At 49.3% G+C, this 109,326-nt stretch carries 84 protein-coding genes and 1 pseudogene; 57 read left to right on the top strand and 28 right to left on the bottom strand.

Translation table 11 applies throughout. The features are described from left to right. The 3 genes from V5T57_RS13135 to V5T57_RS13125 form a co-directional block, all read right to left on the bottom strand. Nucleotides 1-4,317 (bottom strand): beta strand repeat-containing protein (locus V5T57_RS13135; protein ID WP_442918212.1); only part of this gene is annotated, 4,317 nt, incomplete at its 3' end. A gap of 339 nt (nucleotides 4,318-4,656) precedes the next feature. Then, nucleotides 4,657-5,958: a TolC family protein gene (locus V5T57_RS13130; protein ID WP_332891684.1), complete on the bottom strand. Its 1,302-nt coding sequence runs from the start codon at nucleotides 5,956-5,958 to the stop codon at nucleotides 4,657-4,659. Nucleotides 5,959-6,458: 500 nt separating this feature from the next. Continuing rightward, nucleotides 6,459-7,289, bottom strand: a complete 831-nt coding sequence (locus V5T57_RS13125) for a hypothetical protein (protein ID WP_332891683.1) — start codon at nucleotides 7,287-7,289, stop codon at nucleotides 6,459-6,461. Nucleotides 7,290-7,659: 370 nt separating this feature from the next. Here V5T57_RS13125 and ndk point away from each other — a divergent pair, with 370 nt between their 5' ends. The 14 genes from ndk to V5T57_RS13055 all read left to right on the top strand — a co-directional run bounded on the left by ndk (nucleotide 7,660) and on the right by V5T57_RS13055 (nucleotide 26,231). After that, nucleotides 7,660-8,085: a nucleoside-diphosphate kinase gene (ndk, locus tag V5T57_RS13120; RefSeq protein WP_332891682.1), complete on the top strand. Its 426-nt coding sequence runs from the start codon at nucleotides 7,660-7,662 to the stop codon at nucleotides 8,083-8,085. Nucleotides 8,086-8,241: 156 nt separating this feature from the next. After that, entirely contained in the window at nucleotides 8,242-9,312 is a 1,071-nt protein-coding gene (rlmN, locus tag V5T57_RS13115; protein WP_332891681.1) for a dual-specificity RNA methyltransferase RlmN, read from the top strand. A 473-nt stretch (nucleotides 9,313-9,785) separates the two neighbouring features. Beyond that, nucleotides 9,786-10,364 carry a DUF302 domain-containing protein gene (locus V5T57_RS13110; protein ID WP_332891680.1) on the top strand — a complete coding sequence of 193 codons (579 nt, stop codon included), beginning with the start codon at nucleotides 9,786-9,788 and terminating at the stop codon, nucleotides 10,362-10,364. 140 nt (nucleotides 10,365-10,504) lie between these two features. After that, nucleotides 10,505-11,146: a c-type cytochrome gene (locus V5T57_RS13105; RefSeq protein WP_332891679.1), complete on the top strand. Its 642-nt coding sequence runs from the start codon at nucleotides 10,505-10,507 to the stop codon at nucleotides 11,144-11,146. Nucleotides 11,147-11,168: 22 nt separating this feature from the next. Next, nucleotides 11,169-12,449 carry an FCSD flavin-binding domain-containing protein gene (locus V5T57_RS13100; protein ID WP_332891678.1) on the top strand — a complete coding sequence of 427 codons (1,281 nt, stop codon included), beginning with the start codon at nucleotides 11,169-11,171 and terminating at the stop codon, nucleotides 12,447-12,449. A gap of 347 nt (nucleotides 12,450-12,796) precedes the next feature. Continuing rightward, nucleotides 12,797-13,273 (top strand): thiosulfate oxidation carrier protein SoxY, encoded by a 477-nt coding sequence (locus tag V5T57_RS13095; RefSeq protein ID WP_332891677.1) that lies wholly within the window; start codon nucleotides 12,797-12,799, stop codon nucleotides 13,271-13,273. Between the two features lie 55 nt (nucleotides 13,274-13,328). Then, the gene (gene soxZ / locus V5T57_RS13090) at nucleotides 13,329-13,664 is read left to right on the top strand and encodes a thiosulfate oxidation carrier complex protein SoxZ (RefSeq protein ID WP_332891676.1); all 336 of its coding nucleotides are present in this window, start codon (nucleotides 13,329-13,331) and stop codon (nucleotides 13,662-13,664) included. Between the two features lie 257 nt (nucleotides 13,665-13,921). Then, complete coding sequence (locus tag V5T57_RS13085) at nucleotides 13,922-14,767, top strand: phosphate ABC transporter substrate-binding protein (RefSeq protein ID WP_332891675.1); 846 nt, start codon at nucleotides 13,922-13,924, stop codon at nucleotides 14,765-14,767. Next, complete coding sequence (locus V5T57_RS13080) at nucleotides 14,764-17,325, top strand: ATP-binding protein (RefSeq protein WP_332891674.1); 2,562 nt, start codon at nucleotides 14,764-14,766, stop codon at nucleotides 17,323-17,325. The genes V5T57_RS13085 and V5T57_RS13080 overlap by 4 nt, the downstream gene beginning before the upstream one ends. A gap of 134 nt (nucleotides 17,326-17,459) precedes the next feature. Continuing rightward, nucleotides 17,460-17,900 (top strand): MarR family winged helix-turn-helix transcriptional regulator, encoded by a 441-nt coding sequence (locus V5T57_RS13075; RefSeq protein WP_332891673.1) that lies wholly within the window; start codon nucleotides 17,460-17,462, stop codon nucleotides 17,898-17,900. A 109-nt stretch (nucleotides 17,901-18,009) separates the two neighbouring features. After that, the gene (locus V5T57_RS13070; protein ID WP_332891672.1) at nucleotides 18,010-19,128 is read left to right on the top strand and encodes an efflux RND transporter periplasmic adaptor subunit; all 1,119 of its coding nucleotides are present in this window, start codon (nucleotides 18,010-18,012) and stop codon (nucleotides 19,126-19,128) included. An 18-nt stretch (nucleotides 19,129-19,146) separates the two neighbouring features. Then, nucleotides 19,147-22,200, top strand: coding sequence for an efflux RND transporter permease subunit (locus tag V5T57_RS13065; protein ID WP_332891671.1), 3,054 nt, complete (start codon nucleotides 19,147-19,149; stop codon nucleotides 22,198-22,200). 87 nt (nucleotides 22,201-22,287) lie between these two features. Beyond that, nucleotides 22,288-23,337 carry an ABC transporter substrate-binding protein gene (locus V5T57_RS13060; protein ID WP_332891670.1) on the top strand — a complete coding sequence of 350 codons (1,050 nt, stop codon included), beginning with the start codon at nucleotides 22,288-22,290 and terminating at the stop codon, nucleotides 23,335-23,337. Between the two features lie 11 nt (nucleotides 23,338-23,348). After that, a complete protein-coding gene (locus V5T57_RS13055) occupies nucleotides 23,349-26,231 on the top strand; it encodes an ATP-binding protein (protein ID WP_332891669.1) in 2,883 nt (960 codons plus the stop codon). A gap of 62 nt (nucleotides 26,232-26,293) precedes the next feature. Here V5T57_RS13055 and V5T57_RS13050 read toward each other — a convergent pair whose 3' ends face one another. Beyond that, nucleotides 26,294-26,965: a Tgt2/MlaC family protein gene (locus V5T57_RS13050; RefSeq protein ID WP_332891668.1), complete on the bottom strand. Its 672-nt coding sequence runs from the start codon at nucleotides 26,963-26,965 to the stop codon at nucleotides 26,294-26,296. Between the two features lie 414 nt (nucleotides 26,966-27,379). Between V5T57_RS13050 and V5T57_RS13045 the strand changes: the two genes are divergently transcribed. From V5T57_RS13045 to V5T57_RS13020, 6 genes are all read left to right on the top strand, one after another. Further along, the gene (locus V5T57_RS13045) at nucleotides 27,380-28,141 is read left to right on the top strand and encodes an MlaA family lipoprotein (protein WP_332891667.1); all 762 of its coding nucleotides are present in this window, start codon (nucleotides 27,380-27,382) and stop codon (nucleotides 28,139-28,141) included. 15 nt (nucleotides 28,142-28,156) lie between these two features. Continuing rightward, nucleotides 28,157-28,930, top strand: coding sequence for a hypothetical protein (locus V5T57_RS13040; protein WP_332891666.1), 774 nt, complete (start codon nucleotides 28,157-28,159; stop codon nucleotides 28,928-28,930). 256 nt (nucleotides 28,931-29,186) lie between these two features. After that, a complete protein-coding gene (locus V5T57_RS13035) occupies nucleotides 29,187-31,127 on the top strand; it encodes a L,D-transpeptidase Cds6 family protein (RefSeq protein ID WP_332891665.1) in 1,941 nt (646 codons plus the stop codon). Then, nucleotides 31,120-32,367 carry a L,D-transpeptidase family protein gene (locus tag V5T57_RS13030; protein WP_332891664.1) on the top strand — a complete coding sequence of 416 codons (1,248 nt, stop codon included), beginning with the start codon at nucleotides 31,120-31,122 and terminating at the stop codon, nucleotides 32,365-32,367. Before V5T57_RS13035 ends, V5T57_RS13030 begins: the two co-directional genes overlap by 8 nt. A 127-nt stretch (nucleotides 32,368-32,494) precedes the next feature. After that, the gene (locus tag V5T57_RS13025) at nucleotides 32,495-32,920 is read left to right on the top strand and encodes an NUDIX hydrolase (RefSeq protein WP_332891663.1); all 426 of its coding nucleotides are present in this window, start codon (nucleotides 32,495-32,497) and stop codon (nucleotides 32,918-32,920) included. Further along, nucleotides 32,914-33,357 carry a hypothetical protein gene (locus V5T57_RS13020; RefSeq protein WP_332891662.1) on the top strand — a complete coding sequence of 148 codons (444 nt, stop codon included), beginning with the start codon at nucleotides 32,914-32,916 and terminating at the stop codon, nucleotides 33,355-33,357. Before V5T57_RS13025 ends, V5T57_RS13020 begins: the two co-directional genes overlap by 7 nt. On the opposite strand, the gene V5T57_RS13015 is transcribed toward V5T57_RS13020, so the two are convergent. Continuing rightward, complete coding sequence (locus V5T57_RS13015) at nucleotides 33,354-33,803, bottom strand: NUDIX domain-containing protein (protein ID WP_332891660.1); 450 nt, start codon at nucleotides 33,801-33,803, stop codon at nucleotides 33,354-33,356. The two genes, V5T57_RS13020 and V5T57_RS13015, sit on opposite strands and share 4 nt — an antisense overlap. Continuing rightward, a complete protein-coding gene (locus V5T57_RS13010; protein WP_332891659.1) occupies nucleotides 33,800-34,408 on the bottom strand; it encodes an XTP/dITP diphosphatase in 609 nt (202 codons plus the stop codon). The genes V5T57_RS13015 and V5T57_RS13010 overlap by 4 nt, the downstream gene beginning before the upstream one ends. 346 nt (nucleotides 34,409-34,754) lie before the next feature. Here V5T57_RS13010 and V5T57_RS13005 point away from each other — a divergent pair, with 346 nt between their 5' ends. The 5 genes from V5T57_RS13005 (at nucleotide 34,755) to V5T57_RS12985 (ending at nucleotide 42,208) form a co-directional block, all read left to right on the top strand. Then, nucleotides 34,755-35,066, top strand: coding sequence for a hypothetical protein (locus V5T57_RS13005; protein ID WP_332891658.1), 312 nt, complete (start codon nucleotides 34,755-34,757; stop codon nucleotides 35,064-35,066). Between the two features lie 266 nt (nucleotides 35,067-35,332). Next, the gene (locus tag V5T57_RS13000; RefSeq protein ID WP_332891657.1) at nucleotides 35,333-37,234 is read left to right on the top strand and encodes a sensor histidine kinase; all 1,902 of its coding nucleotides are present in this window, start codon (nucleotides 35,333-35,335) and stop codon (nucleotides 37,232-37,234) included. A gap of 3 nt (nucleotides 37,235-37,237) precedes the next feature. Then, nucleotides 37,238-38,593 carry a sigma-54-dependent transcriptional regulator gene (locus tag V5T57_RS12995; protein WP_332891656.1) on the top strand — a complete coding sequence of 452 codons (1,356 nt, stop codon included), beginning with the start codon at nucleotides 37,238-37,240 and terminating at the stop codon, nucleotides 38,591-38,593. A 795-nt stretch (nucleotides 38,594-39,388) separates the two neighbouring features. Further along, nucleotides 39,389-40,681 carry a GGDEF domain-containing protein gene (locus V5T57_RS12990; protein ID WP_332891655.1) on the top strand — a complete coding sequence of 431 codons (1,293 nt, stop codon included), beginning with the start codon at nucleotides 39,389-39,391 and terminating at the stop codon, nucleotides 40,679-40,681. A 1,209-nt stretch (nucleotides 40,682-41,890) separates the two neighbouring features. Then, nucleotides 41,891-42,208: an STAS domain-containing protein gene (locus tag V5T57_RS12985; RefSeq protein ID WP_332891654.1), complete on the top strand. Its 318-nt coding sequence runs from the start codon at nucleotides 41,891-41,893 to the stop codon at nucleotides 42,206-42,208. Between the two features lie 530 nt (nucleotides 42,209-42,738). On the opposite strand, the gene V5T57_RS12980 is transcribed toward V5T57_RS12985, so the two are convergent. From V5T57_RS12980 to carA, 7 genes are all read right to left on the bottom strand, one after another. After that, nucleotides 42,739-43,239: an acyltransferase gene (locus tag V5T57_RS12980; protein ID WP_332891653.1), complete on the bottom strand. Its 501-nt coding sequence runs from the start codon at nucleotides 43,237-43,239 to the stop codon at nucleotides 42,739-42,741. Between the two features lie 161 nt (nucleotides 43,240-43,400). Then, nucleotides 43,401-44,969 (bottom strand): glutamine-hydrolyzing GMP synthase, encoded by a 1,569-nt coding sequence (gene guaA, locus V5T57_RS12975; RefSeq protein WP_332891652.1) that lies wholly within the window; start codon nucleotides 44,967-44,969, stop codon nucleotides 43,401-43,403. A 104-nt stretch (nucleotides 44,970-45,073) separates the two neighbouring features. Beyond that, the gene (guaB, locus tag V5T57_RS12970) at nucleotides 45,074-46,537 is read right to left on the bottom strand and encodes an IMP dehydrogenase (RefSeq protein WP_442918214.1); all 1,464 of its coding nucleotides are present in this window, start codon (nucleotides 46,535-46,537) and stop codon (nucleotides 45,074-45,076) included. A gap of 35 nt (nucleotides 46,538-46,572) precedes the next feature. Beyond that, nucleotides 46,573-47,217: an RlmE family RNA methyltransferase gene (locus V5T57_RS12965; protein WP_332891650.1), complete on the bottom strand. Its 645-nt coding sequence runs from the start codon at nucleotides 47,215-47,217 to the stop codon at nucleotides 46,573-46,575. A gap of 202 nt (nucleotides 47,218-47,419) precedes the next feature. Further along, entirely contained in the window at nucleotides 47,420-47,893 is a 474-nt protein-coding gene (gene greA / locus V5T57_RS12960; RefSeq protein WP_332891649.1) for a transcription elongation factor GreA, read from the bottom strand. A gap of 191 nt (nucleotides 47,894-48,084) precedes the next feature. Then, nucleotides 48,085-51,312, bottom strand: a complete 3,228-nt coding sequence (carB, locus tag V5T57_RS12955) for a carbamoyl-phosphate synthase large subunit (protein ID WP_332891648.1) — start codon at nucleotides 51,310-51,312, stop codon at nucleotides 48,085-48,087. A gap of 20 nt (nucleotides 51,313-51,332) precedes the next feature. Next, entirely contained in the window at nucleotides 51,333-52,466 is a 1,134-nt protein-coding gene (carA, locus tag V5T57_RS12950) for a glutamine-hydrolyzing carbamoyl-phosphate synthase small subunit (protein ID WP_332891685.1), read from the bottom strand. A 319-nt stretch (nucleotides 52,467-52,785) separates the two neighbouring features. Between carA and V5T57_RS12945 the strand changes: the two genes are divergently transcribed. The 5 genes from V5T57_RS12945 (at nucleotide 52,786) to V5T57_RS12925 (ending at nucleotide 58,960) form a co-directional block, all read left to right on the top strand. After that, nucleotides 52,786-53,736 carry a PDZ domain-containing protein gene (locus tag V5T57_RS12945; RefSeq protein WP_332891647.1) on the top strand — a complete coding sequence of 317 codons (951 nt, stop codon included), beginning with the start codon at nucleotides 52,786-52,788 and terminating at the stop codon, nucleotides 53,734-53,736. 14 nt (nucleotides 53,737-53,750) lie between these two features. Then, nucleotides 53,751-54,449 carry a DNA/RNA nuclease SfsA gene (gene sfsA, locus V5T57_RS12940; protein WP_332891646.1) on the top strand — a complete coding sequence of 233 codons (699 nt, stop codon included), beginning with the start codon at nucleotides 53,751-53,753 and terminating at the stop codon, nucleotides 54,447-54,449. Between the two features lie 52 nt (nucleotides 54,450-54,501). Next, nucleotides 54,502-55,269 (top strand): type I methionyl aminopeptidase, encoded by a 768-nt coding sequence (map, locus tag V5T57_RS12935; RefSeq protein WP_332891645.1) that lies wholly within the window; start codon nucleotides 54,502-54,504, stop codon nucleotides 55,267-55,269. Between the two features lie 1,299 nt (nucleotides 55,270-56,568). Continuing rightward, the gene (locus V5T57_RS12930; protein ID WP_332891644.1) at nucleotides 56,569-58,050 is read left to right on the top strand and encodes a multiheme c-type cytochrome; all 1,482 of its coding nucleotides are present in this window, start codon (nucleotides 56,569-56,571) and stop codon (nucleotides 58,048-58,050) included. A gap of 175 nt (nucleotides 58,051-58,225) precedes the next feature. Further along, complete coding sequence (locus V5T57_RS12925; protein ID WP_332891643.1) at nucleotides 58,226-58,960, top strand: class I SAM-dependent methyltransferase; 735 nt, start codon at nucleotides 58,226-58,228, stop codon at nucleotides 58,958-58,960. Between the two features lie 44 nt (nucleotides 58,961-59,004). On the opposite strand, the gene V5T57_RS12920 is transcribed toward V5T57_RS12925, so the two are convergent. The 7 genes from V5T57_RS12920 to flhA all read right to left on the bottom strand — a co-directional run bounded on the left by V5T57_RS12920 (nucleotide 59,005) and on the right by flhA (nucleotide 66,712). Continuing rightward, nucleotides 59,005-59,307 (bottom strand): EscU/YscU/HrcU family type III secretion system export apparatus switch protein, encoded by a 303-nt coding sequence (locus V5T57_RS12920; protein WP_332891642.1) that lies wholly within the window; start codon nucleotides 59,305-59,307, stop codon nucleotides 59,005-59,007. Between the two features lie 5 nt (nucleotides 59,308-59,312). Further along, entirely contained in the window at nucleotides 59,313-60,404 is a 1,092-nt protein-coding gene (locus V5T57_RS12915) for a flagellar hook-length control protein FliK (protein ID WP_332891641.1), read from the bottom strand. A 234-nt stretch (nucleotides 60,405-60,638) separates the two neighbouring features. Next, nucleotides 60,639-61,190 (bottom strand): hypothetical protein, encoded by a 552-nt coding sequence (locus tag V5T57_RS12910; protein WP_332891640.1) that lies wholly within the window; start codon nucleotides 61,188-61,190, stop codon nucleotides 60,639-60,641. A 146-nt stretch (nucleotides 61,191-61,336) separates the two neighbouring features. After that, on the bottom strand, nucleotides 61,337-62,113 hold the full coding sequence (locus V5T57_RS12905; protein WP_332891639.1) for a FliA/WhiG family RNA polymerase sigma factor: 777 nt from the start codon (nucleotides 62,111-62,113) through the stop codon (nucleotides 61,337-61,339). 12 nt (nucleotides 62,114-62,125) lie between these two features. Next, nucleotides 62,126-63,109, bottom strand: coding sequence for a MinD/ParA family protein (locus tag V5T57_RS12900; RefSeq protein WP_332891638.1), 984 nt, complete (start codon nucleotides 63,107-63,109; stop codon nucleotides 62,126-62,128). 133 nt (nucleotides 63,110-63,242) lie between these two features. After that, nucleotides 63,243-64,598, bottom strand: coding sequence for a flagellar biosynthesis GTPase FlhF (flhF, locus tag V5T57_RS12895; protein ID WP_332891637.1), 1,356 nt, complete (start codon nucleotides 64,596-64,598; stop codon nucleotides 63,243-63,245). 83 nt (nucleotides 64,599-64,681) lie between these two features. Further along, nucleotides 64,682-66,712, bottom strand: a complete 2,031-nt coding sequence (gene flhA / locus V5T57_RS12890) for a flagellar biosynthesis protein FlhA (RefSeq protein ID WP_442918213.1) — start codon at nucleotides 66,710-66,712, stop codon at nucleotides 64,682-64,684. A 321-nt stretch (nucleotides 66,713-67,033) separates the two neighbouring features. Between flhA and V5T57_RS12885 the strand changes: the two genes are divergently transcribed. From V5T57_RS12885 to V5T57_RS12870, 4 genes are all read left to right on the top strand, one after another. Beyond that, nucleotides 67,034-67,585, top strand: a complete 552-nt coding sequence (locus V5T57_RS12885; protein ID WP_332891635.1) for a DUF2059 domain-containing protein — start codon at nucleotides 67,034-67,036, stop codon at nucleotides 67,583-67,585. Nucleotides 67,586-67,707: 122 nt separating this feature from the next. Then, the gene (locus V5T57_RS12880; RefSeq protein WP_332891634.1) at nucleotides 67,708-69,288 is read left to right on the top strand and encodes an MBOAT family O-acyltransferase; all 1,581 of its coding nucleotides are present in this window, start codon (nucleotides 67,708-67,710) and stop codon (nucleotides 69,286-69,288) included. Between the two features lie 90 nt (nucleotides 69,289-69,378). After that, on the top strand, nucleotides 69,379-70,032 hold the full coding sequence (locus V5T57_RS12875; RefSeq protein ID WP_332891633.1) for a class I SAM-dependent methyltransferase: 654 nt from the start codon (nucleotides 69,379-69,381) through the stop codon (nucleotides 70,030-70,032). A gap of 68 nt (nucleotides 70,033-70,100) precedes the next feature. Continuing rightward, entirely contained in the window at nucleotides 70,101-71,687 is a 1,587-nt protein-coding gene (locus tag V5T57_RS12870; protein WP_332891632.1) for a tetratricopeptide repeat protein, read from the top strand. A 98-nt stretch (nucleotides 71,688-71,785) separates the two neighbouring features. Here V5T57_RS12870 and V5T57_RS12865 read toward each other — a convergent pair whose 3' ends face one another. Beyond that, nucleotides 71,786-72,652 carry a TIGR02285 family protein gene (locus V5T57_RS12865; protein WP_332891631.1) on the bottom strand — a complete coding sequence of 289 codons (867 nt, stop codon included), beginning with the start codon at nucleotides 72,650-72,652 and terminating at the stop codon, nucleotides 71,786-71,788. 169 nt (nucleotides 72,653-72,821) lie between these two features. On the opposite strand from V5T57_RS12865, the gene V5T57_RS12860 reads away from it, so the two are divergent. The 8 genes from V5T57_RS12860 (at nucleotide 72,822) to V5T57_RS12825 (ending at nucleotide 83,787) form a co-directional block, all read left to right on the top strand. Then, a complete protein-coding gene (locus tag V5T57_RS12860) occupies nucleotides 72,822-73,601 on the top strand; it encodes a substrate-binding periplasmic protein (RefSeq protein WP_332891630.1) in 780 nt (259 codons plus the stop codon). A 90-nt stretch (nucleotides 73,602-73,691) separates the two neighbouring features. Beyond that, entirely contained in the window at nucleotides 73,692-75,617 is a 1,926-nt protein-coding gene (locus V5T57_RS12855) for an ATP-binding protein (protein ID WP_332891629.1), read from the top strand. Nucleotides 75,618-75,759: 142 nt separating this feature from the next. Next, a complete protein-coding gene (locus tag V5T57_RS12850) occupies nucleotides 75,760-76,950 on the top strand; it encodes a YbfB/YjiJ family MFS transporter (protein WP_332891628.1) in 1,191 nt (396 codons plus the stop codon). 162 nt (nucleotides 76,951-77,112) lie between these two features. Beyond that, nucleotides 77,113-77,961: a LysR family transcriptional regulator gene (locus tag V5T57_RS12845; protein WP_332891627.1), complete on the top strand. Its 849-nt coding sequence runs from the start codon at nucleotides 77,113-77,115 to the stop codon at nucleotides 77,959-77,961. Nucleotides 77,962-77,971: 10 nt separating this feature from the next. Further along, the gene (locus V5T57_RS12840) at nucleotides 77,972-78,316 is read left to right on the top strand and encodes an antibiotic biosynthesis monooxygenase family protein (RefSeq protein ID WP_332891626.1); all 345 of its coding nucleotides are present in this window, start codon (nucleotides 77,972-77,974) and stop codon (nucleotides 78,314-78,316) included. 178 nt (nucleotides 78,317-78,494) lie between these two features. After that, nucleotides 78,495-79,874 carry an MFS transporter gene (locus V5T57_RS12835; protein WP_332891625.1) on the top strand — a complete coding sequence of 460 codons (1,380 nt, stop codon included), beginning with the start codon at nucleotides 78,495-78,497 and terminating at the stop codon, nucleotides 79,872-79,874. A 323-nt stretch (nucleotides 79,875-80,197) separates the two neighbouring features. Further along, nucleotides 80,198-81,199, top strand: a complete 1,002-nt coding sequence (locus tag V5T57_RS12830) for a substrate-binding domain-containing protein (RefSeq protein ID WP_332891624.1) — start codon at nucleotides 80,198-80,200, stop codon at nucleotides 81,197-81,199. Further along, a complete protein-coding gene (locus V5T57_RS12825; protein ID WP_332891623.1) occupies nucleotides 81,196-83,787 on the top strand; it encodes a GAF domain-containing sensor histidine kinase in 2,592 nt (863 codons plus the stop codon). The genes V5T57_RS12830 and V5T57_RS12825 overlap by 4 nt, the downstream gene beginning before the upstream one ends. Nucleotides 83,788-83,825: 38 nt before the next feature. Here the strand turns inward: V5T57_RS12825 and V5T57_RS12820 are convergent, their stop codons facing one another. The 3 genes from V5T57_RS12820 to V5T57_RS12810 form a co-directional block, all read right to left on the bottom strand. Beyond that, nucleotides 83,826-84,428, bottom strand: coding sequence for a c-type cytochrome (locus V5T57_RS12820; protein ID WP_332891622.1), 603 nt, complete (start codon nucleotides 84,426-84,428; stop codon nucleotides 83,826-83,828). A 35-nt stretch (nucleotides 84,429-84,463) separates the two neighbouring features. Further along, complete coding sequence (locus tag V5T57_RS12815; protein WP_332891621.1) at nucleotides 84,464-85,603, bottom strand: class I SAM-dependent methyltransferase; 1,140 nt, start codon at nucleotides 85,601-85,603, stop codon at nucleotides 84,464-84,466. 114 nt (nucleotides 85,604-85,717) lie between these two features. Beyond that, nucleotides 85,718-86,800 carry an agmatine deiminase family protein gene (locus V5T57_RS12810; protein ID WP_332891619.1) on the bottom strand — a complete coding sequence of 361 codons (1,083 nt, stop codon included), beginning with the start codon at nucleotides 86,798-86,800 and terminating at the stop codon, nucleotides 85,718-85,720. Between the two features lie 318 nt (nucleotides 86,801-87,118). Between V5T57_RS12810 and V5T57_RS12805 the strand changes: the two genes are divergently transcribed. Next, the gene (locus V5T57_RS12805; RefSeq protein WP_332891618.1) at nucleotides 87,119-88,774 is read left to right on the top strand and encodes a glycosyltransferase family 39 protein; all 1,656 of its coding nucleotides are present in this window, start codon (nucleotides 87,119-87,121) and stop codon (nucleotides 88,772-88,774) included. 146 nt (nucleotides 88,775-88,920) lie between these two features. Further along, the gene (locus V5T57_RS12800; RefSeq protein WP_332891617.1) at nucleotides 88,921-89,802 is read left to right on the top strand and encodes a hypothetical protein; all 882 of its coding nucleotides are present in this window, start codon (nucleotides 88,921-88,923) and stop codon (nucleotides 89,800-89,802) included. Here V5T57_RS12800 and V5T57_RS12795 read toward each other — a convergent pair. Together V5T57_RS12795 and V5T57_RS12790 are read right to left on the bottom strand one after the other, a co-directional pair. Beyond that, nucleotides 89,783-90,424: a class I SAM-dependent methyltransferase gene (locus V5T57_RS12795; RefSeq protein ID WP_332891616.1), complete on the bottom strand. Its 642-nt coding sequence runs from the start codon at nucleotides 90,422-90,424 to the stop codon at nucleotides 89,783-89,785. The two genes, V5T57_RS12800 and V5T57_RS12795, sit on opposite strands and share 20 nt — an antisense overlap. Before the next feature lie 11 nt (nucleotides 90,425-90,435). Continuing rightward, nucleotides 90,436-91,359: a polysaccharide deacetylase family protein gene (locus V5T57_RS12790; protein ID WP_332891615.1), complete on the bottom strand. Its 924-nt coding sequence runs from the start codon at nucleotides 91,357-91,359 to the stop codon at nucleotides 90,436-90,438. 35 nt (nucleotides 91,360-91,394) lie between these two features. Between V5T57_RS12790 and V5T57_RS12785 the strand changes: the two genes are divergently transcribed. From V5T57_RS12785 to V5T57_RS12765, 5 genes are all read left to right on the top strand, one after another. Continuing rightward, nucleotides 91,395-92,453, top strand: coding sequence for a GNAT family N-acetyltransferase (locus V5T57_RS12785; protein ID WP_332891614.1), 1,059 nt, complete (start codon nucleotides 91,395-91,397; stop codon nucleotides 92,451-92,453). A gap of 343 nt (nucleotides 92,454-92,796) precedes the next feature. Next, nucleotides 92,797-94,221: an MBOAT family O-acyltransferase gene (locus tag V5T57_RS12780; RefSeq protein ID WP_332891613.1), complete on the top strand. Its 1,425-nt coding sequence runs from the start codon at nucleotides 92,797-92,799 to the stop codon at nucleotides 94,219-94,221. 14 nt (nucleotides 94,222-94,235) lie between these two features. After that, on the top strand, nucleotides 94,236-95,174 hold the full coding sequence (locus V5T57_RS12775; protein ID WP_332891612.1) for a hypothetical protein: 939 nt from the start codon (nucleotides 94,236-94,238) through the stop codon (nucleotides 95,172-95,174). Between the two features lie 207 nt (nucleotides 95,175-95,381). Then, the gene (msrA, locus tag V5T57_RS12770) at nucleotides 95,382-95,960 is read left to right on the top strand and encodes a peptide-methionine (S)-S-oxide reductase MsrA (RefSeq protein ID WP_332891611.1); all 579 of its coding nucleotides are present in this window, start codon (nucleotides 95,382-95,384) and stop codon (nucleotides 95,958-95,960) included. Between the two features lie 449 nt (nucleotides 95,961-96,409). Then, nucleotides 96,410-96,736 (top strand): hypothetical protein, encoded by a 327-nt coding sequence (locus V5T57_RS12765; RefSeq protein ID WP_332891610.1) that lies wholly within the window; start codon nucleotides 96,410-96,412, stop codon nucleotides 96,734-96,736. Between the two features lie 252 nt (nucleotides 96,737-96,988). Here the strand turns inward: V5T57_RS12765 and nhaR are convergent, their stop codons facing one another. Then, the gene (nhaR, locus tag V5T57_RS12760; protein ID WP_332891609.1) at nucleotides 96,989-97,906 is read right to left on the bottom strand and encodes a transcriptional activator NhaR; all 918 of its coding nucleotides are present in this window, start codon (nucleotides 97,904-97,906) and stop codon (nucleotides 96,989-96,991) included. 150 nt (nucleotides 97,907-98,056) lie between these two features. Between nhaR and htpX the strand changes: the two genes are divergently transcribed. The 3 genes and pseudogenes from htpX to V5T57_RS12745 all read left to right on the top strand — a co-directional run. Continuing rightward, nucleotides 98,057-98,947: a protease HtpX gene (gene htpX / locus V5T57_RS12755; RefSeq protein ID WP_332891608.1), complete on the top strand. Its 891-nt coding sequence runs from the start codon at nucleotides 98,057-98,059 to the stop codon at nucleotides 98,945-98,947. A 31-nt stretch (nucleotides 98,948-98,978) separates the two neighbouring features. Then, entirely contained in the window at nucleotides 98,979-100,187 is a 1,209-nt protein-coding gene (nhaA, locus tag V5T57_RS12750) for a Na+/H+ antiporter NhaA (protein ID WP_332891607.1), read from the top strand. 197 nt (nucleotides 100,188-100,384) lie between these two features. Beyond that, a pseudogene (locus V5T57_RS12745) lies at nucleotides 100,385-100,696 on the top strand (integrase core domain-containing protein); the annotation flags it as partial. A gap of 540 nt (nucleotides 100,697-101,236) precedes the next feature. Here the strand turns inward: V5T57_RS12745 and V5T57_RS12740 are convergent. Continuing rightward, nucleotides 101,237-102,826, bottom strand: a complete 1,590-nt coding sequence (locus tag V5T57_RS12740; RefSeq protein ID WP_332891606.1) for a B12-binding domain-containing radical SAM protein — start codon at nucleotides 102,824-102,826, stop codon at nucleotides 101,237-101,239. Nucleotides 102,827-104,806: 1,980 nt separating this feature from the next. Between V5T57_RS12740 and V5T57_RS12735 the strand changes: the two genes are divergently transcribed. The 5 genes from V5T57_RS12735 (at nucleotide 104,807) to V5T57_RS12715 (ending at nucleotide 109,314) form a co-directional block, all read left to right on the top strand. Further along, nucleotides 104,807-105,517: a polymorphic toxin type 44 domain-containing protein gene (locus tag V5T57_RS12735; protein ID WP_332891605.1), complete on the top strand. Its 711-nt coding sequence runs from the start codon at nucleotides 104,807-104,809 to the stop codon at nucleotides 105,515-105,517. 799 nt (nucleotides 105,518-106,316) lie between these two features. Beyond that, nucleotides 106,317-106,559: a hypothetical protein gene (locus tag V5T57_RS12730; RefSeq protein WP_332891604.1), complete on the top strand. Its 243-nt coding sequence runs from the start codon at nucleotides 106,317-106,319 to the stop codon at nucleotides 106,557-106,559. 771 nt (nucleotides 106,560-107,330) lie between these two features. Next, complete coding sequence (locus tag V5T57_RS12725) at nucleotides 107,331-107,897, top strand: alpha/beta fold hydrolase (RefSeq protein WP_332891603.1); 567 nt, start codon at nucleotides 107,331-107,333, stop codon at nucleotides 107,895-107,897. Then, a complete protein-coding gene (locus tag V5T57_RS12720) occupies nucleotides 107,894-108,958 on the top strand; it encodes a hypothetical protein (protein WP_332891602.1) in 1,065 nt (354 codons plus the stop codon). Before V5T57_RS12725 ends, V5T57_RS12720 begins: the two co-directional genes overlap by 4 nt. Beyond that, nucleotides 108,955-109,314, top strand: a complete 360-nt coding sequence (locus V5T57_RS12715; RefSeq protein WP_332891601.1) for a hypothetical protein — start codon at nucleotides 108,955-108,957, stop codon at nucleotides 109,312-109,314. Before V5T57_RS12720 ends, V5T57_RS12715 begins: the two co-directional genes overlap by 4 nt. The last annotated feature ends 12 nt before the right edge of the window (nucleotides 109,315-109,326 follow it).

The raw sequence follows: 109,326 nt of genomic DNA, 5'->3' as shown, positions 1-109,326 counted from the left end.
ATTGGTATTCGCAGCCAGGGCTGAGGCTTGATCTTTCAGGCCCATGCCGTAGGTCACAGTGCCTGTGGTATCTACGTCAATGGCGGAAAGTTCTGCAACCGTACCCGCATCCGTGACCGATACATCATAAGAGCCGGTTACGTAGCTGTTGGTGTTCGCGGCCAGAGCTGAGGCCTGATCTTTCAGACCCAGGCCGTAAGTGACCGTACCGCTCGTCGCGGTCTCAATGGCAGAGAGTTCTGCAACCGTACCGGCATCGGTAACCGAGATGTCGTAAGCACCGGTCACATAGCTGTTGGTGTTAGCCGCCAGAGCTGAGGCCTGGTCTTTAACACCCAGACCGTAAGTCACCGTCCCGCTGGTGGCCGTCTCAATAGCGGAGAGCTCTGCAACCGTACCCGCATCTGTCACAGAGATATCGTAAGAGCCCGTTACATAGCTGTTGGTGTTCGCAGCCAGTGCTGAGGCTTGATCTTTCAGACCCAGACCGTAGGTTACGGTACCACTGGTGGCTGTTTCGACAGCAGAGAGCTCGGCAACCGTACCTGCATCGGTAACCGATACATCATAAGAGCCGGTCACATAGCTGTTGGTATTGGCTGCTAGGGCTGAGGCTTGATCCTTAACGCCTAGCCCGTAAGTCACGGTTCCTGTCGTGGCGACATCAACGGATGAGAGTTCTGCAACCGTACCTGCATCGGTTACTGACACATCATATGAACCCGTCACATAACTGTTGGTGTTGGCGGCCAGTGCCGAGGCCTGATCCTTCACACCTACACCATAAGTTACCGTACCTAGCGTAGCCGTATCGATTGCGGAGAGTTCTGCAACTGTACCGGCATCCGTAACCGATACATCATAAGAACCGGTCACATAGCTATTGGTATTGCTCGCCAGTGCTGAAGCTTGATCTTTGAGACCTGCACCGTATGTCACGGTACCTGTTGTATAACTATCAATGGCTGAAAGCTGGGCAACAGTCGCTGTATCCGTGACCGATACATCAACGGCACCACTGATATAACTATAGACATTTGCTACCAGATTTGATGCTGAATCAGCAATTTTGGTAAAGGTCACACTACCGGTGGTAGCGGCATCAATCGCGGACATCTCAGCTAGCGTTGCCATATCGGAAACGGTCACATCAATAGCACCGGTCAGGTAGCTATTGGTGTTTGAAACCAAAGCTGAAGCTGAATCTTTTAAACCCGTACCGTAGGTGATGGTACCGGAAGTAGCCGAGTCAATTGAGGATAGTTGAGCGACCGTGACCAGATCTGTCACCGACACATCGTAAGAACCCGTCACATAGCTATTGGTATTCGCGGTAAGGGCAGAAACATTATCCTTTACACCAACACCATAGGTCACCGTACCACTTGTCATCTGATCAACAGCTGACAAGTTTGCCATCGTCACAACATCGGTGATAGATACGTCGTAACTACCTGTGACATAGCTGTTGGTGTTGGCCAACACGGCCGCAATATTGTCCTCAACCCCAGCACCATAGGTCACGGTACCTGAAGTTGCAGCGTCAATTGTAGAGAGCTGAGCAATAGAAGCGTTATCCGTGACGGAGACATCATAAGAGCCGGTCACATAGCTATTGGTGTTGGCGGCCAGGGCTGAAGCCTGGTCCTTCACACCAAGGCCATAAGTCACAGTGCCTGTCGTGTCTATATCAATGGCGGAGAGTTCTGCGACCGTACCCGCATCCGTGACTGAAACATCATATGAACCCGTCACATAGCTGTTGGTGTTCGCAGCCAGAGCAGAGGCCTGATCCTTCACACCTAAACCGTAGGTCACCGTACCTGTGGTGTCTGCATCAATGGCTGAAAGTTCAGCAACCGTACCCGCATCCGTAACCGATACATCATACGAACCAGATACATAGCTATTGGTATTAGCGACTAAAGCTGAGGCTGTATCTTTGATACCTGTACCATAGGTAATGGTACCTGTCGTCATTTGGTCAATGGCGGAGAGCTGAGCCATGGTGACCACATCTGTCACGCTGACATCTGCAGAACCCGCAACAAAACTATTGGAGTTCGACGTGATCGTCGCAACACTATCTTTGATACCATAAATGGTTGTATCAGAAGTCAGGCTGCTAAACTGGGTGGCTTGATCATCGGTCAGCAACAACTGGCCACTACCACTGCTTGTCAGGGTATAAGCATTGTTTGTGCTATCCAGGGACAAACCTGTGATATCCGTTTTAGCGGTTACGCTGAACTGGATGGTTGTGCTTCCGCCGGTAAACAGGGTGATGTTGGAAAGGTTTGAGCTATCATCACCATCTGTTTGCAGAACAATTTGCAGTGTTCCGGTACCAGAATCACCATCTTGGATCTGAATGCTGTCACCAGCAATCTCATCACTATCAATGATGAGCGTCTGGGAAGCTTCAATTTTAAAGTATTCAATACCGGAGATCGTCGCACCAGTGAAGTCAACACTGTTGCTGGCAATATAGATGGTATCTGTGGTGCTGGTGTCTGTGCTGGCATCACCACCATAAATAATGGTTGCCTCACCCGCTTCTACATCACCTGTGTAAAACGTAAAGGTATCATCCCCATCACCACCATAGAGGATATCAACGCCATCACCCGCGTAGATGGTATCGTTGCCTGCACCACCATTGATGGTATCGTTGCCTGCACCACCATAGATAATGTCGGCACCAGCATTACCGGAGAGGACATCCGTACCAGCTTGGCCATAGATGGTATCGGCATCGGCATCACCCGAGATGGTATCGTCACCGGATGTGCCATAGAGTGTGGAGGTGGCGCTATCTGGATCAGAAGAATCAGAAATGCTAACGGCACCCGTTCCTGAGACCGTCAGCAAAAAGAGCTCAGCGGTGTATTCATCAATGGCAAAAGTACCATCGGTTACTTCAATGGCATTAACACCATTGGTCGCCCATTGACGTAACTCAGTATCTGTAATGGCATTTAGGTTTGTGGCGGTATCTGTCAGTACAACCTTAGCACCGGTTGTTGTATCTACGGTGTTGGTTGCTACTGTGACATCAGATGTGCCTGTAAAGCCGATTAAACCAGATGTATTGAGCGTGGTATAGCTGGTGGTAAGCGTAACACCCACAGCAAGGTTCAAATAGTCGATATAGCTTGGGATAACGATATCAGCCAGATCACCACTTGAGGAGACATCAAGCGTGGTTGGAAGAGGATCGTCTTCTTCTTCCTCTTCAGCTGGCTCTTCTTCTTCCTCTTCACCCGTATCTGCAAGTGCAGCGGCATCTTCAGCTTCACTGGAAACAACATCCAGTTCACTGGGTTGGTCACCCTGCTCTTCAACCAAACTACCGGAGCCTTCCGTACTGCCCGTATCACCAGCTGAAGAGACATCGCTGAGATCTGCCATATCATCTGTGCCTGCAGCATCATCTTCATCTGCAGCATCATCTTCGTCGGCAGCGTCATCTTCGTCGGCATCATCGGTATCGGCACCTGCATCGGTATCGGCACCTGCATCCGTACCATCAGCTGCTCCAGCGGCATCATCAACAGCACCTTGGCTTTCTCCCGTGCCGCCGTCTCCAGCACCCTGGACTTCACCAGCTCCGCCGTCTCCAGCTCCGCCATCGCCAGCACCGCCGTCTCCAGCTCCGCCATCGCCAGCACCGCCGTCTCCAGCTCCGCCGTCTCCAGCACCGCCATCGCCAGCACCGCCATCACCAGCTCCGCCATCGCCAGCTCCGCCGTCTCCAGCTCCGCCGTCTCCAGCTCCGCCGTCTCCAGCTCCGCCATCGCCAGCACCGCCATCGCCAGCACCTTGTGTGTCATCACCTGTGCCGTCGTCGCCTGCATCATCACCTGTGCCGTCGTCGCCTGCACCTTCGCCAGCTACTGTACCGGTCGTTGTATCAGTACCTGTGGAGGGGCCAGCCACAGTACCATCACCGGTTCCATCACCTGTGCCATCACCTTCGCCTTCACCAAGAAGGTTCTGGTCATCATCATCATCATCAGTTTTCTTTTTACCTTTGCCAAGCGCATTACCCTGTGCATTTGCACCTAGGGCATTGGGGTTAGTACTCCCCTCCCCTTGGCCTTGCCCTTGGTTACCTGGCTGGTTTCCGCCTGGCTGTCCTGGCTGTCCTGGCTGCACCGCTCCGTCAGGGTTAGGGACTCCACTACTCTGCCCTGCGCTGCCCTGCTGCCCAGGCGAATTGCCAGCAGTAGAACCTGGGTTAAGTGTATTAGCTTGAGCTAGAAGGATTTCACCTTCGTTGTTAGCCATATCGTTCTGCCCAGTCTGTTCGCTCATAATCAGGAGCCCCCTGAACCATGTTACCGGTATCAATCGTCGATGATGATAGACGATAGAATTTGATGTCTAGCTGGCCATGACGGCCTTGCTTAAAAATGGACTCTTATTTTGTGAGTCCTATATTGGGGTCTTAACAACAGACCCCTATTCCCGTTGTGCTCGGCTGTCATCTCTTAAAGATAATCGCAATTAATTTAGCCTGTTTAAGTACCGGCCTTGTGATCATCCCTAAACTATGTCACTTGTGCCGCGCATTTGTTGCATGCCACAAAGAGCCCTTGGACACAAATGTGCCCAAGGGCGAGGCTGTACATGCTTTTTTTGCGCGTTTTCTGTTTAGTGCGTAAACAGATCTGGTGTGAGTTGCCCCACAATCTCCAATAACTCAATTTTTGCCATGGCAACTTCAGCTTTGGATTCTTGCAAATCCGAATTTGCATCAATCACTTTACGCTCGGCATTGAGGATATCGAGAAGAGAGCTTAAGCGACCACCACCAAGCTTCCGCTCTTTGCGGGCCAGCATCAAGAAGTGCTCATTCAAACGCACACTCTCTTCATAGCGGCTAACAAGCTCTTGGTGGGTAATAAGCTTTTGGTAGACATTGCGCAGAACTTTTTCCACTTTGTCCTGGGCATTATCCAGCGTCTCTTGCTGGGCAACCAGAGCTGAGCGGGCAGAGTTCACATCATGAACAGCCGCAAGACCTAGGTTGAATGGCATATCCATTTCAACTAGGAATGAGGTGTCCTCATCTGCACCAGCGGTACCGCCCATGTCATTTTGGAAGGTATAGCTGCCGGTCAGCTTGAGCTCAGGAAAATAACCATCAGAGCGGGTAGATTTAAGGTCATATTTGGCCTTCTCTACATTTTTAGCGCTCTTTTTGAGGGTTAAGTTGCTGCTGGTCAAACCACTGAGCATATCTTCCATGGCAGGAATTTCTGCTGTGATTTGGACAGGCTTGAGAGAAGCGAGGTTCTCAGGCACAACATTAAACCAGCGACGGTACTCATTAAGAGCACGCGACAGTTTAAGTTCAGCCTTCAGACGCTTTTCCTTAGCACGGCTCAGTGCAGCTTCACTTTGCAAGACATCTTTACGCAGGCCACCGCCAGCAGAAAGACGCTGCATTTCGGAAGATGTCTGATCTTTAACGCGCTGCTCAATAGACTTGGTATTTTCAAGCACAGTATAAGCCGCGACCAGCTCTACATAAGCGTTGGCCCCGCTACGCAGAACAGTCTGCACTTTCTCTTCCAGTGCAATATTCTTCTTACTTGCATCTGAACGAGAAGCACTGATATCTGCTTGTGTCTTACCAAAATCCCACAGCTTCTGTTCAAAGCTGAACTTCCACTGACTGGATTTGGCGCCCGTACTCGGTGTAGCACCGAAGTTCGTACCTTCATGGCCCATTTTACCGTTCAGTGTGACGGTGGGGAACCAGTCTCCCTTGGATGAACGCAGATCACTCTGAGCACCATCTCGGTTGGCGGCTGCGGCCTTAACTTCCGCATTGGTTTGGATCAGCCCGCGTAAAAGCTCAGGCAGATCGTTGGCCTGCGCCACCCCAACCATAGAGGCTGATGCGACGCCGACGACGACAGCGTGTTTAACAAAACGTTTGAAAAGCATGGTACAGACCTTTTTTTTCGTGATTTCTCAGTGCCATTTGGCAATGGTCTAATCCGGCTCGTGGCCAATTTGCGCAACCCTAACTTGGTAACAAAAGCGGCTGCAAAGGTCAATCCATATAAATTTGCAGGAAAGACCCATCCCTTGTCGCCCTAAAGATTCTTTTATTTTTCAACAGCAAGCGGCATTATCACACCACTCACAAAAATAGCTTATTCCAGCATGCTCCACCCCCTCGGCCCCATTCTGCATAACAAGATGAATCCAAATGAGTTTCAAATCAGCCGCACATATAAAAAATTGGTCCGATTTTGCGGCACCGTCAACCTACCCACCGTCAGCTTAAGCAGCCCGATATAATCGTATCGTCTTTCGAACAAGAGTAATCCACCTAAATCCGCTCACACTCTCTACGAAAGCCATTTTTTTTTCTACATAAAAGCAATCTACTTACTAAGTATGGTTCGTATAACACTCTTCGAACCATATCATAGGTTACGTTAATGAAACTTCATTGCCTTATCTTGCTTTGGGTTGCGCCCTTTAGGCTTGGCCACCACCCGCTTATAATCTTCTGGCAACAAAAATTGATTTGCGTTAGGAATCATTTCCTTAATGTTTTTAATTTCTGCGGTAATCTGCCCGTTTTGCACCATACGCACGGGGAGGTAGAGCTTGGCATCGACCCACTGTTCACTCACCCTTTTTTTACGCCCCATCTGCTCGGTAAAAACCCACTTTTCGGTCGCACGCCCCTGTACATGACGAACCTCAACCAATTTACGGTGTAAGGTCGGCCCTTTATCAAAAGCATATTTTAAAACCACACGACGCTTAGGATCCACCCACAGCTGCATCAGAACGACGCGCCCACGCTGCTTCATGGAAATTTCCCATAAATGGGCATTAACGCCATCTAATTCAACTTCACCTTTTAACAAGCACTGCGCGGGCTTGTCTTTACCACACATAGGATGATCATCATCACTCGGAAGTATCGTTAAATCGGGCATAGGTGGCATGGGAGCACGGCCAGGACCATCATGGTAGCGTTTTTTATCAGGATCGAGGGTCCAAACCTGCCCTTTCTCCATATCCATAATCAGTGCTCGGGTTTGCTCACCAACCGTCCCCTCTGCACGAAGCTTCATCTGACCCACAAAAAGCTTACCTTTAGCGATTTGATCCGGTTTTTCCGGATTGTACATCACAATATCACCCGTAAAAGTTCCCCCAAACCAAACAGGGGCAGCGACAACAGATTGACTACCCAAAAGTGAGATCAACATATAGGCAAATGCAGAAGTACATATTTTCAGCATGTTAAGCATGGGTCACATTCCAAACAGAAATGGTTCATTTCAGGTAAGTTTCAGCCAGCTGTCATTACAAGCAAGTCAGGTTCCAAAACAGAGCCTCTTAGCTTTTTTTACAATAAAGGCCAATTTTAGAGGATAAAGAGCTTGGCAACCCACCAACCAATTGCTACCCTCGCCACACTCTGCATAGCAACCACCGGTAGAGGCACCAAAACCAAGTCAGATTTTCGGGGATTATTGCCAGACATTTCCCTTGTCATCTTAACTTGTTGAGCGTGTTTTATACCGTAAGATGCTGCATCACACTCCTCTAGCAAAAACATGAGGACTGTGACATACACCCCATAAACGCCTTTCAGGCACGCTTAAGAGGAGAAACCCCATGGCCATTGAACGTACTTTTTCCATCATCAAGCCCGACGCTGTTGCTAAAAATGTAATTGGTGAGATCCAATCCCGTTTTGAAAAAGCTGGCTTGCGTATTGTTGCGGCTAAGATGATCCGTATGACCCCTGCTGTTGCTGGCAAGTTTTATGAAGTACACAAAGAGCGCCCCTTCTATAATGATCTTTGTGCATACATGAGCTCAGGCCCAGTGGTTGTACAGGTACTTGAAGGTGAAGGTGCGATTCTTAAGAACCGCGAAGTCATGGGTGCAACCAACCCTAAAGAAGCTGCTGCCGGAACCATTCGTGCTGATTTTGCTGAAAGCATTGATGCCAATGCCGTGCATGGTTCTGATGCCCCCGAGACAGCTGCGCAGGAAATGGCATACTTCTTCAGTGGCACCGAGTTGTGTGACCGCTAAGATGCGAGGCTTAAAGCCAGTAGCCTCAATTATTGAGGCTGCTGGCTTTACCCAAAAAAGGTTGCCTCTTTGTTGAAAGAGCTCCACCCGACCAATCCCCACACTCCTCATCAAACGCCCCTTCCCCCCAACCATGGACCGATAAGAGAACATCTAATGCCTACCCCCTCTATAGATTTAACGGGATTAACACGTGAGAACCTAACCCAGTTAATTGTTGAGCAGTGGGGGGAAAAGCCTTTTCGTGTCAAACAGCTCTGGTCTTGGCTCTATGTAAAATTAGCTGAAGAGATTGACCAGATGAGCGACCTCTCTAAAGACTTTAGAGCCAAGCTATCTGAAGTTGCCAGCCCTCTGCGCCCAGCTGTCTCTCAACATCAGGTGAGTGAGGATGGAACAGAAAAGTGGCTGTTACGCATGGCAGATGGGCAACAGATTGAAACTGTATATATTCCAGAAGATGGACGTGGGACTTTATGTATCTCTTCTCAGGTCGGCTGCACCCTTAGCTGCCCTTTTTGTCACACCGGCGCCCAGGGTTTTGCTCGAAACCTGACGACATCTGAAATTGTTCAACAGGTTCTTTTTGCCCGTACTGAATTAAACAAACGTGAAAAACGGGTCACCAACATTGTTTTAATGGGCATGGGTGAACCCTTATACAACTACAGTGCAGTGCACGATGCTGTTTTAATTCTTCTTGAAGATTCAGGGTTAGGATTTGGCACGCGCAAAGTGACACTAAGCACCGCAGGCTTACTTCCGAAGATGGAACAGGCCGGTTATGAATTGGGCGTTAACCTTGCTGTATCCCTGCATGCTGTGCGGGATGAGCTTCGTGATGAACTGGTCCCTTTAAATAAAAAGTACAACCTGCAAGCGTTACGTGAATCCACATTACGCTACCCATTAAAATCCGGACGCCGTGTCACGTGGGAGTATGTTATGCTTGCAGGGGTTAATGACTCCGATGAAGACGCCCGCCTTATGGCCACGTTTCTGAAGGACATTCCTTCTAAGATCAATTTGATTCCATTCAACCCATGGCCCAACGTACCCTATCAGCCTAGCGCCATGCCACGTATACGGGCTTTCCAGAAAATTTTGTGCGACGCAGGTTACGTGACCGTAGTTCGGGACCGACGCGGAGAAGATATTGATGCCGCGTGTGGTCAGCTAAAAGGTGCCGTAATCGGCACCCGTGAAAGAGCACCTAAAGACGTCTAACTTCATAAATCCGACATCCTACCTAGCTAAAATCCAAAGGCCAGAAACAGTCCCTCACATAAAGATCTGCGTATAACTACTGAGTTGTTTTTTATAGTTAAATATATAACTTTAAACAACCAAACATGCGCCCTGCCCATACGTCATGTCTAGCCACTTTTGCTTCGATAGTCATCCGCCGCTTTGCCACCGCCTATAGCCCTGTAATTTATGGGAATTCCTAGAGAAAGTATATTTTATATGCACATTCGTTGATTTGTGAAATGGGGTATATAATTATTATGAAATTGCGCTTGCAATCCCCATTTAAAAAGGACAAGATAAATCGATTTTTCCTTCCATAATAAGGTTTTCCTTATATAGAGGAAGGTTAATGTGCGACACCTTTTCGAACAAGGTGTATCGTATTGTTCAGGTGCCGTCGGGGGGGCGGCAGGTATACCCTCTTAATTTTGTAAGGATGGAGTCTATCCATGGGATTCTTGCGTAACCTGTTGGCTCTCATTGGAGCCGTCGCCGTAGCGGGTGGTCTCTACGGCTACGCCAAAATTGCACCTGATCTGGCCGAGTTTGATCCCGGCTATCAGCAAATGTACATGAAGTTTGCTTCTGACCTTCTTGAGTCCAAAGATCCTGGCGTTGCCATGATGTGGATGGTGGAAGTGGAAGAGGACATCACGGTTGAAGATGTAAAAGAATCGTTGAAAAGCTTAGCTGCGGCACGCAACTTCTTGTTTGTTGGGGAAGCACCCTTCTACAAACAGGTTCAAGCGGTCACAGGTAAACCTTACCGTCACGTTTCATTCATGTCATTTTGTGACGCACGTGTAGGTAAGATGATGGCAGATTACCGGGATGAATATACCGGTTTTATGCCTTGCCGGATTTCTGTAGTTGAAGGTAAGGACGGTAAGATCCGCCTTTACTCCATGAATCTGGACATGATGATCTATGGTGGACGTGAGCTACCCGCAGAGCTGAAAAAAGAAGCTATGCGTGTGAGCGGCGTACTTCAGGAGATCATGCAAGGGGCGGCACAAGGGGAGTTTTAAGCCACCCCGGCTTTATTTTGGTTGGAATACTGTTTCCAGCAGTTTTTTTACACGTCGACACCCTTCAAAAGGGGTCGATATAAACTTGGCCCGCCAATAAGGGCCTACCTAGCCATTCCTGTACGGGAGGAGAGGGATAGATGCAACATAACAAGATCAAGACACTGCTCTTGGCGGCAGCCATGGTAACAGGTGGGATGATGATGAGCGCGGATGCTCGCGCTGATATGATTCCTGCTTCTGCTCTGGCTGATACCTGCGCTGGTTGTCATGGTACCAACGGTGTTGCCGTTGGTCCTGCTATGCCTACCATTGCTGGTCAGCCCGCTGCTCATTTAGTTCAAATGATGCAAGAGTACAAATCCGGTGAGCGCCCTGCGACCATTATGGATCGTATCGCTAAGGGTTACAGCAATGAAGAGATCATGGCCATTGCTAAATACCTAAGCGCTAAAAAATGGGCCAACAACATCGACAACCCCATGCTCAGCATGAAAACCGGCACCCCCTACACCAAGGTGGATGACGCGCTGGCAGCTAAGGGTGCGAAGTTGCACAAGTCCTTCAAATGCGGCAAGTGCCATGAAGACAACGGTCGTAGCACCGAAGACGACATGCCTCGCGTGGCGGGTCAATGGCAGGATTACCTGCTGATCAAAATGCAGGATTACAAAAATTCTGACATTAAGGTTCCTCAGCCCAAGAAGATGAAGAAGCGTATGAAAAAAGCTTCTCTGGAAGAGCTCGAGGCCATTGCCCATTTCTACGCAAGCCAGAAATAAGCGGGGAAGAGGAGACTTAAGTATGTCCAAGCTGACACGTCGTCATTTTATTAAAGCAACTGGTGCGACTGCCGCCGTCGGTGCTGCGGGTGTAGCTGCTCCTGCCATTGCTGGTCACCATGGTAAACATGTGATCGTTGTAGGTGGTGGTTATGGTGGTGCTGTTGCCGCCAAATACATCCGTATGGCCGATCCTATGGTCAAAGTGACCTTGATCGAGCAGAACAAGTACTACTACTCCTGCCCTCTGTCCAACCCTGTGATCGCTGGTATGCGTGATCTGGAAGTTCAGAAATGGGGTTATGAAGGTCTGAAAAAGCATGGCGTAAATGTTGTGATCGATATGGTCACCGGCATTGATGCTGGCTCTAAGACCGTTTCCACCAAAGGTGGAAAGTTCAAGTACGACAAGTTGGTCCTGTCCCCCGGTGTTGATTTCAAATATGACGCCATTGAGGGTCTGACCAAAGAAGTTTCCGAGACCATGATGCCTCACGCATGGAAAGCTGGTCCTCAGACCACTTTGCTGCGTGATAAGTTGCACGCTATGAAAGATGGCGAGCCCTTCATCCTGGTTCCCCCAACCAACCCTTTCCGCTGCCCTCCTGGGCCATATGAGCGTGCTTCTTTGGTTGCTCATTACCTGCGGAAGAACAAGCCTAACTCAAAAGTTCTTATCCTTGATCCTAAAGATAAGTTCTCTAAGTTCGGCCTGTTCCGTGGTGGCTGGAAAGAACTCGGTTACGAGCCCAAGTACATTGAGTGGGTACCCGGTGGTGAGGGTGGTAAGGTAACCAAGGTAGATCCCAAGACTGGGACTGTCTTCACCGATATGGATGAGTTCCAAAGCTCTTGCGTGAACATCATTCCTCCCATGAAAGCCGGCGCCATTGCAGCTAAATCTGGTCTGACTGACAAGTCTGGCTGGTGCCCTGTTGATCTGAAGACTTTCGAGTCTAAGATTGCCAAGGACGTCTATGTCATTGGTGACTCCAGCATCGCTTCCGGTCTGCCTAAGTCCGGTTACGCTGCGAACTCCGAGGCTAAAGTTGCTGCTGCGGCTATTCTTGCTGCATTCCAGGGCAAGCCTGCACCCATGCCTTCTTATGTTAACACCTGCTACAGCCTGCTCTCTCCTGAGTACGGCATCTCTGTGGCTGTTGTTAAAGCTTATAAGGATGGCAAGATCATTGGTAAATCCAAGGGTCTCTCCCCCGGTAAAGCCTCTAAGGCTTTCCGTAAGCAAGAAGCTTACTATGCTGAGTCATGGTATCAGAGCATTATGCGCGATACCTTCGGCTAAGCAAGCTTGCTTTGCTGGTTGTAAAAGCGGAGTCCTTCGGGACTCCGCTTTTTTTATACCCAACGCCTTTATACTTTCTGTTTTATTCTCACAAACCCACTCTGTTTTTAAGTAAATATTCCACAGCTATTTTCATGGCATAGATCACACTTAGCACATGTCCGTCGCGTTATTGTCACTGTACTGTCAATTTTACAAAATATTCATTCAGGAATGGAGAAAACAGGTGGATCATGCTTGAGAGCCCGGTTGCGGTTTGGTAATCTCTTTGGGTGGTTTCAAGTGTATTCACGAGGCCTTTTTCGAAAAGGTCTGTTTAAGAGATCGAATGATTAGGAGATCCGTTTATGGGAACCGAGGAGGGAAAAATGGGCGTAAGCCGTCGTGGTTTCTTCCGTACCGCAGGTGCTGTTGGCCTGGGTGCTGCTGCTGTTTCTGCCATGCCTAGCGCCTCTTGGGCTGCTGGTGATGTCATGGCCTCCATTAAGGAGCACATGGGCAGCAGTGATGTGATGGAAGGTAAAGTTACTTTGGGTTCGCCCGATACTGCTGAAAACGGATCCCTGGTTCGTGTGCCGATTAAAGTTGATCATGCTATGGAGCCTGGCAACTACATTGAGACCGTGGGTATTTTTGTTGATAACAACCCTGCCCCTTTCATTGGTACCTTTGACTTCAAACCAGAAGTTGGTCTGGTCGAGTTTGAAATCCGCATTAAAATGGCGAAGACATCACCTTTGCGGGTTATTGCCAAGTCCAACACCGGCAAGCTGTATGCCGCTGTTAAGAAGATCAACGTGGCTGAAGGCGGTTGCGCAGGTTAATTCCTGTCTGCCCCCCCACACACACGTGCCAACGTTTAGATGAGGAAGAGTGAACATGGCTAAGATCGGCAAACCCAAGGTTCGTGGTCCCCGTAAGCCCGTAGCAGCTGGCTCTACTGTAGAGATCAAAACCTTGATCAAGCACCCTATGGAATCTGGTTTCCGTAAGAACCGCTCAACTGGTGAAACGGTAGCAGCGCACCATGTGGCTAAGGTAGAAGTAACGTACCTGGGCAACAAAATCATTTCAGCTGACTGGACTGGTGGCGTTTCCAAGAACCCCTTCTATGCTTTTAAAATGAAAGCAACCAAAGCCGGTCCTGTTGAAGTAACCTGGACCGATAATAAGGGTGAGTCCTGGACTGGAAAATTCAACCTGAAAGTCGCTTAACGATCAGGTTTGGATGTTCTGTTAAAAGCCGCCTTAGGGCGGCTTTTTTCATGCTTATATTGTACTGTTCTTCCCCTGAAAATCTTCTTTTCATCTCCCCTCCTCTCTTCTTATTTAAATGTGCCGGACTTATCTCCTTAATAAATCCTCTAAATTACACACTTTCTTGAGCATTATCAGATACACCCAACCCTACAGATACGTTAAACTAAAAAATCTAACAAAAAGGGCACCTTTATACAGTTCATGGGGTATGCATGGATCTCAGATGGCTACGCATCATATGCTGTCTCAGCACGTTCTGCGTGTGTACAGCAGCTTTTTCACAATCCTTACCCCTGCGTATTTCAGGGTCTAGCACTATTTTGCCCGTTGTAAAAGCCGCAGCACGCCAGTTCTCTGAAGAATACAGTATGAATATTCATGTCTATGGAGGAGGCTCCTCTATTGGCGTACAGCAGACCCTAAACCGTCATGTAGATATTGGCATGGTTTCACGATCTCTGACCGACAAAGAACGTCAGGCTGGGCTACAGACATTGACCATTGGACATGATGCCATTGTTGTCATTATTAATAAATTTCAAGAGATCAATGAACTCTCTAAAGAGCAAATTAAGCGTATTTTTGAAGGAGACATTCAAAACTGGCAGGAGGTCGGCGGAAAAGCAGGAACGATTCAAAGAATTGCCAAACGTACTGGGCGCTCCACACGTAAATTATTCGATTCGTTTATGGGGTTGCAAAAACTCTCTTCAGATACCTACCAGGTCGGCTCCAATACGGAAGGGCTCGTACTTGTTGGTACAGACCCTTATGCCATTGGCTATGTATCCATAGGTTCAGCAATTATTGCCATGGATAGAGGGCTTAACATACGCATGCTTACCATTGATAACCACGTACCCTCTGTTAATAACCTTCAAAATGGCGCCTACCCTTACAGCCGCAAATTAAATTTAATTACACTGGGCGAACCCTCAAAAAAAGCTCAAAGCTTTTTAAATTATATGCAAACACCAGAGCGGCGAAAATTGGTTCTTGAACATGCCTTTCTAACCTCAGCGCCCGAAGAGTCCCCCGCGAAGGGGTCATTCCCATGACCATACGCCGAGCTTTACACCTTAGCTTTACCCTGTTGCTGGTGACGGTACTGGTTGTGACTGGCCTTAGCTATCAGATGTATCAAAAATGGTCTCAAGAAATGGGGCGTTTGACCAGTCATGCATTACATATCCATGAAGAGATAAGCGAAATACGAAATTTGGTTAATAGCACCGAGAACCTTGCGATGCAAAGCATGCTTCTTAATAACGAGCTCCTACTGCTGGATGCAGCGAGAGATGCGAACCAAGTAAACCGTTTATTAATTTATATGGATACCAACCTCGACAAGGGGCTGCCCAAGGTTACAGAAAGCTTGGCTTTACGTAAGGATTTACGCCAAACATGGTCTGCCATACGTACTCAATATCGAAGTTTTTTGGTTAAAGTTCTGTCAATTTCTGCAGCTTACGTTGAAGGTGTCGAAAAGGACCCTTCCAAAATTTCAGAACTACAAGTTGTTGTGAGTAATTATAACCGTCATCTGGATATACTCTCGGGCCAAATTAAAGCCTTGGCTTCAATGGAGATGCGTCGTTTGACGATGCTATCTGAAAATTTATCTCAAACGTTGATTCTATTAGCTGCGATTCTCATTGCCACAGTGCTTATTACTTTGGCGATTATGGAATTTAAACTTAATCGACCCCTCTCCAGACTAACCCATTTTTTTCAGAACTTACTGACATCCCCTAACCCTTGGGGGCGCGAACTACCCACGGAAGGTTATTCTGAGATTTCTATCCTGAGCCGTGGAATTAACGAAACATTGGCCAAACTTGAAAAAACAACGGTTTCACGAGATGAGCTCCGACGGGAGATCGAAGAAAGAAGGCTCGTTGAACAAGCTTTGCAACAGGCCAATGAAGAAGCAGAACAAAAAGCTGAAGAGTCTCGCGTACTTAGCAAAATCCTTATTATCGCTTTGGGACAAAGTGACCACAGTTCATTTTTAGAAACCAGTTTGGCTCAACTGTTTGGCTATTTAAGGTGGCTAAAAGAAGAACCCCGTGGCTCTGTTTTTTTAACAGAGGAGAAAGAGGGTACCACAACATTAAAAATGGCAGCATCCTGGAGATTAGACCCCTATATCGTGGCACACTGCCAACAACTCGATTTAGGCCAATGCCTCTGTGGTCAAGCCGCCTTACAAGAGAGCCCCATTTACAGTAGTGGTATCGACCACAACCACACCATCTACTATGAAGGCATGGCAGACCACGGCCATTTAATATTACCCATTTTGTTAAATCAAAAGCTTAGAGGCTTGCTTAATCTTTATTTGCCTCAAGGCTTTAAACCAACCAAAGAAGAGCGACTATTTTTAGATCAAGTGATTCGTGTTCTGAGTATGGGTATAGCCTTACGTGACCGGCAACAGGAACTTTCCCAAGCCCGAACAAAAGCTGAGATTGCCAACCATTCAAAAAGCGAATTTTTGGCCAATATGAGCCATGAGATACGCACCCCAATGAATGTGATCATTGGTATGGGTGAGCTGCTACTTGAAGATGAAGAAGATCCTAAGCGCAAACGTTATCTACAGGTGGCTCAAAGCGCGGGGGAAGGGCTACTCTCTCTGATTAATGATGTCCTGGATCTGAGCAAAATTGAAGCGGGAGAGATGCACATTCGTAAATGTGCGGGCTACCCGGAGAAAATACTCCATGAAATTGAGCATATTTTTATGACCGCATGCCAAGAAAAAGGAATTTCCCTTATTCTCAAGCATGGCGATACAGTGCCCAGCTGCATTTGGTGTGATCCAGACCGTTTACGACAGGTGCTTATTAACCTTGTGGGGAATGCCTTAAAATTTACGGACAAAGGTCGGATTGTTATTCAATCAACCCTTTCAGGAAAAGAGAGCATTCGCTTTTCAGTACACGATTCAGGCATTGGCATACCTCAGGAGAAAATTGCGGCTATTTTTCAACCTTTCACCCAAGCAGACTCCAGCATTACGCGTAAATTTGGTGGGACAGGCTTAGGGCTTTCCATCAGTCAGCATATCATTGAAAAAATGCATGGAAAAATATGGGTGGAAAGTCAAGAAGGGGAAGGCAGCCATTTTCATTTTGAAATCCCCTTAGAAGTAGCGAAAGAAAAACATAACCTTACCCAACAACAGAGCACCCAACCAGCCGTAGACGTAAACCTGTCTAAAAAGCTTAAAATTTTATTTGTAGAAGATGCGCAAGATAACATTACCTTGATTAAGGCCTACTTAAAACAAACCCCTCATGCTATCAGCGTCGCCTTAGATGGTATTGATGCGGTTAACCAAGTGCGTGAAAACCCCTTTGATCTCATCTTTATGGACATTCAAATGCCAAATATGGATGGGCTAACTGCAACCCGTGAAATTCGTGATTGGGAGCGTGAACAGGGCAGAGAAGCCACCCCTATTTTTGCCCTCTCAGCACATGCTTTTACAGAAGCGATTGAGCACAGTCTTGATGCAGGGTGTAATGGCCATATCACCAAACCTATTAAAAAACAGGAAATTCTAGCCTTTCTTAACACCTTTATCCGTGACAACATCTCCTCTACATAAAGAGAAAATACCCTTTTTTTCCAATATCTCAGCACCCACAACCATGATGGAACACCCTTGAACATAAAAAGATGTTTCCTTTATCAGGACCCTGATATATTATCAGGGTCCTAACAAGAAGAAGGGAAGCCAGTATGAATAAGGAACACCCGCATGCGCCACATCGCTATTTAAACTATACCCTTAAGCAAGCACAGCATGCTTTGCGTAAAAAACTTGATCGCCAACTGCGCCCCCTAGGCTTAACGGTACCGCAATTTGGTGCTTTGGCCTTTTTGGATTTTTCTCCAGGACTATCCAATGCTCAACTTGCCAGAGATACCTTTGTGACACCGCAGTCCATGCAAGGTATTTTGGTTAACTTGGAGAAAGCAGGCTATATCGCCCGTCACCCCCACCCAGAACATGGACGTATTCTACGAGTAGAGCTGACAGAACAAGGCAAAGCGGTGTTAACCCAAGCCTTCTCAATCTGTGATGAGGTAGAAAGCAAGTTACGACAAGCGGTCTACCCCCTGAGCTATGAAGAGGCATTAAGCATGTTGCAGCGCTGCCGTGATGTACTAGAAGAGTAGCCGTATAACCAAATACGCCATCACCAATAGTGAACCCTAAGCGGGTGGTGGCATCCAAACTTGTAACCCCCAGAGCTTAAACTCTGACGCTAGCCTAATGGAGCGGGTCATGATCAATCCACGACCATTTGTTATATCCAGCATTCTCCTATTCTCCTCTGTTTTGCTTGGCTGTCAGGAGCAAAAACAGGTTAAAGAGCTGGCCCCCCGCCCCATTGCGTGGATTAAGGTTGAAGGACGAGACTTTGCCCAAGTCAGACGAATTTCTGGATTAATGAAACCTGCAGAAACCGCCAAATTGAGTTTTGATATCAGTGGTCGTGTCAGTGCCGTAAAAGTCACCTTAGGAGACTCCGTCAAAGCGGGGCAGGAGCTGGCTCGGCTGGACACCAAGAGCTACCGCCTTAATGTAGAGGCTGTTAAGGGGCAACTACAAGAAGCTCAAGCGTCCCTAACGGAAGCTAAGAACCATTTTAAACGGCAATCAAACCTGTTTAAAAAAGGCTGGGTGGCCCAAGCCGCCTTTGATGATGCCAAAGCCTCACTGGATAGCGCATTAAGTGCTGTAAAAATTGCTCAAGCCCAACTTGATCTGGCCAATAAAACACTGATGGATACGGTTCTTCGCGCCCCGTACGATGGTCGGATTACGGCACGGTTTGTTGAGCCTTCTCAACGCATTGTCTCCAGCGCCCCTTGCTTTGAAATTGAAGGCAAGCAAGGGCTTGAAATTGCGGTCATGGTCCCTGAGACCCTCATTGGCCAGCTGGATAAAACTCGCGGTTTTCAAGCGACCTTTCCAGCTCTACCCGATCTTAAACGCACCGCACGTATTTCAGAAATTGGTAGCCGGGCAGAAACAGCCAACGCCTTCCCTGTGACTCTGTTTCTTGAAGAGCAGCATAAAGGGCTGCGCTCAGGCATGAGCACCGAGGTCGATTTTACCTTTAAAGGCCGTGGTCGAACGGGCTATACGGGCCCTGTTCTGCTTGTTCCACCAAGCGCCCTACTCGCAGGCCATAAACAGCAGGTCTTTGTTTTTGTTTACAACCCTAAAAGCCAAACGGTCAACAAGCGCAAAGTTCAGACAGAAAGTGTACTTAACAATGAAGTCTATATCTCCCAAGGCTTGAGCAGTGGTGAAATTATCGCCACAGCCGGTGTGGCTTACCTGAGTGAGGGTCAAAAGGTAACGCTCTTAGGGCAAGGCCCAAAACGCTTTAACTAAGCACAGGAGAAAACAGACATGAACTTCACCTGCCTTGCCTTCCGTTATCGGCGTTTGGTGCTTATTATTCTGCTGGCACTACTGGCTTATGGTGCCGCCAGCTACTTCACCCTGCCCGCCCGTGAAGATCCAGAAATTACCATTCGTGAAGCACTGGTGGTTACCCGCTATCCTGGTCTTAACCCCGACCGGGTAGAGATGCTGATTACCCGTAAACTCGAAGAGCGCATACGTAGCATCCCCCAGGTTGAGGAGATCCGCTCAACATCAACCATGGGACGCTCGATCATTCATGTAGAAATTCAAGACCGTTTTAGTGATCTGGAACCCATATGGCAAGATCTACGCAATAAAGTCGGGGCCGCTCAAAGCTCATTACCCAGTGGCACACAAACCTCTGTGGTAAATGATGAGTTTGGCAGTGTTTCTGTTGTTACCTTGGCCCTGAGTGCCGATGGTTTTGACATGGCAGCCATGCATGACATGAGTAAACATATTCGTGATGTGCTCTATAGTGTTGAAGGCACAAAAAAAATTGAGATCTTAGGGGTTCAAGAAGAACGTATCTTTCTTGAGGCTTCCAATGCCAAAATGGCCCGCCTTGGTATTTCTCCAAACACACTGATCACCATTTTACAGAGCCAAAACATTATCCGGCCCGGAGGGGAGATTGATACCGGCAGCAAGAGTTTTATCATTGAGCCAACCGGTAACTATGAAACCATCGATGAAATTGGCGAGACCCTGATCTCCTTACCAGGTACCGAAGAGGTTATTCCGCTTTCTGATATCGTGACCATTCGGCGGGATTTTCTCGACCCTCCACACCAGACCTCTTACCACAACGGCCAACCCGCCGTGATGTTTGCCATCTCCATGCTTACGGGCTATAACGTGTTGGAGTATGCACCCCGGCTAAAAACAGTTATTGAGCAGGTGGAGCAAACACTCCCCATTGGTTTTAATCTCGCCATTGCCACCTATCAAGCCGATCAAGTCGCCAGCACCATTCATGGTGTTTCCTCTAGTGTTATCCAAACACTGATCATTGTATTGGTCGTAGTTATGCTGTTTTTGGGCATTCGTACCGGCTTGATTGTTGGCGCCATTGTGCCCTTTGTCATGCTGGCCACGCTGGCCATTATGAATATGATGTCGCTCTCTTTGGAGCGCATGTCTTTGGCCACCCTAATTATCTCACTGGGGTTACTGGTGGATAATGGGATTGTTATTGCAGAAGATTTTAAACGCCGACTGGAAAATGGCTTAAACCGCGACGCCGCCTTAAAAGGGGTTGGGGATGAGTTAACGGTACCTTTATTGATCTCTTCTCTGACAACGATCTTGGTTTTTCTGCCGTTAATGTTGGCAGACCATGTTGCCGGGGAGTATACCCGCTCCATCTCCTTGGTCATTATGATTGCGCTGTTGACCTCATGGGTACTGGCATTAGGCTTTACCCCGACCCTCTGCTACTACTTTCTTAAAATCGACCCGCACCGCCAAAAAGGGGGCAAAGCCCAACGGGCCCGACGCTCTTTTGCGCTCTATACGCGCTTTCTCCATTGGGCCCTGAGTAACCGCATTCTCTTTATGGGTCTTATGTTTACGTTATTGGTCGGGTCGGGCTGGTTAATGCGCTATGTGCCCCAACAGTTTTTCCCCAACTCTGACCGTGCCCAAATTTTGGCCTATGTTGAGCTACCCGCAGGAACATCAGCCCGCACAACAGATCGCCGTATGCGCGATATCTTTACATGGCTGGAAGATAAGCAACAGTTTCCTTATATCACCGGCTATACCGGCTATACCGGCTATGGCGGACCACGTTTTGTCCTCACCCTCACCCCGGGGGATCCCGCAGAGAACACGGGGTTTATGGTCTTTAATATTGATGAGCTAGAGCATGTAGAAACAACACTTAACCAGTTGCGTACAGGCTTTCGTGCACAGTTTCCCGATATGTTTATTCGCGTCAGCCGCATGTTCCTTGGCCCCAGTGATTCCAGCAAGTTAGAAATCCAGGTTAAGGGGCCGGATGCCGATGTAATCTATCAAAAAGCTCAACAGATAGCTGAACATCTACGCACCATCCCAGGTACCATTGATGTTCGAAACGACTGGCAAAACCGCATCACCAAAGTACTTGTTAAAGTTGACCAAAACCGAGCTCGACGGGCAGGCATCACCAGTGATGATATTGCACGCTCCATGCAGTCCTACCTCAATGGCATAGAGGTCACTCAGTTTAGAGAGCAGGATGACATTATCCCTATCATCATGCGGGCCTCTGATGCTGAGCGCTTTAACCTGGACCGTATGCGTTCAATGAACGTCTACTCCTCCACACGCGGCATGACCGTACCTTTATTCCAAATTGCAGATTTTGAGCCCTATAATCAGTATGCCTTCATCCAACGGGAGAATATGTTCCGCACCGTCACCGTTGAAGCAAAAAGCCTGATCATGACGGCAGAAGATCTAAAAAAACGGGTTGATCCACAGCTTGACGCTTTAAAAGAGGATCTGCCCGTGAACCATAGTATTGAATATGATGGTGTCATTGCTGACTCAGCGGATGCACAACAAGCTCTGGGGGCAAATGTCCCCATTGTACTGGGGTTAATCGTGGTTTTACTGGTTGGCCAGTTTAACTCGTTCCGGCGCCCAACCATTATTATTCTAACCATCCCTTTGGCTTTAATTGGGGCGGTGGTGGGCCTGTTAGCCACAGGTTCCTACTTTGGTTTCATGGTCACGCTGGGACTCTACTCTTTAGGTGGGATCATCATTAACAATGCCATTGTCTTAATCGACCGTATCGATATTGAGCAACAGGCGGGAAAATCCCCTTTCACAGCCATTATCGATGCTTCTGTCATGCGTTTACGCCCCATCACCATGACCACCATTACCACCATTTTAGGGTTGATGCCGCTCATTTTAGCCAGGGACCCTCTCTTTTATGGTATGTCCAATGCCATGGCCTTTGGCTTGGGGGTCGGGACCTTGCTCACCCTAGGGGTGGTACCCGTGCTTTACGCACTGCTATTCCGCGTTAAGCCGGACTAACTTAGATCAAAGATAGACCTCTACCAGCATTTTAGTTAAAGTGGAGCTATCCAAGCGGGGGCCTGGAGTTAACCCTGGTAGGTGCTTATGAAATGGATGAATAAAGCGTACCGTTTGGGCATATATATTTCGTTATATGCCACGCTGATGGTTGGCCTTTTGCTGCTCCCCACATCAGCCACGGCTCAACCCCCATTTCGCCTGTTCATATTGGAATCTCAACTCGGTAGTCCTTATCAAGAAGCCCGTGAGGCACTGCTACAATCTCTGGCCAGTTACGGTTACCGAAAAGGCCAAAACCTCCATGTCACCATCCACTCTGCCAGCAATGATGTAGAGCGTGGGGTTAAGCTACTCAAACAGTCTCAACCTAGCCGTTATGATGTCATCTATACGGGTGGTACCGTTGCCACCATTGCCGCCAAACAGGTCCTGTTAGGGCAAGATATACCCGTTGTCTTTGCCTCCCCTACCGACCCGGTAGGTATTGGTGTTATTGATAGTTTTATATACCCACCTAAAGCTAACTTTACCGGTGTTTGTTACCCTGTTCCGGTAAAAGCCCGGCTACGCTTTGTACGCCAACTTATGCCAAAAGCCCGAACCTTTGGGTTAATTTATGCAGATATGCCACAATCCCACAGCTACAACCGCTGGTTACAGGAACTGATCAAAAGTGATCCAGAGTTCCAAGATATAAATATTCTTTTCCAAGCTGTACCCTTAATAACGGGTGAAGATGGAGACCAACGCATGGCCGATGCGGCCATCCCGATGATTAAATCCCTAGACCCTCAGGTTGATGCCTTCATCAAAGCCAATGATCAATTGGGGGCTCGTCAACCCTTTGCTGAGCATGTAAGCCAATATGCGACCAAACCTCTTATTGGTTTAGTCCGCCAGGATGTGATGGAACAGTGGGGGGCCAGTGCTGTAATTTACCCTTCACACAGCAGCATTGGTAAACAGGCGGCCAAAATGGTCAAGCGGCTGCTGGATGGTGAAGCGATCACCAACCTCACCCCTCAATGGCCCGCCAAGTTTGGCTATGCGGTTGATCTACGCAACACCCGCAAACATCGCATTGTAGTACCCGTTGGCCTGCTCCAACTTGCTGGTGAAAACATTATTAAATAGAATGGCTTGGTATGCGGTTAAACCATAAAATCCTGCTGGTCACCATTGCGATTGTGGCTCTGTTACTTAGCGGCAGTGCCACCTTGCATGTCTTAAATTTTCGCACAACCTATACCGACGCTCTGTTACGGGGGTCCTTTGGTATCGGTCATAGCATTAATGGCATGCTTAACGAGATGCTGGCCTTGGGCCTACCCTTGGACTCTCTAAGCGGCATGGATAAAAAGCTGGCTGAAGTGATCACCCAAAACCGTCACATCACCTACAGCGCCATTACAGATCTTGAAGGACGTGCACTCTTTCATAGCAACCCCAAACTTGTGGGGCGTGTTTTTCAAGACAAAGCAGGTTTAAGGAGCATTCAGACCAAAGAGCCCATTTGGCAATTCTATGACCGGTTTGATGGCAAACATTACTATGATGTTTCTATTCCTACCTTTGATGCTGATAACAAGCACGTGGGGGTCGTACGTTTGGGTTTTCGTACCGAAGAGGTGGATGACAAAGTCTGGGAGGCCATTACCCAAATTGTCCTTAATATTCTGGTAACCTTTGTGCTTATCGCTCTTTTACTGAATTTCTTTTTAGAGCGCTTCATCGTTAAACCTGTGGTGGCCTTGGCCCAGCGTGCCCAGCATATTAGTGATGGCGTTTTCGATGGCACCCCCTCCATCCAACGACAAGATGAAGTCGGCCAGCTCTCTGATGCCTTGGACCGAATGGCCAACACCTTGAGCCAACAGTTTCAAGACCTGCAAAACGCGCAAGTGGAACTGGAACAAAAGGTCACCCGCCGCACCCATGAGCTCGCCACGGCCAACCATCTCCTACATGAAAGAAATGAAGAGCTGGAAAGCGCCGTTCAAAAGCAACGCCAGCTAAATGACCAAATTCGACATAATGAAGACGCCCTGCGGGAAAGCAAATCCAGACTCGGAAGTATTCTTCAATCCACCTCTATTGGGGTGTTTGGGCTAAACCTTAAAGGGCACCATCAGTTTATCAATCCCGCAGCAGCCAACATGCTAGGCGGCAATATTGAGAGCATGCTTGGTCAGTTGGCCCTACCGATCTGGTACCATGATGGAACCGGCATCACCCCCAACCCCATCAGTCAAGTACTCACCACACATCAATCACAACAAGGCGAGGGCCGCTTTGTGCATATGCGTGGACATACTTTTCTGGTTGAGTATGCGGCCACACCCATTTTTGAAAAAGGGGAAGCGGTTGGTGCCGTGGTTACCTTTAACGACATCACAGCCCGCCGCCGTACAGAACGCATCACCCAGAGCATTATCCAAGGTACTGCGACCGTCACCGGAGAAGCTTTTCAGAGGGAACTGGTTCGTAATATTGCTGAAGCTCTAGAGGTAAAATATGTGTTTGTAGGCCGACTTTTAGCCACCGCAGAACCCACAGTCAAGGCCACCACCATCTGGGCAAATGGGGAGTATGGAGACCCTTTTCAATATGAACTGGAAGGAACCCCCTGTGCCAATGTTATCGGCAAGGAGACCTGCGTTTATTCTGACCGCATTCAACTACGTTTTCCTGAGGATCAGCTGCTAAGCCAGATGAAGGCTGAAAGCTACATGGGCACCCCCCTGTTCAACTCTGATGGTCACCCGCTGGGGATTTTGGCTGTTTTAGACAATGAACCGTTGGCAGATCCTGAGTTGGGTCACTCCATTCTTGGCATCTTCGCTGGGCGCGCAGCTATGGAGCTTGAACGTCAACAGACAGAGTCCGCTTTACGTGCGGCCAAAGAGCGTGCTGAGGATGCCAGCCAAGCAAAAAGTGAATTTTTGGCCATGATGAGCCATGAAATTCGCACCCCTATGAATGCCATTCTTGGCATGACCGAGCTCCTCCAGGAGGCACCAGACCAACAGACCCAAGCAGATTATCTATCCGTACAAGCCCGAGCAGGGGCGGCACTACTGACACTGATTGATGATATTTTAGAACTTTCCCGCTTAGAAGCTGGGGTAGAACAAGCCAAACAAGCACCTTTTAATCTGCACCATCTGATCCATTCCGTCGCCTTATTGCTTGAACCCAGCGCTAAAGAGAAAGGGCTCTCTATTGAGCTAAACTACGCATCTGAACTGTCTCATCATTGGGAGGGAGATGAGCGGCGCCTACGGCAAGTACTCATCAACCTTGTTGGTAATGGGGTAAAGTTTACATCAAAGGGTAAAGTGCTTATCCAAGCCTACCCTCACCCCTTAGGTATCCGGCTTATGATTACGGATACCGGGGTAGGTATTCCTAAAGCACACCATGATCAAGTTTTTGAACATTTTCACCAGGTCGACTCTACGGCCACACGTCAGCATGGTGGTAGTGGACTGGGATTGGCCATTACCAAAAAACTCATGGATTTAATGGGTGGCCACATAGAATTACAGAGTGAAACAGATGTGGGCACAACCTTCACCCTCATTCTGCCTTTTACCAAAGCCAAAATACCCGTCTCTTTAGAACAGGGAAATGAGCCTGCCCCCGCCCTGCCCCCTTTAAGGCCTATGAAGATTCTTCTGGTCGAAGACTCCCCAGATAATGCCCTTCTCATTGGTTCTTATCTCAAGCAAACCCCCTACCATTTAACAACGGTAGAAAATGGAGAGCAGGCTCTGGAGAAGGTTTGGGAGCAGCCCTTCGACTTGGTACTTATGGATATGCAGATGCCTGTGATGGATGGCTATACCGCCACGGCCAAAATCCGCCTACAAGAGGCCTTAGAAGAGCGCGATCCCATGCGTATTGTGGCATTAACGGCCCATGCGCTGGAAGGGGACCGAGAGCGTTGCCTGGATGTTGGGTGTGATGATTTTCTCACCAAACCCATTCGCAAAAAAAACTTACTCCGCTATTTGGCGACCTCATAAAAAAGCGGCCTGTCTTATCCAGACAGGCCGCTTTTTTATGATCGCTATAGGATTTTGAGCAGTTAGGGCTGGTCAACCTCAACCTGCTTGGCCTGTTTAATAGCCTTTAAGCGGGACTGCTTATTATCCTCAACCTTACCTCTTAGGATCTCAAGCATACCTTCAACACCTTTTTGCTTCAGCAGATGCTGGAACTGTTTGCGGTAGTTGGCCACAACGCTAACCCCTTCCAGCACCAGATCAAACACCTTCCAGCCTTGCGCTGTTTTTAAACAACGGTAGGTTAGCCTGATAGGGGTTCCACCCAGATCAACCTGACTATTCAAAATAATAATCCGCTGATTTTTTTTCTGCTCTGGCTGAAAAACGACCCCTTTCCCCCGGTAAGACTCCACCTTATCCAGGTAGGCATCTTCCAGTGTTTGACGGAACAGGTCGATAAAAGCCTCTTTTTGCTTGCCTGAAAACTGTCCCCAGCTACGACCAACCGCACCACGGGACATCATAGCAAAATCAAAATGGCCATAGATCAAGGCACGTAGCCGATCACGACGGTTTTGCCAATGCTCAGGTTTGGCCAACTCTGGATCACGCAAAATTTCCACGGCCAGATGAACCGAACGCTGAATGGCTGCGGTTTCTCCATGCACAGGTGTAGTATCGGCTTGAAGAGCCAAGGGCCATGCAAGAAGCATAAAGAGAAAAAAGGAGGATACGATGCGATTCAGATTCATAGTTTTAACTCGCCGCAATAATCCATCAGTAGCAGGTAACGCTGGTTGATTATGGGAGCTTTAATACCATACCTTTCCTGTCCATGCCTAGGTTTGCCGAACATTGCTATGCCACCCATGTATTTTTTATGCATCTTTTTTATCGACACACTCTCCTATCTTTAAGAAGCCCATTAGGAAGAAACAAACCATTAACTCGTGCCACCCAAGGGTGACATCATCGTTTTTTTCCAAAACTGTTACGATGATGCATCGAAAAAAATGATGCCTAACCATTTACATGGCTGAAGTAATCGTTTTTTTCCGTTATGCTGCAACAGGAACATTGAAATATTTTCTCTATTAACGCATTATCACGATCGGTAGTTTAGACTACCTGTTTGATAAAGACTATAAAGACAACAGGAAACGATCATGTCCACCTACATGGGTTGGTTAAAAATAGCGGTGGTTGCGTTGGCTCTGGTTCTGGCACCACAGGCTGCCCAGGCTCAAGAGCAGTTGGCATTGATGGATGATGCCATCTGGGCTGAGTTCGACGAGAACAATGCCGACCTGTGGAGCCAGGGTGATGCCATCAATGACCCCCTGGAAGGCTGGAACCGAGCGATGTTTGCGTTTAATGACAAGCTCTATTTTTGGCTGCTTAAGCCAATATCAACCGGTTACGCAGCCATCATTCCACAAGGCGGACGTCAGGCTGTACGCAACTTTTTCAGCAATCTGAAAGAGCCTGTACACATCGTCAACTCACTACTGCAGGGTAAAGTCAAACAAGCTGGGGTTGAGCTAACCCGCTTCAGTGTGAACTCCACTGTGGGTGTTTTGGGCTTATTTGACATTGCTGGTGAACATCACAATCTGGTCTCTCATAAAGATGATCTTGGCCAGACGTTTGGCTCCTACGGTGCGGGCGAAGGTCTCTACATCGTGTGGCCTATTCTTGGCGCCTCTACAGTCAGAGACTCTGTTGGCTTGGTGGGTGATGCTTTCTTGACCCCGACCACCTATCTAGAGCATACCTGGGCACAGATTGGTGTTCGCGGACTGGAAACAGTTAACCGTACCTCGCTCAGCCTGGGTGATTATGAGAGCATTAAAAGTGCAGCAATCGATCCTTACATTGCGGTACGGAATGGCTTTAAACAGATCCGGGATCGTGAAATTCAGCGTTAAGTCAGGCGCTTGATCGTGAATAGACAGATACCACATCAAAAAAACCGCTTGATCCTTTGGGTCAGCGGTTTTTTTGTGCTTTTTCTACTCAGCGGATGTGCCAGCGACCCTAACGCCAAGCGACAGGAGTGGCAACCCAGCAATGCTGAGTTCCAGCTTTCAGACATGGTTAAGTCTGAAACCAACATTGTGGTGGAAACCACCCGAATGGCTGTGATGAAAGAGCTACGCAACCTGGCGGAAAAGCTTTATCTACGCAACCCCAGGGAGCTACAAAAAGTACCCGTATCAGGTTATAGGACCCGATTGGAACAGCTTTTTTCTCAAAACCATGACTGGAAGTTTAAGGAGCTTGGCAAGCACTTTGGCGCAACGGCTATCTATCTCGCCTTTGATGATACCTATCAAGGGGACCGCGTTTTTGCCTTTATTGCCGGGTTAGGTTATATGATTCATGCATCCTATGAAGGTAAGCGTGAATTTAGCATGTTTGATAAACTGCCAACCTTTCAAGAACCACTACACCCCCAAAAGCTGTACAACAGTGCACGGAATATTGAGATTGCAGCGTGGCGACTGTTTAACACCCGTACAGCCATTGGCGAACCCTACCTCTACAGCATTCACCTGGGAGATGATGCAGAACCGCCCAACCTAAGCTTTGAACGGTTAACGGGGAAAATGGTGGCTCTGCAGGATCTCATGGCACAAGTCATGGCACAAAAGTCCAAGCGGGCGGTTAAACAGGTCTTCTCTTTTGTCGCTTCCGCCGTATTTCTCCCCATTTAGAGACACACCGCCGCTCACATACCGCACTCTTTTTACCCATTTTCCATACGATGCCTTGCAGGCACATATATAGCCGCTATTATAGGTAGGTTGCCAGGGTTTTGCATGGTCTCTCCAACAGAGTGCCGTTGGTCAGGCGGTCTAAAATTCAAGGCCAAATAGGGGCATACGGTATGTATGCGGGGTGGCTGTAAAAAGGATAATCTTTTTTACTTCCGTGGGTAATCAAGCCCAGTCTGTTTAATTCAAGTTTCTTATGAAATCTCTGAACAAGCTTTTGATTGCATTTTTTATTGCCCTGCTCCCCCTATCCTTGAGTCATGCAGAGGATTTGGAGGCGAAGCTAGACGGGTTTCACCGCCTGTTGGATCGCCAAGCCTATACGGATGCCGAGCCCAAGTTGCGTGCTTTTTTAAAAAAGCGCCCCAAAAATTTGGAGGCTCGATTCTTACTGGCGGTGCTTTTGTCGGAGACCAACCGACACCCTCAAGCTTTACAACTGTTTGAACAGCTGAGCAAAGAACACCCCAGGCAACCAGAGCCCTACAACAACCTAGGCGTTCTTTATGCCCGGCAAGGCATGATGGACCTAGCCAGGGCCTCTTTTTTAAAAGCGGTTATGAGCCACCCCAGCTATGCAACAGCCCACCGAAATCTACAGGCGATCTATGCCAATATGGCGGCACGAGCTTATGGTCAAGCGTTAGAGCTGGAAGAGGTCTTTGATGAGCAACCTGACCTAGCTATTTTAAAAAAGACGGGGCCTAAAGCACATGTCGTGGTTGAAAGAGATGAAAAAACACTACAAAAATTGGCCACGCTAAAGGGTGAACTTGAAGTTCTACGCAAAATACGCGACCAAGCACAAAAGACCCTTGTACGCCAACAGGAAACAGAAAAACGGCTAAAACAGGAATCTACAGAGCGTAAAAAAGCGGACCAAGCCCGTGGTGACGCATTAAAACGTGCCACGGCTGCAGAAAATGAATTGAAGCTGAAAATTCAAGAAATCAGCCGCCTGACACAGCAGTACAAACAGCGTTTGGAAAATGAACAAAAAAACTACCAAACAACATTAGCTACGCTCACTACAAAGCAACATCAAAGTGCCGAGCAACAGGCACGTTTAAAAGCTCAGCTTAACACCCTTGAGCAGGCCAAACTGAACAGTGAACAGGCCTTGAGTCGAGAGAAAAAAGCACGGAAAAAAAGTCAACTGGCACTGGATCAAGAAAAAAAGGCTTTGGCCAAAGAACGTCAATCCCGCCAAGCCAACCAGCAAAGTTTGACTAAAGAGAGGCAGGGACTGGAGGTCAAGCTCAACCAGTTGACCACCCGCGGCAATGACCAACAGGCAACCATCGCCTCATTAAAGGCTGAGCTTAAAGCCTCTAAAGCCATGGTCACCAAGCTGCAAGGCCAGCATGAAGCCAGCTCGACATCCATGAGCCAACTTAAACAGGATTTAGAAGCTGAACAGAAGCGCTACGCCGCGGCACAAAGTGCGATTAAAGCCGCAAAGATTCGTCAGGAGAAAGCTCAACAGGCCCAAAAAGACCTGAACAACCGCTTTAATACCCTGAACGATCAAATCCGCAAGCTGGAAAAACCCCAACATGCGGCCAAGCAGCTTGAACTTGCGGCACAAACAGAACCTTTGGCAAAGACCGAACCTACGGAAAAGCCCGTTACAGCCCCTAAAACGTCAACAGCTCCTGTGACTGCGGTGGCAACAGAACCCCGCACACGGTCTGTTGCAGATGAAGATGACCTGCCCATAAAAGTTGAACTAAAAACCACGCCAATTACAACACAGAACCTCCCAGAGACTGAGGAGGTCACCGTTGTAGAAGATTGGCGTGATGATGTGCGTAGTGCGGTGGAATCTTGGCGTCAAGCCTGGAGCGACCAGGATGTTTCAGCTTACTTGGCCGTCTATGCCAAAACGTTTAGGCCACCCCAAGGCCGCTCCATACGTACATGGAAAAAACGTCGTGCTCAGCGTCTAAAAAAACCGGGATTTATTCGTATTACAGTGGATAACCTGCGTATCGTATCGATGCACGGTGGACGGGCTAAGGTCAGCTTTACCCAAAGTTATCGTTCCGATACCTACAGAGATAAAATTCGTAAAATCCTGTTGATGGAACGTCAGGATGCACAGTGGAAGATTTTGAGAGAGCTTTCCGATGGCTGATGGGATGCTGCGCATACGCTTATTCTGCTTAGGCTTGATGTTGCTGCCCCTGCTTTGGTTTGGCTCTACAACACCAGCCCTGGCAGAGACGAATGGTCTGTTTAAAGGTATTCTACTGCCTGATGACCGTATTCAAATGTCAGCCCATGAGCGCCTTTTTCTAAAGGGGATGGATGCTATTGCCAACAATGATATGGCATTGGCAATCATGCACTTCCGCACGCTGACAGAAAAAAAGCCAGACTTTAAACTGGCTCAGCTCGTTTATGCCGACCTACTGCTGGCCCGTGCCAATCCGATCACCAAAGTGGGAGAGAAGATTAAACGGGATAACAAAACGTTCCAAAAACTGCTCACAGAAGCCAAGACCCGTTTAAAACATCAGGTCAAACCTGTATCTGTTGGCAAGTTACCGGCCTCCCTTCTACGTTTATCTAAACGCCACAGCCATGCCATTGCGGTTGACCTAACCCGCTCTCGACTCTTCTTATATGATAATCAGGGTGGCGTGCCCAAATTAATTGCTGACTACTACATCTCCAGTGGAAAAAAAGGGGCTGAAAAGGTTAAACAGGGGGACAAAAAGACCCCTGTTGGGCTCTATTACGTGACCGAATATATCCCTGGTGAAAAGCTACCGGACCTCTACGGTGCTGGGGCACTACCGATTAACTATCCCAATGAGTGGGACCGTCGCCACAAGCGAACGGGTTATGGTATTTGGCTGCATGGCACCCTTTCTGGCACCTATAGCCGTCCCCCTCGGGCCAGTGATGGCTGTGTGGCGTTGACCAATTTAGACTTTGAAAAATTAGAAGAAAAAACAAGCATTGGTACCCCAGTCTTACTGAGTAAGCGTCTTTTATGGGTTAAGCCTGAGGCTTGGAAAAAACAACAGCGGCTCTTTTTGCAACGGCTCCATCAATGGTATCAAGACCTGCAAAGTGGTGATCCAGCCCGAGCATTACGTCACTATGCCCCTGATTTCAATAACCAACGTAAAAATTATAAGGGTTGGGCAAAACACATTGCCAAGATCGTTAAGAACTGGAAGAAAAAAGCGTTCATCCTGACAGACCCCAGTATTATGCAATATCCGGGTGAACAAGCGATGGTGGTGGTTACCTTCACTCAACAGGATCCAGATGGCCCTCCAGGCTCCTGGCGCTTACGCCGCCAATACTGGAAAATGGACCCCTCTGAAGGGTTGTGGCGTATTGTTTATGAAGATGTTGGCTGATCTTCTGCGCTAGCCAATCTCCTCTATCCTTTATCAACCCACGGCATAAGCAACTCCCTTTTCCGAACGGAATGGGGCATAATGAATCTATTCTTTTCCTATCCTTCTGTAACTTTTGGAGCCCTATATGCTGGTTCGCGCCACACTGTCGGCCCATGCGTTTGTTATGGATGCCCAACCAGATCAACCCACCCGGTTGCTGTTGGCTCAGTTAAACTATTCCGACCACCGCCGTCACAAATGGGCTTTGCCTGGTGGATTTGTGGATCATGGTGAGCGCATAGAGACGACCCTTCAGCGCGAGATCCAAGAAGAGGTCGGGATTACACTCACAGAGTGGCAACAGTTTTCTGTGGTACCGATGCTTCAGTGCGATCAGCCCCACGTTGGTTTTCTTTTTAGGTGTGACGGGTGGCAAGGAGAGCCTAGGCTGACAAGCCGTGAGCTATGTGATCTACGCTGGGTGGACCGCCAGACATTTAATGAGATGGCGTTGAAGGGTGAGTTGGCTTATGCAGAAATGCGTCTTCAAGGAGATCTTTTGTCATGGTAAGAGCGGTTTTTATCCTGCTGTGTGCCCTGCTCTATTTGGCGGCCCCTGGCACCACCTTTGCCCAGGAGAAAACGCCCCATGCCCAACAGCAAGCCATGGATGACCTGAAAGCAGCACTTGAGGATCTAAAATCATCACTACGCGCCCTGCAGGATGCAGGTAAAGAGTTGAGCCAGGAAAAACTGAACGCTTTAGAGCTCAAAGCCCAAAAGGCCAAACGCAAATTACAGCGACTTATTGAGAAACATCGCCCTCAGTGGCAAGCGATGCTTGAGGATGGTTCGGATCACCTTGAAAATCTGCTTCAGCTCGGGGAACGCCATTTTAAAGAGTCTCTTCCCACTCTCAAGCAGAAGCTGGACGAGATCTTACGGGCATTACCTTTTAAGCCCACCCCACCTCAGCCCCCTAAAGCCGAACAGAGTACCATTATTTAGAGCCAAGGTTGTTCAACCATACCAAGGTGCCCCTTCTCCAACGGTTTGCCTGCCAACACCGACTTTAAGGCTGCCTGGGGTAATGCGGGGTAGAGACTTTTCTCGGCCGCTTGTTCAGCACTTAACCAAACCAGCTCAAGCGCTTTTGTCTCATCAGGGTTGAGTTGTGGCAGGCCAGAGCTGTTTACAGCAAAAAGTAGATGCAAAACCCCACGACCTGCTGCCACAGTCTGAACCGACCCCAGTAACGCACCAACCGTCACCTCTAGGGAGACCTCCTCCATAAACTCCCGGCGTAACCCTTCACGAATCTCCTCATTGGCCTCTAAGTTACCACCAGGTAGATTATAACGACTCTCACCTGAGTAGAGATAGCGCATCCATAACAGTTTATGGTCGCGGATTAACAATCCGCATGGACGTACAATCCACGGCCCCCCACTCATGAGGAGACCCCCAACGTAATCTTTTCTGCATTCAGCGCTTGGACAAAAGCCAGCACGGCGCGACCACGATGGCTAATGGCATCTTTTTCATGAGGTGCCATTTGCGCAAAGGTACGTTGCTCCCCTCTTGGCTGGAAAACAGGGTCATAGCCAAAGCCAGCCTCGCCATGCCGTTCCTGGGTAATATCCCCCTCCACGCGCCCTTCATAAAGCTTGCGCTCACCGGTTGGCGTGACCAGTGCTAGTGCACATAAAAACTGTGCGCCACGTTGTGCTTGGCCGGATAAATCCTCTAAAAGCTTATCAACATTATCTGCATCACTGGCCTGTTCACCTGCAAAACGGGCCGACCGCACCCCAGGAGCTCCGTTTAATGCATCCACAGCCAGCCCAGAGTCATCGGCTAAAGCCGGTAGTCCGGTATGCTGCATTAAGGCCGCAGCTTTTTTAAAGGCATTGGCTTCAAAGGTGTCCCCATCTTCCACAACTTCAGGCGCGTTGGGAAAGGCATCCAAACCCAACAGTTCAACCGGCAACCCCTCTAATGCTCGGCGGAGCTCTATCAACTTCTTTTTGTTACCTGTTGCCAGAACCAGTCGAATCATGGATCAACTCCCTAAAATTTTTAGACCAAAAACCTGAACAGATTAAGTTTTCATGCCGATGAAAACAAGTCATGAATCTTCAAGCGGATAACAGATTAAGAGCTAACAACTTCACTTAAAGATAACTCTTTTTATTCTTACTCGAGAACTTTCATGACGGCCTCTTTTCTAATTTGTATAGATCACCCCTAAACGCAAAGGGGGTTAACCACCTGAACGTATCAACAAGAACGTGGGTAGGCTTGCTGGGTACGCTGGGACTGATGATCAGTGGTTGCATGGTCACCCCTGACAAACCCATGCCTGTATTTAGTGGGGAAAATAGCATCAACTACTCAGTAAAGTTATGAAAGCCCTAATACAAGTGCGGTGGGTTGGTCCTAAACAGGTCAATGGCTCGCCCTCTGCGGGAACAGAGCCCCACACTGCGGTTTTAAAAACCATGGATGCCAAACTTAAGGGATATGGCCATAGAGAGCGTGTTGTTGTTAAACGAAATTATGGGCTCTCTGGTGTGGATATTGATACCGTGAAAGCCAACCGCAGTCCATCGTTAGGTACTGTAACGGTCATGTTCCAACGAGAAGCCGGTTATGATGCCGACCGTCAAGATTGGTTTAGGGCAAATCATAAAAAACAGATGGAAGCTTATATCTAAAATCCTACAGGCGCCTGTTCGCAGGGCGGATTGCAAAAGGTTTCGATAAAGGGTGCATTACCTGCCATAAAGGTACGGGTGATAAGATGATGTTGACACGTGATTGATAAAGATCATCGTACGATTGGACATGTCGGATCACTTCTGCAGTCTCTGTTTTCTGGTAATGATGGTTTGAGGCATGAAACTGTTGGGAAAAACCTTGCGAGCATGGCATAATCGGCACCCTGTTCAAGAATCATTCGCACTTCAAGGCGAGGACCTGAATGTTCCCAACCCTCACTGCATATAAGGATCGATTGACCCGCCATGTACAGGGGAAGCTGATTCTTGCCTCCGCCATGGGTATGGCTGTTGCGCTGGTTAGTCTGTTGTTACTGTTTCAATACCTGTATCAACAACAACTTAACCACAGTGCCAACCGCATGGCGAGCCAAGTGCAAATGCTTTTTCAGGTGGCCCTTGAAAATGCCATGCTCAAAAGGGACCTTGAAGGCTTAAATGCCATAGTTCAGCGACTGGGGCAACAAGCGGGTATCCGCTCTGTGATGATTATTAATCCGGATGGAGAAATCCGTTTTAGTTCTCAACCTGAACGGCTTTACCAACCCCTGGCCCATAAGCAAGAAGAGACGACAAATCATCGACAGGCCAGCACCCAATTTATGAAGGATTGGCAGCAGCAACCAGTGTTACGGAGCTTGCATCCGGTGGCTAACCGTGAGGCCTGTCTACCTTGTCATGGCAGCGTGGCAGAAAACCCTATTAATGGGGTTTTATTGGTCGATTTTGAAGCCTCACCGGTCGAACAAAACGCCTGGGAAAGCACCAAAATACTGTTCTATATTGGCTTGGCCATACTGACACTGAGCCTATTTTTTGCTTGGCTGGCAGCACGGCACTTAATACTCCGCCCTTTGACGCAACTGAATATGTTAGCCAAAGCGATTGGGCAAGGTCGATTACAGCAGCGTAGCCATATGCAGGGTAAGGATGAACTTCATCAACTAGGGCGTACCATGGACCAAATGGCCGATAATTTATCGGTAACCATACAACGCCTAGAAGAGCGCGAAGCCTATACACAATCCATTTTGGATCATATTCCAGATGGCATTCGCGTTATTGATCAGCACATGCGTACCCAGTTAACCAACCAGGCTTTTCGTGACCGTTTAGGGTTGGAAGATGATGCCGTGGAACTGGCCCCTTGTCACGCGGTTAGTCATGCCAGAACAACCCCTTGCCCCCCTACAGTGATCAGCTGCCCCGTGCATGAGCTGATCGATACACCGGGGCAACGGTTAAAAACCATGCAAACCCATATTCATGCGGATGGGCAATCTGAAGTTGAGGTCGAAGTCGTTGCGGCCTCTATGGAAGTTCAACAGGAAGGCACCCCAAAAAAGCTGATTGTTGAATCCATACGGGATATTAAGGAAGCGGTTGCGTTTGCACATGGTCAAAAAATGGCGGCGTTAGGCCAGCTGGCCTCAGGCATTGCCCATGAGGTGCGCAACCCCCTTGCAGGTATACGTTTTGCTATGCAATCCAACCTCTCTGGGGATGAAGTCTCTCGAGCACAGCTCAAAGAGACTGTGGAGCTAACAGAAAAAGCGGTAGACCACTGTATTGAGATCACTGAACGGGTTTTACGACTAAGTGAAGCCCCTGGTATTGCCGCGCTTTTAGAGCTGAATACCATTGTGGAAGAGACCGTAGCGCTCATGAACTGGCAAGCACGCGAGTTCAATGTTGTGATACACACAGAGCTCTCGGAGCAGAATCCTCGTACCATGGCAGCAGACAGTGATTTGCGTATCGTACTGCTTAACCTGATGCAAAATGCGCTACATGCCATGCCTAGCGGAGGCACACTCCGCATTGGCACCACAAGAGGAACCGAACGTGTCGCTTTTGTGGTTGAAGATACTGGGGAAGGTATTGCCCCTGATATTCGTGCTCAAATTTTTGATCCCTTTTTCAGCCACCGCGCCGATGGTAGCCATGGTGCAGGATTGGGGTTAACTTTGGTTCAAACCACCCTTTCGCGTTATGACGGACAACTCATGCTGGATAGTACACCGGGTAAAGGCAGCCGTTTCACCATCTCCTTGACCGACGCCGATATCAATTCATCGGCGCCAGTACCACATGAGAGGAGATAACCCATGGGTACCAAAATTCTCATCGTAGAAGATGACCTGACCATGAACCGTTTGATGGTTAGCCACCTTAGTCGCCTAGGTCATGAGGTCACTGGTGTGGTTAGCCGTGCGGAAGCAGAACACTATTTTGATCAACATGAGCCCCAACTGATCATTATGGATCTGCGCTTACCGGATGTGAACGGCATTGACTATCTGCCAGAAATTCCTGTCTCTGCACCGGTTATCATGTTAACCGCATACAGCTCCGTAAGTAGTGCCGTTAAGGCAATGAAAGCCGGTGCTTTTGAGTATTTGGTTAAACCTGTCAATGTTGAGGAGTTGGAACTGGTGGTCTCTCGGGGCCTGGAACATGCCAACTTGACCCATGATCATCAGTTTTTAAGCCAGCAACGTCAGCAGGAAAAACACCAAGGTCTTATTGGTAACAGCCTGCCTATGCAACAGTTACAACAACAGATCGAACAAGCCGCCACCCATGCAACCCCTGTCTTAATTTTTGGTGAACAGGGTTCAGGTAAATCTTCCATTGCCCGTACCATCCATACGCTAAGCAGCAGACATGATGGACACTATGCCGTACTGAACTGTGAAGAGTATCAAGACGCATTGCTTGAGGCTGAACTGTTTGGTCACGAAAAAGGGGCGCTTCCTGGTCGTATCGGGCGTAAACTTGGCTTGTTGGAAGGGGCACGCCAAGGCACCCTGGTCTTGGATGAAGTAGAGGCGTTATCCCCTGAACTTCAGCAAAAGCTACTGACACTGCTTAAAGAAGGGCGGTATTCTCGCTTAGGTGGCACCCGAGAGCTCATTGCGACAGCACGCATTATTGCAACCAGCCACATGCGGCCTCAGACTTTACTCTCTGAAGAGTTATTGCTGCCAGAACTGTTAAGCATATTGAGTGCTCAACAGATCGCTGTTCCTGCTTTAAGAGAGCATACCGAGGATATCCCCGCACTCATTCATCATTTTCTGGATAACCACCCTTTTTCACTCACCGTCCCCAAACGCTTGGCACCCAGTGCCATGAAGCGCTGTACCGCTCACGATTGGCCAGGCAATATTTTAGAGCTACAAAATGCTATGGAACGTGCAGTTCTTCTTTCATCCCGTGAAGAGGTAATCCAGGTGGAACATCTTCCCTTCCGGGAACCAGGCGCGCCTGCACCACAAGAGAGCGGTATTACCTTAAAATTCCCCTTTGAACCCACCCTTGGGGAGATGGAAAAACACTACCTTGAACACCTTCTGCGTCGTTACCAGGGACACCGAGCCAGTGTGGCCAATAAACTGGGCATTAGTGAGCGTAACCTCTACCGATTAATCCGAAAGTATGGATTGCAAGAGGTTAGATAGCATTGAGACAAGCCCTGTCCATTTGCCCTTTCATATTTGAGACCTCTTAAAGGGGGAGGCGTTGTCTAAAAGGGTCCGCCATACATGACAACAGACCTCATTGATGGACGAAGCGACTCTAATATTGCCTACTTAAACACGGTGCCCCTGTTGACCAATTAAACCACCCCAATAGAGTTACCGATTACATATTTGTCGAGATTACGTTGAGCTGCAGCCCATGCCCCAGCCCGCTTTCTCATCCCCCTTGACCAATCAAGGCGTCAGAGGGGATCAGCCTATAGAGGCTAACACCACCTCTACAGACTCACCGACCCATTCATGATAACAGAGATATACGCACGATCACCTCGTCCAACCATCTCTAGGCTTCCCCCAGCCTATGCACACATAAGCTTTTTTTTGTCAAAACTGACATACCTGACATGTATTAAAGGATAGAACACAATCCTTAAGCATGAGGGAGCACCTATGGATTAATAGTCTAAGCTCCTACTTACACAGCACTTTTGCAGGATTATAATACTGATCATAACAGAACTATTAAGACCGCAAGATTCCACGGACGATCCCGCGCAGCAAACCGACCACATCCTTCAATAAATACCATATCTACCTGTTTTTACTTATCTTTAACCCTAACACTAAAGAACTATTTACATAACGCCAAGGCATTTCGTCTAATGCTTTTCCGATTCCTAAAGACGCCACAGGGCGAAATCAGGTATACTTGTCTTTTTGTCATGTTTGATCTTCCTCAACCTAATTCCGCTGCGTGGCATGGGTAAGGCATCAATGCAAAAGTTGGCATCGACGTTCCGCAAGTTCTCCATTGCACAAATACTGATGGGGGCTTTTTTAACGGTCTTGATTATGGCAGCACTGGCCATCTATGCGGCATCAGATATTCTGACGCAGAAGTCCATTGACCGTTTGGCAGCCATGGAAGCCCGTAAAACCTCGGAACTGATTTTTCAAAGCCTCTACGGGGTGATGCAAAAAGGCTGGGTAAAACATGACATTCAGGATGTGGTTAAACGCATCCATTACACACTACCAGACATTGAAATTAACTTGGTGCGCAACACCAAAGTGGCGCAAATGTTTGGGGAGAGCGACTATTCGCGGGATCAAAGAACACGATCCGCCCAAATTGATCAAGTGATGCAAAGTGGGCAAGAGCTGCTGCGCGCAGAGGAAGATCTTTTACACTTTGTCTACCCTTTGGTAGCTAAAGAGAGCTGTTTAAAGTGCCATACCAATGTCGAAGAGGGGTATGTAAACGGCGTTATCCATATCACTTTTCCCCTTAAAGATCTTAAACTTCCTCTCTCATTTGCGCTCAAGAACATCATTCAAATCTTTGGGGTCATCACCCTTTTGATTTTATTGGTGCAATTTTTTGTTTTCCGGCGGTTCTTTGTGCAACCCATCATGAACCTAACCGAACATATTCTCTCTTTACGACATCAGCAACAGCTACCAGGTGAGCGTCGTTTAACCGATATTCCGACTTGGTTTAAAGAGCTTCACCATCTCACAGAGAATTTCTGTGACTTAATGGAAAACCTTGCTTCAGTACAAAAACGGTTAAAGGATCAGTCTGAACGGGATGAGTTAACAGGTCTGTTCAACCGTCGTTTCTTTAACCGTGCGCTTAATGCTGAGCTGTCCCGCGCCAAACGTTACGATCACTCTCTTGCCCTATTTATGCTGGATCTTAATGGTTTTAAACCCATTAATGACACCTATGGGCACGCTGCGGGCGATGCCATCCTTCAGGCATTAGGGCGAGAACTGCAGAACAAACTAAGAGATAACGATATTGTTGCCCGAATTGGCGGTGATGAATTTGTTGTTATGGCCCCTGAGATTGGAGCTGAAGGCGCAACACAGTTTAAAGACAAACTGCGTACATTGGTCGAGCAAACAACGACCCACTTTGATGGTGAGACCTTGAGTGTGGGCACCAGTATTGGCATTGCTCTCTATCCAGAAAATGGGGACCAGAGTGAAAGATTGATGGATTTTGCGGATGAAGCGATGTACGAAGAAAAAAGGAGTCGTAAAACACCCGGCGCAAGATAACCACTAAGAACAGCCAGAAATGTTCATACAAAGCAGGGGCAGGCTAAGTATAGAATCAGTGCATGCTATTTAGATCATGTGTTGTGTTGGGCAGCTGTAGACAAATAGCAGCCCTATAACCCTCAGGTCACGGTTACTCTGCGAATAACGCCCGCCCCCAATCCATCGTAAGGCTAAATCTTCGCATCGCGTTTCAAAGGATCATCAACACGATTCTCAGCAACACCCATGACAGTGATCATAGAATCACAGGACGGGCCATATCTCTACGTATACCTTAGACAAAGAAAACCTGACTGGGTGATCTTATGGGATGCCTCATAGTACCAACCGGCCTTATGCCAAACATGCCCATTTTAACAGGCTCTACACCTTTAGGTTAAAAATGGCACCTTCATCAGCACATCATCTTCATTTACGATCTAACCACTCATAAACAAACCATATACCTCTCGCCCCCCACACTTTCAAGCTTTTACACCTTCGTCACCCGCCCTTAAACCATATCGTCTTTTCACCCACTGGCCACAATATCCCTCCAATCAATCAAAAAAATCGGCTGGCGCATTGACGGACAACCGATGAATCAACAGGCAAATATTATCATTTTCAGCCGACGTCTTCTCAGAGGCGCGCCATGCAACGGCCTAGGAGCTCTCTGCTCAAAGTCTTCTTTGACAAACATACTGCACATGCTACACCACACAAAAATCTCTTTGAGGTTCTCTATGTTTTGTATGGAAGGCACTTATAGGGCTTTATCCGCATTCTGCCCTTAAAAAAGCACTCAATCACTGGCAACAGGTTACCGCACCCCCTAGAAGCTACAACATGGGCATTGACGCCCTCATAGCGCCGCTCTTAACAGAATGGTTCTGTGTTTAAATCACGATATCGACCTGATGATTGGGTTACAACTACACGAACACTTCAGAGCTGCCTATTTTCATCTATTTACCCATAAACAAGCTCAACCACTCAAAAGAAGCCTAGATTATTCGTCAATGAATAAATTTTTATTCTCACCTGCACAGATCTACTTTTTAGTTCGCTTAGACCATGCTCTACACATCACCTTATGAAAGAGAGATAGGCACCAAATAACCTATTTTATATTTCTTTCTTTTCATTTATGCATAATCGCGTAGAGTATGAATGTGACAAATTATGACGCATTGTCTTTTACCTATGCATTTTTGGAGTCTTTCCATGAGCGGACATGAGACCTCACGTTGCTTTAAACTGACCCGAACAGCCGATCAGATTAAGGTACATTTAAACGTGGCACCGACCTTTAGCCAGAGTGGGTACTTTCTAGATCTCGCCCGCAGCATACCCGCAGACTCCACCGTCACCATCGATTGTGAACAGGTTAATTATCTCGATAGCACAGGATTGGGCGTTTTACTGCTGTTCCAAGAGGTCTTAGTAAAAGTTAAACGCCCCATACAACTCCATAATGTGCATGCCCCAGTTAGGCGCCTTTTGCAAACGGCACACTTTCATAATTTTTTTGCTTATGATTAACCCCCACGCCCCTTCTGGAGATACCGTTGTTGATTAAAAAAACAGCGTGCGTGATACCACTTCAAACATTATATAAATAAATAGGCGATATAACCTATATAGCGCTTGACTCATGAGCCATTCTTTTTTAGGATGCCGCTCCTGTTGTTCAACTCTCTTTAGAAGGAGACACCCCATGGATGGTGTGACCCCCTTTATCGTGGATGTTGGCATCTGGTCCTTTTTGGCACTGCTGCTATTTCTGGGCCTTGCCTACTAAGCGCATGCGCTCCCCTAACGGGAGAAACAAAAAGCCCCGCCATTAGCGGGGCTTTTTTGTATACAGTCAAACATCATGATCCATAACAGGGTCCATACACTCCACATGGGTAGGTTTTTAGCGACCGTACAAAAAATCTAACAGACCTTAAAGCTAGACAACAACCTTCCTATCCACCTGCTTAAAGCCCCACACCGTCACACACTACCTTTATGCTCTACAGTGCCTGACCATTTCTTTCCAGATCATCAAAAGAGCCGCAATGGCAGGCTTATGTTGTCTTTAAATGGGTTCCAAGCCATTTACCCTCTGCAGGTATATCTTTATTAACAAAGCTCATCGCCCCGATGACGGCCCGATCCCCCACATCCACCCCCATCTGGATCACTGAATTTGGCCCAATAAAGACACCACTACCTATAGAGGTCGCCCTTTTTTCGACCTCCTCTTTGCCCATAGAGGTCGCCCATTTTACGGTATGGTGAGAATAGATATGCACCCCGGCACTAATGGAGACATAATCTCCAATTTTCAATCCACCAGAACCATCTAAAATCACATTCGGCCCAATCCAAACATGCTCGCCTACCTCAACATCCCCAAGGATCAAAACATTGTTATAGCAAGAACTTCCTTGACCAAAACCGTTAAACTGCGCGGTTTCCCACCGGTCGGACAATAGATCTTGAATCGATACATGGCGATTAAATTTCGCCTTCATCTCCCCACGTTTCTTTTTAAGAAAAGAGATCAGTTCATCATAGATCAACATATCAACTTCCTTTTCGGCGCTTTACCTAACAGGAATATAGGCAGCTGGGGATCTCTACTTTACTTACAGAAAAGCACCAATAGACACAAGGATTTAAACCATTCGTCTATTGGTGCTTTAAAGATCACACACCATATAATATCAACCTCAAACGATGAATATTACTCCCACTCAATGGTACCGGGTGGTTTAGAGGTAATATCGTAGGTAACACGGTTGATGCCGTTGATCTCATTGATAATGCGGTTAGATATATGGCTTAAGAGATCATGAGGCATGGGATACCAGGTTGCGGTCATAAAATCTTTGGTTTCCACCGCACGCAAGGCCACCACATAGTCATAGGTACGGCCATCCCCCATGACACCGACGCTCTTAACCGGCAAAAAGACCGCAAAAGCCTGGGAAATCCGATCATAATGCCCCGAAGCATAAAGCTCCTCCATATAGATCGCATCGGCCAAACGCAGCAGGTCCGCATACTTTTTTTTCACTTCCCCTAAAATTCTCACCCCCAAACCAGGGCCAGGGAAAGGGTGCCGATAAACCATACGGTGGGGCAGACCCAGCTCTACACCAACCTTACGCACTTCATCCTTAAACAGCTCACGTAGGGGCTCCAGAAGCTTTAGAGCCATATCATCAGGCAAGCCCCCCACGTTATGGTGTGACTTAATATTGGTCGCCTTACCGGTTTTGGTACCTGCAGACTCTACAACATCTGGGTAGATTGTACCCTGAGCCAACCATTTGGCATTCTCTATCTTACCCGCCTCTTCATCGAATATTTCAATAAAGGTGTGACCAATAATTTTACGTTTCTTTTCAGGGTCAGCCACACCGATAAGCTTGCCTAAGAACCGATCTTCTGCATCGACCCGAATAACCTTCACCCCCATGTTCTTGGCAAAGGTTTCCATGACCTGATCACCTTCATTCAAGCGTAGAAGGCCATTATCAACAAATACACAGGTCAACTGATCGCCAATGGCTCGGTGCAATAAGGCTGCAACAACTGAGCTATCCACACCACCAGAGAGCCCCAAAATCACATGCTCATCACCAACCAACGCTTTAACCCGAGCCACCTCATATTCAATAAAGCTATCGGATGTCCACAACCCATTGCAGCCACAAATGGTGCGCACAAAGTTATGGATCAGCTGTTCACCGTTGTCGGTATGGTTGACCTCAGGGTGGAACTGTACCCCATAGACATGCTTCTCCTCATGCGCCATGCCGGCGATGGGAGCATTGGGGGTTTGAGCCGTTTTAACAAACCCTTTGGGCATCTCTTCGACATGGTCACCATGGCTCATCCAGACATTGGTCTTAGCTCCAGCCTCTACAAAACCCTGGAACAGAGGACCAACCGCACCCACAGGTGCCTCAATCTCAGCACGTCCATACTCACGCTTATCACTGGGGGCTACGGTTCCACCAAAGTGACGCCCCAAAATTTGCATGCCGTAGCAAATACCCAAGACAGGAACCCCCAGCGCCATAATGGCCTGGTTCAGTTCCGGTGCCTCATTGTCATAAACGGATTGATGACCACCCGAGAGAATGACCCCATTTGGATTAAAGGCCTTAACCGCCTCAGCATCCATTTCATGGCCGTGAATCTCACAATAAACCTGGGTTTCACGTACACGGCGAGCAATCAACTGGGTGTATTGTGAACCGTAGTCCAGGATGAGTATTTTTTCTGAATGCAGCGCGTCAGACATGGCATAAACCCATTGACGAAGGTGGGCAACCGGCGAAAAATCCGCCGTTAAAAACGAAAAAGGGTCCCGTTTTGACGGGACCCTTAGTAGATCAGCACCCCCAATTATTCCATACGGTAGTTGGGGGTCTCTTTAGTGATGGTAACATCATGCACATGAGACTCTTTAAGGCCAGCACTGGTAATTTGCACAAACTGGGCCTCGGCGCGCAGTGACTCCACAGTGCCACAGCCGGTATAGCCCATAGCGGCACGTAAGCCACCAACCATTTGATAAATAATATGGTTGATAGGACCTTTGTACGGTACACGGCCTTCAACACCTTCAGGAACCAGCTTCTGAGCATCCGACACATTGGCCTGGAAGTAGCGATCCTTAGAACCCTTGGCCATGGCACCAATAGAGCCCATACCCCGATAGGTCTTATAACTACGGCCCTGATAGATAAACACCTCACCAGGGGACTCATCCGTGCCAGCAAACATGGACCCCAACATGACACAAGAGGCACCGGCTGCAATGGCTTTAGCCACCTCACCAGAAAACTTCACCCCGCCATCTGCAATAATGGGCACGCCAGCTTTGTCGGCTTCTTCCGCACAATCAGAAATGGCGGTAATCTGCGGCACACCAACCCCTGCAACAACACGGGTGGTACAGATAGAGCCAGGACCAATACCCACTTTAATCCCATCAGCACCCGCATTAATCAGGGCTTTAACAGCTTCAGGCGTTGCAACATTTCCGGCAATGATCTCAAGGCCTGGGTAGGTCTCTTTGGCAAAGGCAACCATATCGATCACCCCTTGGGAATGACCATGGGCTGTATCCACAACCGCCACATCCACACCCGCCTCAACCAGTGCGGCCAGACGCTTTTTATTGTCCTTACCTACACCAACTGCAGCGCCAGCAATCAACCGGCCCTCTTCATCTTTACAGGCCATGGGGTGTGCATGGTTCTGCTCAATATCCTTCACGGTAATCAGACCCGCCAAGATAAATTGATCATCCACCATCAACAGTTTTTCAATACGGTGCTGATGGAAGAGATTTTTAACCTCGGCCATATCTACACCTTGAGGAACCGTAACCAGATTTTCCCCTTGGGTCATCAATTCACGAATAGGCTGAGTTTTATCCGTGGCAAAACGTACATCACGGTTGGTAATAATACCCGCCACACGACCATCATCTTCCACAATGGGAATACCCGACACATTGCGCCGCGCCATTAAGTCCAAAGCGGACTTCAGGGGTTCATCAGGACCCAACGTCCAAGGGTTAACCACCGTACCACTGATATGGCGCTTAACCTGACGTACCGCACTGGCCTGCTCTTTAATGGTCAGGTTTTTATGGATAATACCCATGCCACCTTCTTGCGCCATGGCAATGGCCGTACCCGCTTCAGTTACGGTATCCATGGCTGCTGAGAGCAGTGGCATATTTAAGCGAATGTTGCGGGTAAGACGGGTGGAGATATCCACCTGGTGAGGCAACACATCACTGTGGGCCGGCACCAGTAGAACGTCATCAAAGGTCAACGCCTGTTTGGCAATGCGCAACATGTTCCTGTTCCTTCTTGTTCTGCCCCAGGGGGTTAGCCTTTATAGGCAATACCCACCAGGTAGTGTTCCGGACTACGGCTACGACTGGAGTCAGGCTTGATCACCTTCACCACATCAAACATGGCTCGGGCCTGTTTAACCATGTCGTGAAAACCAGGTCCGTTAAATAACTTAATACCGAGATTACCACCCTGTTTCAGGTTCTCTTCTGCAAACAAAAAAGCCGCCTCTGCCAAAGCTTCTCCGCGCAGTTGGTCTGCAGACTTTACCCCACACATGTTGGGGGCCATATCTGACAACACCACATCAACCCGCCCATCGGTTAGCAGAGCCTCTAATTGATGGAGCATATCATCATCGAGAAAGTCCCCTTGCAGCAACTGGGCACCGGGCACAGGGTCCATAGCCAGCAGATCAATACCCACCACAGAACCTTTTTCCCCGGCTAGCTTAACCGCAACTTGGGTCCAACCACCTGGGGCAGCACCAAGCTCCACCACGTTGGCCCCACGGGGAATAAGCAAGACAGGCTTTCCATCATGCTTAACAACTTCCTGCAGCTCCATAAGCTTATAGGCAGCACGGGAGCGAAAACCTTCGCGACGAGCCTGTTGCACATAAGGGTCGTTATGGTGCTCCCTGAGCCATCGTTTACTACTGGGGCGGGGTTTGGCCAAGGTTCGCTGTCCGATAAAAGTTCTAACCCAACAAAAAGCGGGTTGTATTGAGAAGCTGAAAAAGGCGGTTATTGTACACCGTTGGGGTGAAAAATTCAGCCCAATTCTGAACCCATAAGGGGGTCAATTCCGCCAAAAAACAGATGGGGGGAAGACAAGTTATAGTCTTCCCCCCACCGGGTACTGCCAAGATGTCAGAAAATCAGAATGTGATTTCTACCACCTCAAAATGACGTGAGCCGCCAGGTGCACGCACCTCTACGGAGTCACCTTCCTCCTTACCAATCATGCCTCGGGCCATAGGGCTGGAAATCGAGATCTTACCAATCTCTAAATCTGCCTCTTCATCCCCAACAATATGGTAGGTGGTCTCTTCCTCGGTATCTTCATCCATAACCGTTACTTTGGCCCCGAACACCACACGCTCCGCACTTAAACGGCTGGTATCGATCACCTCAGCACTGGCCAGCATGGTTTCTATTTGGGCAACACGCCCTTCATTGAAACTCTGCTGCTCTTTAGCGGCATGGTACTCAGCATTTTCGGAAAGATCACCATGGGCACGCGCCTCTTCAATGGCGGCCACAATCCGTTTACGATCGATGGATTTGCGACGCTTCAGCTCATCTTTAAGCTGCTTGGCGCCTTCCATGGTCATGGGTACTTTTTGGTTCATCGTTCTACCTTTTCAAGCCTTTTCCAACCGGTGGCCGCCTCTCTTTGGCACCGGCACCTACCAACTGGATACCACGATTGTGGCATCTGGTGGGTTTGGATCAACCATTAGGTTTATGAATAAACACGGCGACGCATCCAAAAGGCTGCGTCGCCGTAAGCAATCAGTTATGTCGGATTGGCCGCTAGGTGTCAATAATAATCTTGCAGAGCTTTACAATTAAAGTCCGCAGCTTGCATTGACTCCATGGCAGCAACGGCTGCTCGCATACCTGCTACCGTTGTAAAATAAGGAATTTTACTCATCAAAGCCGTACGTCGGATGGGGTAAGAGTCCTCAAGGGCACGTTTATCCTGGGTGGTATTAAAGACCAAAGCCACTTCATTACTCTTCATTTGGTCAACAATATGCGGACGCCCTTCGGTCACTTTATTAACCGGCTCGACCTCAATCCCCTCCCCTTTAAGGAAGCGCGCTGTACCGTTGGTCGCACTCAACTTAAAGCCCATTTCAACCAGACGCTTCGCTGGCAGTACAATGGCGGTTTTATCTTCATCCTTTACAGAGATGAAGATACGTTGATTTTTGGTCTCTTCACTGGCCATGGGCAGGAACACCCCGGCCCCTTCCTGTGCTTTAGCAAAAGCGGCACCAAAGGTATCGGCCAAGCCCATGACTTCACCGGTAGACTTCATCTCCGGCCCCAATACAGGGTCCACATTCATGAACTTCTCGAAGGGGAAGACAGCCTCTTTAACCGCAACATGGCCCGGTTTAGGTGGCAATGTCAAACCGAGATCTTTCAAACTCTCACCGGCCATGACACGAGCCGCCAGCTTGGCAAAGGGCACACCAGAAGCTTTGGAAACAAACGGTACGGTTCGTGACGCACGAGGGTTGACCTCAATGATGTAAACCGCACCTTTTTGAATGGCGAACTGAATGTTCATCAAGCCTTTAACTTGCAGCGCCTCAGCCAGCATTTTGGTTTGACGTTCAATCTCATTGATCAAATCCAAACCAACCGAATAGGGCGGCAAAGAGCAGGCTGAATCACCAGAGTGAACCCCTGCCTCTTCAATATGCTCCATAATACCGGCCACCACAGCATCCTTACCATCGGCGATGCAATCCACATCGATCTCAATGGCATCCTTCAGGAAGTGGTCAATCAGTACCGGATGATCTGGAGAGGCCTGAACAGCCGTACGCATGTAGCGCTCCAGATCTTTAACATCATGCACAATTTCCATAGCCCGACCACCCAAAACATAGGATGGACGCACCACAACCGGGAAGCCAATGGCCTCAGCTTCACGGATCGCCTCACGTTCAGAACGGGCAATACCATTGGGGGGCTGGCGCAAACCAAGTTTCTGCAGCAGCTCCTGAAAGCGCTCCCGATCTTCTGCAATATCAATAGCCTCAGGCGTAGTACCGATAATCGGCACACCCGCCTCTTCCAGGCGCTTGGCCAGCTTCAGCGGGGTCTGCCCACCAAATTGCACAATCACACCATGGGGTTTTTCAAGATCCACAATGGCCATGACATCTTCAAAAGTCAGTGGCTCAAAGTAGAGACGATCAGAGGTATCATAGTCGGTGGAAACGGTCTCAGGGTTACAGTTAACCATGATGGTTTCATAGTCAGCTTCACGCAGTGCAAAGGCTGCGTGCACACAGCAGTAGTCAAACTCAATACCCTGACCAATACGGTTAGGACCACCCCCAAGAATCATAATTTTCTTACGATCCGACGGTGCCGCTTCACACTCCTGCTCATAGGTGGCATAGAGGTAAGCGGTTTGAGAGGCAAACTCCGCAGCACAGGTATCCACACGCTTAAAGACGGAGGTCACACCACAGGCTAAGCGTCGTTGACGTACACGATCACCAGACTCATCAGTCAACACACCCAGGCGCTCATCCGAAAAGCCCATCCCTTTGAGCTCATGCAAACGCTCAGCGGTAATACCATCGATAATACCACCGCGTACAGAGGCTTCCGCTTCAACAATCTGCTGAATTTGATCGAGGAACCAGGGATCAATCGAGGTGACACGATAGAGCCACTCCAGATCCTTGCCCTGACGGAAGGCCTCAGCCACATAAAGAATACGGTCTGGGCCAGGGTTGTGCAGCTTCTCTTCCAGCACCCCTTCCCAACCAGCATTTTCAGTGTCTAGGATCTCATCAAAGCCATCCAGCCCGATCTCCATGGAGCGCAAAGCTTTCTGCAACGACTCCTTAAAGGTACGGCCAATGGCCATGGCTTCGCCCACAGATTTCATCTGGGTGGTGAGCAGATCACTGGCTTGCGGAAACTTTTCAAAGGTAAAACGGGGGATCTTGGTGACGACATAGTCAATCGTTGGTTCAAACGAAGCGGGTGTAACCCCGGTAATGTCGTTCATAATCTCGGGCAAGGTGTAGCCGATGGCCAGCTTAGCAGCCACTTTAGCAATGGGAAAACCCGTTGCCTTGGACGCCAGCGCTGAAGAGCGGGAAACCCGAGGGTTCATCTCAATAACGACCAAGCGCCCATTTTCAGGGTGGATGGCAAACTGCACATTAGAGCCACCCGTATCCACCCCGATCTCACGCAACACAGCAATGGAGACATCACGTAAGATCTGATACTCCTTGTCCGTCAGTGTCTGTGCAGGCGCTACGGTGATGGAGTCACCTGTATGCACACCCATGGGATCAAAGTTTTCAATAGAGCAGACGATGATGGCGTTATCCAGGCGATCCCGCACCACCTCCATCTCAAACTCTTTCCAACCCAGCACCGACTCTTCAACCAGCACTTCGGTGGTGGGCGATGCCGCCAAACCACGACGGATAATCTCTTCAAACTCTTCCGAGTTATAAGCAATACCACCGCCAGTCCCCCCCAAGGTGAAGCTGGGGCGGATAATGGTGGGGTAACCCACCTGACTCTGGATTTCCCAGGCCTCTTCCATGGAGTGCGCAAAACCGGATTTTGGCATTTCCAGGCCAATATCTTCCATGGCCTTTTTAAAACGCTCACGATCTTCGGCTTTGCTGATGGCGTCTCGGGATGCACCGATCAGATCGACATTGTACTTCTCAAGCACACCCGCATCGGCCAAATTCAAAGCGGTATTCAATGCAGTCTGGCCACCCATGGTGGGCAGAATGGCATCAGGGCGCTCTTTTTCAATAATCCGGGTAACCGATGGAACGGTAATAGGCTCCACATAGGTACGGTCTGCAAGCTCAGGGTCGGTCATGATGGTCGCAGGGTTGGAATTCACCAACACCACTTCATAACCTTCTTCCTTCAGAGCCTTACAGGCCTGGGCACCGGAGTAGTCGAACTCACAGGCCTGACCAATAACGATGGGTCCCGAGCCGATGAGCATGATTTTTTTAAGATCGGTACGTTTGGGCATGGCGTCCTCTATAACCCTCTTTAGCGCATCAAGTCGGCAAACTGTTTGAACAGGTAGTGAGCATCGTGCGGGCCAGGGCTGGCCTCAGGATGGTACTGAACCGAAAAGACCGGCTTATCCTTGATACGAATACCTTCCACACTGCCATCAAACAGAGATCGGTGGGTAACTTCCAGCGTACTGGGCAGCTCTTTATCACGAACCACAAAGCCATGGTTCTGACTGGTCACTTCCACGACGCCTGTAGAAAGGTTCTGCACGGGATGGTTACCACCGCGATGACCAAATTTCATTTTATCTGTTTGGGCACCCAGGGCCAGGCAGAGCATTTGATGACCGAGGCAGATACCAAAGAGCGGTTTATCAGCCTTGATCAACTCCTGAATGGTCGCCACAGCATGCTTAACCGCATCTGGGTCACCAGGACCATTGGAGAGGAAGATGCCATCAGGATTAGTGGCCAAAATATCTTTGGCAGAGGTCTTGGCAGGAACCACGGTCAAATCACACCCAGCCTGCACCAAACCACGCAGAATGTTGTGTTTGACACCAAAGTCCAAAACCGTAACCTTTTTCCGGTCACCGCGGGCCTCTATTTGCCCATAACCATCTTCCAGATCCCACAACCCTTGCTGCCAGTTATAGGAGGTCTGACAACTCACTTCACCCGTCAGGTCCATACCGGCCAAACCAGGGAAGGCTTTGGCCTTGGCCACCAGTGAGTCTGTATCGAAGTCCGTGGTTGAGATTACCCCACGCATGGCACCTTCATCCCGCAGCTTGGAGACCAAGGCACGGGTATCGATCCCTTCAATGGCAGGGATGTTATGCCGAGTCAGGAAGACAGAGAGGCTCTCCTGCGAACGCCAGTTACTAAAACGGCGTGCGGACTCCTTGACGATGAAGCCACGTATCCAGGGACGACGTGATTCCATATCTTCGGGGTTGATGCCCACATTACCCATTTGGGTATAGGTCATGGTGACAATCTGTCCAGCATAGGACGGGTCGCTCATTATCTCCTGATACCCGGTCATAGAGGTATTAAAGCACACCTCTCCAACCTGTTCAGTGTGGGCACCAAGGGAGCGCCCGTCGTAGCGGGTGCCATCTTCTAGAACCAAAACCGCACGGCCTTGGTCGGATTGCTGCATGTTCAAAGTGTGTGCTCCAGCGTTGGGACGGGGTAGTCAAAGACCCCTTCACGATGACATGATGAACTTTCTTTATATAAGCGTGCCGCCGCTTATACTCTTTTTAGCTACTTTCGTCAATAAGCGTAACAATGATGGCACAGCTTGTAGAGCATACGAAAAAATGGTTTAAATGAATAGTTTGTTCCACACAACAGGGTCATCATTAGAATGAATGGCTCTGTTTTTTGGAACAACCACCGAAACGCTAAAAACTTAATCATATATTTTCAACGACTTGCAAAATCCAAGACGATTGATTCCCAAAGAGAGGGTTACCATGAAAAAACCACTGCGTTTAATGGCTCTGCTAACCATAGGCCTTTTAAGCAGCTCCCCAGCAGTGGCCGATGGCTGGTTAGGGGCCACAATTAATACACCCAAAGGGGTTCAGGTAGGGGAAATTATTAAAGACAGCCCTGCCGACAAAGCTGGCCTGGAACGGAATGATATTATTCTGGAGTTGAATGGTCATGCCATCCGTGGGCCGGGTCAATTTGCCCGACGCGTCGCCACCACTAAACCAGGAACGCGCGTTACGCTGAAAGTGATGCGCCAAGGAAACCTGACCTACCTAAAAACAACCTTGGAAGACAGCAAGGATCATGGCTCTGTCACCTCCTACCCCAACACCCCGATGGGCAGCATGATGGATACCCCACGCCGCATGATGCGTAATGGTCCATTTGGCGGCAACATGCATAGCGGCCCACGAGGGGGCTATGGAGGTCCCGGTGGTGGTTATGGTGAGATGCCTCCCCCCCCACCACCCGGTGGGTTTGGTCAAGAAGGCTATGGCGGTAGTCAGCCCCCACCGCCGCCCCCTGGTTATGGTCAGGAAGGTGGCTTTGGTGATCCCATGAGTCAGCAGGGCGGTTTTGGCCAAGGAGGCTTTGGGCCAGAGAACTACGGCCAGCGCCCACCCCCGCCTCCCCCACGTCAACGCATGGCTGGAGGAAAAGCCAAACCTTGGTTGGGTGTTGCTGTTGAAAACACACCAAAAGGTATTGTGGTTGAAGGGGTTGCGCCCACCAGCCCGGCTGCTAAAGGTGGATTAAAAGAGGGCGATCTAATCCAAAAGGTGAATCAAGCCAAGGTCACCACAGATCAACAGTTGATTCAAGAGATCAATAAACTGCTCCCAGGCCAAAAGCTCAGCATTACCTACAAACGTGCAGGTAAAGTTCATAAGGTGGATGTCGATGTCGCTGCACGCCCAAGGCGCCGCTAAACGGGAATAGAACCATGGAATTTGCAGCACCCCTAACACCGGCACGCATGATTAAACGGTATAAGCGCTTCTTAACAGATGTCACCATGGAGGATGGCCAAGAAGTCACCGTCCATTGTGCCAATTCAGGTTCCATGAAGGGGCTGGTCCATGAAGGAGAACCGGTTTACATCTCCCATTCCGACAACCCTAAGCGCAAGCTCGCCTGGACCCTGGAACTTGTGCATGATCGTGGGGCCTTAGTCGGTGTTAATACAGGCTTGGCCAACCGTATTGCCGCTGAAGCGATGGAAAAGGGCGTGATTGAACCGCTCAACGGATTTGCAGCGTTAAAGCGTGAGGTCCCTTTTCATGATTCCCGGTTGGATTTTCGCTTAACGGATGCAGAGGGTGCGCTGACTTATGTTGAGGTCAAGAGTGTCACCCTACAACTTGGAGGGGATGCAGCCTTTCCGGATGCTGTAACCAAACGCGGGGCTAAACATCTTGGCGCCCTGATTGAGGCGGTTAAAGCTGGACATCGGGGGGTAATCCTGTTTATTGTCCAGCGGTCTGATTGCGACCATTTTCGCCCTGCTAAAGAGATAGACCCCACATATGCCCAGTCGTTAAAATCTGCGCTGGATGCTGGCGTTGAGTGTTTGGTATACGCCTGTGATGTCACACCTCAATCGATTCAGGTGGTGCGCCCGTTAACCGCCACCCTATCGTAAATATGTGAACGTTTTTATCACGATCCCCAAGGACCGTGTGGAGTGAGCTTCCATGATTGCCATTAAAACCCCGGAACAGATTGAGAAAATGCGTGTTACCTGCCGACTGGCGGGTGAGACTCTCAATATGATCGAGCCACATATTAAAGCAGGGGTCAGCACCGAGCAGTTAAACACCATCTGCCATGACTACATTCTCAGTCATAATGCCATTCCCGCACCTTTGAACTACCGGGGTTTCCCAAAATCCATCTGCACATCGGTGAACCATCAGGTCTGCCACGGCATTCCTGGTGACCGTATTTTGCGTGAGGGTGATATTATCAATGTCGATATCACAACCATTATTGATGGATGGCATGGCGATACCAGCCGCACCTTCCATGTTGGCACGCCAACCAAAAAAGGTAAAAAAATTGCGGATGTCGCCAAGTACTGCCTTGATTTAGGCATTGATGCGGTTCGTCCTGGCGCACATGTAGGGGATATTGGTGCTGTTATTGAACAGTACGCTCGTCAGAATCGCTGTACGGTTGTGCGGGAATACTGCGGGCATGGTATTGGTGAAAAATTTCATGAAGAACCTGCCATTTTGCACTTTGGGAACCATGGTGAAGGGGTTGAGATTAAACCTGGTATGGTCTTTACCGTTGAGCCGATGGTCAATTTAGGCAAACCCTATATCAAGTTGATGCCAGACCAATGGACGGTTGTGACCAAAGACCACAGCCTCTCTGCTCAGTATGAACATACACTGGTGGTGACAGAGACAGGGCGCGAAGTGCTAACGGATGTTAATGGGGAATACAGCCGGACTTAACGCACCCGCTCATATCTTGTATAAAAAACGTCATGGCCCTAACCATGGCGTTTTTTTATCCCCCCTGGCTTCACCAAACCACGCCCCACTAGCACAGAGGTCTCAACCCACATGTGGGTTGCGTATAGAAACCCCATGCGCAAACAGGCTTTGAGGGCCAAGGTTCCCTGCCCAGCTTACCCAGACCTGTATCGATGACCTTTTCCCGTGGCAAATGGCTTTCTTAGGGCAGAGACCCACATAGCCCCGTGAAGACTTCACAATTTAAGAGCCATAGTGATTTGATCGGATCAGCATCCACTACCGTAGAAGAGATTAGGCCATATCGTACAGAAACCGACAAAGCCCCCTTTTCACTGATCAAAAAAGGGAAGGCACACTCTATTACCGCGGCTCTTCACTACCACCAAACATCCCTCCCTTCATCCTTTCATCCCCCTGCACCTTAAACAAGCCAGCCTTCTCTTGTTCTACAGGCCCCCCAATGTGGCATCTTATGCTTTAGAGCCCAAATGAACAGACGCCTCCCCCTCTGCCTATAGAGCAACAACCAGAGATCTTTGACAGGTGAACACGTCTCCGTTGCCGCACAAACCAGAATTGTTTTCCATTCACGAATAGAAAAATTCCGTTTACAGCTGGCAGAAAAGCCCCAGCAAAGCATGTAAAGACAATCCAACCTATATTGTCACCGCCATACATATGCATCTGTAAAATCATTCCTAAAACAGCCCTTTTGCCAGCTCAGGCAGGCCTTTTTATTGCCGCCACACACAAGCTAATAATAATCATTTTCATTAAGCGCTCATGCAAAACTTATCAGCTTGTCCCACACCCTACTCACACAAAAAAACAACTTTTTGTTTTTATTCACTTTCTAACCATTCACCCTCTACTTACCCTAAAAACGAATGATTAATGATTCATCATGGCGCCTTGTTAATCACCATTTATCTCAATTTTTAACCTGCCAAAAAGGCGCTTTTCCTAGCTCTAATCAATTTTTCTGCTAATATTTATATTCTCTTATATATGTTTAAGCGTTTGATTTTATGAGAATCTATTTCATTCACAAAAAAAATACCCCTATTTGTAAAAAAACTGTGACGACTTGACCAAGATCAAATCCAAGACTCTTGCAACTCTGTTAATCAAGGACTACCCTCCTTAATAGGAGTGGGCGCGAGCCCCGATATTTTAAAAGACAAAAAAAGCCGCTAAGTTGAGTCTTAACTCAAGTTACGGCGTATTACCGGTGATCAACCGAAAGTTCGGTTGGCAAATTTGGGCAGATAAGCCATGGGGGAAGTAACGATGAAATATGGGTTAAGACGATTTTGGAGTGTCGTAGCATTTGCGCTACTGCTCTTCACGGTCAGCAATGCTGAAGCAGTACGACCGAATGGACAGCCAGGCAAAGATTGGGGTGGTCCTGAAAATGTCAAGTGCGCCGAGTGCCACTTGAAAGAAAGCCCCGGCCTGTGGGCACAGTGGAATGAAAGTCAGCATGGTCAGAACCATGTCGGCTGTCTTGACTGCCACAAAGCGGCTAAGAGTGATGTTGATGCCTTTGAGCACAAAGGTCAGCTGATCTCCGTTTTGGTTACCCCCAAGGACTGCGCCCAGTGCCACAAAACTGAAGTGGATGAGCAGCAGCGCTCTCACCACGCCAGTGCGGGTAAAATCCTCAACTCCCTAGATAACCTTCTGGGTGAAGTTGTAGGTGGCCCTGCTGCTGTGAACGTTGGCTGCCGCCAGTGCCACGGTTCTGTGGTTAAACTGGACCGCAAAAAGCGTCCAACCACCGACACCTGGCCCAACACCGGTATTGGCCGTATCAACCCCGATGGCAGCCTCGGTTCCTGCACCGCCTGTCATGGTCGTCACAACTTCTCCCGTGCTCAGGCCCGTCATCCTGACACCTGCGGTAAGTGCCACATCGGTCCTGACCATCCGCAGCTGGAAGTATACAATGAGTCCAAGCACGGTATTCTCTTCCGCGCTAACATCAACAAGATGAACATGGGCTCCGACAAGTGGGAAGCTGGCGTTGACTACAGTGCAGCCCCCACCTGCTCCACCTGTCACATGAGTGGCGTTCCTGGCCTGGCCAAGACCCACGATGTTGGTGAGCGTATCTCCTGGAACCTGCGTTCCCCTGTTTCCAACCGTATCAACTTGGTACGTCTGGACAACGGCACCTCCTATGACGTACCTAACGGCAAGCCTTTGCCTAAGGTTGGCGACATGGTCAAGAACCGTGGCGGCAAAGTCATCGAGGTCATCGAGTCTGATGAGCGTCGTGAGCGTATGCAGGAAGTCTGCTTCGCCTGTCACGGTGAGCGCATTGTTGAAGGTCACTACAAGCAGCTGGATGACTTCGTTGAGCTCTACAACGAGAAGTTTGCCAAGCCTGTTAAAGCCATCATTGGTGATCTGAAAAAAGCTGGTAAAATCACCAAGTCTCCCTTCGACGACAAGATCGAGTGGATCTGGTGGGAAATTTGGCATCACGAAGGTCGTGTAGCTCGCCATGGTGCATCCATGATGGGTCCCGACTATGCTTGGTGGCACGGTCTGTACGAAGTGGCTAAGCACACCTACTTCAAGTTCATTCCTGAGCTGAAGAAGGTTGTTGGTGAGAAAGAAGCTAAGAAACTGCTTGAGAAGCACTTCAAGCCCATCGCAGGTCATGACTGGTACTTCAACGGCATGAACAAAGATGCGCTGAAGAAAATCAACAAAGAGTATGAAAAGCGTTACGGCAAAGGTTCTATGTAAGTTTGAACCGTCAGTTATGCGCACACGGGGCGGTCCTTCGGGACCGCCCTTTTTTTATCATTTTAATATGGGTGTGGGGGTCGCTTGACAGGGCTCTGTGACTGGCACAAAATATCTCATCTAAAAATCATTGCCCGGCGCAACGGGCAGGTCTCTCCATGGAAGGACACAAACAATGGCCACCTTTAAGAATCACGATTTTTCCTGGTTTGCCGAGCGTGAGTTCGCCCCTGGAGATGAAGGTAAACAAGCCAACCATAACATGCTGCTTTATCACTTGGTCAAAGCGCAGGACAACCCCACCGTATTGGAGTGTGGTACCGCTGGGGGGGTCTCTACCTGTGTGCTGTTAACCGCGTGTGAAGAGCAAAGCGGACGCCTCTGTTCTTTGGATATTGATGACTGTTCGGATGTTGCTACCTCAGAACATTGGCAGTTTATTCAAAGTGACGACCGAGATTTTGATCACATTACAGCTCAAGCCCCTTATCTTAAAGAGGGCATTGATGTGCTCTATCTGGATAGTGTGCATACCCGCGCACATGTGTGGAAGTTGCTTCAGGCCTGGTACCCCTTGGTTAAAGAGGGGGGCTATATCGCCTTTGATGATGTTGACAACACCACCTACCGCAAGGGTGGGCGTACGCCCCATCATGAACGGTGTTTGGCGTTTGGGGATATGGCAGAGATGATCAAAGAGTTCTATTTTGCCAATTTAGATGATCTGTTCATGGCCTATCACTATGGGATTAGCGGTCGAGCTATTATGAAAAAATTAACGCCCATAGGCAGCCAACCCAAACCACCCATGGTGACCGAAGATTGGCCCAACCCACCGGGGATCTCCGAATCAGCCCGCAACCTAATGTCTGCCATCACACGCTATATCCGGGTTAATCTTTTACCCTAAGTCGAGTTTGCCCCCAGGCGCTTACAGCCCCACACCGGGCAAACTTATGAGGCTTTACCCCCCAGACGTCCATTCACCCGATAGACATAAGCCAGCACCTCTGCCACAGCTTGATAAAGCTGTGGCGGAACTTCATTACCAATGGGTACTTTTTCCAGCACGTGGACCAGGTCAGGATCTTCCATCAATGGTACCTCATGCTCTTTGGCACGCTTAAGAATGGTCTCTGCCAGTCGACCACGCCCCGTGGCCGTCACCCGTGGTGAGCTGTCCTTACCTTGTCGGTAGCGGAGTGCGACAGCCCGTTTATGCATAAATTGGTTATTTCCATCCTTGGCGTCGGCCATGTTCCCTACCCTTCCGCCTGGAAACCAGTATTCCCGGATTGATCCAACCCAAGCGCGTGTGCCCGCTCAGCACTAATTTGTGCGGCACTTAGTTTGGCTAACTCTAATGCCTGAAGCGGCAATCCGGCCTCATTCATACTTTGCCGTAACGTACGAACTTCTCGCCTTAGCGCCGCCAGAGCCGCTTCATCTTCAGCCCGCAGGTTGACCCCAACATACCCTTCACGAGATTGAATATTGGCCTGAACCATACCCAGCTCGGTCATATTAAGGGAGAGCAATACTGAGGTTGTATCCTCCTCTTCCCCACCCTGCTTGGCCTTTTCACGTCGAATGATGGCTTCACCCAGCCCCCCTTCATCCAACCAAAAAATACGATAGCCAAGTATGGCGCTGTTAGGGTCCATTTGTGGGGTACGGGGAAGCAGATCTTGCATGGCCAGCATATCTCCAACACGGCCCAAGGCATTTCGGACCGACGCCGCCTCGCCATCCATTCGAACATCGGCTCCACGTATACCATCGGCTGCCTGGCGTAAATTACGAATCGCCTCTGTCAGCTCCTGTTTACTACCACCCTCTAACAACCGAGCAAGGGTTGCGGGGTCCCCTTTAACCAAGCTTTGCAAAGAGACATTGGTTAAGTTGCTTTGCAGGGTCTGGGCAAGGGTTTGACCATTGGCCAGTGTTAACCCCCCTTTACTGCCACCCACTAAAAACGCAGCTTTTCCCCCTTTAAGTAAACCAGCCCCCTCCAAAAGCTTGGCAAACAGCTCAGGACCACGGGCAAGACTTTGCTGCCCCTCAAAGGCCAGCTTGCCCGCTTGTGCACTTTCACTATTCACCATTTTAAAGGTCGGCTGCGGCTCCAGTTTAATCACCTGCATGGCCACCCGTTCACCAGCCTGCACATTTGGGTTACCTTGAAAATTCATGGTGGAGCCGTTACTTAAACGGATGGTTCCTTGCCCATTTTGATTCATGGTCTGGATACGGCCCGACAGGGTATCACCCACCGCCAATGAAAGCTGGGCTGAACCAGTGGAACCCGAAGCAGGACCGGTTATGGTAACAAAGCTTTGTACCGGTGCGACCATGATCACTCCTTAAACAAAAACACAGCCTGATGATACATTTAACCACCCCCATACTGGGCATGCATCATCTGACAACCCCCTACCCACAGACCTAACAGGTAAAACCACACACTTGTACACATCGCCAGCCATGGAAAACGGTGTGATTGACCCCAAACGACAAAACGCCACGACCCCAGGCCGTAGCGTTTTTTTTTCAAATCCCGCAAACGGGTCTGTGTCGTTAAGCGTACCTTATCCAACCTCACGATTGGCTTGGGCACCTGATAAACGCTTAAGAAGGCTAACCTCCTCAACCGTTAATCCTGTCTCTTCAATGACACGCTCTTCATCCACACCGTTGGAGAGCAACAACTTGGCCTCACGGTATGCATCCGGTTTAGCGCTAGCAGGTTGTGCCGCCGTAGAGGCTTCCACCTGTGTGGGCATACCACGGTCTAGATAACGCAGCTCTTTTTGCAGATCTTCCATACCAGATTGAACCTGATCGGGCAAACCTTCAACCGTACGTAAAATACGGTCCTCTACCCCAGCCAGCTCCTCCAGAATAATCTCTGTCTGCTCACGGTTTTCTGCAACAACCACGGAAGGATCCACCCCGACCGGTGCTGGCACGGGGTCTTCCATCATTACTTCGGTTTCAACCAGCGCCATATCTTCATCATCCAGCGCCGGGCCTACCGCCCGCAGATCACCACGTAGCTGCTTGAGCTGGCTGAATATCAATACCATGCCCATGTACAGGATGGCAAAACAGACAACAACAAGTAGGTTCCAAAGGCTCATAGCCGTTCATCCCTGAAGCTCGCAACGCCGGATTTTTCAACCTAAACGCTGCATGGATACCCATACCACCACATCTCTAATCGCATTCCTTGCGATTTTTGCTGTGGTTGTTCATCCCAACTCACTTAACCCACCATTAACCGGGTTCAACCATTGGGACGATTAAGAAACCGCTTAATGCGTGCACGCATGCGTAAAGCCGCTTTGCTATGCAACTGTGAAATACGAGATTCTGTTAATCCCAGCACTTCACCAATCTCATTCATGGTTAACTCCTCAAAGTAATAGAGGGTCACCACTAAACGCTCTTTTTCAGGCAAACTGTCAATGGCGTCAGCCATAGCATGGCGCAACTCCATTAATCCAATGGCCTCTACAGGATCCTGGACCGATGGATCCGCCAACACTTCGAGCACATCCCACTCTTCATCATCACTATTGGGACGAATATCTTCGAAGGAGACAATGGAGATGCCACGAACCTGATCAATCTGTTCATGAAACGTCTGGATGGTGATGCCCAGATGATCTGCGACTTCAACATCCTCAGCAGGTCGGCCAAACTTGGCCTCTAACTGATTGTAGGCTTCCTGAATTTGCGAGGCATTTTGTCGCAGCTGACGCGGCACCCAATCGATGGCCCGCAATTCATCAAGAATGGCGCCTCGAATACGGAACTCCGCGTAGGTCTGGAATTTAATGCCACGATCGGGATCAAACTTGGAGACCGCATCGATTAATCCCATCACCCCTACTTGGTAGAGATCATCCAGATCAACCGACTGAGGCAGTTTCATGGAGATACGACCCGCCACATAACGCACCAAAGGTGCGTATTTGAGGATGATCTCCTCCCGCGTCAGGCTTTTCCACAGCTCAGCTGAGCTGGTTGCCTCGCTAACATCCGGTTTATGCATGTTCATGATGGACATGGCTCAAGAGCTTTCCGGCTCGGAGGTTGATGGGGAATCCTCTTCATCGAGCAGCCGCCCCCAGAAAAAGGTCGCTCGGCCTTCGTTATCCCGTTCTTGACGCTGCCATGCATCCACCATCCATTGGGAGAGTCGATTAAAGGCAACTGAAGCCTCTGCTTCAGGATAAGCCAGCGAAACCAGCTGCTGCTCCCGCACCGCACGTTGCAACAGATCATCCTTAGGGATAAACCCGGCAAATTGCAGCCCGATATTAAGAAAACGACTGGAGACATCAGAGATGGCTTTATAGACCTGCTTGGCCTCTTTAGCCCCACTAACCTGATTAACCACCAGTTCAAAATTATTCAGGCGATGATTTTTATACATCACCTTCATCAAAGCATACGCATCTGTAATGGAAGCAGGGTCAGGCGTTGCAACCACCACAATCTTCTCAACAGATAAAATGAAGTAGCGTACGTTGGGTGAGATACCAGCCCCGGTATCGACAATCACCACATCGATATCTGCATTCCAATTATCCAGATGATCCAGTAACGAAGCCCGCTGCTCTTCGGTGAGATCAGAGAGCTCTGCCACACCGCTCGCGGCCGGAAGGATAAAGACCCCTGCAGGTCCCTCCACCACCACATCATCCAGTGTTTTATGGCCTGAGAGCACATCTGCCATGTTGTATTTAGGGGTTACCCCCAGCACAACATCAATATTAGCCAGCCCCAGGTCGGCATCAATAATCAACACCTTCAAGCCGCGTTGGGCAAACTGTACCGCCAAGTTAACCGACACAAGGGTCTTACCCACACCGCCCTTACCACTGGTTACAGCCAGGGTATAAGGAACCTTACGGCGTGCACGATCTCCTGTCGGGGTCAATGGCTGGGACGGTCGTGGCGCATCACCGCGGCTCTCAGCATCACGCTGCTTCTGAGCCTGCTCGGTCAACTCGCGCAGTCTAGCCGCCTGGTTGTCCATGTCGTCGATCATAATCCCTTTGCCTTCACACCTTGGCACCGGTTGCCCGGATCCCATCCATGGTCCCACTCACACCTAATGTGGAGTGATCACAGATATTCTATTCACAAAACATGCCGAAATGGTTGATCAGCAGTCATTCTGCTTAAATCATCTCCTCACCGGGCTCTCCGTCACGCTGCTCAAACCACTTAGTCAGCACTTCAGGCGTAAACCAGCCCAGATTTTCCGGCACACGCTGCCCATCGGCATACATGGTTAATGGCAAGCGTGCACGCAACCCCACATTCAACAAATTACCAAAGGTGACGGTCTCATCCAGCTTGGTAAAGACCAACCCAGTGGGGTTGAGGGTAGAAAAGCGTCGGAAAACCGCCTGTTGTTCAGTCTCTCTGACGTTAGCCGCCATACACAACAAGGTTTCACGATCCTCACCCATAACCGGCAACAAAGATCCCGTCGAGTTAACCTGACGACGGTTGTAGGGAGAGGAACCCACAGTATCCACAAGAATGTAGTCACAGCGGTTAAGCGCATGCATACCTGCTTTAACCTCTGACAGTGAACGGGCCACCACCAAACGTACCTGCAGCAGCTTGGCGTAGGTCTCGAGCTGTGCCACAGCGCCAACCCGGAACGTATCCAGGGTAATCATCCCCACGGAACGCCGACGGTTTAGCAGAAGATCCGCCGCAATCTTAGCCAGGGTTGTGGTCTTACCAACCCCTGTGGGTCCAACCAGCACAATGACCCGCGCGGTACCTTCCAAAGGATCCCTAAATTTCAGATATTTTTTAAGCGATCCCTCAAAGCCACCCCGCTCATTACGTGCGCTTACCGCCAGCTTACGGGCAATGGGCTCTTCGGTGCCGTGCATAATCAGCCAGGAGTAGAGCTTACGCCCCTCGCCATCCAGCTGTTGGATCTCACTATCCATGGGGCCTGGCAATCCAGAAACCCGAGCTTCCAGCGTTGCCAATGAGGAGCGGATGGTGGAAAGATCAGAAGCCAGATTTTTTGCCCCCCCTGCCGCCCGCATACTGGCCCGGCTACCCACACGACCTCGGGGCGCCTCCTCCTCAGCTTCACGCTGGGGTGGTGCTTCAGGTACACGACTACGAACAGGCGCTTCACGCTCTGGGACCGGCTGAGGCTTAGCCTCTCGCGCCGCAGCACGTTCCGAAGGACGACTGCGTGTTGGCGCGGCATCCTCTGTCACCACTGCTGAGAAACCACCCCGCCTGGGTGCAGCCTCCCGCGCAGGGGCACGACTTGGGGTCGCCGCTGGCTCTTCACTGGGCGGATTTGCTTCCTCAATCGCTTGAGCCACCGCCGCAGGACACGCTTTTACCTCAATGACGCTTCGACCGGTAGGGGCCCCGCCTGCACTCTTCTCCCGCACACTGCGGGTTGAGAGAATCACGGCGTCGGCACCCATCTCCTCCTTGACGATCTTCAGCGCTTCGCGCATGTCTTGAGCTTGAAAGGTACGGATTTTCATGGGCGTTTTTTCCTTTTACCCGTAACCCGGTCTGGGCACGGCACTCCCAACGAGGCCTTCCTTGGCCTTATTACCTAACTCAGTTACGACAGATGGACGTTGCCCAAACTGTTAACCGATACATTGGCGGGAATCTCATTTTGAGACAGCACCACCAGATGGGGAAGAACCCCCTCCAAAGCCTGCTTAACAAATGGACGGGCTCTGGAGCCGGTAATCAATACCGGCTGTACCACCACCGTCGCTGCTTTTTCTACTTCATCCCGAACCCGGGTCAACAACTGCTGAGCCGCCCTAGGGGATAGGGAGAGATAAGATCCATAATCCCCATCCACAATGGCCTCGGCAACCAGGTTCTCTGCATCTGGCCCTAAGACCAACGCCGTCAATGCACCATTCTCATCGAGATAACGTCTCACAATGGAACGGGAGAGTGACTGGCGAACCAGCTCCACCAACTGCTGTGGCTGTTTAATAATCTTACCGTAATCGGCCAAAGTCTCCAGGATAGTCCCCATATCACGAATGGAAACACGCTCTCTGAGCAGACCTTGGAGAACTTTTTGGACATCCCCCAAATTGACCACATTGGGGATCAGCTCTTCCACCAGCTTAGGCTGATTTTTTGCCACCAGATCCAGCAAGTTTTGAACTTCCTGGCGGGTCAACATTTCATGGGCATGGTTATGCACCATTTCGGTGATATGGGTTGCCAGCACGGTAGAAGCATCCACCACCGTATACCCCAACATCTCCGCCCGCTCTCGCTCACCAACCATAATCCACTGGGCAGGCAGACCAAACGCGGGCTCCACAGTGGGTATACCAGCAACCTGCCCGGTGACATCCCCGCCCTCCATCGCCAGGAAGCTACCTGGACGGAGTTCACCCTGGCCGACCTCAACACCTTTAACCAGATAGCTGTACTCACCCGGCTTAAGCTGAAGATTATCCTTAATATGAATGGGTGGAACCACAAAGCCCATATCCTGAGCAAACTGTCGACGGATAGAACGGATCTTATCCAACAGGTCGCCTTGCTGACTCTCATCCACCAGCGAAATCAGACCATAACCGACATCCAAACGAAGCAGGTCCAGCGCCAGATAACTTTCAATGGGCTCTTCAGCTTCGGCTTCAGCTTCGGCCTCTTCCATAGCTTGCTGCTGAACCTGGCCATCTTTTTGTTCAGCCCGACGGAACAGGTACCAAGACCAGACCCCAAGACCAATGGCCAACAAGCCAAAGGAAACGGTGGGCATGCCGGGAATAATCGCCAACAGACCCAGAACCACCGCACTCATCAAGATAACACGGGGTTGAGCGGTCATCTGCTGACCAACATGATCCGCCATGTTGGAGTCGCCAGATGCGCGGGTTACCAAGAAACCAGCCCCTGCGGAGATAACCAATGTAGGAATCTGCGCCACCAATCCGTCGCCAACCGTCAAAATTGTATAGACCTGGGCAGATTGGGCGGCTGTCATATCCTGCTGAGCCACACCGATGATGAAGCCCGCAACAATGTTGATCAGGGTAATCAGAATACCGGCGATTGCGTCACCACGAACAAATTTGGACGCACCATCCATGGCCCCGAAAAACTCAGATTCCTGCTCAATCTCACTACGACGACGGCGCGCTTCCTCTTCCGTAACCAAGCCGGAGTTGAGGTCTGCATCAATGGCCATCTGTTTACCAGGCATTTTATCCAAGGTGAATCGGGCGGCAACTTCCGCGATACGACCCGCACCTTTGGTGATCACGATGAAGTTAATGATAACCAGGATGGAGAAGATGATCACACCCACCACATAGTTACCACCGACAACAAACTGACCAAACGATCGGATCACCTCACCCGCCGCACCTTCACCCTCACCGCCATGTAAAAGAATCAAGCGGGTTGTGGCAATATTCAGCGCCAAGCGAAACATAGTCGCAAGCAGCAGAACACTCGGAAAAGACGAGAAATCCAATGGTTTATGAATATAGATCGTGGTAAGCAGAATCACGATAGCTATGGCAATATTGATGGACAAAAAGAGGTCCAGCATCTCCGATGGCAGCGGGATAATCATCACCGCCATCACCAGAATGACGCCCACAGCCATGTAGAGGTCACTGAATTTTTTCAGTGACAAGCCCTGTATGTTGAGCGGTAAACCGATGGCAGCCAAAGGGAATCTCCTGTTTCCTTTAATCTCAATCCTTGAGTATTGCGACCCTTGCCCCCTTGAGGACAAGATCCGGCACCAAGAGACAAGCAACATTCCTGCCAAGAAAAGCCACAATCCGGCATTTTTTACCTAGCAGAGGGATACTCTTGCCGGGTTCCAAGCAAAGCTCAGACCTAAACGCAACCCTCATGGTGCTTTCCTCCACACAGTGGCATACTCAAGCGACGCTTACCCACACCAGGAGCCCATAAGACCATGCGCATATGCCTGTTTGCTTTAATGACCCTAACCTTCGCATCCCCTGTTTGGGCAGACGACCTTGGGCGTCGCCTGGAACTTGCTCAGGATGTTGTTATTCTGCGGGATACAGGCGGGCTGGTAAAAAAAGTGGTGAAAAAGCGTAACAGCGCGTACCTAAAATCACAAAAACGGGTCCAGCGGGATCTGCTGGCACGCAACCCCAAACTCAAACCCAAAGTCGCCAAAGCTCTGGCTAAAAAATATGCCCAGATCCTTAAAGAGGAGGAACTGGGCAGCGCACCGGAAGTGGAAAAAAGGGCTGCGGCCATTTACGCCAAAGAGTACAGCCGGGGCGAGCTCAAGCAGATCAAACGCTTCTTCAGCAGCAGTGTTGGTCGTAAGTTCATGTTACTTAACAGCCAACATCTGGATAAAGCGATTCTCGGCAGTTTTGCTGGTGCAAAAAAGCGGGCCAATAAACGATTTGTCGCCTTACAGAAACGGCTTATTGAAAAAGCCCGTCGCAACAAGCGACCAACCACCCAAACTCAAGAGTATGAGATGTAAAACGGGTTGCCGGGCATCCTTGCTTGCACCTTGCCAGCCTTGGCTGGATCTTTCCAAGTATGGACGCTACACTCTCACCTCAGTTTTTGACGCGTTTTTCTAGCGATCCAAGCAAGGGCTCCATGTCTTTCACCTCCTGGCACTATTTTTTACTGCTTTTTTCCACGCTGTTTCTGTTCCATCGCGTACGCCACGGGCAGACCCGTATGGGACTCATTGTGGCTGCGAGCTATCTCTTTTATGGCGTATGGGATGTTCGTTTTCTGGCGCTCATCCTCACCTCCACCGTCATTGACTACATCACAGGAGCGGGACTGGATGGCCGCATGCTTAAACGTGGCCACCCCTATCTGCTGAGCACCTTGCCCGCACTCTGGCTGGGCGGTTGCTGGCTAGCTGGCTTACCTGGGGTTGAAACAGCACTGCTTGGCGCACTGGCCCTGATACCCACCCTGCCTGTCATCAGCCAATGGCTGTTGGGACAGGATGAACAGAAACGTAAGCGCGGCTTCCTCCTCCTGAGTATTGGCGCCAACCTGACCCTGTTGGGCTTTTTTAAATACTTCAACTTTTTCATTGGCTCAGCTCAAGAGCTGCTCGCTACGGTCGGACTGGGGGGCAACCTTTGGAGCTTGGAGATCCTGCTACCCGTTGGCATCTCCTTCTATACCTTTCAGTCCCTCTCCTACACCATTGATATCTATCGGGGCCAAACCCGCCCTGTTGAGAGCTTCAGCCACTTCGCCGCTTACGTCGCCTTTTTCCCGCAGCTGGTCGCTGGCCCCATTGAGCGTAGTCACCATCTCTTGCCCCAGCTAAAAAACCCAGAAAAGGTCACCCCTAATCTGGTACATGAAGCGCTGCGGTTGATGCTGGTGGGTTATTTTATGAAGGTCTTTGTGGCCGATAACTGCGCCATTATTGCCAACCATGTTTTTGAAAGCGGTGCCCCCCTGAACGCCCCCTGGGCCATCTTGGGGGTCATTGCCTTTGCCTTCCAGATCTACGGGGATTTTGCCGGCTATAGCAACATTGCCCGAGGTTCAGCCCTACTCTTTGGCATCCGCCTAAGCCAGAACTTTGCGTTCCCCTATTTGGCCCGTACCCCTTCAGAGTTTTGGCGGCGCTGGCACATTACGCTCTCGACCTGGATTCGGGATTATATCTATATCCCCCTAGGAGGTAGCCGAGAGAGCCAAGGGCACACCCTGCGCAACCTGGGTATTACCATGTTTTTGGCGGGCCTATGGCATGGCGCTGCATGGCACTTTGTTTTATGGGGGATCTATCACGGTGGGCTTTTGGTGCTCTACCGTCTTGTCACCCCCTTGGCCAAACTAAAAGATCATGCCCACCACCATGGCTGGGCAGTTAATCTATCGGCCTGGGCCTTAATGTTCCTCTTCACCCTATTGGGTTGGGCGCTGTTCCGGGCAGAGGACCTTGCTGGGTTTGGCGTCTGGTTTATGGCGCTGGGCAACTGGAACACGGCAGGCATTATGGAGGTCGCAGGTGCCACCAAGTGGGTTTTGGCACACATCATCCCCCTGTTGGCCCTCCAGGCTCTGACCTATAAACAGCCTGATGAGAGCCACCTTGGTACGCTTTCAACACCCCTAAGAGGCCTGACCTATCTGCTGCTCTTTCTGTTTATTGCCACCTCCACCAAACTGGAAGTCGAGTTTATTTATTTCCAGTTTTAATGGTGATGTGGTTGTTTTACATCCCATTGTAAACGCATGATCAACACCATTGACGTGCAAGACCCAACGCTTTGAACGCTAGGCCTAGACATGGACACCAAAAAACTAAGCCCTAAAGGGCAACAGCTTATTGAGCTCTATACACAAATGGCCAAAGAGGGCTATGAGCGTGAAGATGGCGAGCGAGAAGATGTCGCCTTTAGCTACTTTGAACTCAGAGCTTACCGTACGCATATGGCCCCACTCTTTAAAGAACAGGGGATCCGCTCTGTTTTGGATTATGGATGTGGGGGGTCGGATTGGACACAAAAGAACTTTCACCCAGAGACAGGTCAGTGTGCGCAAGACTATTTTGGTTTGGACGTGGTTAATCGCTACGAGCCGGCCAGAGCTCTAGACCAACGTGAAGTGGTGGATGCTGTTCTCTGTTTTGATGTGCTGGAACATATCTTTATCAGTGATATCCCCAACATGTTGCGTGACATCTTCTCCTACGCCCGGAAGTTGGTCATTCTGAATATTGCCCTCTACCCAGCTGCTGCCAAGCTGGCCAATGGCGAGAACGCGCACATTACATTACGAGATCCTCAATGGTGGAAAGGCATGGTTGACGCGATCTCTGTGGAGTACCCACAGATCCAGGTCTATCTCATCTGTTCCCAAGCTTGGCATAAAAGCATCAATTTCCCCATGTGGCGTGCTGAAGATTGGCAACAGCAAGAGGGCTTTGTGGTAAAGTCATAATCACACGACCTTTATTCCCATAAGCCATACACTTTTGTTCAAACAGGCACGACCAGAGACCGACCTCTATGCCTCAAAATACCCCAACCAAGCTGAACCAAGCCATTGAACTGCTCCAGCAAAACCGTTTGTTTGAAGCCTTGAGCTGTCTGAACCAAATACAACCCCATGGCTACCCAAGCTGGTACTTAATCAAGTCGGACACCCACAAACAGCTCCAGCAGTTTCATGAAGCCCAACAGACCCTGGTCTTAATGCTTGAGCAACACCCCAACCATCCTGAAGCCCTGAATCGGCTGGGCATACTGGCCCGTGAGCAAGAGGATTTCGCTGCAGCAGAACGCTACTTTCAACAAGCTGCCCGGTTACCTGGGGAGGGTTGGACCGCACTCTTAAATCTAAGCAACCTATTAAAAGAGCAAGACAAACTCTTAGAAGCCGAGCAAATCTACACCCATTTTCTGGCTCAACACCCTGATAATGCCCAAGCCAACAGTGGCTATGGGAGCCTTTTATGTGATCTAAGCCGCTATGAAGAGGCGACCTTTTTTCTGAGCAAAGCCCTAAGCCTAGACCCGAACCTGCATGAAGCACGACAAAACATGGGGGTCGCCTTACTTAAACTGCGCCATTTTCAGCAAGCTGAAGAGATCTTACGGGACCTACTCAGACGCGACCCAACCCATGCATTGGGGCATGAGTTCCTAGCCCAAGTTCTTTTGGTTCAAGGTCGTTTGACAGAGGGCTGGGCACTACACAACCGCCTGCGTCACCAGCTAACCCCCTCCCCTTTTGAAGGACACATTCCTATTTGGCAAGGTGAATTTCTGACGGGTAAACATCTGTTGATTGAGAAGGAGCAAGGTGTTGGGGATGAGGTGATGTTTGCCCGACATTTTGAGACTGTATTACAGCAGGCCAGCCAGGTTACCATTGAGGCCGACCCGCGTTTTAAACCCTTGCTTACCCGCAGCTTTGCCCACCATCAGCCCAATATTGTGACCTGGGGAGAGAGCCAAAGCGGTATTAAGATAGACTATCGCATTAAAGCCGGTGTACTGCCGCACCCATTGGGTTGGCAAGGGCAAAAGCCTGAACAGGCAACCCCCTATTTAAAACCCGATCCACGGCAATTAACCCTGTTGCAGGCACGTTATCAGCAACACGCTGCTGGACGCACCATCATCGGCCTATCCTGGTTTACCAAGCGACATGAACATGTCGCCCGTCTTCGCAATATCCCGCTAAGGGAGTTGGTGGGGCCACTTCATGCAGCCTTTGGACAGAAGATCTTCTTAGTCAGTTTACAGTATGGTGATGTTGAAGAGGAGATCAAGGCGGTCAACAGAGAACTCGGCTGCGAGATCTACTTGGATAAAACGGTTGATCCCATCCACTCTTTAGAAGCTTCTTGTGCACAGATCGCCGCCTGTGATCTTGTTCTGTCCATTGATAACAGTACGGTTCACTGCAGCGCCGCCATGGGCACACCGGTATGGATGTTAACCCCATGGTCTCCAGACTGGCGCTGGGGTGTACAGGGGCATCGCAGCTACTGGTACAGGGATATCCAACTCTTCCGCCAAAGCCGTATAGGCCATTGGGGCATGCCCATGCAGAAGGTTCTAAAACAGCTTGGGGAAGTACTGGGGTAACCAACCTTAGCGCCCCAACCAAGTCACACAGGGGTAGCTGTTATCCTACTTTTGTGGATCAAGCGGCTTTAAGCAAACTCGACCAAAAGCCCGAAGCTTTACGGTTCAGCACGCCAAAACTTTTCTGTTGCCAGCTTATAGCGTTGCCAAGCTTCTGGGCCCAGCCAGCTCCGATACACTTTATAGAGCGAGGGCTTTTGTCGATCGGCGTCAATGATACGGTTGACCTTTTTAAGCACAGTTGCGCCCCATGGGGTTTTAGGGCAGCCAACATAAACTTTGGTATAATCGGGCGACTCTTGTATGGGTAATGTGATAATGGGTTCTGCAAAACCCAATTTTGTCGCCATATATTGGGCTTCATAGGCATAACCGATGGTATGGCTTACCCGGCCATACTGCAGCATACGCATTAAACCCTTAAAGATGTCAGAACCCGATGTCTGCGAACTGTTCCGCGTATGGGCATGCTTGGCCACAACACCATCCAACTGCTTACCATAAGAACGCCCCAGAGAGTATCCCAATTTCAGATCTTTCTGCTGCATGAGCGCCACCAGAGAGACCGCACCATGCTTATCCATATAAGGTTTAAACTTTGGGAGCAAGCGCCGGAAAGTAATAACACTATTATGGGGTGAAAGCATGTAGGGCTTTGAAAAGGATACCCGCTCAGCCCTTTCAGGATTTTTAAGCAGTGTCATGGCACAGACCTGTCGCCCAGTCCCAATGGTCTCTACAATACGTTTAAAATTGGCCACCTCTTTTTCATGGCGATAGTTGGGCATCTGAGCTGTAATCTGCCGGGAGATACGGTCCCCCACCCCCTCACCCATTCGGGGACCGCTGGCCACAAAAATGGGCGGAAAATCTGGGTGCATCCAGAGGATCTCATCATTAGATTGGCCGTGAGCAACTGGAATAAGAAACCACCAAATCCCCAGCCACAAATAACGAACTTTCATGATCTATATCCTGCTTTTTAATAGATATCTCTTACCAGCTAACAACCCATAGCAACCTTGCCATCAGTTCTGGTCTCCAATAAGAAAAGCGACTATTCTGTATTCTTTCATAGCTGAGCAAGCGTGCCCAGCATAAATGCTTATGCTCTAGAGCAAAGGGTTGTGATCCGTGTCTTCCAGATATTTGACAACGGTTCTACTGTTATGGATCCTTGTGACCCCACTAAACAGCTGGGCAGCCCCTCCCATGCCCCCCCAGACCCAATGGACCACCATGACACTCTCCCCCTATGGTTTCATCAACCAGCACGGAGAAATTGACGGACTCTTACATGCCATTAATCAACACATTGCCCAACGCGGGGGGTTGCCTAGTCGGTTTGACCTTCAACCCAACACCCGCCTTGTTGAACACCTATTGCGTGATTTAACCGACTGTTCCACTTTTATTCGTAGTGGCTGGAGTGAAGAAAAAACCATACCGGTTGCCGATACCGGCTTAAAAATGCACACCATTATTCTTGCCCGTAAAGGCACCCCCATCAACAGCTATGCGGATGTTCAAAAATTGCGGGTTGCTGTACTACGGGGGTCACGTTTTGGTCATCTTATTGATAATGATCCAGATATGAACCGGATTGAAAGTGATGACTACGCTCAAAGTGCGCGCATGTTAGCGGCAGGCCGGGTAGATGCATTGGTCGGCACCGACATTAGCTTAGCAACCGAACTTCCCGCTTCAGGACTGACGCCAGAGCAGCTGGAAGAGCCACTGACACTTAGCCGCCGCCCCGTATGGGTACACTGTCGTATGAGCATGGATGGAGACCCCCGCATTCCCATCATTGAAAAACAGGCTTCTCTATTGAGAAAATCGGGTATCTTCCAGAAACTTATGATAAAGTACGTCAACGAGCCGCTATTTTCGTGGCTCCATAGACCGGAGTAGGCAACTTCAGGTCACGCACGGATACCATAGAGGGGTATCAGGCTATACCGGCCACGTGCTGATTATAATCCATGAACCCTGAGGCACCCCATGTCTCCTTGGATGCAACACAGCATTTCCTACCGCATGGCACGCAGTGGCGTGATCCTGGCATTTGCGCTTGGGCTATTGCTGAGCAGCGTTCAGGTGGTGCTGGATTTTAATAAGGAAGAAGTTGCCCTTACCGCCCAGGTTGAGCAGATTTTAAATGTTGCTGCCCGCTCCGCAGCACCCGCAGCCATGCGGCTAGATAAACGCCTGGGGAATGAAGTGGTTGAAGGCTTGCTCTTCTACAACTTTATCGCCAGCGCCCGTATTGATACCGACCTTAAAACCGTACTGGCCAACCGCCGCAAACCACCCCAAAGCAGCCGTACGGCATGGATCACCCAAAATTTAGGGGGCTCGTTTAGCCGTCACCAGGTTGAGTTAAAAGATTCTCAAAATCCGGACACACACTATGGCTTTCTCACGGTAGAGATTGACAGAGATCGTGCATATGCCGATTTTTTTGATCGCGCCCTTACCATTCTAGTCACCGGCGTTGCCCGTAACCTGCTGCTGGCACTGTTGCTGTTTTTCCTCTATCAAAAACTGCTGGCCCGTCCTTTAACCTCTCTTTTAGAGGGGTGGGATGCCATTGATCCCAAAAAAGATATTGACCATAAGCAGGTTCCCCAGCTACCGACGGAATCCATCCACCGGTATGATGAACTGGGGCGCTTAACCCAGCGGGCCAATGACTTTTTGCGTGCCAACCAAGCACACCTGATCGAGCTACGCCGTGCCGAAAGCGCCCTACGGCAAGCGATGGAAGCTGCCCAAACCGCCAACCAGGCCAAAAGTGACTTCCTGGCTACCATGAGCCATGAAATACGCACCCCCATGAATCTTGTCATCGGTATGGGGGATATGCTTAAAGAGACGGAGTTAGATCATGAACAGTCTAACTATGTCGATAAAATTCAATCCTCTGGCACACTGCTGCTAGAACTTATTAATGCCATTTTAGAAATTTCACAAATTGAATCGGGCCAACTCCACCCCACGCCAACGCCAGATGTTCCCCTTCACCCCCTGATGGGACAAACCGTTGCTCTGTTTCAAGATGAGGCCAAGAAAAAAGGGTTGGAATTAGAACTGGAGATGGACCCCAACCTGCCAAAAACCATCATTGTCGACGCCCCCCGTTTCCAACAGGTATTGATCAACCTCTTGGGCAATGCCTTAAAGTTCACCCCCAGCGGCTCTGTTACTGTGGCGGTGAGTGTGGGCCAGCATAGCCGCGGAGAGTCCATTTGTGTCGAGATACGGGATACTGGGCTGGGTATATCTCCTGATAAATTAGAGCATATTTTTGATAAGTTCACCCAAGCAGACAGCAGCCTAACCCGTGCTTATGGGGGCTCTGGCCTAGGTCTGTTTATTGCCCGACGTCTGGTGATGCTTATGGGGGGCCGCATCTGGCCTAAGAGTACACCCGGTGAAGGGAGTCAGTTTTTCATCACCTTACCAAACTACCCTCCCATGGCACTGGAGCAAACAGAGCCTAAGGATCAAGCACAACCACAACCAAACCTTGCCCATGATCATGACACCCCCCTGCGCTTGCTGCTGGCTGAAGATGCTGAAGACAACCGCTTACTGATCCGTACCTACCTTAAAAAAACACCACATATCTTGGTAGAAGTAGGTGACGGTGCACAGGCACTGGAAAAAATGCAGACCGAACATTATGACTTGGTACTGATGGATATTCAGATGCCTGTTATGGATGGCCTAACAGCCACCCGCACACAACGCGCTTGGGAAAAAAACCAAAACAGAGATCCACTGCCAATCATTGCCCTTACCGCCCATGCCATGGATGAACACCGTCAGCAGGCTATTGCTGCCGGTTGCAGCACTTACCTGACAAAACCCATAAAAAAACAGGTCTTTAACGATCTTCTAAATATTTATCCAAAAGTCTTGTAAAAGATACAAACTTTGCCCGGTCATCCTTCAAATCCCCACCAATCTCTTTTACAGAACAATTTCATCTTAACGATTCATTTTTAAAGAACACACAAACAGGCTAACATAGGCTCCCATACGATACGGTGGAAGGAGCCAAACCATGCAACACCCCACACGCCTTCAAGCTATGATTGCGGGTATTCTTAGCATTATCCTAACCTTAGGCATTGCCCGCTTTGCCTATACCCCCCTACTTCCTCTCATGCAGGAACAGGCTGGGTTATCTTTGGCCGGTGGAGGGCACCTGGCAGCTTATAACTATTTTGGCTATCTGTGCGGTGCCCTTGCAGCATCCATGATCAGCAACCTCTACCTCAAAGATCGCCTATTCCGTTTAGGGTTGTTGGTGGCCATTCTTTCCACCATCGGCATGGGGTTAACCACCCAGATGTGGTTATGGTCACTCTTACGTTTTTTATCCGGGTTAAGCAGTGCTGCTGGGTTGCTGATGGGAACAGGCTTAATACTCAATTGGCTGCTACGTCAAAATCATAAAAGTGAATTGGGGCTCCACTTCTCTGGCATTGGCCTTGGCATCGCTTTTGGTGCCATGGCAGTCGCCTTGATGGAGCCCTGGCTGGATTGGCAACAGCAGTGGTGGGTCTTGTCGGGTTTGGGCGTTATCTTGGCTGCCATTACGCTCTACTGGTTCCCACAGCCGGATGCCACACCTTTTTCTCAAAATGGTCAACGGCTTGAGGATCACCCTCCCTCCCCCCTATTTATGCGTATTTTTATGGCGGCCTATTTTTGCGCGGGTATTGGCTATGTGGTAAGTGCCACCTTTATAGTGGCGGTCATGGAGGCCTTACCGGGCCAACAAGGCTACGGCAACAGTGCCTTTATTATTTTGGGGTTGGCTGCGGCACCAGCCTGTTTAATTTGGGATATTGTTGCCAGACGTGTTGGTGAGATCCCCGCATTGATCATTGCCAGTATTCTACAGGTGGTGGGTATTGTTCTACCCTTGTGGCTGGATGGACTGTTTTGGGCCATGTTTGGTGCCATTCTGTTCGGGGGTACCTTTATTGGTATCGTCTCTCTGGTGTTAACCATGGCTGGCCACTACTACCCCACACGTCCCGCAAAAATGATGGGCCGCATGACACTCTCCTATGGTGTGGCACAAATTATTGGACCTGCAGTAACAGGGTGGATCGCCACACAAACAGGAAACTACAGTGCGGGTCTTTATATCGCAGCCGCGATGATGCTTTTAGGCACCGCATTACTGCTTATCTTGCATGCCGTACAAAAACGGGATGAAGCAGCACTGGCACACCCTGCCTAAACCAAGGTTGGTAATAAGCGACCTTTTAAGACTCAGGGGACAGGGCAGAACGTGTATAAGCATACCTACACCACGCCATACTGACAGATACAGCCGTACCGTTGCGCACCTATTTTTAGTTGGGCACAGGCCCTAAAGCGCTTCATCCAAGGAGTTGATGTTATGGAGCTTCTGGCACTAAAAACTTTTCAAGCCGTTGTCGAAGAGGGCGGCGTTCTGGCGGCTTCCCGCCGTCTTAATACGGTGCAATCCAATGTAACCTCCCGCATTAAACGGTTGGAAGAGGAGTTTGGCACCCCTCTTTTTTTCCGCCAGGGACGCGGGTTAACCCTCTCTCCATCGGGCAAAGTGCTACTGGAGTACAGCCATCAGCTTTTACAGTTGGCGCGTCAAACCAGCTCCGCACTTATGCAAGTGGGGGAGTCCTGCGGTCAACTGCGCATTGGTACCAAAGAGTGCTTTGCCGCTGTACACCTGCCCACCATTCTTAAACATGTCAAAGATCATCTGCCAGACCTTGGTCTGCATGTGCAGAGCTCCCCTTCGGTGGAACTGATTAAACAGGTTCTGGACCATAAAATGGACTGTGCATTTGTAGGGGGCCCCATTGAGCACCCAGATCTCATCAGCCATGAGATTAAAAAAGATCATTTGGTTTTGATCCATACCGGCCAACAGAACCCGGAAGCTCAACCCCTGATCATGTTTCGTGAGGGGTGTACCTACCGCGCCCGTGCCTTAACGTGGCAGCGGGAGAATGGCCATCCTCTACCCCAAATCATGGAAATGGGAACCCTAGAAGGTATTTTAGGCTGTGTGGCTGTGGGCTTAGGTTGCACCCTGGTCCCACGATCGGTCGCCCAACAATCACAGCACGCCGATACCTTCACCATGACTGAACTGCCGCCGGAAATTGCCAACACCACAACCTTGTTGATCCACCACAAGCAGTTTCCACCACTGCTGGGTTTACAAACCTTGATCGATGTCGCGCAAAAATTTCATCAATAAAGGAACCACCATGTATGTTGTGATTTTTGAACTGGAACCCACAGAGAGTGGTCAAGAGGCCTACCTGAAAATTGCCGCCCAACTGCGCCAGGAACTCAATAACCACCCTGGTTTAATCTCCATTGAACGCTTTCAGAGCTTAGTGGATCAAGGCAAGCTGCTTAGCCTCTCCTACTGGCAGGATGAAGCTGCGATTGAAAAATGGCGCAATACGATGGAGCATCGCGCAGCCCAGTCACAAGGCCGCCAAACCCTGTTTAAAAACTATAGCATTCGGGTTGCCAAAGTGGTTAGGGACTATACTAAAGAGAACCGTGACCAGGCCCCTGAAGACTCCAATGCAGCCTTTTCATAAGCATGCTAAGCTAGGGCGAGTCAGATCTTCCATACGCCGTCAACCACCCTTTATTCAGGGTGGGGCAGAAGGAGCTGGATTGAGCCGTCGCCTTTGCAGGTATGAATAGAAAAGGCCAACCGCTCTTTTGGCTGGTGGTAGAAATACCGTTCAACCCTTACCTAACTTTGTCGGCTTCATGGCTATTTACCGTAACCTCACCTATCTCAAACTGTTCGCCGCACAGGTCATTGCTTTATCGGGTACCGGTATTTCAACCATCGCCCTTGCGCTACTGGCCTACCAGTTAGCGGGGGACCAAGTGGGTACGGTACTGGGTATCGCGTTAGCCCTTAAGATGGTGGCCTATGTGGTGATTGCACCAGCTATTGGGGGGCTGGCCCACCTGCTACCACGCAAGTCATGGATGATCTCAATGGATATCATCCGTGCAGTGTTGCTGTTGGCCTTACCGTTTGTCACAGCCATTTGGCAGATCTATTGTCTCATCTTTCTGATCAATGCCTGCGCAGCCTCATTTAAGCCGCTCTATCAAGGTTTGATCCCTGAGGTACTGCCTGAAGAAAAAGAGTATACCCGGGCCTTGGCTATGTTCCGTATCGCTTATGATATGGAAAATATCCTTAGCCCTGCCCTCGCAGCTTTGTTGCTTATGTTTTGGAGCTATCATGAGCTCTTCTTCCTCAACAGCCTGACCTTTGTTCTTTCAGCACTTTTATTGCTGGCAACCCGCTTCCCAACAGCTGCCAGCAGTGATCGCACCCAAGATGTCATAGAAAACTTGCTCTTTGGTCTGCGCGGATACCTGGCAACACCCCGCTTACGCGGCCTGCTGGCTCTCTACATGGCCGTTGCCGCAGCCAGCTCCATGGTTATTGTGAACACCGTGCTCTACGTGAGAGATCACCTTGGTGGCAGTGATGTTGAGACCGCTCAAGCGATGCTGGCCGTAGGGTTAGGCTCTGTTGTCGCAGCCCTATTTTTACCACGTATGATGGCCCACTGGCCCGATCGCACCCTCATGATGGCAGGAGGGGGTGTATTGACCCTTACCATGCTGATGGGGTGGTCATTGCCGGGTTATTGGGGGTTAATGGCGCTATGGTTTTTGATGGGGCTGGGGTTATCCTTTGTACAGACACCTTCAGGGCGATTAATTACACAAAGCTGTCAGGCGGCTGACCGAACGGCTTTTTTTGCCGCCAACTTTGCCCTTTCCCATGGCTGTTGGTTTTTTGGCTATCTACTGGCTGGTTTTTTAGGGGCTCACCTCGGTCTAACCGACACCTTTGCCTTCATGGCACTATGGATAGGGGTGTCTGTCTCTATCGCCCATTCTATTTGGCCCAAACAGGAGCAGGAGCATTTGGAACACCATCATCATGCGATGGCGCACCACCACCCGCACATCCATGATGAACATCATCAGCATATCCACCACCCGGATGATGAACCCATAGATCCACAGACCCCCCATACCCACAAGCACCAGCATACGGCGGTTAAACATCGCCACGCTTTTGTGATCGATACCCATCACCCTCAATGGCCAGAGTAAAATCCACCCTCGATCAACTATTATGAGTGCACACTCTGTACAGGACCGGTCAACCCAGCGACTGGGCTTAGGTGTCATACCGCTAAGTTTGAACCCATCACCTATGCGACACATGCCCCCCATCCGATCTAACCACCAAAATCTTCATCTATCCATAGATCCAAATCTGGGCTATACCCTTATTTTTACTAAGCAACATTTCATATATACACCCTGGCACTCTATGCTAACATGAATAGGTAAGGTGCACTGCTCATGGGCGGATACGAGAACCCCACCCGCTCATCTCATCGAATTCCAACCGTATGCTTAAGGAACAGATCATGAGCTTCCTGTGGTTTTATACACTTATGGCCAGTATGGCCTTTTTTTCAGTACTGCCTGCCGCAGCCATGGAGCCACCACGCACCCTACTGGGGCCTGCATTTTCTGACCCAAACCATGTTGCCCCTAAATCCGATACCTGGGTCAAACGCCCTATTATCTACACCAAAGCCCACCAAGGCGCTGATGTTACCGTGGTTCTGGATCAACACACCTATCCGGCCCTACTACCTATGGTGCAAGCTTATGCCCGCAAGCATAAACTCAACATTGCGGTTAAAGAGGGAACATGCGGTATTTCAGAGGGCATGCTCAACCGTAAACAACTGGATATTGGTGGCTATTGTTGCCCAGCCGCAGCACAGGAGCGTCTGCCCGGATTAACATTTCATACCTTAGGGATCTCTGCATTGGCCATCTTGGCCCATCCAGAAAACCCTGTGGATAATTTGACCGCCAATGAAGTGCGTAAAATCTTTCAAGGCCAGATGACCCAATGGCCTCAGGTACAATCAGCCAAGGGCAAACAGTACAACAAACCCATTCAACCCGTGGCCCGTTTGCACTGCAAAATCCGCCCTGGTCATTGGCGTCTCATTTTGGATAATGAAGATCTTTTTCACAGTCGAGTTTCCCAAGTGGGATCCATACCCGACATGATCGCCCAGGTGGCTAAGCTTAAAGGGTCATTAGGCTATGAAGAGATCTGGATCACCACCCATCGTTACAAAAAACTAGGTCAGGTCAAGCTTCTGCATATTGATGGGTATGATCCCATGGATCATGCATCCCTCATTCAAGGTCACTATCCCTTCTACCGTGTGCATAATATCTCCACGTGGGAGGCTGAAGGCTTAGCCAACCCCCAAGCCCAGGCATTGGTAAGTTATTTACGGAAAAATATGGATCAGGTTGATCCCGCCTTTCAAATTATACCCGCGGACCAGCTACCCGCTGGTGGCTGGTCATTTAAGGGAACTGAGATCATCGCAGCGCCATGACTTCTGACCCCACCATAGAGACACAGCCCTTACGACAACAGTGGCATAGACGTGTGCCATTGACTGTCAAGGTGCTGCTGCTGACACTCCCTTTGCTTTGGGTCGCCTGGATCGTTTTAGATCATATTCAAACCCAACGGGTCGATACCATTATCCAGAAGCATCTGGAGACACTGCTGGGTCAACAGGCCGAACGGGACCGTGTACGTCTGGACTCGTTCTTACGCAAGCAAACCCAAGCCGCCAGAGTTCTCATTCATCTGGATGTTTTTCTCAACCAACTCCAAACATTTGAAGACAAAGGTTGGCCAAAAGTACCCCAGCTCTTTGATCAAACCCGACCACCCTGGCTACCCAAACCATCCATCATGCGCAGTTTGGCCTACACGCCACATATGATTTTGCTGGATAGCGAGCAACAACTCCGTGCGCACTATCAGGAACTTGGCGCTAAACCTCTACCAGCCAATTTTTTACCGGAAATCTTGGATGACATGCTGCTCATTGATGGTCGAAACAGCCTGACAGAGCGAGAGGGGGAGCTGTTTCTGTTAACCGCAGCCACCTTAAAAGATGCCAAACGGCAACCCAGGGCAACCCTGCTTATTATCACCCGCTTAGACAGTGCGTTTTTATCGGCTTTTCAAAACCAGGCCCGTTCAGAGGGTATTGCCATTTTCATGGATCAGGAGAGCCAAAGCATCAGTGCCAGTAGCCGTCCTGACCTGATCACAACCCCTATTGCATTGGCATCCATCAAAGATCACTACCATATGGTTCGTAAGCCCTTTTTAGATTATGGCTTTTGGTCAGACTCTTCTGTGGAGTTTGCAACCCTGGTCTCTGTCAAAGATCTGCGCCAAATGGGCCATGCCCTTTTACAGGAAGAGCAAAAAGAACGGGCTGTTCAGTTCTTGGGACTTGGCCTATTTTTCATGCTTGCTGCTTTATGGTTTGCGCGTCATCTACAGCGCCTAACACGCAGCATGGTCGACTTTTCAGCCAAGCACCTGGGCCGAACAAGCAGTACATCACTAAAAGGTGACCAGCTAGTTATTATGGAAGAGCAGTATCACCAACTGGTCAATGAGGTTATTAAAACCCGCCAACATGATGATGAAAAAAGTGAAGCGTTGCATGATGCTAACCGCGCACTGGGTCGCCAGCAAGCCCGCCTAGAGCAGTTGGTAGAAGCCCGTACAACCGCACTTAACCAGTCCAACCAAGAGCTTAGAAAAGAGGCTCAGTCCCGCCAAGCGATCTCTTCACTGCTCCAAATTGCGCTCCAACCAAAACCGTTGGATCAACTGCTCCAACAAGCACTTAACACTCTATTTGACCTACCTTTTTTAACCATTTTAAACAAGGGCACCATCTTTTTAGCGGACCCAGAGTCAGAAATGTTGATGATGCGGGCCAGCAGCGGTGTATCCAAAGCCATTAAAGAAAAATGTGCCCATGTTCCGTTTGGCTGGTGCTTATGTGGCCGTGCGGCCCATAAACGACAGGTTATTTTTTGCAACCATATTGACGAACAGCATGACAACCACCCAAAAGATATGAATGATCACGGCCACTACTGTGTGCCCATTCTCTCTTCTGGCCATGTACTGGGTGTACTAAACCTCTACCTAGAAGCTGGTGCCCAACCCGATGATGACCAAGAGACCTTTCTACAAGCGGCTGCAGATACCATAGCGGCATTAATTGAGCGGAAGATGAACGAAACAGCCTTGATCGCTCGAGAGGAGGAGATTCGGCAGCTGAACCGTAACCTGGAACATAGGGTGGATGAAGAGCTGGCCAAAAACCGCGAAAAAGATCTGATCATGATGCACCAAGCACGACTGGCCGCCATGGGGGAGATGATTGGCAATATTGCCCACCAATGGCGTCAGCCCATCAATGCACTTAATCTCATTTTAGCCAATTTACACGATGCTTATATTTATGAAGAACTCTCCACGGAGATGATGGATACCAAAATGGCCAAAAGCCATGAGATCATCCAGCGCATGTCCACCACCATTGATGATTTCCGTCACTTTTTTAAACCCGATCAAGCACGTACACCATTTTCTGTTCAAACCGCGATTAAGGATGCCTTTACGCTAATTGATGCCAGTTTCACCCAAAATAGCATTACACTGCACCGCCCCCCCCATGAAGAAGATGCAAAAATCCTGGGTTTTTCCAATGAGTTTATCCAGGTATTACTGGTTATCTTAAGCAACGCACGGGATGCCATTGTTGAACAGGGGGGCGACCAGGGAACAGTCACCATATCTCTGGCAAAAGAAGCACACAGCTGCACGGTATCCATTGCAGATAACGGTGGGGGTATTCCAAAGGATCTACACGGTAAGATTTTTGAGCCCTACTTTTCAGACAAAAAAATGGAGGGAACCGGCATTGGCCTGTATATGGCCAAAATGATCATTGAAGAGCATATGGGGGGGAAAATTTGGACTGAAAATCAATTAGATGGTGCCACGTTCCACCTGTCCATCCCCTACCAACCCAAAAAGAGTGAACCGTCACACACACCGACACACCCAGACACCACCCCCCAAGAGACACTGCATTAACCATTTAGCCTCCACGACGGCTCAATAACTAAAGGGGCTTACTCCGTGTCAATTGGCAGCCGGGAGAGATAATCAGCCAACGCCAAACGCTCAACGTGGGATAATTTACGCACACGGCGCATCATTTCCCGACTTTTGACCGTTAGCTCACGGGTGGCAAAACGGTTAAGTTGATCCAGAATATAATCATAGTGCTGACCATTCAACGCAGGAATAACCGCCGCACCACTCCCTTGGGCCTTTGCGCCATGACAACCCGAACACTTCAGCTTATAGGTATCCTCTCCCCTTTCCAGATCATCTCCACGCCCCTGTTGTGGACGTGGGTTTTTGGGCATAGAGGCAATATGCTGGGCCAGGGGTTTTATCCATTGGGGGTGTTCGGTCAGTAGATCTTCAGCAATGGGTGCCATCGTCATAGAGACACGCCGACCCTGAAAAAAATTTTCAAGCTGACGTATAATGACGCTGGCATGCTGACCCGCCAGGGCCGGAATACCACCCGCCCGCCCCCAACCATGGGGACCATGACACACCAGACAGCGTTCCTTAAAAACCAAAGGCCCCTGATCCGAAGCCTGAACGCTGTTGGCCATGATACAGATACAGACCAAGAGCACCACACTCAGATGTTGAAACACAGCTGCACCCAAGCCCTTCTTTGTTTACAACGTGGCTACACAACACGGGCTAGCAGCATATGCTGCACACCCCGCCCAAACATACTGGTAAAGCCGCCCATATCCAGCACCTTTGTCTCTGCAGATAAGGTTGGAAGTATACGGCAGTAATCACGCAGACTATCCGCTGTTGGCCCAGGCCAGTTGTCATAGAAATCAATCATCGTTTCCAAGGCCGCGACCACACCCTCAACCGCTGATTGATCACGACGACGATCATGCTGTTCAATCCATTGGATAATGGTTTGACTCTGTTGGTACAGTGCCCTCACAGACTCAACCTCTGCCGCCGAATATTGGCTGCGGTAATCCAGCAGATTATGAGCCTGTTCCAATAAGTTTTGTGCGGTACGGGCATTGGCTTGCCCTGGCTGATCCAAAACCTCCTGATACCAGCGCCAATCATTCAAACTATTTGGGGCGGTACCTGTTACCTGAAATGCCCCCTCTACCACCGAGAGGATATCCCCTTGAGAGACAAATTTTTTATCCTTAAGGGGGAAAAGAAGGTTCTCCTCCACCCAGTTCATGGCGGGTTTTTTCATCCCCTTAAGTGTTTGCAGGTGCGGGGTAAAAAGAGGGCATAGACGCTGACACTGCGCCGCATAACTCATCTGCTCATTGACCAGCCGTTTGGCGGCAAAATAGCGTAAAAAGTCAGGCAGGGATGAGAGGGTATCAATGGATGTGACCAAAAGAACCCCGCCATGAGCAACCAGAGGCAAGACCTCTTGCAAAAACCCCTTAGGGTCTTGCTGGCACTCAATGGTCCGTTCACACCACACTACATCATACTGCTGCTTTAACTGGTGGGTCTCAAACAAGGTTTCATGAATATCACAACGGGTATGCTCAGAGTAGGCTTGAGCAACCGCTTTAAGCGCAGGCATACACTGGGGGTTACCCTCTATAAACGTATAACTGGCTGGTTTTTGTTCCAGTATAAAACGGGCATGTTCACCCTGTGCGGGGCCAATTTCAAGAATTGACTTCCCCGCCAACAGGCCAGGTGCCAACCCCATTTGCATAAAGAGGGCATGCCGACTGGCATAGAGCTTTGTTAAATCATCCACATGGACCTGAGCCGGGATCAAACGCTCTTCATTGGCGTAATAGGCCACATATTTATTATCCATTCAAACACTTCCCTGTAAAAAACAGATCCATACGATCATCATGAACTAGCGATGTGCAGATAGCGACATGCGCCACCACCCTATACACAGACAGCTCTATAGTTACAGCCTATTCTAGACAGGCTCTTGCTGGGTAACACAGTGAATACCCCCACCATTTTCATAGATCCGGTCGACATCCAACATCACAATTTTCCGGTCAGGGAACAGTTTACCCAGTGTGCGTTTGGCATAGCGATCTGCAAACTTGTCGCCAAAACGCGGGGTAAAAAGGGCACCATTACCTACATAGTAGTTGGCATAACCTGTAAAAAGTTCCTCACTGCTGTTGGCAGGATCCTCCGCAGCAGGGATCTCCACCATCTGCAAAGCGCGGCCCCGCGCATCCGTAGCGCGTTGTAAAATTTCAACCGCTTCAGCGTCGGCCAAACTCTGTTCAGAATCGTCATGGGGAAAAAGACTGGTCATCACCACCCCTGGGCGGACAAAACGCAACAGGCCATCCACATGTCCATCGGTAATATCTTCTCCAGCCAAGCCGGGAATCCAAATCACCTTCTGCACCCCTAGGAGTTTTTTCAGCTCTCGCTCAATCTCCTGGCGGCTATGCCTCGGGTTACGGTTGGGGTTGACCCAACAACTCTCCGTTAAAATCAGGGTTCCGTCCCCATCATATTCAAGCCCGCCACCCTCCCCGACAATATTGGCCTTGAAGTAGTGGCAACCCAAATGGTCTGCAATGGCACCCGCCACATGTTTATCACTGGGTACCGGTTGCTTACCGCCCCAACCGTTAAAATTAAAATCCACCGCCGCCTTGACACCAGCCGGGTTACGCACAAATACCGGTCCACTATCCCTGGCCCACATATCATCTGTGGGAATATGGACCAGCTGCACATCTGGCCCACAGAGCTCACGAATCAGCGCATGCTCCGCCCGATCGGCACAGAGCGTAACCGGCTCATACTGAGCAATGGTCTGGGCCAAGCGCGCCAGGGTGAGCTGAACTTCCTCAACATAGGCAAGATCGGAACCCTCGGCATCCTCAGGCAGCATAGGCCAGCACATCCAGGTTCGGGCGTGGGGGGCATCCTCAGCTGGGGCATAAAATCCTTTGGGTGTACCCGCTAAGGCCGAGTTCGCCAACCCAAAACCGACCAACAAGGTCTGTAAAAACGTGCGACGAGCCATCATACTCCACCCCCTGCCATTGGTTATAAAAGACTATGATACATCGCCTTTTCATCTCTTTACACCCTATTGGGCACCTTACCTGTTCTAGGACTAAAAAGCTGGGCTCACAGCCTTCTTTTCAACCTTATGGCCCCACAAGCCCCAAAAGCCAAGATCGATCTGTTTTATTCGACAAAGGAGCTGTTCAAGAATCTGCACAACAGCCTGTAGCAGGGCATGTAATTTGCAGAATATCAAACGTTGGCATTTCAAGAAGGACCTTCAGAAGAAATCCATTTAATTACAGCCACTGCCACCTAGATCGTTGGGACCTAAAGCATGCCCTATAGCTCTAAGATTCATCACCTTATCGTTCTGATACTCTGTACACTATTTGTGGCCGTGGCCAGCACCTTGGTCATGGGAGGGGCCGCACAGATGGGCTCAGATGCCCTTCCCTATCTGGTACCGGTGTACAACTGGATCCAAGGGGATGGTTACCGCGTCTTTGGTGTTTTCCCCCACGGCTCCCCCCCTGGGTATGGTCTGGCAACCTTATTGACCTACCCTTTTGTTGGACGGGTCGACTGGGCAGGGATCACACTCTCTCTATTCGCTTATGGTTCGACTTTGCTGGTACTGGGTAGTCTCTATCAAAAGCGCTTTGGCTTTTTTACCGCACTACTGGCTTTATTAACTCTGGGTCTCATGCCGGGTATGGTCAATTACTCCGTGGCCACGTTGGCCGAGAGCCTTTTTGTGGCCCTGCTGGTCACCTCTGTGGTGTGTGCTTTGAAGGTGTGGGATGACCCGGAGCAATCAACTTATTCAGCGATCGCCTTAGGCCTAATACTGGGCTTCGGCAACAGTGTACGCCCTGAGATGTTGCCCATTGCAGGCTTGATGATGCTGATCCTACTGGCACGCCACGTGTTCCATAAACAACAGCAGCGTTGGCGCGGCCCGATCATCTGGACCATCGCCATTTTTGTTTCACTCTTTATAGCCAATATTCTGTTTATTCATAGCCATACCGATAAACTGGCCCTGCATGATAAATCCTTAGCGCGTATCATGCCCAAAGTGGAACGGGTGATGGAGGGTAAACCCAGTCCAGCAGCCAAACTGAACTACCAAGTATCAACCCTGGAGTATTTCCGCCTACTGGGGTGGGAGACCTTAAAAAAACGTCTTGAGGTCGGCTTTTGGCGGGAGCGCCATATTATTTTTGGGCATCTCAAGCCTATTTTACTCATCTGGTCTATGGCTGGGCTTGTGATGCTGTGGCGCTATGCCAGCGGTCAACAACCTAAACCTAATAAACAGAATCTGTTCTTTTGGCTACCTTTAGGTCTGTTGACAGCAGCGACCTGTTTTCCGCTGTTGGTCTATCCCTTTTACTATGTCAATGCCCGGTTTCTACACCCCTCATCGGTCATGTTAGCCTTGATGTTTATCGTCATGGCCGGCTCCTGGCTACAGCAGATCACCCATCACCGTTCCTGGCGTTTTAAGAGCCTGTTACTCGGGTTGTGCGTCACCGTGCTGTTGGTGGGATATACACCAGCCCTACAGAAAACCTGGAACAAAGCAGGCTTTTATACTTCACATGAACAAGCCGGAGAGTGGATACACAAGCAAGGGTTGGATGTCGGGGGGATTATCTCCCCTTACCGAACCTCTTTGCTCCATTTTTATGCATCAGGTCGTGCATTGGATTTAGCCCCTCCCCCCTTGACGCGCTACCATAAAACCATTCCATCTCGCAGTATTGACTGGAAACAACCCTTACCATCCTTGGTTAACATACTGCGTGGTCATAAAATGCAACATCTGGTGTTAACCACCCACCGGCTCACCCCCCCTCTCCAAGCGCTTTGGGCCGATCCAGCCATAGCGTCAGAGGCCGGTCTGCTCTTGCAACATCAGACACCACGGTTCCAAGTTTATACGCTAAACCCCAAAACAGGTCTGAAGCAGGACGGGTACCGCTGAGGGGGGAAACCCATAGGGTGTTTAACCCATACTCCCAGATCATCTGCCCGGTATTATGTGTACTCAATGAAGGAGGTCCTTAATGGAAAAAAGCAACCCATCCATGAAGAATTTTCACCATGCTCTTAGCTTGGTGTTAACCAACCATGCTTAAACGCGGGGCACACCTACTCGGGCTCGCCATGGTCCTGGGTTCTCTGTTTTATGTGGGCAAGCAACTGTGGGTTTATCGCCAACAACTTGGTGAGCAGCTCACCGTTGAACAGTTGCTGCACCCAGGGTTAAGCGGTGGGATCGCTTATGGTATGTTGTCGCTGCTATTGGGTGCGGCTTGGGCCATTTTGCTTCCGGTTTCAACCCCTTGGCATGCGCGCTATACCATTTTAGCTAAAAGCCAAATTGCCAAATACCTACCGGGTAATCTCTTTCACTTTGTGGGGATCTATTTATTAGGTAAACAGGTGGGTATTGATGCCAAAACCTTGGGTAAAGCGCTCTTTTATTTTACAGCACTGACCTTGATCAGCGCCTTATGTATGACAGTGCCCATACTGCCTAAGCTTGCGGCTATGGTACCGGTTTTACACAACCTGGATAACCTGATCCTTTGGTTGACGGTCATACTCCTGTTTATTGTCAGCCTGATCATGGCACGACGGTATTTACCTGAAATGACCTATAGCTTGCGCCCCTTAAGCATAAGCTTGGGGCTTCAACTTATTTTTCATCTGGGGGCTGGCTGGATATTTGTCTGGCAATTACCCGGCCCGCACACCCCAATGGAGACGCTTTTTCTCATTCAAGCCTATCTAGCCACATGGGCGGTTGGCTACATCACCCCAGGTAGTCCTGGGGGCATTGGTATTCGTGAAGGAGGGTTGCTGCTGTTACTGGCACCACTCTATGGCGAACCAGCAACCCTTTATGCCGCCCTGATGATGCGAGGGGTGACAACGGTGGGGGATTTTTTATTCTTTTTTTCCGGCGTGCTCATCCGCAAAAAACCGCTTATGGCACCTGGATCTTGAGTATGGTCCAGGGTAGTGGTTTTTCCATGTTCACCACGGTTCCGTACTGTCCAACCAACTGAGCAAACGCAGAGGGGCTCCAGTGATTAATATGACCTGGGGTATTCCCCCAATCGGACCAGTAAGCACCACGCATCATATTCAAAACACGCCATAGGGGCTCATTGGGTACAGAAAGAATCACCCATTTTTGTGCCACCCGAAAAATCTCCTGTAGCGCCTGCTCCACCAGCGCCTGACTGGGTAGATGCTCCAACACCTCCAGACAGATAAGGCCATCCCAGCTGTTATCTGCGCGATCCAGCTTGGTAATATCCTCCTGGCTAACAGGGAAGGGAAGCTTCATCGCCTTAAGGCACTCAACCAAGCGGGCATCCCCCTCACTAATGGCAAAGGTTCGGTTTTTGCCCAAAGTTTGGTAGAGATGCATGGATGAAACACCCGGCCCCGCCCCCAGCTCCAGAACAGAATCCTCCGCATCCACGTCAGCCAACAGATGATCTACCCGTTTAAAAAAACGCTGGTTTAGATAGCGAATCGGCAAAGGCTCACTCTCATACTTATCCCGCAGAGCTTGCCATAAGGCTTCGCCATCCATCTCCCGTGTCCACTCTTCTTGCACGAGATCTCTCCTTAAGATTTAGATTGTGCCAACCAGTGCCGGGCATAATCTGCACTGGTCATCATGTTTGCTTGTTTGCCCCAACGGGCCAACTGCTTGGTCAAGAAATGACGGTATGGGGTTCCACAGCGACGCAAAAACAGTTTGAGATAGAGACTACTCGGCTCTGGACGATACGGGCGGGCAACTTCCCATGGATGAAAATAGTAGAGCCCATACCCTTGCCGCAACATGGCCCCGACCCCAATTTGACTCCACCAGTTACCAAGAGCTCGGGTAAAAATACCGGTACTGGAGGGCCAGCGGATAAGAGGAAAAACGCCTAACGGGAGCTCGACAATGGAGAGATCTCCTGGCGTTGCCATATCCTCAGCTGAAGGGTGATAAGGTTGGTCCGGCGCATGCTGCATGGCAGAAAACTTACCAAAAAGTGGTCGGGATGGACAGATGGAGGAGTCGTAGAGGAACCCTTCCTGGTCCAAAACCTTGAGATGGTGGCTCTCTATGATAAGGTTAGGCGCGCGGTAACCCACAATCGGCTTACCGACAATTTGAGCCAAAGCTTCACGGCTACGGCGGATCATTTGACGGAACGCTTCAGCATCAAAGCGGGTATTATCCCAGTGATGTTCACCATGCAGCGCAATTTCATGCCCTTGGGCATCCAGCTCCCGGACCAATTGGGGCATGGTTGAAGCCATTTCCGTTAGGATAAAAAAGGTTGCCTGTATACCCAGTTCGGCAAACAGCTCTCCACTCCATTTCAGGGCATCCAGGTAGTCCTGGTCTGGGCCATCCCCTCCATAGATCGCTTGGCAAGCCTGCTTATGGTCATGCCAGCGGGAACGGTGGGAGCCACTTGCCCAACGACAGTGATAAAGGGCATCCACATCAACAGAAATAAGCAGTGCAGGTGCGTGATCGTGTCTGGACATAAAACCCCATAAAAAGTGATAACCGGTGACCGGACATGAATGGTAACACAGGTGGTTTTGGCAAGACCAGCAGGCCCGACCTACCATCAGATTGGGTTGTACGCCCCGCTACAACTGCGGATGCTCAGAACTGGCAAACCCTTATGCAACAGCATGGGGGTCATTGGAGTTTGGATTGGCGTTGGCAGCAGGTTTTCAACCAAGCCTATGGTTTAGAGAGCTTTTATCACCTCGCACAGCAGGGCAGCAAAACCGTTGGCATTATGCCCCTGATCCGTCATCCCGCCATTAAAACAGGGTGGCACGCCCTACCCTTTTTGGATTATGCGCCCCCGTTAACGTTGCAGCCCAGCATGGCCTCCGCCATGGTGGCCCATCTGCTAAGCCAAGGGCAGACCATTGAACTGCGGCATATAGAGAGCCAACCAGAGACCCAGGCAGCACCTGGAACCATGGTCACCATGATTTTGCCCCTCCCCCATGACCAAAACATGCTCTGGAAAGGCTTCTCTAGTAAGGTACGCAATCAGGTCCGTAAAGCCGAAAAGAGTGGTATTACCGTGATCCAGGGGCGGCAGCACCTACCTGTGTTTTATCACCTATGGCGCGAACGGATGCGCCAATTGGGAACACCTGCCCACGCTCGGTCATGGTTTACCGCCATTATGGATCACTTTGAAGAGGCTCAGATTTTCATTGCCATGCATCAAGACAAACCGGTGGGGGGGCTGTTTCATCTGCGGGTAGGCCAAACAGCACTGGTACCTTGGGCAGCTTCTAAACGTGAGCTTCGTAGCTTATGCATTAACCACGCGCTCTATTGGGCCGCGATGGAACATAGCCTAAATATGGGCGCAACTCAGTTTGATTTTCTTCGCAGTCAAGTTGGCCAAGGCACCTACAGTTTTAAAAAACAGTGGGGAGCTCAAGCTTACGCCCTAAGCTATCTTCGCTACAGACCAGATGGCAGCATCAAAGATTGTAGCCATCCGGGTAAGGGGCGTGCAAAACAGCTGTTTTCCAGACTATGGCCACACCTGCCAGATTTTCTTCGCCAAAAGCTGGATACCCCTCTACGCTTGCGTATTCCGTGATCCATAAGCAAATCCGCACATTCATCCCCCCCCGAACACACCTTGCACCAGCGACCCAACAGACATAAGCCGGGACAACCTCAACCTTAATACACTATATTTTCAGCACTTTAATAGAACACCAGAGTCATTACAGCAACCCAGCACCTTATGGTCAACGCTTTAGAAATGGAGCAGGCATTTGGCACACTTTACGCATAGTTTAACCACAACAGGTGTAAGCTGTTGCAGGCCCGTTCCTTCCATCCACATCAGCGTATCTTAAAGGAAGCCGGTAACTTCCGTGATTTTCCATAAGCTTAATTTTATCTTTCTTTTCCTACCCCTGGTATGGATAGGGTTCATGCTACTGGTGCGTTTTTCCACCCAGTACTGGACCTTTATGGGTCTTACCTTAGCCTCACTCTTTTTCTATGGTTCATGGAAGCCCATCTACCTGCTGCTTATTGGGGGCTCCATTCTGTTCAACTATGCCATGGGGCTTGCCATTAAACGGCATGAGCACGACCCTGGCCGACGTCTATGGCTTAAACTTGGGGTTGTTGCCAACCTAAGCGTCCTATTTGTTTTTAAATATCTTGGGTTTAGTGTTAGCCAGATCTATGCTTTGGTAGATTGGCAAGGGCATATTCCGGCCATTGAACTCCCCTTGGCGATCTCTTTTTTCACCTTCCAGCAGATCGCTTATCTGATTGATATCTATAAAAGAGAACCGGCCCAAGCCAACCTGGCGGAATATGCGCTGTTTGTGGCGTTCTTTCCCCAATTAATTGCAGGTCCGATTGTACACCACAGTGAAATTGTCTGGCAGTTTGAGAGACTTAAAGAGCGGTTCATCACCCTAAACAATTTAACCATTGGGATGACGGTCTTTATCATTGGCATGTTTAAAAAAGTGGTCTTGGCCGATGGGATGGCCAGCTATGCCGATCCTATTTTTAATGCCGCCGATAAAGGAACCATGATCTCAACGGTGGATGCCTGGGTCGGTACGTTAGCCTACACCTTCCAGATCTATTTTGACTTTTCCGGATATTCAGAGATGGCCATTGGGCTGGCCTGGATGTTTGGTATTCGCTTACCCAACAACTTCAACTCCCCCTATAAAGCCACCAGTATCATCGACTTTTGGCGCCGTTGGCATATGACGCTTTCCCGTTTTTTAAGGGATTATCTCTATATTCCATTGGGGGGCAACCGTCATGGCCCCCTCATGAAATACCGTAATATGTTCTTAACCATGCTACTGGGCGGTTTGTGGCATGGTGCAGGCTGGACCTTTGTCATATGGGGTGCGCTACACGGGCTCTACCTGACCCTTAACCATTTTTGGCAAGCGTGGGCCCCGGTGCAAAAGAGTTTTTGGCATAACCGTATCACGGCACAGCTTTTAACATTTTTAGCGGTTATCATTGCCTGGGTCTTTTTTCGTGCCACCACCTTTGAGGGCGCCAGCCAGATCATGACCGGTATGTTCCAGTGGCAGACCTCCATACAGAACCTGACCGACCAGCCACTGATGGCTGCTGTTTGGCTTAGCCTCTGTTTGGCCATTGTGTGGAAGCTACCCAACACCATCCAATTTATGTCTCACGCACTACCCGAGCTCTCCAGCTCCGGCAAAGCGTTGGTCATGAAACCAGTGGAACACCGCTTTTACTGGCAGCAAAATGGCTGGTTTGCTCTACTTATTGGCAGCATGTTTGCCATGGCCTTGCTTAAAACCATGGCCAAGGTACCCAGTGCCTTCATCTACTTCCAGTTTTAGCCATGGGCGATGATGTGACAAATCGTGGATTTTTTCAGCCCCAAGCTTGGCGCTATGTAAAACAGCTTATCTTCATCACCCTTACGATGTTTGTCTCAGCCGTATGCTTAGGGCTCTATCTGATTGCGCAGGAGAATTTTCCCCTGTACCTGAAAGATTATTATTTTGATGCTTTGTTGCACCATAAAATGACCCACCCCAAAGCCCCTGTTGATGTCTTGGTGGTGGGGGATTCTACGGCACTCAATGGGGTTTTGCCGCAAACAGTTACGGAACATACCCAGCTTTCCGTCTACAATGGCGCGCTGATCTCTTGGGCTGGGATCGATGCCCAGGTCATGGTGCTTGATCGATACTTGGAGCGTTTTCCTCCCCCAAAAGCTGCGGTGCTGGTTCTCTCTCGCAACAGTCCAACCTTTCACCACCTCTACGAAAAATATCAGTTAGCCATTGCCAACTGGCGCTATCGGCCCCTCAACACAGAAAAGATCCAGTTTCTCCGGCAACACCCTGAACTACTAGGAACCCTAATGAAACATCTGGGTTATATCTTTTTATTAGGCAAGCTGGATGTTAGCGGTGCGTACTATCAAAAGCAGGCGGCATTAATGGCCCCCTTAAAAGGGGCCAAAGTGTTAAAAGGCACCCGACTTAAAAAAGATTGTAAACAGAGAACCTGGCAAGAGATGCCTAACCTGAACTACCTCTCTGAACTTAAAAAGAACTACCGCGAACGTGGTGTTAACTTGCTGATCTACATCTCTCCCATGCCTGAGTGCGATCCTGATCTGGCCAATTTTTCAGACTATTATGCACAACATGTCGATAGCCCACCTTTTTATATGAATGATGCAAACTTCCGTGACCGTCTGCACTTAACCGGTGATGGCGCCAAAGCCCACTCCAAGCATTTTGCCCAGTGGTTAAACAAGGTTCGCCTAGAGCAGCGTTAAGTCACCCGACACCTTGCAGGGGCTGTTGAGACATGAAGATCCATACCGTTGCGAACTCAGTATCAAAAGTGGCGTCTAAGCCATAACGGCAAAGCACTCTCTACTCCGTTGGTTTGAGAGGCATACCATTGAGGAGCAACCATGTTTTACATGATTAAAATATAATCCATCACATGGCTCATTTTAGCGCTGTATCTAGCTCTCCCTATGCCCCAAGCTCAAGCGGGGGAACAAGCGGTCGCCACCTTTGCTGGCGGGTGCTTTTGGTGCGTTGAACATGATTTTGATGCGGTAGAAGGGGTTATTTCCACCACATCAGGCTATATTGGCGGTCATGTACAGACCCCCAGCTATCGGCAGGTCTCCTATGGGGGCACGGGGCATACTGAAGCGGTAAGAATTGTCTATGACCCCAGCCAGGTCAGCTATGCCCAACTGTTAAAACGGTTCTGGATCGGCATTGACCCCACCACGGCCAACGCCCAGTTTTGTGACCATGGCGACCAATACCGACCTGAAATTTTTACCCACACATCCGCCCAGAAAAAAGCGGCCTTGCACAGCCTTGAAAATTTGAAACAGAGCAAACCCTTTAAACAACCTGTTGTGGTTGCCATAACGGATGCAGAGACCTTTTTCCCTGCCGAGACCTATCATCAGGACTACCACCATAAAAACCCTGTACGCTATAAATACTACCGTTTTCGCTGTGGGCGAGATCAACGCCTAGAGGAGCTGTGGCAAGGCTATGATGCAGAGCAACTGATCAAAGGGTTGGCCTCTTAATCAGCTTAAAGCCCGTATCAACTGGCCCTGACATCACTCGGGGAAAAAGGTTTGGCATACCTGTACTTGGGATCAACGAAATTAAGCGATTAACCCATACCTGTAACACCCTGAATGGCGGTCAGACGTTGCCACACTTTACCCAGCAGTTATCTGCTGGGTAACAAGCTTTACGCGTGTAAAATCACAACGGCTCAAAACCATGCTTAAACGCCCAACCATGGTATGACTGGGTACAGGCGCAAGCCGTACACAGACCGGCCTGTTCGTTTAAAAGTGTGTGGATGTAACTTTGTTGGTTTATCCCTTGCTCAAACCGTATCATTTTATACGAGATCGGTTACCTGCAACAGTGCAGGCACACAGGCAACGTTACCGCACGGTTGCGGATAAATGCCTTATTTGAATAAGGCCCCTACAGCCGTCATAGCCAAGATTATGGGTGGAAAATGGATCGTATTATCATTGTATCTCTGATAGGGCTCTTCACATGGTGGATATTTTGGAGTCTGTTCAAGCCATCGAACACCAAACCAAAAACACCCTCTATCGAGAAAAAAACCGCTGCCCCCGAGCAGATTGAACAATCTGTGGAGACTGCACGGTCACAACGCACTGAACCCATTAGAATTGATCTAAACCTCACCATAAACTGGGAGGAAAGAACCATTACAGAGACCAAGGCATTGACCAGTGCACCAGAACTTTTTGAAATGAATATTACGTTCAACCAAACAGATGCAGAACCTTGCAAAAACTCAGAAGCCGCGTCATAACCCCCACCCCAAACATGCCCGAAGACATTGGTTAAACTACCCGATTAAAAGGGGGGGAAGAAAGAGGGGCCGCTGCTGCTCAATTCTCTCTCTTTAAACGCAGACGGTATGCTCAGACCTTTAGTCAATTGCTTTGATATGAAAAACGTAAGCGTACAATAAGGTTGGCCCCTTTTTATTCCTACTTGGCCTCTGCCCCAAGCAAGATAAAGAAAAGCCAGTTCCTGAATGACAGAGGACCCTGGCTTTGATTTACGACGTATCCAATAGCGCCGTAAAGCCCTCCCTTTTTTTCAGGAGAGACGCCTTTAAAATCATAGTGACACCGGGGTGACTCTGCTTTCGCTCTGCGGTCATCGCAAAATATTCGGCAACCACCTCATTGGTACGCCCAATCACCTCAACGCCATACTGTTGCGCGATATTACCTTCTAACAGTGAAGGGGCGCAAAACAGCCCAACACCGGCCTCTCCAAAAGTTTTAAGCAGTGCACTGTCATGACATTCTGCAACAATTTTTGGCTTTACCCCCAACGCTTCGAACCACCGGTCCAAACCACTGCGTAGCGCATTGCCTGTCGTCGGCATGAGCATTGGAGCGTACGAGAGAATGTCAGGAAAAGGTTGAGGGTAGTGAGCCAGCAAATCGGCTACCGCAAAAAACGAGAGACCACTAACACCAAGAGAGTGCGACTTTACCCGCAGATGAATACCCGGCATGGGCGGGGTATCTGCCAGGACCATATCCAATTTATGCAGGGCTAAATTGGCCAAGAGCTGATCGAGTTTGTCTTCATCACAGATCAAATGCACGTTTTGATCACTTTGAAGCACGGGCTCGAGAATACGGTGTGTAATCCGCTTAGGCACCACATCCGCAATACCGACACGAAACCTTAATGGACGCTCAGAAGGTACGCCGGATAAGACGGTAGAAAGCTCCGTACCCAATAGAAAAATCTCATCGGCATACTTCAGTGCCAAACGTCCTGCATCGGTCAATTCCAGTCGGCGACCAACCCGATCAAATAACGCGACCCCCATTTGAGATTCCAAATGCTGGATCTGCGAGCTCAACGTTTGGGGGGTTAAACGCAGCTGCTTACTGGCTGCTGTGACACTGCCTACATGGGCCACTTTCCAAAAATAGTGTAGATGCTTGTAGTTCATTTAATCGTTCGAATTTTTCTGATGATTTGTATGATATTTTCGAATTTACATGATATCACGCCCTACCCTACCATGACCATGTGGTTAAAACCGGCAGAGACTAAGCCATGCTAACCTTAAGCACCCATTTATGCTGATAGGGAAATAACGATGAAACGCATCATACTGTTTATCTTAACCAACCTGGCCATTATGGCGGTATTAATGGTTGTGGCACAGATCCTTATAAACGTACTGGGCATTCAGCAAAGCTCAATGCTTGGCATGCTTCTTTTTTCTGCACTTTTTGGTATGGGTGGATCTTTTCTCTCCTTAGCCATGTCAAAATGGATTGCCAAGCGCTCAACAGGCGCTCGGGTTATTGAGCATCCATCCAACGCCATGGAGCAATGGCTGGTCAATACCGTGAGTAAGCAGGCTAAAGCTGCTGGCATTGGCAGACCAGAAGTCGCATTATATGATTCACCAGATATGAATGCGTTTGCCACCGGCGCGAACAAAAACAAGGCACTGGTCGCCGTAAGTTCAGAGCTACTCCGTACACTGAGCAAAGAAGAGGCTGAAGCCGTACTGGCCCATGAAGTTAGCCATATTGCCAATGGAGATATGGTTACCTTAGCCTTGATCCAAGGCGTCTTAAACACATTTGTCTTTGTTCTGGCGCGTATGATTGCGGGTGTGGTGGATCTCTTTTTATCTGGAGATGAGGATGACGAAGAAGCAACTGGAACAGAGGGCGGCCTGACCTATTTTATCGTCTCATTGATCGCTCAGATCCTTCTGGGCATGCTGGCAAGCATCGTTGTCATGTGGTTCTCTCGTAAGCGGGAGTTCCGGGCCGATGCGGGTGGGGCGGCACTGAGTAGCCGTCAATCCATGATCTCCGCTCTGGAACGTTTAAAGCAGAGCGCTGGACCATCTCAGTTACCTTCTGAGGTCGCTGCGTTTGGTCTCTCGAGCTCGACCAATGGCTTCATGCACCTTTTCTCCACTCACCCGCCGTTGGAAGAACGCATAAATGCATTAAAACAGGCCCGTTAGCCGCCTGATATTATTAAGAAGGAAATGGAAAATGAATGCGAAGATTAAACAAATGCTGCACAACCCGGCAGCCAGCGGAATCCTGATTTTTCTGGCGGCCATGGCAGCCATGGTGGTGGAAAACTCGGCTTGGCATATCCATTACGACTCCTTCCTCAACATTCCTGTCGCGGTGCAGTTTAGTGACCTTAAGATCGCCAAACCTCTCTTGCTGTGGATTAATGATGGATTGATGGCGGTCTTTTTTCTTCTGGTTGGGTTGGAGCTTAAACGTGAGTTCCTTGAAGGAGAGCTCGCCCATCCTTCCAACGTCATCCTACCGGTGATCGGTGCCATTGGTGGTATTGTGTTACCCGCAGGGATCTATATTTTGCTTAACCAAGGCAACGCTTCAGCGTTGGAAGGGTGGGCCATACCCACCGCCACAGATATTGCCTTTGCATTGGGTATATTGGCGCTATTAGGCAAACGAGTTCCTGCTGCACTCAAGCTGTTTTTATTAACTCTTGCCATCATTGATGACTTGGCAGCCATTGTGATCATTGCGCTGTTTTATACCAGCGACCTCTCCATCAACTCACTTATCGTTTCTGGTAGTGCCCTGACGTTACTGTTCCTTATGAACCGCCTTGGTGTAAAAGGGGTTGCCAGTTATATACTCGTGGGTCTGGTGCTCTGGGTCGCGGTACTTAAATCAGGTGTGCACGCAACGCTGGCTGGTGTCGCGCTGGGCATGGTCATCCCCCTAAAAGGAGACCCTGGCGAGCCCTCCCCTCTGCATCAGCTGGAACACGATCTCCACCATGTGGTGGGGCTGGGTATTCTGCCTCTGTTTGCCTTTGCCAATGCCGGTGTCTCCTTACATGGTCTCAACCCCTCTGTGCTATTAGAGCCTGTCCCTCTGGGCATTGCATTGGGTCTGTTTATGGGTAAACAGATTGGGGTCTTTGGGTTTGTATGGATTGCGATTAAGAGTGGCTTTACCAAACTACCCCCTGGCTTTACCTGGGGGCAACTCTACGGTGTCGCCCTGCTGTGTGGGGTTGGTTTTACCATGAGTCTGTTTATCAGCTCTCTGGCCTTTGAACATAGTGGAGTAACGGTCATTTCAGGTGTGCCAGATGTAGGCAGTGCCCGTTTGGGTATTCTCATTGGTTCCATTATCTCTGGTCTGCTTGGCTATATTCTTTTGCGCCTCTCTCTTCCCATCCCACCGCAAGAGAAACCTGCTGAGTCATGAAAGAGACCACCGTCAATAGCTGCGGGTACACACAATAAATGTGTACCCGCAGATCCATAACGGTTTAGCCACACCTTCCCAGAACAGACGAGCTTTAACTGACCAAACAACTCTTTAATGGATCCAGCTGGAGCTCAAGGCGAGACCAATCCACCACGTCATCTATACCTTGTAATCCGAAGGTTAGAGCAGAGCATGAGTGGCGGGAAAAGCCTATGGCTATACGTTGCGACAACGGCCCTGAATACACCCGTGTGGTGCTTGTAGCGTGGGCTAAGAAATGTGGGATTTGGATTGAATATATTCAACCTGGCAACCCTCAGTAGAACGCCTATATTGAAAGATACAACCGGACAGTTCACTACGATTGGCTCAGTTATTACCTGTTCACATCAATCAGAGAGGTCCAAGAGATGGCGACTTCATGGTTATGGCGCTACAATCATGAACGACCGAATATGGCCATTGGTGGTATAACGCCTAACCAAAAACTGGCTATGGCTGCTTAACTCTACTTTTGAATGCCCCTAATAATGGGGGGAATACCATTTTCCATTATTTGATCAACGGCTTCAGAGAGTTGACTGGTATTTATTTCAGGCAAATGGGTCGAACGGAGAATGGATTGCTTGATTGATTCTTCACTTCTATAGCACTGAAATTCAGAATAAGTCCGGAATAAGTTTATGATTTGACGTGTGCATGTTAGCCGAACTTAAATCTAAAAAAACGCTGCCCTACCCCTCTGAATGAACCCGGCGCGACCCCTTTTCCATAGGTTCGCTATAGGCAACATCATCCTTCAAATCTATTCCAAAACCCGCTTACGTTGAACGCATGGGTACCTTGTTCAGCCCTGGGGGGCTCGTCAGTTCCTATGACTATGAGGCCGCATAAACACCATTCCTGACACTTAGAATAGCCTATCTATCAGTATTCTACTAAAACACATCGGTCCATCTTTGGGTGCCCCTCAAGACCACCCTCAGGACGTCGGCAGCCTTAAGGTTCAATAAAGCTCTACCACCCTCATTCATGAACGATCCTGACTAAATAGAAACCGGTTTGATCTGTTCCAGATTGGGACGGCGATCCGCCCGGGACAACAAGGGGGCAAACCGTCCAACATGCTTTTCGTATTCCTGATGATAGAACTCAGGCAGAGGCTCTTCTTTGCCTTCATGAAACCGCCGGAAGGAGCTATCGCTTTCCAACCGTTCAACCATATCTCGATAAAAACTGGAGACCTGGGACTCTACCATGGTCAACAGGCGGTAGAACATTCTTTGGTTCCATTTGGGTATGGACTCCATACGGCGAGCCAACGCTTCATCCGAACTATTAACGGTCGAAATTTCGAACAGTTTCATGTAGTAGTCGCGGGGCGAATAGTTCTTGATGCGCATCATCAGATAGGGCGGCCTGTAAAAGCTGAATGGCATCTCGTTTAATATCCTATTCTCTTCATGCATTCGGTCAAAAAGAGGCGTACCGCCATAAGGTGACGGGAGATTAACCAAAGCCCATGTGAAGGGAACCTGACGGATGAATTCCTTGATACGTTCTACGGGTTCGTCCCCGGAATCGTGATCCAATCCAAAAATAAAGGAGGTGATCATGGTCAACTGATACTTCTGTATACCGTTAAAAAACTTGATGGTCTGATCAAATTTTTCCTGAGGGCTGCTACCACGCTGGAATCCCCCTTTCTTTAAATCCGCACTCCACGATTCAACACCAACCAATAAGTAGCCGTGGTTGGTCTCTTGCATCTTCTCTAGTCGAGAGGGGGTCAAGATGCCCTGGGAGGCTTCGAACATGTAGGGGACCCGAAGCGCTGGGGGGACCGTGCTCATAACCTTGTAGAGGCGCTCGAACTTAACAGCAAAGTTGGGCTCCCAAAAGCTTAGAACCCCCCCTTTAAAATGATCGGCAAGATAGGCGATATCCTTTTCAAAACGGTCCAGAGGAAGGGCCTTATAGGGTTGGTCCCAATCCGCGCAAAAATCGCAGGTATAGGGGCAGCCCGTGCTGGTGAGCGTGGGAATGACCGTTATAAGAGAACGCCACTTATTAAAAAAGTAGGCCGAAGCACGGATTTCCGGCGCCCGTTCTTCAATGGTCGGCACCTCCCCCAAGGGCTTGCTGCTGGAAATGTACTGTCCAGATTGGATCTCTCCACGAAGAATTTCGGCGATGAGGCTCTTATTGCACTCCTTGACCACCAGATCGAAAAAGCGCAGACAGTCGGCAGGGTAGGATTTGGCGTGAGGACCGCCAAACACTGTTCGTATACCGGCCTTGCGAAAGAGCTTACCCAGAGCGTAGGCAATGGGGCTGTAAATGGTTGAGCTGGAGATAAAGATAATATCTAAATCATCCGGGAAGGCGTTCTCAATCTTCCCAATGCCGTAATAAGTCTTGTAGTAGGTCTGATGCCCCAACTCCCTGCACCAAACGGCAATGGCCTGGGGCATGACACTGGCCAACTGCTTGCTGATCATGGAGTGATAGAGCTTTTCCTTCCAGGTGGGTGTGGTGAGATTCAATACCTCGAGAATACCCACTTTCATATTCAACTCCTGATGTTCGCGTTTGGGGTACGCGGCGGGTCGAAAAAGAGAGGGTGTGAACGCCATCGTGCCGCCTAATGATGGCGGCATCGACCTCTTCCGATTTTTTGCGCCCCTGCGCCGGGTTTATTGACTTTAAAAAACGCATATCGTAGGCCCTACCCGTTATTTTAGCAAAGTAAATAAGCCGTCATAAATGTGGGTACTCTAAAATTCCGGGTACTACCTTCACCCACCTGATGCACTTATTTTACCCTTTGGGATCACTAAAAAATGATGGGGCGACACGATTGTGGATACGTTATATGCGGACAAGGAATTCGGGCGGGGCAGTACCACGTCTTACGCACCCTATCCAATGGGTGCAGCTGAAGGGTAAATTGGACAAAGCGCGGCTGGTCTGTGAGATGTTTCGGCCACAATAGAGATCGGTGGGGGCGGTTGATTATGGCACGGCAGATCCACCGGAGGTGATGGCCAGGGTAACGCAGATATGCGAGATGCCCACGCTCGGGATGGGCGGTGTGATGCTCAAATGAAACAGATTTAAAGACCGGAGCACATACCATGAAATATGGAACTCTGCAGCATGGGCCTGACCGACAACCAGAGCCAAACCGGCATGATGTAAAGTGCGTGAGGTCACCGTGAATTTGGGTGCCGGAACCACAAAATATGAAGACTTCAGCTGCGCTGGCTTGTGGTCAATCGGTTTGAGGTACAGACCACCATACCTGGGACTGCAACTGGATGACCGGTTGGGTTACAGATCAGTACGGTCAGGCTATGCGGAAATCTCCATCAGCCTTGGAGGGTGGGCACTTATGGAACCTAGGCACAGTGCGGATTGGTCACCACCGTTGCAGCCTGCTTTTCCCCAGCCGTTTGCACCTTTAAAGGTGTCTGATCTGGTGGTGGAAACGCTATGACCCCGTACTAGATATCCTCCAGGGTGTAGTTGAGCACCTCCAATGGGATCATGCAAACGCCCCTACCCTAAGCAACCACTAGATCGTCAGCCTTGCTGATCGGTTGGACAGCTCAACTGAGCATATGGGCCACAGAGACGATTGTGAAAGGTGCTACCCAGACAAAGGATGACCCCATTTCTGTTCGCGACAACGCTGGCCAACTTACGAACCATGGGCAAGCCCTCACATTTGGTGGTGACAAAGGCCGGACGTTGGTTCGGGTTCTTCATGAAGCCTATCGCTCTTGTGAACCCAAAGTGCGCACCTAGATCGCGCTGGAAGCTATCGACTTTAAGCGAGATACATCAGCAAACGGCTCAGCGGCCGCAAGGATTAGAAGGCGTTCATCGGATACGGTGATGGATATGGTTGACTGAAGGTGTGAGCATCTTCAGTTTCACACACCCATCAACCTCACACGACAAAGCCATAGAGTCAAAAGCTTTGTACCGCTCTGAATTCGTTCATGGTACAAGCCACTGCACTTTAGGGGAACGTACACAGCTGTTAGAGACTATGGAGGAGAACAGAGAGATTATGATGGCCTGGGGAGCACAGCTGGAGAAGGATAGAATTTTCAGGTTAGATACTAAGCACTGAATTTATTAGCATCTTTCTGACAAAAAACCCTGAATCGATGCAGGCTCAAGGTTCTTCTTTTCTAAATGGTGAAGCATGCGCTTCCCAAATCAGAAAGACCTCACAACTTTTGTATTTTGCCTCAGGAGCGAATGGCCAATCCACAACGACACGTTAACATACTGCTTTATTTTATATATTGTATCCTCGCGCAACAAAGACCAACGTACTCATTCAAAAAAATCAGACTAATAGACCAAAATCTCGTATTTAGGGCTTGAACCACATAACAACTATACTCATACTCAGGAATCATGCAAAGCAGAATGCTAACTTAGGTCAGCACACTGCTTTGCGAGATTCGTCCACCCGCGCGGCAACGCGGATGACTTCACCAGATTGAGCCTGAACGTAATCAGGGCCGCCCAGAAGGGCAAGGAAAAAGTCGTGGCGATCTCATTGACACTTGACCCATCACACATATGGAGAAACTGGAATGAGAAGAGGTAACCAACGGTCTCTGCTTAGTCAGCAGGAGACAAAGGAGACACCACGAAAGTTGGTGCCCAATAGCTATCTGGACATCGCCCGACAGATGCGTGAAGGAACATTCACCACAAAGGATACGACCAAATCCTCCAGTCAGCAGCCAAACTGCAATACGATTGCCAATCCGATAGGGCGAGAATCATGCCGAAAACGGGGGGCTGTTCAACCCAGACAGAATGAGATGCAGCAGGCGCGGCAGATGCAAAAGCAGAGACAAGCCCGTTATGATCAAACACCCGATCTTTCCAAACCTCCCGTTTATGGATGGGAAGATATCGACCGAAACATGGAAACCACCCAGAGGGATGGCTGGTTCTCCTGGGTGAATCGGGTTCGTGAGGGCGGTGACTGGGATTATAAAGTAAGAGAAAAACCGGATGGTACATCATGGGGTGAGCGGGAACGGGCTGCCAACATCAACTATGGAGCCACCTGTGTGGTCGCGGGGCATAACCCGGAAACATGCATGAAGGCAGGTGGAGCTTTCCAAGCACTCAGTGACCTAAAAAATCTCCGCCGTCCGTTCAAAGACAGTTCTGGACGCCCATGGGATGATAACTTCAATAGCTGCATGGGTGAACCCACCGATGACTGCCGGCAAGTAGAAGAAGGTATCCGCTACGGGCTTGAGCATCTACGACGTAACAGGGGCCGATAACTTGCGTTTTCACTGAAACTGAATCTGGAAGGCCGTCCCCGTTGGGCGGCCTCCTTTTCCATAATATCAGGGGCTGATTACGATGACTCGATCTCTGCGATGGATACAGCGACACCCAGTTTTGACTGTATTTTTAAGCTTTTTTGGCTATGTCTGGATCAAATGGATGACCTTCTATCCAGACTGGTACTACATCTACTCATTCCCTTTAAAAAAGGAACAGTTGGAACAACTTGTTTCCATGTTTTACTCTGACAGTGCGAAGCACGAGGGTGTAATCATTAAGCCTAGGGACCTCTGCTGTGTTATTCGTCTTGATGATTTTGGTAGCCTACACAATGAGATTACCAGTAAGCACCTATCTGAAGAACGGGCTCGATACTATGCAGATATCATGCGAAGTGTCGGTGCATACCAGATACAATCCCTAGGCAATATACATGTCAACATAGGCATCGATTATTATTTTGTGGGAGGTTCAGTGCATTATCTATATTCCAAGAAGCCGTTAACCAACTGCGAACAGCAGCTTTTTGAAATCACGGGTGGCATGCCGGCATCCGACTGCACTCAGCTCGATGATCATTGGTACCTCTTCCACATCCGGGGCTGATTCAGAACAAAGCCTGCGTGTTCCGGCATATCCGTGGCTGACTCAGCCAATCCAGCTCCATTCACACCATAACTTCTCCAGCAGCCAGCTAAAATCCGATCCTATTCCGATTTGGGCTCTTTTTGGTCCCGACATCAGGCCACAAAACTTCAGTTCGACAATGCCCTCATCCCCGGCAACCATCAGGTGATCAATTTAACCGATGTATTGGACCAGGAACCACCCAATGCCCATTTGGATTTAAAGGCCATTGAGATGATGCTGGAAGGTGGTGTTCCTGTCGATGATGATCCCGTTTCGGTCAGCAACGACTCTGGTCGACTCACCATCCACGGGAAAACCCTCACATTTGGTGGTGGCAAAGGCCGGACGTTGGTTCGGGTTCTTCATGAAGCCTATCGCTCTTATGAACCCAAAGTGCGCACCTAGATCGCGCTGGAAGCTGTCGACTTTAAGCGAGATACATCAGCAAACGGCTCAGCGGCTGCAAGGATTAGAAGGCGTTCATCGGATACGGTGATGGATATGGTTGACTGAAGGTGTGAGCATCTTCAGTCAACCATATCCATCAACCTCACACGACAAAGCCATAGAGTCAAAAGCTTTGTACCGCTCTGAATTCGTTCATGGTACAAGCCACTGCACTTTAGGGGAACGTACACAGCTGTTAGAGACTATGGAGGAGAACAGAGAGATTATGATGGCCTGGGGAGCACAGCTGGAGAAGGATAGAATTTTCAGGTTAGATACTAAGCACTGAATTTATTAGCATCTTTCTGACAAAAAACCCCGAATCGATGCAGGCTCAAGGTTCTTCTTTTCTAAATGGTGAAGCATGCGCTTCCCAAATCAGAAAGACCTCACAACTTTTGTATTTTGCCTCAGGAGCGAATGGCCAACCCACAACGACACGTTAACATACTGCTTTATTTTATATATTGTATCCTCACGCAACAAAAAACAACGTACTCATTCAAAAGAACCAGACCAAGAGACCAAAATCTTGTATTTAGGGCTTGAACCACATAACAACATGGTGGGAAAACGAAAATCACAAGAACAGCCCCCCTTCACAGCCCACTGAGACAAAGGGGGAAACAAACTACTGGTACACAACAACCTGAAACCACACTTCATGGCGATAAGGGTTCACTAAAGCCAAGAGCATTACGTGGTACCTCCTTTTTTGGCGGTGCCGGGATGGATGGAGAGTATATTCAGGATATGGTTGCAGCTATGCGTGAAAAAGGCATTGCTCACCCACGTGCTGTTGATTCTTCGGTCTGGTCCCAAGGAAGCACCATCCTTGATGCGCTTCACTCAGGATGGCAGCGTAATCGGGATGTGCAAGATAGTAATTTCAGCAAATTTGGACACGAGGGTGAACAGTTTAACTTAGTTGGGTACTCTTACGGCAGTTTACAGGCCGCACAAGCCGCTATGGATTATGCTGATCAGGAAGAAACTGTCGACAATCTGGTTCTAATCGGATCACCCATTAAAAAAGCTTTCCTTGAAAAACTGCATCAACATCCAAACATTAAACATGTTCATGTTTTGGATTTAGCACACAGGGGGGACCCTCTTTATGCTGGCATCTCCACCCCTGAACTGATTCTTGGCTTAAGAAAGCTGGGGGTTCAATTTACATCAGATGATGAGCATGGCACCAAGGATGGGCACTTCGACTATACTGGCAACTCTAAAATGGCTAAAACAAGAAGGCGTGTTTTAGCTGAAACACTTAAAAAGCTAGGACTAAAGTGAAGATTGCTTCAGACAATATTTGGGCAAATGTCAGAAAAGGAGCAGGCCATATTGTTCTAGCCTGCTCCTTTTTCTATCTTTTACAACCATCCTATCTGACGCTGAAGAACGTTGCTTTTTTTGGGATAGGTCAGCAATCGACACCATCATCAGGCGTTGAATACCATTGGATCTACGTAATCATTTACGCATCAATGGCACTTATTCTTTTTATTATATCCAAACTCATGCTCAAAAGAATATCATCTGCACTATTAACCGTTTGGCTATGTGCCATCGCCATTATGTTTATGCAGTCATTTTATTATCAGGCCATGGTTAGGCACCTTGTATCAGAAGGTGGATGGTGCCGACCATCTGGCCCCAAAAGCATTAAAGCGATAACCGCCCCGCCCACCCCCATAAAAGCCCCCCAAAAAACGGTGCCACCGAATCACAATACGCATCTAACCTCCAAGTTACGGCGAGGCACCTATTTCTTTGGTGGAACCGGCATGCAAGGTGCGTATATTAACGGTTTTGTGAGCGCCTTGCGCCAAGCAGGAATCAAGCATACCTATGCTGTTGATGCCAAACGTTGGTCTCAAGGCTCAATTGTACGCGATGCCGTTTCCGTCATATTGCGTCGAGGTAGAGATACCAAACAAACTGATCTATCCCAATTTGGAACCCTCGGCACGCAGTTCAATCTGATTGGCTATTCATTTGGTGGGATACAAGCCTCCCAGGCCGCCCTGGACTATGCTGATACAGGGGGAAAAGTTAATCATCTTATATTAATTGGCGCACCCATCAGCATAGACTTACTTATCCAATTGAACAACCATCCAAGCATTGAATCAATCCACCTTATCTCTCTGAAAGACTATGGTGATCCCATATATTCTGGCATGAGCACACTAGAGCTACTCGCAGCAGTTCCAATGGTTGCAGGACAATTTCTCATGGCAGAATCAGCAGGTACACGCACAGGCCACTATTACTACTTGGGTCACTCTTTGCTGAGCCAACAAAGAAGATCCACCTTTGCCACACAGGCATGGCAGAGGGGGCTGAGATGAATCAATTCAAAACAATAATAAAATCACGTCTGTCAGGCATCGGCTTTATATTGATTCTATTTTCGTTGCTGTTACTACAAGTTCCTTTTTTCTTTAACATGCTGGATATTGCCAGGCATGGTATTCATAGGGATTTAACGCCAACACTTGGTGTAGAAGTAAGTTGGCTCATGGGTTTCGGATTTATTTTATCAAGTTTTATATTATTCATTGTCGGCAAACATATTTATCAAGCGCATACGACCTTATTGAACAATATATGGCTAACATTATGCGCAGTCTGTATATACCAGCTTATTCAACTTCACTGGATTGTCGTGGCACTTTCTTCCAGAAGCACTTGGTGTATCCCCTAGTGTTCCGGGCAA

Source organism: Magnetococcus sp. PR-3 (assembly GCF_036689865.1).
In the GTDB taxonomy this organism is placed as follows: Bacteria; Pseudomonadota; Magnetococcia; order Magnetococcales; family Magnetococcaceae; genus Magnetococcus.
This window is presented reverse-complemented; position numbering and strand designations above follow the sequence as displayed.

Excerpts from the sequence above, each read along its gene's own strand:
- V5T57_RS13130 (WP_332891684.1), bottom strand. The coding sequence starts at position 5,958 with ATGCTTTTCAAACGTTTTGTTAAACACGCTGTCGTCGTCGGCGTCGCA.
- V5T57_RS13125 (WP_332891683.1), bottom strand. The coding sequence starts at position 7,289 with ATGCTTAACATGCTGAAAATATGTACTTCTGCATTTGCCTATATGTTG.
- ndk (WP_332891682.1), top strand. The coding sequence starts at position 7,660 with ATGGCCATTGAACGTACTTTTTCCATCATCAAGCCCGACGCTGTTGCT.
- rlmN (WP_332891681.1), top strand. The coding sequence starts at position 8,242 with ATGCCTACCCCCTCTATAGATTTAACGGGATTAACACGTGAGAACCTA.
- V5T57_RS13110 (WP_332891680.1), top strand. The coding sequence starts at position 9,786 with ATGGGATTCTTGCGTAACCTGTTGGCTCTCATTGGAGCCGTCGCCGTA.
- V5T57_RS13105 (WP_332891679.1), top strand. The coding sequence starts at position 10,505 with ATGCAACATAACAAGATCAAGACACTGCTCTTGGCGGCAGCCATGGTA.
- V5T57_RS13100 (WP_332891678.1), top strand. The coding sequence starts at position 11,169 with ATGTCCAAGCTGACACGTCGTCATTTTATTAAAGCAACTGGTGCGACT.
- V5T57_RS13095 (WP_332891677.1), top strand. The coding sequence starts at position 12,797 with ATGGGAACCGAGGAGGGAAAAATGGGCGTAAGCCGTCGTGGTTTCTTC.
- soxZ (WP_332891676.1), top strand. The coding sequence starts at position 13,329 with ATGGCTAAGATCGGCAAACCCAAGGTTCGTGGTCCCCGTAAGCCCGTA.
- V5T57_RS13085 (WP_332891675.1), top strand. The coding sequence starts at position 13,922 with ATGGATCTCAGATGGCTACGCATCATATGCTGTCTCAGCACGTTCTGC.
- V5T57_RS13080 (WP_332891674.1), top strand. The coding sequence starts at position 14,764 with ATGACCATACGCCGAGCTTTACACCTTAGCTTTACCCTGTTGCTGGTG.
- V5T57_RS13075 (WP_332891673.1), top strand. The coding sequence starts at position 17,460 with ATGAATAAGGAACACCCGCATGCGCCACATCGCTATTTAAACTATACC.
- V5T57_RS13070 (WP_332891672.1), top strand. The coding sequence starts at position 18,010 with ATGATCAATCCACGACCATTTGTTATATCCAGCATTCTCCTATTCTCC.
- V5T57_RS13065 (WP_332891671.1), top strand. The coding sequence starts at position 19,147 with ATGAACTTCACCTGCCTTGCCTTCCGTTATCGGCGTTTGGTGCTTATT.
- V5T57_RS13060 (WP_332891670.1), top strand. The coding sequence starts at position 22,288 with ATGAAATGGATGAATAAAGCGTACCGTTTGGGCATATATATTTCGTTA.
- V5T57_RS13055 (WP_332891669.1), top strand. The coding sequence starts at position 23,349 with ATGCGGTTAAACCATAAAATCCTGCTGGTCACCATTGCGATTGTGGCT.
- V5T57_RS13050 (WP_332891668.1), bottom strand. The coding sequence starts at position 26,965 with ATGAATCTGAATCGCATCGTATCCTCCTTTTTTCTCTTTATGCTTCTT.
- V5T57_RS13045 (WP_332891667.1), top strand. The coding sequence starts at position 27,380 with ATGTCCACCTACATGGGTTGGTTAAAAATAGCGGTGGTTGCGTTGGCT.
- V5T57_RS13035 (WP_332891665.1), top strand. The coding sequence starts at position 29,187 with ATGAAATCTCTGAACAAGCTTTTGATTGCATTTTTTATTGCCCTGCTC.
- V5T57_RS13030 (WP_332891664.1), top strand. The coding sequence starts at position 31,120 with ATGGCTGATGGGATGCTGCGCATACGCTTATTCTGCTTAGGCTTGATG.
- V5T57_RS13025 (WP_332891663.1), top strand. The coding sequence starts at position 32,495 with ATGCTGGTTCGCGCCACACTGTCGGCCCATGCGTTTGTTATGGATGCC.
- V5T57_RS13020 (WP_332891662.1), top strand. The coding sequence starts at position 32,914 with ATGGTAAGAGCGGTTTTTATCCTGCTGTGTGCCCTGCTCTATTTGGCG.
- V5T57_RS13015 (WP_332891660.1), bottom strand. The coding sequence starts at position 33,803 with ATGAGTGGGGGGCCGTGGATTGTACGTCCATGCGGATTGTTAATCCGC.
- V5T57_RS13010 (WP_332891659.1), bottom strand. The coding sequence starts at position 34,408 with ATGATTCGACTGGTTCTGGCAACAGGTAACAAAAAGAAGTTGATAGAG.
- V5T57_RS13005 (WP_332891658.1), top strand. The coding sequence starts at position 34,755 with ATGAAAGCCCTAATACAAGTGCGGTGGGTTGGTCCTAAACAGGTCAAT.
- V5T57_RS13000 (WP_332891657.1), top strand. The coding sequence starts at position 35,333 with ATGTTCCCAACCCTCACTGCATATAAGGATCGATTGACCCGCCATGTA.
- V5T57_RS12995 (WP_332891656.1), top strand. The coding sequence starts at position 37,238 with ATGGGTACCAAAATTCTCATCGTAGAAGATGACCTGACCATGAACCGT.
- V5T57_RS12990 (WP_332891655.1), top strand. The coding sequence starts at position 39,389 with ATGCAAAAGTTGGCATCGACGTTCCGCAAGTTCTCCATTGCACAAATA.
- V5T57_RS12985 (WP_332891654.1), top strand. The coding sequence starts at position 41,891 with ATGAGCGGACATGAGACCTCACGTTGCTTTAAACTGACCCGAACAGCC.
- V5T57_RS12980 (WP_332891653.1), bottom strand. The coding sequence starts at position 43,239 with ATGTTGATCTATGATGAACTGATCTCTTTTCTTAAAAAGAAACGTGGG.
- guaA (WP_332891652.1), bottom strand. The coding sequence starts at position 44,969 with ATGTCTGACGCGCTGCATTCAGAAAAAATACTCATCCTGGACTACGGT.
- greA (WP_332891649.1), bottom strand. The coding sequence starts at position 47,893 with ATGAACCAAAAAGTACCCATGACCATGGAAGGCGCCAAGCAGCTTAAA.
- carB (WP_332891648.1), bottom strand. The coding sequence starts at position 51,312 with ATGCCCAAACGTACCGATCTTAAAAAAATCATGCTCATCGGCTCGGGA.
- carA (WP_332891685.1), bottom strand. The coding sequence starts at position 52,466 with ATGCAGCAATCCGACCAAGGCCGTGCGGTTTTGGTTCTAGAAGATGGC.
- V5T57_RS12945 (WP_332891647.1), top strand. The coding sequence starts at position 52,786 with ATGAAAAAACCACTGCGTTTAATGGCTCTGCTAACCATAGGCCTTTTA.
- sfsA (WP_332891646.1), top strand. The coding sequence starts at position 53,751 with ATGGAATTTGCAGCACCCCTAACACCGGCACGCATGATTAAACGGTAT.
- map (WP_332891645.1), top strand. The coding sequence starts at position 54,502 with ATGATTGCCATTAAAACCCCGGAACAGATTGAGAAAATGCGTGTTACC.
- V5T57_RS12930 (WP_332891644.1), top strand. The coding sequence starts at position 56,569 with ATGGGGGAAGTAACGATGAAATATGGGTTAAGACGATTTTGGAGTGTC.
- V5T57_RS12925 (WP_332891643.1), top strand. The coding sequence starts at position 58,226 with ATGGCCACCTTTAAGAATCACGATTTTTCCTGGTTTGCCGAGCGTGAG.
- V5T57_RS12920 (WP_332891642.1), bottom strand. The coding sequence starts at position 59,307 with ATGGCCGACGCCAAGGATGGAAATAACCAATTTATGCATAAACGGGCT.
- V5T57_RS12915 (WP_332891641.1), bottom strand. The coding sequence starts at position 60,404 with ATGGTCGCACCGGTACAAAGCTTTGTTACCATAACCGGTCCTGCTTCG.
- V5T57_RS12910 (WP_332891640.1), bottom strand. The coding sequence starts at position 61,190 with ATGAGCCTTTGGAACCTACTTGTTGTTGTCTGTTTTGCCATCCTGTAC.
- V5T57_RS12905 (WP_332891639.1), bottom strand. The coding sequence starts at position 62,113 with ATGAACATGCATAAACCGGATGTTAGCGAGGCAACCAGCTCAGCTGAG.
- V5T57_RS12900 (WP_332891638.1), bottom strand. The coding sequence starts at position 63,109 with ATGATCGACGACATGGACAACCAGGCGGCTAGACTGCGCGAGTTGACC.
- flhF (WP_332891637.1), bottom strand. The coding sequence starts at position 64,598 with ATGAAAATCCGTACCTTTCAAGCTCAAGACATGCGCGAAGCGCTGAAG.
- flhA (WP_442918213.1), bottom strand. The coding sequence starts at position 66,712 with ATGGCTGTGGGCGTCATTCTGGTGATGGCGGTGATGATTATCCCGCTG.
- V5T57_RS12885 (WP_332891635.1), top strand. The coding sequence starts at position 67,034 with ATGCGCATATGCCTGTTTGCTTTAATGACCCTAACCTTCGCATCCCCT.
- V5T57_RS12880 (WP_332891634.1), top strand. The coding sequence starts at position 67,708 with ATGTCTTTCACCTCCTGGCACTATTTTTTACTGCTTTTTTCCACGCTG.
- V5T57_RS12875 (WP_332891633.1), top strand. The coding sequence starts at position 69,379 with ATGGACACCAAAAAACTAAGCCCTAAAGGGCAACAGCTTATTGAGCTC.
- V5T57_RS12870 (WP_332891632.1), top strand. The coding sequence starts at position 70,101 with ATGCCTCAAAATACCCCAACCAAGCTGAACCAAGCCATTGAACTGCTC.
- V5T57_RS12865 (WP_332891631.1), bottom strand. The coding sequence starts at position 72,652 with ATGAAAGTTCGTTATTTGTGGCTGGGGATTTGGTGGTTTCTTATTCCA.
- V5T57_RS12855 (WP_332891629.1), top strand. The coding sequence starts at position 73,692 with ATGTCTCCTTGGATGCAACACAGCATTTCCTACCGCATGGCACGCAGT.
- V5T57_RS12850 (WP_332891628.1), top strand. The coding sequence starts at position 75,760 with ATGCAACACCCCACACGCCTTCAAGCTATGATTGCGGGTATTCTTAGC.
- V5T57_RS12845 (WP_332891627.1), top strand. The coding sequence starts at position 77,113 with ATGGAGCTTCTGGCACTAAAAACTTTTCAAGCCGTTGTCGAAGAGGGC.
- V5T57_RS12840 (WP_332891626.1), top strand. The coding sequence starts at position 77,972 with ATGTATGTTGTGATTTTTGAACTGGAACCCACAGAGAGTGGTCAAGAG.
- V5T57_RS12835 (WP_332891625.1), top strand. The coding sequence starts at position 78,495 with ATGGCTATTTACCGTAACCTCACCTATCTCAAACTGTTCGCCGCACAG.
- V5T57_RS12830 (WP_332891624.1), top strand. The coding sequence starts at position 80,198 with ATGAGCTTCCTGTGGTTTTATACACTTATGGCCAGTATGGCCTTTTTT.
- V5T57_RS12825 (WP_332891623.1), top strand. The coding sequence starts at position 81,196 with ATGACTTCTGACCCCACCATAGAGACACAGCCCTTACGACAACAGTGG.
- V5T57_RS12815 (WP_332891621.1), bottom strand. The coding sequence starts at position 85,603 with ATGGATAATAAATATGTGGCCTATTACGCCAATGAAGAGCGTTTGATC.
- V5T57_RS12810 (WP_332891619.1), bottom strand. The coding sequence starts at position 86,800 with ATGATGGCTCGTCGCACGTTTTTACAGACCTTGTTGGTCGGTTTTGGG.
- V5T57_RS12805 (WP_332891618.1), top strand. The coding sequence starts at position 87,119 with ATGCCCTATAGCTCTAAGATTCATCACCTTATCGTTCTGATACTCTGT.
- V5T57_RS12800 (WP_332891617.1), top strand. The coding sequence starts at position 88,921 with ATGCTTAAACGCGGGGCACACCTACTCGGGCTCGCCATGGTCCTGGGT.
- V5T57_RS12790 (WP_332891615.1), bottom strand. The coding sequence starts at position 91,359 with ATGTCCAGACACGATCACGCACCTGCACTGCTTATTTCTGTTGATGTG.
- V5T57_RS12785 (WP_332891614.1), top strand. The coding sequence starts at position 91,395 with ATGAATGGTAACACAGGTGGTTTTGGCAAGACCAGCAGGCCCGACCTA.
- V5T57_RS12780 (WP_332891613.1), top strand. The coding sequence starts at position 92,797 with ATGCTACTGGTGCGTTTTTCCACCCAGTACTGGACCTTTATGGGTCTT.
- msrA (WP_332891611.1), top strand. The coding sequence starts at position 95,382 with ATGCCCCAAGCTCAAGCGGGGGAACAAGCGGTCGCCACCTTTGCTGGC.
- V5T57_RS12765 (WP_332891610.1), top strand. The coding sequence starts at position 96,410 with ATGGATCGTATTATCATTGTATCTCTGATAGGGCTCTTCACATGGTGG.
- nhaR (WP_332891609.1), bottom strand. The coding sequence starts at position 97,906 with ATGAACTACAAGCATCTACACTATTTTTGGAAAGTGGCCCATGTAGGC.
- htpX (WP_332891608.1), top strand. The coding sequence starts at position 98,057 with ATGAAACGCATCATACTGTTTATCTTAACCAACCTGGCCATTATGGCG.
- nhaA (WP_332891607.1), top strand. The coding sequence starts at position 98,979 with ATGAATGCGAAGATTAAACAAATGCTGCACAACCCGGCAGCCAGCGGA.
- V5T57_RS12740 (WP_332891606.1), bottom strand. The coding sequence starts at position 102,826 with ATGGCGTTCACACCCTCTCTTTTTCGACCCGCCGCGTACCCCAAACGC.
- V5T57_RS12735 (WP_332891605.1), top strand. The coding sequence starts at position 104,807 with ATGAGAAGAGGTAACCAACGGTCTCTGCTTAGTCAGCAGGAGACAAAG.
- V5T57_RS12725 (WP_332891603.1), top strand. The coding sequence starts at position 107,331 with ATGGATGGAGAGTATATTCAGGATATGGTTGCAGCTATGCGTGAAAAA.
- V5T57_RS12715 (WP_332891601.1), top strand. The coding sequence starts at position 108,955 with ATGAATCAATTCAAAACAATAATAAAATCACGTCTGTCAGGCATCGGC.